At 58.6% G+C, this 115,343-nt stretch carries 97 protein-coding genes and 2 pseudogenes (2 of these 99 cut by a window edge); 68 read left to right on the forward strand and 31 right to left on the reverse strand.

The window, feature by feature from the left end; all coding sequences use genetic code 11:
• Positions 1 to 520, reverse strand: the beginning of a protein-coding gene (gene pdxR / locus AC1D2Q_RS00845; protein WP_477811909.1) for a MocR-like pyridoxine biosynthesis transcription factor PdxR. It extends 980 nt beyond the left edge of the window; 520 of the gene's 1,500 nt are visible here — the first part of the coding sequence; its start codon is at positions 518 to 520; the stop codon falls past the left edge of the window.
• Positions 521 to 742: 222 nt separating this feature from the next.
• Between pdxR and AC1D2Q_RS00850 the strand changes: the two genes are divergently transcribed.
• A complete protein-coding gene (locus tag AC1D2Q_RS00850) occupies positions 743 to 1,990 on the forward strand; it encodes a benzoate/H(+) symporter BenE family transporter (protein ID WP_477811910.1) in 1,248 nt (415 codons plus the stop codon).
• Between the two features lie 67 nt (positions 1,991 to 2,057).
• A pseudogene (locus AC1D2Q_RS00855) lies at positions 2,058 to 2,165 on the forward strand (hypothetical protein); the annotation flags it as partial.
• A 76-nt stretch (positions 2,166 to 2,241) separates the two neighbouring features.
• Here the strand turns inward: AC1D2Q_RS00855 and AC1D2Q_RS00860 are convergent.
• The 5 genes and pseudogenes from AC1D2Q_RS00860 to AC1D2Q_RS00880 all read right to left on the reverse strand — a co-directional run.
• A pseudogene (locus AC1D2Q_RS00860) lies at positions 2,242 to 2,820 on the reverse strand (pyridoxal-phosphate dependent enzyme); the annotation flags it as partial.
• Between the two features lie 330 nt (positions 2,821 to 3,150).
• The gene (locus AC1D2Q_RS00865) at positions 3,151 to 3,567 is read right to left on the reverse strand and encodes a nuclear transport factor 2 family protein (RefSeq protein WP_477811911.1); all 417 of its coding nucleotides are present in this window, start codon (positions 3,565 to 3,567) and stop codon (positions 3,151 to 3,153) included.
• A 47-nt stretch (positions 3,568 to 3,614) separates the two neighbouring features.
• Positions 3,615 to 4,043 (reverse strand): ester cyclase, encoded by a 429-nt coding sequence (locus tag AC1D2Q_RS00870; protein ID WP_477811912.1) that lies wholly within the window; start codon positions 4,041 to 4,043, stop codon positions 3,615 to 3,617.
• Positions 4,044 to 4,126: 83 nt separating this feature from the next.
• Complete coding sequence (locus AC1D2Q_RS00875) at positions 4,127 to 4,726, reverse strand: NADPH-dependent F420 reductase (RefSeq protein ID WP_477811913.1); 600 nt, start codon at positions 4,724 to 4,726, stop codon at positions 4,127 to 4,129.
• Positions 4,727 to 4,798: 72 nt separating this feature from the next.
• The gene (locus tag AC1D2Q_RS00880; protein WP_018930253.1) at positions 4,799 to 5,533 is read right to left on the reverse strand and encodes an SDR family NAD(P)-dependent oxidoreductase; all 735 of its coding nucleotides are present in this window, start codon (positions 5,531 to 5,533) and stop codon (positions 4,799 to 4,801) included.
• Between the two features lie 112 nt (positions 5,534 to 5,645).
• Here AC1D2Q_RS00880 and AC1D2Q_RS00885 point away from each other — a divergent pair, with 112 nt between their 5' ends.
• The gene (locus AC1D2Q_RS00885; RefSeq protein ID WP_477811914.1) at positions 5,646 to 6,008 is read left to right on the forward strand and encodes a winged helix-turn-helix transcriptional regulator; all 363 of its coding nucleotides are present in this window, start codon (positions 5,646 to 5,648) and stop codon (positions 6,006 to 6,008) included.
• 232 nt (positions 6,009 to 6,240) lie between these two features.
• Here the strand turns inward: AC1D2Q_RS00885 and AC1D2Q_RS00890 are convergent, their stop codons facing one another.
• Entirely contained in the window at positions 6,241 to 6,810 is a 570-nt protein-coding gene (locus AC1D2Q_RS00890; protein WP_477811915.1) for a DJ-1/PfpI family protein, read from the reverse strand.
• A 214-nt stretch (positions 6,811 to 7,024) separates the two neighbouring features.
• Between AC1D2Q_RS00890 and AC1D2Q_RS00895 the strand changes: the two genes are divergently transcribed.
• The 9 genes from AC1D2Q_RS00895 (at position 7,025) to AC1D2Q_RS00935 (ending at position 14,468) form a co-directional block, all read left to right on the forward strand.
• Positions 7,025 to 7,876: a putative selenate ABC transporter substrate-binding protein gene (locus AC1D2Q_RS00895; RefSeq protein WP_477811916.1), complete on the forward strand. Its 852-nt coding sequence runs from the start codon at positions 7,025 to 7,027 to the stop codon at positions 7,874 to 7,876.
• Positions 7,873 to 8,670, forward strand: coding sequence for a phosphonate ABC transporter ATP-binding protein (locus AC1D2Q_RS00900; RefSeq protein ID WP_477811917.1), 798 nt, complete (start codon positions 7,873 to 7,875; stop codon positions 8,668 to 8,670). Before AC1D2Q_RS00895 ends, AC1D2Q_RS00900 begins: the two co-directional genes overlap by 4 nt.
• On the forward strand, positions 8,664 to 9,491 hold the full coding sequence (gene phnE / locus AC1D2Q_RS00905; protein ID WP_477811918.1) for a phosphonate ABC transporter, permease protein PhnE: 828 nt from the start codon (positions 8,664 to 8,666) through the stop codon (positions 9,489 to 9,491). The genes AC1D2Q_RS00900 and phnE (AC1D2Q_RS00905) overlap by 7 nt, the downstream gene beginning before the upstream one ends.
• Positions 9,488 to 10,255 (forward strand): phosphonate ABC transporter, permease protein PhnE, encoded by a 768-nt coding sequence (phnE, locus tag AC1D2Q_RS00910; RefSeq protein WP_477811919.1) that lies wholly within the window; start codon positions 9,488 to 9,490, stop codon positions 10,253 to 10,255. The genes phnE (AC1D2Q_RS00905) and phnE (AC1D2Q_RS00910) overlap by 4 nt, the downstream gene beginning before the upstream one ends.
• Before the next feature lie 292 nt (positions 10,256 to 10,547).
• Positions 10,548 to 11,330 carry a transporter substrate-binding domain-containing protein gene (locus AC1D2Q_RS00915; protein WP_477811920.1) on the forward strand — a complete coding sequence of 261 codons (783 nt, stop codon included), beginning with the start codon at positions 10,548 to 10,550 and terminating at the stop codon, positions 11,328 to 11,330.
• A 55-nt stretch (positions 11,331 to 11,385) separates the two neighbouring features.
• On the forward strand, positions 11,386 to 12,114 hold the full coding sequence (locus AC1D2Q_RS00920; protein WP_477811921.1) for an ABC transporter permease: 729 nt from the start codon (positions 11,386 to 11,388) through the stop codon (positions 12,112 to 12,114).
• Positions 12,111 to 12,821, forward strand: a complete 711-nt coding sequence (locus tag AC1D2Q_RS00925) for an ABC transporter permease (protein ID WP_428635964.1) — start codon at positions 12,111 to 12,113, stop codon at positions 12,819 to 12,821. The genes AC1D2Q_RS00920 and AC1D2Q_RS00925 overlap by 4 nt, the downstream gene beginning before the upstream one ends.
• 16 nt (positions 12,822 to 12,837) lie before the next feature.
• A complete protein-coding gene (locus tag AC1D2Q_RS00930) occupies positions 12,838 to 13,602 on the forward strand; it encodes an ABC transporter ATP-binding protein (protein WP_007936956.1) in 765 nt (254 codons plus the stop codon).
• A gap of 125 nt (positions 13,603 to 13,727) precedes the next feature.
• Positions 13,728 to 14,468 carry a Mut7-C RNAse domain-containing protein gene (locus AC1D2Q_RS00935; protein ID WP_477811922.1) on the forward strand — a complete coding sequence of 247 codons (741 nt, stop codon included), beginning with the start codon at positions 13,728 to 13,730 and terminating at the stop codon, positions 14,466 to 14,468.
• Between the two features lie 87 nt (positions 14,469 to 14,555).
• Here AC1D2Q_RS00935 and AC1D2Q_RS00940 read toward each other — a convergent pair whose 3' ends face one another.
• Positions 14,556 to 16,082: an MFS transporter gene (locus AC1D2Q_RS00940; RefSeq protein ID WP_477811923.1), complete on the reverse strand. Its 1,527-nt coding sequence runs from the start codon at positions 16,080 to 16,082 to the stop codon at positions 14,556 to 14,558.
• Between the two features lie 193 nt (positions 16,083 to 16,275).
• Here AC1D2Q_RS00940 and AC1D2Q_RS00945 point away from each other — a divergent pair, with 193 nt between their 5' ends.
• Positions 16,276 to 17,136 carry a LysR family transcriptional regulator gene (locus AC1D2Q_RS00945; protein ID WP_477811924.1) on the forward strand — a complete coding sequence of 287 codons (861 nt, stop codon included), beginning with the start codon at positions 16,276 to 16,278 and terminating at the stop codon, positions 17,134 to 17,136.
• Between the two features lie 70 nt (positions 17,137 to 17,206).
• On the opposite strand, the gene AC1D2Q_RS00950 is transcribed toward AC1D2Q_RS00945, so the two are convergent.
• Positions 17,207 to 18,091, reverse strand: a complete 885-nt coding sequence (locus AC1D2Q_RS00950) for a LysR family transcriptional regulator (protein WP_477811925.1) — start codon at positions 18,089 to 18,091, stop codon at positions 17,207 to 17,209.
• A gap of 114 nt (positions 18,092 to 18,205) precedes the next feature.
• On the opposite strand from AC1D2Q_RS00950, the gene argC reads away from it, so the two are divergent.
• Positions 18,206 to 19,135 (forward strand): N-acetyl-gamma-glutamyl-phosphate reductase, encoded by a 930-nt coding sequence (gene argC / locus AC1D2Q_RS00955; protein ID WP_477811926.1) that lies wholly within the window; start codon positions 18,206 to 18,208, stop codon positions 19,133 to 19,135.
• Positions 19,136 to 19,257: 122 nt separating this feature from the next.
• On the opposite strand, the gene AC1D2Q_RS00960 is transcribed toward argC, so the two are convergent.
• Complete coding sequence (locus AC1D2Q_RS00960; RefSeq protein WP_477811927.1) at positions 19,258 to 20,049, reverse strand: response regulator transcription factor; 792 nt, start codon at positions 20,047 to 20,049, stop codon at positions 19,258 to 19,260.
• A 138-nt stretch (positions 20,050 to 20,187) separates the two neighbouring features.
• Here AC1D2Q_RS00960 and AC1D2Q_RS00965 point away from each other — a divergent pair, with 138 nt between their 5' ends.
• Positions 20,188 to 21,291: a polyamine ABC transporter substrate-binding protein gene (locus AC1D2Q_RS00965; protein WP_477811928.1), complete on the forward strand. Its 1,104-nt coding sequence runs from the start codon at positions 20,188 to 20,190 to the stop codon at positions 21,289 to 21,291.
• Positions 21,292 to 21,536: 245 nt separating this feature from the next.
• Complete coding sequence (gene tssI / locus AC1D2Q_RS00970; RefSeq protein WP_477811929.1) at positions 21,537 to 22,832, forward strand: type VI secretion system tip protein TssI/VgrG; 1,296 nt, start codon at positions 21,537 to 21,539, stop codon at positions 22,830 to 22,832.
• A gap of 60 nt (positions 22,833 to 22,892) precedes the next feature.
• Here the strand turns inward: tssI and AC1D2Q_RS00975 are convergent, their stop codons facing one another.
• Together AC1D2Q_RS00975 and AC1D2Q_RS00980 are read right to left on the reverse strand one after the other, a co-directional pair.
• The gene (locus tag AC1D2Q_RS00975; protein WP_477812192.1) at positions 22,893 to 23,588 is read right to left on the reverse strand and encodes a tRNA (adenine(22)-N(1))-methyltransferase; all 696 of its coding nucleotides are present in this window, start codon (positions 23,586 to 23,588) and stop codon (positions 22,893 to 22,895) included.
• A 181-nt stretch (positions 23,589 to 23,769) separates the two neighbouring features.
• Positions 23,770 to 24,126 carry a VOC family protein gene (locus tag AC1D2Q_RS00980; protein ID WP_477811930.1) on the reverse strand — a complete coding sequence of 119 codons (357 nt, stop codon included), beginning with the start codon at positions 24,124 to 24,126 and terminating at the stop codon, positions 23,770 to 23,772.
• A 209-nt stretch (positions 24,127 to 24,335) separates the two neighbouring features.
• Here AC1D2Q_RS00980 and AC1D2Q_RS00985 point away from each other — a divergent pair, with 209 nt between their 5' ends.
• A complete protein-coding gene (locus AC1D2Q_RS00985; protein WP_477811931.1) occupies positions 24,336 to 24,992 on the forward strand; it encodes an HAD hydrolase-like protein in 657 nt (218 codons plus the stop codon).
• Between the two features lie 9 nt (positions 24,993 to 25,001).
• Here the strand turns inward: AC1D2Q_RS00985 and AC1D2Q_RS00990 are convergent, their stop codons facing one another.
• Positions 25,002 to 25,586: an eCIS core domain-containing protein gene (locus AC1D2Q_RS00990; RefSeq protein ID WP_477811932.1), complete on the reverse strand. Its 585-nt coding sequence runs from the start codon at positions 25,584 to 25,586 to the stop codon at positions 25,002 to 25,004.
• Positions 25,587 to 25,885: 299 nt separating this feature from the next.
• Here AC1D2Q_RS00990 and AC1D2Q_RS00995 point away from each other — a divergent pair, with 299 nt between their 5' ends.
• The 3 genes from AC1D2Q_RS00995 (at position 25,886) to AC1D2Q_RS01005 (ending at position 28,173) form a co-directional block, all read left to right on the forward strand.
• The gene (locus AC1D2Q_RS00995; protein WP_477811933.1) at positions 25,886 to 26,755 is read left to right on the forward strand and encodes an AraC family transcriptional regulator; all 870 of its coding nucleotides are present in this window, start codon (positions 25,886 to 25,888) and stop codon (positions 26,753 to 26,755) included.
• 334 nt (positions 26,756 to 27,089) lie between these two features.
• The gene (locus tag AC1D2Q_RS01000) at positions 27,090 to 27,362 is read left to right on the forward strand and encodes a hypothetical protein (RefSeq protein ID WP_477811934.1); all 273 of its coding nucleotides are present in this window, start codon (positions 27,090 to 27,092) and stop codon (positions 27,360 to 27,362) included.
• Positions 27,363 to 27,681: 319 nt separating this feature from the next.
• Complete coding sequence (locus tag AC1D2Q_RS01005) at positions 27,682 to 28,173, forward strand: GrpB family protein (protein ID WP_477811935.1); 492 nt, start codon at positions 27,682 to 27,684, stop codon at positions 28,171 to 28,173.
• Between the two features lie 298 nt (positions 28,174 to 28,471).
• On the opposite strand, the gene AC1D2Q_RS01010 is transcribed toward AC1D2Q_RS01005, so the two are convergent.
• Entirely contained in the window at positions 28,472 to 28,927 is a 456-nt protein-coding gene (locus AC1D2Q_RS01010; protein WP_477812193.1) for a VOC family protein, read from the reverse strand.
• 651 nt (positions 28,928 to 29,578) lie between these two features.
• On the opposite strand from AC1D2Q_RS01010, the gene AC1D2Q_RS01015 reads away from it, so the two are divergent.
• Both AC1D2Q_RS01015 and AC1D2Q_RS01020 read left to right on the forward strand, forming a co-directional pair.
• Positions 29,579 to 30,643 carry an alpha/beta fold hydrolase gene (locus AC1D2Q_RS01015; RefSeq protein ID WP_477811936.1) on the forward strand — a complete coding sequence of 355 codons (1,065 nt, stop codon included), beginning with the start codon at positions 29,579 to 29,581 and terminating at the stop codon, positions 30,641 to 30,643.
• Between the two features lie 159 nt (positions 30,644 to 30,802).
• Positions 30,803 to 31,114, forward strand: coding sequence for a hypothetical protein (locus tag AC1D2Q_RS01020; protein ID WP_477811937.1), 312 nt, complete (start codon positions 30,803 to 30,805; stop codon positions 31,112 to 31,114).
• Between the two features lie 12 nt (positions 31,115 to 31,126).
• Here the strand turns inward: AC1D2Q_RS01020 and AC1D2Q_RS01025 are convergent, their stop codons facing one another.
• The 5 genes from AC1D2Q_RS01025 to AC1D2Q_RS01045 form a co-directional block, all read right to left on the reverse strand.
• The gene (locus AC1D2Q_RS01025) at positions 31,127 to 32,446 is read right to left on the reverse strand and encodes an outer membrane protein transport protein (protein WP_477811938.1); all 1,320 of its coding nucleotides are present in this window, start codon (positions 32,444 to 32,446) and stop codon (positions 31,127 to 31,129) included.
• 161 nt (positions 32,447 to 32,607) lie between these two features.
• On the reverse strand, positions 32,608 to 34,509 hold the full coding sequence (locus tag AC1D2Q_RS01030; protein ID WP_477811939.1) for an acyl-CoA synthetase: 1,902 nt from the start codon (positions 34,507 to 34,509) through the stop codon (positions 32,608 to 32,610).
• Entirely contained in the window at positions 34,509 to 35,465 is a 957-nt protein-coding gene (locus tag AC1D2Q_RS01035; protein WP_477811940.1) for a fumarylacetoacetate hydrolase family protein, read from the reverse strand. Before AC1D2Q_RS01035 ends, AC1D2Q_RS01030 begins: the two co-directional genes overlap by 1 nt.
• Before the next feature lie 81 nt (positions 35,466 to 35,546).
• Positions 35,547 to 36,638: a VOC family protein gene (locus tag AC1D2Q_RS01040; protein WP_477811941.1), complete on the reverse strand. Its 1,092-nt coding sequence runs from the start codon at positions 36,636 to 36,638 to the stop codon at positions 35,547 to 35,549.
• An 88-nt stretch (positions 36,639 to 36,726) separates the two neighbouring features.
• Positions 36,727 to 37,341 carry a TetR/AcrR family transcriptional regulator gene (locus tag AC1D2Q_RS01045; protein ID WP_477811942.1) on the reverse strand — a complete coding sequence of 205 codons (615 nt, stop codon included), beginning with the start codon at positions 37,339 to 37,341 and terminating at the stop codon, positions 36,727 to 36,729.
• Between the two features lie 729 nt (positions 37,342 to 38,070).
• Here AC1D2Q_RS01045 and AC1D2Q_RS01050 point away from each other — a divergent pair.
• Entirely contained in the window at positions 38,071 to 39,420 is a 1,350-nt protein-coding gene (locus AC1D2Q_RS01050; protein ID WP_477811943.1) for a hypothetical protein, read from the forward strand.
• 58 nt (positions 39,421 to 39,478) lie between these two features.
• Here the strand turns inward: AC1D2Q_RS01050 and AC1D2Q_RS01055 are convergent, their stop codons facing one another.
• The 4 genes from AC1D2Q_RS01055 to mhpA all read right to left on the reverse strand — a co-directional run bounded on the left by AC1D2Q_RS01055 (position 39,479) and on the right by mhpA (position 46,265).
• Entirely contained in the window at positions 39,479 to 42,022 is a 2,544-nt protein-coding gene (locus AC1D2Q_RS01055; protein WP_477811944.1) for an exo-alpha-sialidase, read from the reverse strand.
• Between the two features lie 279 nt (positions 42,023 to 42,301).
• On the reverse strand, positions 42,302 to 43,378 hold the full coding sequence (locus AC1D2Q_RS01060; protein ID WP_477811945.1) for a nucleoside hydrolase: 1,077 nt from the start codon (positions 43,376 to 43,378) through the stop codon (positions 42,302 to 42,304).
• A gap of 581 nt (positions 43,379 to 43,959) precedes the next feature.
• Positions 43,960 to 44,604, reverse strand: coding sequence for a TetR/AcrR family transcriptional regulator (locus tag AC1D2Q_RS01065; protein WP_477811946.1), 645 nt, complete (start codon positions 44,602 to 44,604; stop codon positions 43,960 to 43,962).
• Between the two features lie 2 nt (positions 44,605 to 44,606).
• The gene (mhpA, locus tag AC1D2Q_RS01070; RefSeq protein WP_477811947.1) at positions 44,607 to 46,265 is read right to left on the reverse strand and encodes a bifunctional 3-(3-hydroxy-phenyl)propionate/3-hydroxycinnamic acid hydroxylase MhpA; all 1,659 of its coding nucleotides are present in this window, start codon (positions 46,263 to 46,265) and stop codon (positions 44,607 to 44,609) included.
• A gap of 232 nt (positions 46,266 to 46,497) precedes the next feature.
• Between mhpA and AC1D2Q_RS01075 the strand changes: the two genes are divergently transcribed.
• The 5 genes from AC1D2Q_RS01075 to AC1D2Q_RS01095 all read left to right on the forward strand — a co-directional run bounded on the left by AC1D2Q_RS01075 (position 46,498) and on the right by AC1D2Q_RS01095 (position 55,595).
• Positions 46,498 to 49,395: an AAA family ATPase gene (locus tag AC1D2Q_RS01075; protein ID WP_477811948.1), complete on the forward strand. Its 2,898-nt coding sequence runs from the start codon at positions 46,498 to 46,500 to the stop codon at positions 49,393 to 49,395.
• Positions 49,396 to 49,519: 124 nt separating this feature from the next.
• Positions 49,520 to 49,735, forward strand: a complete 216-nt coding sequence (locus AC1D2Q_RS01080; RefSeq protein ID WP_477812194.1) for a hypothetical protein — start codon at positions 49,520 to 49,522, stop codon at positions 49,733 to 49,735.
• Positions 49,736 to 49,852: 117 nt separating this feature from the next.
• Positions 49,853 to 51,361, forward strand: a complete 1,509-nt coding sequence (locus AC1D2Q_RS01085; protein ID WP_477812195.1) for an efflux transporter outer membrane subunit — start codon at positions 49,853 to 49,855, stop codon at positions 51,359 to 51,361.
• A 29-nt stretch (positions 51,362 to 51,390) separates the two neighbouring features.
• A complete protein-coding gene (locus tag AC1D2Q_RS01090) occupies positions 51,391 to 52,503 on the forward strand; it encodes an efflux RND transporter periplasmic adaptor subunit (RefSeq protein ID WP_477811949.1) in 1,113 nt (370 codons plus the stop codon).
• Complete coding sequence (locus tag AC1D2Q_RS01095; protein WP_477811950.1) at positions 52,500 to 55,595, forward strand: efflux RND transporter permease subunit; 3,096 nt, start codon at positions 52,500 to 52,502, stop codon at positions 55,593 to 55,595. The genes AC1D2Q_RS01090 and AC1D2Q_RS01095 overlap by 4 nt, the downstream gene beginning before the upstream one ends.
• Positions 55,596 to 55,702: 107 nt before the next feature.
• On the opposite strand, the gene AC1D2Q_RS01100 is transcribed toward AC1D2Q_RS01095, so the two are convergent.
• The gene (locus AC1D2Q_RS01100; protein ID WP_477811951.1) at positions 55,703 to 56,710 is read right to left on the reverse strand and encodes an aldo/keto reductase; all 1,008 of its coding nucleotides are present in this window, start codon (positions 56,708 to 56,710) and stop codon (positions 55,703 to 55,705) included.
• Positions 56,711 to 56,802: 92 nt separating this feature from the next.
• Between AC1D2Q_RS01100 and AC1D2Q_RS01105 the strand changes: the two genes are divergently transcribed.
• The 7 genes from AC1D2Q_RS01105 (at position 56,803) to AC1D2Q_RS01135 (ending at position 67,909) form a co-directional block, all read left to right on the forward strand.
• The gene (locus AC1D2Q_RS01105) at positions 56,803 to 57,702 is read left to right on the forward strand and encodes a LysR family transcriptional regulator (RefSeq protein WP_477811952.1); all 900 of its coding nucleotides are present in this window, start codon (positions 56,803 to 56,805) and stop codon (positions 57,700 to 57,702) included.
• A gap of 57 nt (positions 57,703 to 57,759) precedes the next feature.
• The gene (locus AC1D2Q_RS01110; protein WP_019580154.1) at positions 57,760 to 58,080 is read left to right on the forward strand and encodes an isochorismate lyase; all 321 of its coding nucleotides are present in this window, start codon (positions 57,760 to 57,762) and stop codon (positions 58,078 to 58,080) included.
• Positions 58,081 to 58,754: 674 nt separating this feature from the next.
• Complete coding sequence (wecB, locus tag AC1D2Q_RS01115; protein ID WP_477811953.1) at positions 58,755 to 60,029, forward strand: non-hydrolyzing UDP-N-acetylglucosamine 2-epimerase; 1,275 nt, start codon at positions 58,755 to 58,757, stop codon at positions 60,027 to 60,029.
• Positions 60,030 to 60,070: 41 nt separating this feature from the next.
• Positions 60,071 to 62,284: a hypothetical protein gene (locus tag AC1D2Q_RS01120; protein WP_477811954.1), complete on the forward strand. Its 2,214-nt coding sequence runs from the start codon at positions 60,071 to 60,073 to the stop codon at positions 62,282 to 62,284.
• 12 nt (positions 62,285 to 62,296) lie between these two features.
• Positions 62,297 to 64,411, forward strand: a complete 2,115-nt coding sequence (locus tag AC1D2Q_RS01125; protein ID WP_477811955.1) for a glycosyl transferase family protein — start codon at positions 62,297 to 62,299, stop codon at positions 64,409 to 64,411.
• Positions 64,408 to 66,954, forward strand: coding sequence for an NfrA family protein (locus AC1D2Q_RS01130; RefSeq protein WP_477811956.1), 2,547 nt, complete (start codon positions 64,408 to 64,410; stop codon positions 66,952 to 66,954). Before AC1D2Q_RS01125 ends, AC1D2Q_RS01130 begins: the two co-directional genes overlap by 4 nt.
• Positions 66,955 to 67,045: 91 nt before the next feature.
• Positions 67,046 to 67,909, forward strand: a complete 864-nt coding sequence (locus AC1D2Q_RS01135) for an alpha-amylase family protein (RefSeq protein ID WP_477811957.1) — start codon at positions 67,046 to 67,048, stop codon at positions 67,907 to 67,909.
• A 113-nt stretch (positions 67,910 to 68,022) separates the two neighbouring features.
• Here AC1D2Q_RS01135 and AC1D2Q_RS01140 read toward each other — a convergent pair whose 3' ends face one another.
• Positions 68,023 to 68,496, reverse strand: coding sequence for a hypothetical protein (locus AC1D2Q_RS01140; protein WP_018925608.1), 474 nt, complete (start codon positions 68,494 to 68,496; stop codon positions 68,023 to 68,025).
• A gap of 658 nt (positions 68,497 to 69,154) precedes the next feature.
• Between AC1D2Q_RS01140 and AC1D2Q_RS01145 the strand changes: the two genes are divergently transcribed.
• The 6 genes from AC1D2Q_RS01145 to AC1D2Q_RS01170 all read left to right on the forward strand — a co-directional run bounded on the left by AC1D2Q_RS01145 (position 69,155) and on the right by AC1D2Q_RS01170 (position 76,130).
• Positions 69,155 to 69,778 carry an eCIS core domain-containing protein gene (locus AC1D2Q_RS01145; protein ID WP_477811958.1) on the forward strand — a complete coding sequence of 208 codons (624 nt, stop codon included), beginning with the start codon at positions 69,155 to 69,157 and terminating at the stop codon, positions 69,776 to 69,778.
• Between the two features lie 208 nt (positions 69,779 to 69,986).
• Positions 69,987 to 72,026, forward strand: a complete 2,040-nt coding sequence (locus AC1D2Q_RS01150) for a bifunctional DedA family/phosphatase PAP2 family protein (protein ID WP_477811959.1) — start codon at positions 69,987 to 69,989, stop codon at positions 72,024 to 72,026.
• Positions 72,027 to 72,128: 102 nt separating this feature from the next.
• Positions 72,129 to 73,073 carry a chromate resistance protein ChrB domain-containing protein gene (locus tag AC1D2Q_RS01155; RefSeq protein ID WP_477811960.1) on the forward strand — a complete coding sequence of 315 codons (945 nt, stop codon included), beginning with the start codon at positions 72,129 to 72,131 and terminating at the stop codon, positions 73,071 to 73,073.
• The gene (gene chrA / locus AC1D2Q_RS01160; protein ID WP_477811961.1) at positions 73,066 to 74,424 is read left to right on the forward strand and encodes a chromate efflux transporter; all 1,359 of its coding nucleotides are present in this window, start codon (positions 73,066 to 73,068) and stop codon (positions 74,422 to 74,424) included. Before AC1D2Q_RS01155 ends, chrA begins: the two co-directional genes overlap by 8 nt.
• 82 nt (positions 74,425 to 74,506) lie before the next feature.
• Positions 74,507 to 74,959 carry a chromate resistance protein ChrB domain-containing protein gene (locus tag AC1D2Q_RS01165; protein ID WP_477811962.1) on the forward strand — a complete coding sequence of 151 codons (453 nt, stop codon included), beginning with the start codon at positions 74,507 to 74,509 and terminating at the stop codon, positions 74,957 to 74,959.
• A 130-nt stretch (positions 74,960 to 75,089) separates the two neighbouring features.
• Positions 75,090 to 76,130, forward strand: a complete 1,041-nt coding sequence (locus AC1D2Q_RS01170; RefSeq protein WP_477811963.1) for a YncE family protein — start codon at positions 75,090 to 75,092, stop codon at positions 76,128 to 76,130.
• Between the two features lie 49 nt (positions 76,131 to 76,179).
• Here the strand turns inward: AC1D2Q_RS01170 and AC1D2Q_RS01175 are convergent, their stop codons facing one another.
• A complete protein-coding gene (locus tag AC1D2Q_RS01175; protein WP_019580145.1) occupies positions 76,180 to 76,524 on the reverse strand; it encodes a cupin domain-containing protein in 345 nt (114 codons plus the stop codon).
• A 243-nt stretch (positions 76,525 to 76,767) separates the two neighbouring features.
• Here AC1D2Q_RS01175 and AC1D2Q_RS01180 point away from each other — a divergent pair, with 243 nt between their 5' ends.
• The 3 genes from AC1D2Q_RS01180 (at position 76,768) to AC1D2Q_RS01190 (ending at position 78,085) form a co-directional block, all read left to right on the forward strand.
• Positions 76,768 to 77,058, forward strand: a complete 291-nt coding sequence (locus AC1D2Q_RS01180) for a hypothetical protein (protein WP_477811964.1) — start codon at positions 76,768 to 76,770, stop codon at positions 77,056 to 77,058.
• Positions 77,059 to 77,189: 131 nt separating this feature from the next.
• The gene (locus tag AC1D2Q_RS01185) at positions 77,190 to 77,591 is read left to right on the forward strand and encodes a hypothetical protein (protein WP_477811965.1); all 402 of its coding nucleotides are present in this window, start codon (positions 77,190 to 77,192) and stop codon (positions 77,589 to 77,591) included.
• Positions 77,592 to 77,803: 212 nt separating this feature from the next.
• Positions 77,804 to 78,085, forward strand: coding sequence for a DUF3303 domain-containing protein (locus AC1D2Q_RS01190; RefSeq protein WP_477811966.1), 282 nt, complete (start codon positions 77,804 to 77,806; stop codon positions 78,083 to 78,085).
• Positions 78,086 to 78,129: 44 nt separating this feature from the next.
• Here the strand turns inward: AC1D2Q_RS01190 and ligD are convergent, their stop codons facing one another.
• Complete coding sequence (gene ligD, locus AC1D2Q_RS01195) at positions 78,130 to 80,691, reverse strand: DNA ligase D (protein WP_477811967.1); 2,562 nt, start codon at positions 80,689 to 80,691, stop codon at positions 78,130 to 78,132.
• A 432-nt stretch (positions 80,692 to 81,123) separates the two neighbouring features.
• Between ligD and AC1D2Q_RS01200 the strand changes: the two genes are divergently transcribed.
• From AC1D2Q_RS01200 to AC1D2Q_RS01255, 12 genes are all read left to right on the forward strand, one after another.
• A complete protein-coding gene (locus AC1D2Q_RS01200; RefSeq protein WP_007900657.1) occupies positions 81,124 to 81,639 on the forward strand; it encodes an Hcp family type VI secretion system effector in 516 nt (171 codons plus the stop codon).
• A gap of 132 nt (positions 81,640 to 81,771) precedes the next feature.
• Positions 81,772 to 83,814 carry a type VI secretion system Vgr family protein gene (locus tag AC1D2Q_RS01205; RefSeq protein ID WP_477811968.1) on the forward strand — a complete coding sequence of 681 codons (2,043 nt, stop codon included), beginning with the start codon at positions 81,772 to 81,774 and terminating at the stop codon, positions 83,812 to 83,814.
• Positions 83,815 to 83,818: 4 nt separating this feature from the next.
• Positions 83,819 to 84,544: a DUF4123 domain-containing protein gene (locus AC1D2Q_RS01210; RefSeq protein WP_408981094.1), complete on the forward strand. Its 726-nt coding sequence runs from the start codon at positions 83,819 to 83,821 to the stop codon at positions 84,542 to 84,544.
• Positions 84,541 to 89,520, forward strand: coding sequence for an RHS repeat-associated core domain-containing protein (locus AC1D2Q_RS01215; RefSeq protein WP_477811969.1), 4,980 nt, complete (start codon positions 84,541 to 84,543; stop codon positions 89,518 to 89,520). Before AC1D2Q_RS01210 ends, AC1D2Q_RS01215 begins: the two co-directional genes overlap by 4 nt.
• Positions 89,517 to 89,987, forward strand: coding sequence for a hypothetical protein (locus AC1D2Q_RS01220; RefSeq protein ID WP_477811970.1), 471 nt, complete (start codon positions 89,517 to 89,519; stop codon positions 89,985 to 89,987). The genes AC1D2Q_RS01215 and AC1D2Q_RS01220 overlap by 4 nt, the downstream gene beginning before the upstream one ends.
• Positions 89,988 to 90,229: 242 nt before the next feature.
• Entirely contained in the window at positions 90,230 to 90,544 is a 315-nt protein-coding gene (locus AC1D2Q_RS01225) for a hypothetical protein (protein ID WP_477811971.1), read from the forward strand.
• Positions 90,541 to 91,011 carry a hypothetical protein gene (locus AC1D2Q_RS01230; RefSeq protein ID WP_477811972.1) on the forward strand — a complete coding sequence of 157 codons (471 nt, stop codon included), beginning with the start codon at positions 90,541 to 90,543 and terminating at the stop codon, positions 91,009 to 91,011. The genes AC1D2Q_RS01225 and AC1D2Q_RS01230 overlap by 4 nt, the downstream gene beginning before the upstream one ends.
• Before the next feature lie 164 nt (positions 91,012 to 91,175).
• Positions 91,176 to 91,481, forward strand: coding sequence for a hypothetical protein (locus AC1D2Q_RS01235; protein WP_477811973.1), 306 nt, complete (start codon positions 91,176 to 91,178; stop codon positions 91,479 to 91,481).
• 475 nt (positions 91,482 to 91,956) lie between these two features.
• On the forward strand, positions 91,957 to 92,361 hold the full coding sequence (locus tag AC1D2Q_RS01240) for an Imm50 family immunity protein (RefSeq protein ID WP_477811974.1): 405 nt from the start codon (positions 91,957 to 91,959) through the stop codon (positions 92,359 to 92,361).
• 82 nt (positions 92,362 to 92,443) lie between these two features.
• Positions 92,444 to 92,791, forward strand: a complete 348-nt coding sequence (locus AC1D2Q_RS01245; RefSeq protein WP_477811975.1) for a DUF6124 family protein — start codon at positions 92,444 to 92,446, stop codon at positions 92,789 to 92,791.
• Positions 92,788 to 93,054, forward strand: a complete 267-nt coding sequence (locus AC1D2Q_RS01250; RefSeq protein ID WP_477811976.1) for a hypothetical protein — start codon at positions 92,788 to 92,790, stop codon at positions 93,052 to 93,054. The genes AC1D2Q_RS01245 and AC1D2Q_RS01250 overlap by 4 nt, the downstream gene beginning before the upstream one ends.
• A 306-nt stretch (positions 93,055 to 93,360) precedes the next feature.
• Positions 93,361 to 95,229, forward strand: a complete 1,869-nt coding sequence (locus AC1D2Q_RS01255) for an ATP-binding protein (RefSeq protein ID WP_477811977.1) — start codon at positions 93,361 to 93,363, stop codon at positions 95,227 to 95,229.
• Positions 95,230 to 95,730: 501 nt separating this feature from the next.
• On the opposite strand, the gene AC1D2Q_RS01260 is transcribed toward AC1D2Q_RS01255, so the two are convergent.
• From AC1D2Q_RS01260 to AC1D2Q_RS01275, 4 genes are all read right to left on the reverse strand, one after another.
• Positions 95,731 to 96,801 (reverse strand): lipocalin-like domain-containing protein, encoded by a 1,071-nt coding sequence (locus AC1D2Q_RS01260; protein ID WP_477811978.1) that lies wholly within the window; start codon positions 96,799 to 96,801, stop codon positions 95,731 to 95,733.
• A complete protein-coding gene (locus AC1D2Q_RS01265; protein WP_477812196.1) occupies positions 96,791 to 99,262 on the reverse strand; it encodes an ABC transporter permease in 2,472 nt (823 codons plus the stop codon). Before AC1D2Q_RS01265 ends, AC1D2Q_RS01260 begins: the two co-directional genes overlap by 11 nt.
• 1 nt (position 99,263) lies before the next feature.
• The gene (locus AC1D2Q_RS01270) at positions 99,264 to 99,932 is read right to left on the reverse strand and encodes an ABC transporter ATP-binding protein (RefSeq protein ID WP_477811979.1); all 669 of its coding nucleotides are present in this window, start codon (positions 99,930 to 99,932) and stop codon (positions 99,264 to 99,266) included.
• 111 nt (positions 99,933 to 100,043) lie between these two features.
• The gene (locus AC1D2Q_RS01275) at positions 100,044 to 101,741 is read right to left on the reverse strand and encodes a sulfatase-like hydrolase/transferase (RefSeq protein WP_477811980.1); all 1,698 of its coding nucleotides are present in this window, start codon (positions 101,739 to 101,741) and stop codon (positions 100,044 to 100,046) included.
• A 468-nt stretch (positions 101,742 to 102,209) separates the two neighbouring features.
• Here AC1D2Q_RS01275 and AC1D2Q_RS01280 point away from each other — a divergent pair, with 468 nt between their 5' ends.
• The 12 genes in view from AC1D2Q_RS01280 to AC1D2Q_RS01335 are tightly spaced (at most 32 nt apart) and all read left to right on the forward strand, a layout consistent with a single transcriptional unit that may run on beyond the window.
• Positions 102,210 to 103,253, forward strand: a complete 1,044-nt coding sequence (locus AC1D2Q_RS01280; protein ID WP_477811981.1) for an NAD-dependent epimerase — start codon at positions 102,210 to 102,212, stop codon at positions 103,251 to 103,253.
• Between the two features lie 11 nt (positions 103,254 to 103,264).
• Complete coding sequence (locus AC1D2Q_RS01285; protein WP_018925578.1) at positions 103,265 to 104,011, forward strand: sugar transferase; 747 nt, start codon at positions 103,265 to 103,267, stop codon at positions 104,009 to 104,011.
• A complete protein-coding gene (locus tag AC1D2Q_RS01290) occupies positions 104,012 to 104,656 on the forward strand; it encodes a CpsD/CapB family tyrosine-protein kinase (protein ID WP_477811982.1) in 645 nt (214 codons plus the stop codon).
• Positions 104,657 to 104,679: 23 nt separating this feature from the next.
• Positions 104,680 to 105,702 (forward strand): polysaccharide biosynthesis/export family protein, encoded by a 1,023-nt coding sequence (locus AC1D2Q_RS01295; RefSeq protein WP_019580132.1) that lies wholly within the window; start codon positions 104,680 to 104,682, stop codon positions 105,700 to 105,702.
• A 17-nt stretch (positions 105,703 to 105,719) separates the two neighbouring features.
• Positions 105,720 to 107,315: a GumC family protein gene (locus tag AC1D2Q_RS01300; RefSeq protein WP_477811983.1), complete on the forward strand. Its 1,596-nt coding sequence runs from the start codon at positions 105,720 to 105,722 to the stop codon at positions 107,313 to 107,315.
• Positions 107,316 to 107,347: 32 nt separating this feature from the next.
• Complete coding sequence (locus tag AC1D2Q_RS01305) at positions 107,348 to 108,403, forward strand: glycosyltransferase family 4 protein (RefSeq protein WP_477812197.1); 1,056 nt, start codon at positions 107,348 to 107,350, stop codon at positions 108,401 to 108,403.
• A complete protein-coding gene (locus tag AC1D2Q_RS01310) occupies positions 108,400 to 109,767 on the forward strand; it encodes an O-antigen ligase family protein (protein ID WP_477811984.1) in 1,368 nt (455 codons plus the stop codon). The genes AC1D2Q_RS01305 and AC1D2Q_RS01310 overlap by 4 nt, the downstream gene beginning before the upstream one ends.
• Positions 109,764 to 110,732, forward strand: a complete 969-nt coding sequence (locus tag AC1D2Q_RS01315) for a glycosyltransferase family 2 protein (protein WP_477811985.1) — start codon at positions 109,764 to 109,766, stop codon at positions 110,730 to 110,732. The genes AC1D2Q_RS01310 and AC1D2Q_RS01315 overlap by 4 nt, the downstream gene beginning before the upstream one ends.
• Positions 110,725 to 111,861 (forward strand): glycosyltransferase, encoded by a 1,137-nt coding sequence (locus AC1D2Q_RS01320; protein WP_477811986.1) that lies wholly within the window; start codon positions 110,725 to 110,727, stop codon positions 111,859 to 111,861. Before AC1D2Q_RS01315 ends, AC1D2Q_RS01320 begins: the two co-directional genes overlap by 8 nt.
• A gap of 12 nt (positions 111,862 to 111,873) precedes the next feature.
• Entirely contained in the window at positions 111,874 to 112,887 is a 1,014-nt protein-coding gene (locus AC1D2Q_RS01325) for a polysaccharide deacetylase family protein (protein ID WP_477811987.1), read from the forward strand.
• The gene (locus AC1D2Q_RS01330; RefSeq protein WP_477811988.1) at positions 112,884 to 114,188 is read left to right on the forward strand and encodes an oligosaccharide flippase family protein; all 1,305 of its coding nucleotides are present in this window, start codon (positions 112,884 to 112,886) and stop codon (positions 114,186 to 114,188) included. Before AC1D2Q_RS01325 ends, AC1D2Q_RS01330 begins: the two co-directional genes overlap by 4 nt.
• Positions 114,185 to 115,343 carry the 5' portion of a hypothetical protein gene (locus AC1D2Q_RS01335; RefSeq protein WP_477811989.1) on the forward strand. Its footprint extends 761 nt past the window's final position, so only the first 1,159 of its 1,920 coding nucleotides appear in the window; the start codon lies at positions 114,185 to 114,187; the stop codon falls past the right edge of the window. Before AC1D2Q_RS01330 ends, AC1D2Q_RS01335 begins: the two co-directional genes overlap by 4 nt.

Here is a 115,343-nt window from a genome sequence, read left to right on the forward strand (position 1 = left end):
GCAGCAGGACATTGCCCCGGTAGTCCCTCATGACCTGGCGTTGCAAGCGTTCCCAGACATCGGTGGGGAAGGTGCGGGTTTCCGGCAGACCAGTGGCAAAGGCCTTGATCACCTGTTGATCGGTAACCCCACCACTGTCGAAAATCATCCGCCCTCGCTGACTCAAGCCAGGTTCTGGCGCCGCCTCGCTGCGTTGGGTGTCTTTCAATTTAATGCGCCGGCGCGCGGCTCCGAGCAATTCGGTGCCAACCGCATCGGATACATAGCTGCCAGAGCCCTCGCGCCGCACGATGAAACCATCACGGTGCAATTGCACATAGGCATTCTCGACCGTGTCGCGGGCAACACCGAGCGTCTTGGCCAGGACCCTGGTCGCCGGTAGCTTCAGGCCAGAGTCAAGAACACCATCGAGGATCAAGGCACGCAGGGCGCGCTGAATCCGTTGGTGCAGATCCAACAGCTGAAACTCGGCATCGTTGAGTCGTATCTTCAGCGTTTCGAGTTCGAAGGCTTTCGCCATGTGGTCTGCCTCAGACTAACAAATTGGTCTACAACGGCAGGCCAGTCTATCCGTAGACTTTGTTCATCGCTACTGCCTCTGTGCTCGACGATCTATCGCCTGGGGGACAACTTTGAACGCCGTCGCGCAAAAAGTGCAGGGGCTAAACAGACCATTGCAGCCCTATAAATCACTTTCCAGTCGAGGCCAAGCACCTCGCTTTGCAAGGAGCAAAATAAAGCCATGTCTTCTTCAGCATCCAAGTCACCTATTCGCCTCACCGATCTCATCCATCCGATTGTCGCCGGTCTGATCTCGGTCATCGTCAACTATGGCGGCACCTTCATTCTGGTCTTCCAGGCCGCCAAGGTAGCCGGACTGAGCCCCGAGTTGACGGCTTCGTGGGTGTGGTCCGTGTCGATCGGCGTGGGCGTTACCGGGCTGTTCCTCAGTTGGGTTTCCCGTGAGCCGATCATCACGGCCTGGTCGACACCCGCAGCGGCATTCCTGGTCGTCGCCCTAGCCACCACGCCCTATGCTGAGGCGGTGGGCGCGTACATGCTCTCGGCTGCGGCCTTCGTGCTGCTGGGCCTGTCCGGTTACTTCGAAAAAGTCATCCGACTGATCCCGCCGGGTGTGGCCGCAGGGCTACTGGCCGGTATCCTGCTGCAGTTCGGCATCGGTGCTTTTGGCGGTATGAGCATTGACCCTATGCTGGTCGGGTTGCTGATTGTCGCCTACGTCGTGCTCAAGCGCTTCACCGCACGCTACGCAGTGGTGGGCATTTTGGTACTGGGGCTGGCCTTCCTGTTGATTCAGGGACGTGTGGATTTGTCGGGGCTGGAACCGCAACTCGCGGCGCCGGTATTCACCCTGCCTGAGTTCTCGCTCAATGCCTTGCTCAGTGTCGCGATGCCGCTGTTTCTGATCACCCTGACCGGTCAGTACATGCCTGGCATGCTGGTGCTGCGCAATGATGGATTCAGCACCAGTGCCAATCCGATCGTGACCATCACCGGGTTGGGTTCCCTACTCATGGCGCCCTATGGTTCCCACGCATTCAATATCGCGGCGATTACAGCAGCCATCTGCACCGGCAAGGGGGCCCACGAAGAGCCCTCCAAGCGCTGGATCGCCGGCATTGCTGCGGGCGTCTTCTACATCCTCGTCGGGGTCTTCGGCGTGACCCTCGCTGCGGTGTTCATGGCCTTCCCGGCAACCTTCATCACTACTCTGGCCGGGCTCGCCCTGCTGGGCACCATCGGCGCCAGCCTGGCCAGTGCCATGGCCGAAGCCAAATCCCGCGAAGCCTCGCTGATTACCTTCCTGGCAGCCGCCGCCAACATTACCTTGTTCGGGATTGGCGGAGCGTTCTGGGGGCTACTGATTGGTCTGGTCGCGTACGCCGTGCTAAACGGCCGTTTGCCGCAGCGCGAGCGAGTTGTCAATCCCGCTGCCGAGCCCGTTACCCATAAAGGAGCCGCCAACTGATACAAGCCCGTATTGAAGAGATCGCCGGGGCAGGCCGCTCTGATCCTGCACGAGCGCCATGGCCGCTACCAACCTCGGCTCCGACCAAGATCAACTCAGCTCGATGGCCAAGCAGGCCCGCAAGGCGATGATGTTGGAAACACTATTGGTAGTAGCTGACCGAGGTCACTTCAAAAAGCAAAGAAATCCTGCCCGGGTCGACTTCTTCACCAGAATCGGCCAACAGCGGTCATTTACTCCATCGACTTACTTCACTCAATCACTCTCGCATACACCAATCGGTCCACATTCCCTCCGGACAGAATCACACCCACCCTTCTTCCAGCCATTGCTTCACGCTCCTGAATGAGCGCCGCGAGAGCCGCGAGAGCCGCCGCAGCCGCCCCTTCAGCAAGATTGTGGATATCGGTGTAATACACGCACATGGCCTCGGCAATCTGCGCCTCACTGACTGATACGATTCGCTGCGCACCTTGCGCGTAGATGGCAAAGGCTTCTGGAATTGGCCTACGCACGGCAAGGCCGTCAGCAAAGGTATTCGCCGAGGCGGTTTCGCATATTGCTCCTGCATCAAACGACAACTTTGCGGCCTCAGCCTTAGTGGAAACCACACCCACCGCGACCTCAACGTCCAACAGCAAGTTGACCTGGTTAAGTGACGCGGTCAGTGGCACTACGAAGCTGTTTTTCAGGTAGTGGTTGAAGCGCTCGACCTTGCCCTCGGTCTGCGCGCGATAAGGCCGGCAGACTTTCGGTGTGAAGCCGTAGCGCTCTGCCAAATTCAATAGCGCGGGATTCCAGCGGTGCTGACCGGGGCCGTAAGCGGATCTCCCTCAACAGCACGATGGCGGAAATCCAATGTGATCGAGCGGCTTCTACGCGCTGGCGCAGATAGGTCTCGAAAGGCACAAGCTTGCCCACGCGCTGCGCGCGCGGGCCATAGACTTGTGCCCTGGAGCGCGAAGCATGATTCGAAGTCGTACGTGCGGCGCCACGAGGATTTGGTTGCTCGATTAAGTCAAAACCCCATGCAGGTGAGCGAGGAAGTGAAGGCTCTGGTCCGCAACGGCGGGTGCATCTTTCCTGAGAGCGGGGGATGAACAAAGCGGTGAACGCGCCCTGTCACGGCGCGCAAATGAGTTGGTATCGGTTCCGATGACTCAGGTCCGAGGGCTCGCGACCATTTCTGAGGCCCGCGCCAATGCTTGCGTGTCGACGTACTCCCGGATGTTCGTCAGCTTGCCATTGCGAACAGTGATGGCGAAGACAAAATGGTCCTCAAACGTCCTGTTCGTGGCTTTGACTTTCCCCGTAGCAAAGCCGACGACCAGAACCCGGTCTCCCTGCGCTATGAACTCGGGGGGCTGCGGGGAGGAAACTTCCATCTCTGCGCAAGCCTTCTGAAGCACATTTGCCAATCCCGCATGCCCGCGGTGCGTACCGGCCAGCGGCCACCCCTCTCCCGGAATGATCCACTCGATGTCTTCGGCAGACAACGCCAGCAGACCTTGCCTATCGCCGCTGCCCATTGCTGCAAAAAAGTCCTTCACAATCTGGATATTCTCTTGATTGCTCATAAAGACTTCTCCATTGCTCTTACAGAGGATCGCGTAGTGTCCGTCATTCAGCGGGGGACGAGGCCGAGTTGTTGCTGCATCGCAGAAGCCTCGTTGTAGCAATGGAAATATTTGACCTTCCCGCCTTCGAGGTGGAAAACATCGCATGACGGGACATCTATCTTCTTGCCCGTGGGGGCTAGCGTCCCTGAAGCAAGAGGCAGATCACCCTTGTGCGTTCCCCGAATCGCGAGTTCGACAACGACGACGTCTCCCGCGACATGGACGTTGAATATCTCACGGTGGACATCGGGGAACGCACTGACCATACCCGCGATAGACTCACCAATGGCCTTGCCGCGAAACTTCATGCCGGATGCCATATCCCACATGTAGCCTTCCTCAGAGAACATGGAAACAAACTTCTCGATATCCGTTCCCTGCCCTTCCGCGGCGGCGCAGAGTTCTCTGATTATTCTTTCATTATCAAGCATCATCATTCCTCTCCTTCATTATTGAGCACTTACCTATTCGTATAAGTTGTGGCCAGGACCGCATCAACATTTGCGATCACGATTCATCAGTCGAACTTGACCAAGTCCTTGAAGATCAATTGACCCCAGGTATTTCCGCGCGCCTGCACAAGCAGTCCACCTTCCGAAAGCCCACCCAGTTTGATCGGCGAGAAACCGAGATTTTCTGCAAGCGCACCCACTTCCGCTGCGGCGCCGTCATCGTCGCTCGCCAGGAACACGACTCTCCTGCCACCCTGTACGGCCGGATCCTGGCCAAGGACGGCGGCGCCCAAATGGTTGAAGCCCTTGACCAGTCGTCCACCAGTAAAGGCCTGCGCGACGACTCTGGAAGATGGCTCTCCTCCCAGTTCTTCAGGGGACACGCCGTAGGCATTGGTCACATCGATGATGGTCTTCCCCTTCCAGGTCGGCAACGCCTTGGCGACATCCGGGTGCGACTCGAAACGGACAGCCCAAAAGACGATGTCCGCCTTGACCGCGTCCGCCAGGTTTTTGGGAATGATCTGAGGTCCGATCGCTGCTGCGGCGGATGCAAAGCTTTCCGGGTCGCGCGTGGTTGCAACGGCTACTTCGATGCCGTTGCGGGCAAACGCCTTGGCCAGGGCCTGACCGATATTGCCGAAGCCGATGATTGCGTAGCTCATATATTCTCCTTGGGTTTACCGAGCCCTACGGCGCTCCTAACGATCGAATGGAGCGCCGTAAGGCGTAGCGCGTCAGATTTGCGCCAGGCCGCCGTCGACGGCGACCTCGCTGGCGGTCATGAAGCTGCTGTCCTGTGACGCGAGAAAGGCAGCCACCGCTCCGATCTCCGCCGGATCGGCCATGCGCTGGAGCGGATTCATCGAGGCGAAGACCTTCATGCCCTCCTCGCCTAGCGCTGCCTTCGCGAGTTCGGTCGCCGTCGGCCCGGGCGACAGCACGTTTACCCGGATGCCGGTGCCCTTCAGGTCCTCCGCCCAGGTCCGCGCGAGGTTGCGCACTGCCGCCTTGCTCGCGCTGTAGACGCTGAATGCCGGGGCGCCCGTGGTGCCGGCGCTCGATCCGGTCAGGATGATCGAACCGCCTTGGCCCATCAGCGGCAGCGCCTTCTGGACCGTGAAGATCGTACCCTTCACATTGGTTTCGAAGGTTTCGTCAATGTGCTCGGCAGTGAGCTTGCCGAGCGGAAGCGGGCCTCCCGCCCCGGCATTGGCGAAAACGATGTCGAGGGTTCCGCGCTCGGCCTTCACCGCCGCGTAGAGTCGGTCGAGGTCGGCCTCATCGGAGACCGAGCCCTTCACCGCGCGGGCATTGGGCCCAAGTTCGGCCACAGCGGCGTCAAGCGCTTCCTGCCGGCGGCCAAAGATGAAGACGAAGGCGCCCTCCTCGATGAAGCGTTTTGCAGCGGCGAGACCGATGCCCGTAGCGCCACCGGTGATCACAGCGGTCTTTCCATTCAGTCTGGTCATGTCGTGCATCCTTCCTAAGCGTTGTATGGAAGCAGGGAGCTGCTTGCTTGAGAACGACTATGCGGTTCTAATAACCTAACAACAAGTATGCACCTTTAGGTAAGTACCCAATATGACGACACCTTCTGAAACCTGCGACCCCGGCTGCGGGCTCAACGCCACGCTCCGCATCATCTCGGGCAAGTGGAAACCGCTGGTCCTGTTTTTCCTGCGCGACGGTCCAAAGCGCTATGGCGAACTCAAGCGTTTGATCCCTGGCGTCAGTGACAAGGTGCTGATCCAGCAATTGAAGGATTTGGAGGCCGATCACGTGCTGGCGCGGACCGACTACAAGGAAGTGCCGCCGCGCGTGGATTACGCGCTGACCCCGCTCGGTCGCAGCCTGGCTGAGGCGATCATCCCGCTGTGCACCTGGGGAACCGAGAACATGGCGGAAATGGCAAGCATCTTCGCCAAGCGCGACAGGTTGCCCTAGCGGGATGCTGAAGAACCGATGCGCCGGACGACCCTGTTGGTGGGAGGGCGGCAGGTCGAACTCCTCCGATCAGATCGTCAGGATGCGCGATTTGGCACTCTGGCCCCTGTTTATGTTGAAACGATAGCCGGAGCGCTTCTGGCCGATTACTGCCCGCTACGACAGGCAGAAATCGGCCAGAAGTAGCCACTCGAACACATCACCTGATCGGCTGTTTTGTAGGACGTAGCGGTCACCGATGTTCCGCTGCCAACATTGACCTGAACTGAGAAATGATCTCTGAAGATAGCCCGGCACCTTCGAACACTGCGCAGGTGAAGCTAACGGGTGCAGGGCCTGGAGCGGTTATGATGCGGTCTGCAACCACAGCTACTGGACTGCTTCGATAAAGCGTGCGCCCTTCATAACCTGGGGCATTTTGTTTTAAGAAGTCAGCGCTGTTCGAGGTATGAGGAACCGTGTCGAGAAGCCCGGCCCTCGCAAGTGCCAGCGTTCCCCCACAGATACCGGCAATTATCGCTCCACTTGAACGACTAGCATGAAGAAAGTCTCGAATATCCGGTGCGTCTGCACGTTCCCAGACCATTCCTCCAATGACGACAACAACGTCGGGTTTCCAGTCCAGACATTGTTGCAAACTGCTATCGACAGTTACAGCCAATCCACCCTGCGAGCGGAACTGCCCCGTAGCAGGAGCGAAAAACCTGACGTCGATCCCGTAAAACGGGGACGCAGTTCCAGCAATGAAAGCATATTCCCAGTCCGCAAAACCGGGTGTCAGTATCAACCCCACGCGTGCCATCAGTCAGAATCCTCCATGAATGCCCGTAACATATGGCGACAACAAACATACATCAAGGACTGCTTCGGGTCGTATGCCGCCCTTCTCGATAAACAGCAGTAGCCCAAAAGCAGTCAATTTCGCTCCATTTCGGCTACCCTCACAAAGCGCCACGCAGCAATCACCTTGTGCCAGGCGCCTCGACATTCTTTCGTAAATGCACCGGAGATGTTCCATGCTCAAGCGTACCCTGGCAGTGGCCGTCGGCTTGTCCTTGTCTTTTTGCACCCTGCTGGCGCAAGCCGTCGAGACCCTGAAAGTCAGCGCGATTCCCGATGAAGCCCCGACCGAACTGCTGCGCAAGTTCAAGCCGCTTGGCGCCTATCTGGAACAACAATTGGGCATGAAGGTTGAGTTCGTGCCTGTCAGCGACTATCCGGCGGTGGTCGAGGCGCTGGCTACCGATCGCATCGACCTGGCCTGGCTGGGCGGCTTCACGTTCGTGCAGGCACGCCTGAAAACCGGCAATGCCATTCCGTTGGTGCAGCGCGAACAGGACGCCCAATTCACCAGCAAATTCATCACCGCCGACCCAACCGTCAAGTCCCTCGCCGATCTCAAGGGCAAGACCTTTGCCTTCGGCTCGGTGTCCTCCACTTCCGGCAGTCTCATGCCGCGCTATTTCATGCTCAAGGAAGGCATCAAGCCGGAGACCTACTTCAGTCGCGTCGGCTACTCCGGCGCCCATGACGCCACCGTTGCCTGGGTCCAGGCCGGCAAGGTCGACGCCGGGGTGCTCAACGCCAGCGTGTGGGAAAAACTGGTCGCCGCCGGCAAGGTCGATACCACCAAGGTCAAAGTGTTTTCGACCACCCCAGCATACTTCGACTACAACTGGACGGTGCGCGGAACCCTCGACCCGGCACTGGCAGCCAAGATAAAGGCTGCGTTCCTGGCGCTCGATCCGGCGAACCCGAGGGACAAGGAGATTCTGGACCTGCAGGCCGCCAGCCGCTTCATCGAAACCAAGCCTGAAAACTACAAGGGCATCGAGGAAGCCGCACGCGCCGCCGAATTGCTCAAATGACATTGCATTTGACCCAGGTCAGCCTTACCCACGCCAACGGTGTCCAGGCGCTGCGTGGCGTGGATCTGCACATCGGTGCACGCGAACAGGTCGCGATCATCGGCCCGTCCGGCGCGGGTAAGTCGAGCTTGCTCAATCTGCTGGCCACCGCCCTGCGACCGGGCACCGGCGAGCTGCAGGTGCTTGGCGAGCGCGTCTGGCAGCTTTCTGCCCGTCAGCGTCAGCGGCTGCGCGCGCGCATCGGTCTGATCCATCAAGCGCCTCCCCTGCCCCCACGCCAGCGCGTGGTCACCGCAGTGCTGGCCGGCAAGCTGGGTCAGTGGGGGCTGGGCAAGAGCCTGCTGAACCTGCTGCATCCGCTGGATGTTCCGGGCGCACGCGCGGCATTGGCCAGGCTGGACCTGAGTGACAAGTTGTTCGCGCATTGCCAGCAACTGTCCGGTGGACAGCTACAGCGCGTGGGCATTGCCCGCGTGTTGTATCAAGCGCCCGAGGTGTTGCTGGCCGATGAGCCGGTATCGGCGATGGACCCGGTGTTGGCCCAGCACACGCTTTCGGTGCTGTGCCGCCATGCCCGGGAGCAGAACGTCACCCTGGTCGCCAGCCTGCACGCGGTGGAGCTGGCCCTGGCGCACTTTTCGCGCATCATCGGCTTGCGTGATGGACAGATCCTGTTCGACCTTGCGGCCAGCGCCGTCGACCGCGAGCTGCTCGACAAACTCTACGCCAATGAGCAGTTGCAATCCTCGCCGGTTCCTTTGCCCCCCTTGAGTGTACAGATTCCCCGATGCTGACGTCTGACACCCGCGATCCGGCCGCCCTGCCCCGTCTGCTGTTCACCTTGTTGGCCCTTGCCTTGCTATGGCCCGGCATCCGCTTCAGCGAGTTGGACCTCCGTGTGCTGGTGGCGAGTGACAGTCAGAGCGAGATGGGCCGGTTTGTATCCGCCTTCTGGCCACCGGCCCATGGCGACGAGTTCATCCAGCTGTTGTTGCAAGCCACCCTGCAGACCCTGGCCATCGCCACGGCCGGCATGGCCCTGGCGTTGCTGTTGGCTGTTCCCGCCGGCCTGCTCGCCAGTCGTGCTCTGTCGCTGTCTGCTGCCTCCCGTGCCGGCCACCCGAGCTATTGGGGCCAACTGCTGCGTTGGCCCATACGCGGCTTGCTGATCTTCCTGCGCAGCGTGCCGGAAATCGTCTGGGCCCTGCTGTTCGTGCGCGCCGTCGGCCTCGGCCCGACGGCCGGGGTACTGGCCATTGCCATCACCTACAGCGGCATGTTGGGTAAGGTCTACGCGGAAATTTTCGAGTCGATCGACCAGCGTCCGGTGCACGCGCTACTGCAATCCGGCAGCGGTCGGCTCGCAGCCTTTTGCTACGGAATCCTGCCCAATGTCGCTGCGGAACTGCTGTCGTACACGGTGTACCGCTGGGAATGCGCCATCCGCGCCTCGGTGGTGATGGGCTTCGTCGGAGCCGGCGGCCTGGGCCAGCAAATGGATTTGTCGTTGCGCATGTTCGCCGGCGGTGAAGTGGCCAGTCTGTTATTGACGTTCCTCGTCCTGGTGCTGCTCGCCGATCAACTCAGCCGCCTGCTGCGCTGGAGGCTGACATGAATCGCCTGTTCAACCTGGCACTGCTCCTGTGCATCGGCGCAGCGGTCGTCGCCTCGTTCATCTACCTGGGCATCGACCTCGGCGAGCTCGGCGGCACCGGCAACCTGAAGCAGATGGGCGCTTATGCCCAGCGTTTTCTCAGCCCGGACCTGAGCTCGGGCCATCTGCAAGCCATCGGCCACGGCGCCCTGGAAACCCTGGCCATGTCGGCCCTTGGCACCCTGCTCGCGGCGGTGTTCGGCCTGTTATTGGCATTGCCCGCGGCCGGGCGCTACGGCTGGCTTTTGCAGAGCGCGTCACGCCTGGTGCTCAACGCCTTGCGCGCGGTGCCGGAACTGGTATGGGCCGCGCTGATGGTCCTGGCCGCCGGGCTCGGTCCCAACGCCGGCACCCTGGCCTTGGCCCTGCACACCTCCGGCGTGCTCGGCCGGTTGTTCGCCGAAGCACTGGAAAACACCCCACCGGAACCGGCCGACGCGATCCGTTTGCAGGGCGCCAATGCCGTATGGGCGTTCTGTTACGGCACCCTGCCCAACCTGTTGCCACAGCTACTGGCCTACATCCTGTACCGCTGGGAAAACAACATCCGCATGGCCAGTGTGCTCGGCTTTGTCGGCGGCGGTGGTTTGGGGCAAATGCTCTATGTCAGCCTCAGCCTGTTCCAGGAAGCTCAAGCCAGCACGGTTATTCTGGCGATGCTGTTATTGGTCTTGGCGGTCGATACATTGAGTAGCTGGAGCCGTCAGCGTTGGGTCAAGGCTTGAGCCAGGACAGTCAGCGCCCTTAACCCCACACTTTGTTACCGCATACCCCAGCCGGGTGTAAAAACTTGCTTAGGTAACAGCCCCGCAGGCTGCCTCCCCCCCAGCGTTCACTTGCCTGCCAAGCCCATCCCAGAGCGCTGTACGCGCGTTCTCAAACGCCCAATCGGCGAATTGGCCGGGTGATTGCATATGCTTGTCTGTACAAGTACTTGCGTGTGCATAGGACATTTCGCAGCGCAGTACACGCGCTCTTGCGGCACAAGCGCTTTCGATGGTCCCTGGGAATAAAATAATGAAAAAAGCATTTCTCACTCTTTCTGCATTGGCTTTGTGTGTGGCTGCCGGTTCTGCGCTGGCCAAGGAGTACAAGGAGTTGCGCTTTGGCGTCGACCCCTCATATGCGCCGTTCGAATCCAAGGCCGCCGACGGCGGCCTGGTGGGCTTCGACATCGACCTGGGCAACGCGATCTGCGCGGAGCTGAAGGTCAAGTGCAAATGGGTCGAAAGTGATTTCGACGGCATGATTCCCGGCCTCAAGGCCAACAAGTTCGATGGCGTGATCTCTTCCATGACCGTCACGCCGGCACGTGAGAAAGTCATCGACTTCTCGAACGAGCTGTTCTCTGGCCCGACCGCGCTGGTATTCAAGAAAGGCGCGGCAATCGGCACCGATCCGGCCTCTCTCAAGGGCAAGAAAATCGGCTACGAGCAAGGCACCATCCAGGAAGCCTATGCCAAGGCCGTGCTGGACAAGGCCGGGGTAGAGACCAAGGCCTATGCCAATCAGGACCAGGTGTACGCTGACCTGATCTCCGGACGCCTCGATGCCTCGATCCAGGACATGCTGCAAGCCGAACTGGGCTTCCTGAAGTCGCCACAAGGCGCCGACTTCCAGGCCAGCGAGCCAGTCGAAAGCCCCCTGCTGCCAGCCAAAACCGCCGTGGGTCTGGCCAAAGGCAACGTCGAGCTCCAGGCCTTGCTGAACAAAGGTATCAAGGCACTGCACGACAATGGCACCTATGCGGCTGTCCAACAGAAGCACTTTGGCGATCTGAATCTCTACAGCGACAAATAATGACCCTGCGCCCATTTCCGGATGGGCTCTTCTTTGATTGACGTAGGGCTGCTCAATGTTAGAAAACCTATTGCAGATTCTTGGGCTGTCAGACTTTAGCCTTAAGGGTTTCGGCCCGCTGTTGCTGCAAGGCTCCTGGATGACGGTCAAATTATCCTTTCTGTGCTTGCTGGTGAGCGTTGGCCTGGGCCTGATCGGCGCCAGCGCCAAGCTTTCGAAATCGGCACTGCTGCGTGTCCCTGCGCAGGCCTACACCACGCTGATTCGCGGGGTGCCGGACCTGGTGCTGATGCTGCTGATCTTCTACAGCCTGCAAACCTGGCTGTCCTCGTTTACCGACTTCATGGAATGGGAATACATCGAGATCAACCCGTTCAGCGCCGGGGTCATTACCCTGGGCTTCATCTACGGGGCTTATTTCACCGAAACCTTCCGTGGTGCCATCCTTGCCGTACCGCGAGGGCAGATGGAAGCGGCTACCGCCTACGGCCTGACCCGCGCTCAGCGCTTTCGCCTGGTTGTGTTCCCGCAAATGATGCGTTTTGCCCTGCCGGGCATCGGTAATAACTGGATGGTGATCCTCAAGGCCACCGCGCTGGTGTCGATCATCGGCTTGGCCGATCTGGTCAAGGTGGCCCAGGACGCGGGCAAGAGCACCTATCAGCTGTTCTTCTTCCTGATTCTGGCCGCCTTGATCTATCTGGTGATCACCACCGTTTCGAACTACGTCTTGCGCCGGATGGAAATCTTCTACGCCGCAGGCACCCGGGAGGCCGTGCGATGATCGAGCTACTGCAGGAATACTGGAAACCTTTCCTGTTCCAGGACGGCAATCACATCACCGGGCTGGCCATGACCCTCTGGCTGCTCAGTGCTTCGATCTTCTTGGGCTTCGTGATGTCGATCCCGCTGTCGATTGCCCGGGTCTCGAGCAATGTCTGGGTACGCTGGCCGGTGCAGTTCTACACCTATCTGTTTCGCGGTACGCCGCTCTATATTCAGCTGCTGATTTGCTACACCGGCATTTACAGCCTGGCTGCGGTGCGTGCTCAGCCAGTACTGGATGCGTTCTTTCGCGATGCGATGAACTGCACCATCCTCGCCTTCGCCCTGAACACCTGCGCCTACACCACGGAGATCTTTGCCGGGGCGATTCGCAGCATGAACCACGGTGAAGTCGAAGCGGCCAAAGCCTACGGGCTGACCGGCTGGAAGCTGTACACCTACGTGATCATGCCGTCCGCCCTGCGTCGCTCGCTGCCTTACTACAGCAACGAAGTGATTCTGATGCTGCACTCGACCACCGTGGCCTTCACCGCGACCATCCCGGACATCCTGAAAGTCGCGCGGGACGCCAACTCGGCGACCTTCCTGACCTTCCAGTCGTTCGGCCTCGCTGCGTTGATCTACCTGGCAGTCACGTTCTCCCTGGTCGGCCTGTTCCGCCTGGCTGAACGCCGTTGGTTGTCTTTCCTCGGCCCGGCTCACTAATTCAGGATGCTTGTTCATGTACAAACTGACCGTTGAAAACCTGCACAAAAGTTACGGCAACCATGAAGTCCTCAAGGGCGTTTCGCTGAACGCCAGGACCGGCGATGTGATCAGCCTGATCGGCGCCAGTGGTTCAGGCAAGAGCACCTTTCTGCGTTGCATCAACTTCCTGGAAACACCCAACGACGGTGCCATGAGTCTGGACAACCAGCCGATTCAAATGGTCCATGACCGCCACGGCATGCGCGTGGCCGACGCCAACGAACTGCAACGCATCCGCACTCGCCTGGCGATGGTGTTCCAGCACTTCAACCTGTGGAGCCACATGACGGTACTGGAAAACATCACCATGGCTCCACGCCGGGTGCTGGGTGTCAGCAAGAAGGACGCAGAGGATCGCGCCCGGCGCTACCTGGACAAGGTCGGTTTGCCGGCACGGGTTGCTGATCAATACCCGGCGTTTCTCTCGGGTGGTCAGCAGCAACGGGTCGCCATTGCCCGCGCCCTGAGCATGGAACCGGAGATCATGCTGTTCGACGAGCCGACGTCGGCCCTGGACCCGGAACTGGTGGGCGAAGTGCTCAAGGTGATCCAGGGGCTGGCCGAAGAAGGCCGCACCATGATCATGGTGACCCACGAAATGAGCTTTGCGCGAAAAGTGTCGAACCAGGTGCTGTTCCTGCACCAGGGGCGGGTCGAAGAGCAAGGTGCGCCCGAGGACGTATTGGGCAACCCCAAAAGCGAGCGCCTGCAGCAATTCCTCAGCGGCAACCTGAAGTAACCGGAGCGCCTTCGAGCGACCGCAGGGTTGCTCGAAGGTGCTGGCTCTACCTGATAGTCCATCCCTCCTGCCCTCTACTGAGCAGCTGGACTCATTCTTCCTGCAGCCCTGCCATACTGTTCAGCATGACCCGTGCAACTTTCCGCTTCTACGAGGAGCTCAACGACTTCCTGCCGGCCGAACGACGGCGGCAGTCCTTCACTTGCGAGTGCGCGCGAGGGGCGACGGTCAAGCACATGATCGAGGCGCTCGGGATACCGCACACCGAAGTCGAGATGGTGCTGCTCAACGGCGAGTCGGTGGGCTTCGAGCGGGTGATCTTCGACGGTGACCGGCTGGCGGTGTATCCCAAGTTCGAAGCGCTGGACATCAGCCCGTTGCTCAAGGTTCGTGCACAACCTTTACGGGTGCTGCGCTTCGTCGCTGATGCGCACCTTGGCGGGCTGGCCAGCCTGCTGCGCATGAGCGGCTTCGACACCCTCTACGACAATGGCTTCGACGATGCCGAGATCGCCGAGATCGCAGCGCAGCAAGGACGCATCGTGCTAACCCGCGACCGCGAACTGCTCAAGCGGCGGATCATCAGTCACGGCTGTTACGTGCATGCCCTGAAACCGTCGCTGCAGCTGCGCGAATTGTACGAGCGCCTCGACCTGGCGCGTAGCGCGCGGCCATTCAGCCTGTGCCTTCATTGCAACCTGCCGCTGCACGAAATCAGCCCGGAACTGGCCCGGCCGCAGGTGCCGCCACGCGTGGGCGTCCTCTATTCCCACTTCCTGCGCTGCGACGCCTGCCAACGGATTTACTGGGAGGGTTCGCACTGGCGCGGCATGTGTGCGCTGTTGGCACCTCTGCTGGACCGATAGCCGAGCCCATCGGCTCGGCTGCGTGGTCAGGGACAACTGGCTTTTGCATCAGATAGATACGGCCAGAAGCAGTCCTTCGAATGACAGTCACTGCTGAGAATGAACGGCTTTGCACGAACGAAAGACCAGGCAACTCGCCGCCACTAGCACCCATGCCGCAATACCGCCATACAGCATTACCCAGCCAAACCCATGCGCTAAAGCTGCGTTGGCGACATCGACCGGAATCGTAGTCCCTTGACCAGTCTGCGCCAGCACGGCGGAGTTGCCGGCCGAAATATTCTCCGCCAGCCATCTCAGTTGCACATCCTCGGGCGAGCCAGGTAACTGGTTGCGCAGGGAAGACAGGATACCTTCCACCAAGATGAATCCCATCAGCGCGATATTGATTGCAAGGCTGATCATGCGAGCGCTGATATCGATGCCCGATGCCATGCCAGCACGTTCACTGGGCACCGATCCGGTGGTGGTATTGGTAACAGGCGTATTGGTCAGCCCCAGTCCGATTCCGGCGATCAGGCAGCCTGGAAGCATCGTCAGCCAGCTGGCGTGCGCGACACTGCTGCCCCATTTCATCAGCAGGAACCCCAAACCTATGGTGAACAAACCTGCGGGAATCACCACGTCAGGTCGATAGCGCAGCGCCAGCCGTTCACCTAACGGGGGAACAACCAGCGTCGGCAGCGTATAGGCCAGCAGTGCCAGACCGGTGCCAACACTGGCGTAGCCCAGGCTATTTTGAAAGTACAGGGGCAGGTAAATCATGAACGGCCAGAAGCTGAAGTTCATGCCTGCCGACCCTAGCAAGGCCCCCGAGAAGCGACGGATGCGCAATACCGAGAAGTCGAACATGGGATCGACATAGCGTCGCTGCGCAACGACAAAGACGATGAAGCTGAGCATTGCCACAACCAGACTGGTGATGGCCGAACCGCTTGAGAAACCCTCCCCTGCGCCCTGGGTGATGAACCAGGAAAGGCCTAACACTGCCAGTGACAACGAAATAATGCCCAACACATCCAGCCTGCGACGCTGCGGATCACGTGACTCATCCACACCGGCGATCACCAGCACCAGCGCAAGCACGGCAATGGGCGCATGCACCAGAAACACCCATTCCCAACTCGACAACGCCACGATAACGGCGCCGATTATCGGGCCAAACCCCAAACCGATACCGAATACGATTCCCCAGGCACTGAACGCTTTGCCGCGCGCAGCTCCCGTCTGAAATCGGTGAGACAGCACGGCCACCTGACAGATCAGCATGGCACCACCGGACATACCTTGCAGGAATCGGTTTGCGATCAACACGCTGGCGTTTTGCGCCCATCCACAGCTCAGTGAGGTTATGCCGAAAAGCACCAGGCTGATGACAAACACTCGCTTGCGTCCATACCGATCCGCCAGTGTGCCGGTGGCCATCAGCACCGTGGTGCAGGCGATGGTGTAGGCATTCATGATCCACTGCATATCTTTAAAATCGCTGTGCAGAACCGATTCAAGAGTGGGCAGGATTGCCGGCACGCTCGAGATTTCCAGGCCGAACATCAGCGACGCCAAACACACGGCGGCGATGGTGAAAATATCCTTCTGCGACGGAGAGAATTGCATCGTGATCTTCCAGATCAAGTTGATGGGCACTGGCAAGACCGCTCTGCACGCAGTCAGGGGTAGAGACGCGATAGCCTCGCCAGCGTCACCGGGCACAAGTCCAAGTGAGCGGCCGCATTCTGGAAGTAATTAAAAAATGACAGAAATGATTTAATTTCGTAAGTTTTATTAATATTCGTCATGAGTTGACTAAATGGACTTCGACCCAGCTCTGTTGCGTGCTTTTGTCGCGATCAAGGACACCGGTAGTTTCACTCGTGCCGCAGAGCGGCTGCACTTGAGCCAGTCAGCGATCAGTCATCAGATCCGGCGTTTGGAGGAACAGGCCGGTACCACGCTACTGGTACGCACCACCCGACGTTTGACACTGACAGAAGATGGCGAAGATTTTCTGCGCCATGCCGAACAAATCCTCAGAGCACAAGACGCCCTCTCCCGGCGTTTCAAAACGTCGTCGGTATCCGGGGCCGTGCGCTTCGGTGTGCCAGAAAACTTTATCGGCGACGGCCTGCCGCCGTTACTGTCTCGGTTCGCCAGACAATTTCCCGCCGTACGCCTGGATGTAACCGTCGGCACCTACCTCGATCTGCGCGCGCTGGTTGATGCCGACGGGCTCGATCTGGCCGTAGTCATGGCATTGCCGGGCAGCCAGGCCGGCGGTACCGTGCTGCGCGAAACCCGGTTTGTCTGGGCCGCTGCGCAGAGTTTCGACTTTACCGGCGATGCTCCTTTGCCACTGGCGTTTGCCCCAGCACCCTGCTTGCACCGCCAGGTGGCCGTAGATGCGTTGGAGAGTTCCACCGTAGATTGGCGGGTCGCCTTTACCTCTCCAAGTCAACAAGGACTGAGAGCGGCGGTATTGGCGGGACTTGCCGTCACCGCTCTACCGCTGGGGGATCTAGAGCCTGGCATGGTGGTCATTGACGGCCAACATGGCCTGCCACCGCTGCTGGATGCTGATTTCAGACTGATATGGAGTGTCACGGGAAAGACGCCCGCGGCCAATGCATTTGGACAACTGCTGGTGGAGATGTCTGAGTCGCCATCGATCTAGAACAAACTGTCTCTGGGGGGCCGTCAGTTGGTTTAGCAATCTCACGATTGATTCGCCTGACAAAATCCCCCTACCCCGCACTCAACTCCCACAGCACATCCAGCACGTGTTGCGTAGGCCGTTCGATGTCTCGACTACGGTGGGCAATACCCAGTTGCCGCCACAATAAGGGCTTTAATGGCCGCATGACGATCCTGGTATCGGGCAATGGCGTGGAGGCTTCATGCGGCAACAACGTCGCACCATAGCCAGCTGCCACCAGGCTTTTGATCGCATCATTGTAGTTCAGTTGAATACGCGGCGCAGGCTGCGGCCCACCACTGGCGAACCACTCCGCAGTCAAACGCGAAAGACGAGTGGTGTTGTCATTCAGAATCAATGGCTGAGTGGACAGCCAGTCGGGGGTCACAACCTTCGGGGATTCCCAACGAGCCGGCAAGAAGGCCATGACCGGGTCCCGTCGCCATGGCTCGATCCGCAAGCCCTTCACCGGGGACTGCGGCAGCGCGACCAAACCGATCTCCAAAGAGCCCTCGGCAAGCTTCTTCAAAGTTTCCTGCGACGTGAGTACCGCGACCTGCACATCGATAGCGGGATGGCGCTGGCTCAACGTCTCCAAAGCGTGCGGCATCAACTGTGCGATGGCCCCTGTGGAGGCGCCTAGCCGCACACGCCCGGCCAATCCCTGTACCTGACGTTCCACGTCCTCAAGCGCCTGCTCCGCATCCGCCAACAGCCGTCGCGCACGTTCCACCAGCGTGTTCCCAATCGCTGAAGGTTGAATGCGCCCACGCGTGCGCGACAACAGCTTGCCGCCCACGCGCGACTCCAGGTCGGCGATATGCAAACTGACCGTGGGTGGCGCAAGGTGCAGCACGCGGGCCGCCTCGGCAAACGAACCCAGGTCGGCAATCGCCACCAACGTGCGCAGTCGGTCCAGGCTGATTTCACGCATGAGTGACTCCTTGTTCAGAAAAACTGAATTTCATCGTTTATAAATTCAACTTTTCCTATCTTAGCGCCTCGCTGAAGATTGGAACTCCTGATTTCCTATGTCCGAGAGCATTCCATGGCAAGTCCTCTTGTATTCATCGATGGCGACCAAGGCACCACCGGGTTGCAAATCCATCAACGCCTGCGCGACCGGAGTGATCTGCGGCTTTTCACACTCAGCCCCGAATATCGCAAGAATCCGCAACGTCGCGCCGAAGCCATCAATAACTGCGACATCGCGATTCTCTGCTTGCCCGACCAAGCCGCGCGCGACGCTGTAGCGACCATCGAAAACCCCGCCGTTCGGGTGATCGATGCGAGTTCGGCGCACCGCACCCATCCAGACTGGACCTATGGTTTCGCGCAGATGAGTCCGCAGCAAATCCAACGCATCGCCGCCGCGCGACGGGTGAGCAATCCCGGTTGCTATCCAACGGGGGCGATCGGGTTGCTGCGCCCATTACTGGAGGCCGGATTACTGCCCAGGGATTACCCGATGAACATTCATGCCGTGTCGGGTTATTCCGGGAAAGGACGTGTCGGTGTGGAAGAGCATGAGGGAGAAGGCGCAGCACAGGCGTCGGCGTTTCAGGTCTATGGGCTGGGGCTGGCACACAAACATATTCCAGAGATTCAGCAACAAAGCGGTCTGACGGAGCGGCCGATGTTTGTGCCGGCCTATGGCGCTTTTCGGCAGGGGATCGTACTGACCATCCCCTTGCAAACCCGGTTGTTGGCGCCAGGTGTGAGTGCGGTGCAGTTGCATGCGTGTCTGATGCAGCACTACGTCGATGCGAGTCATGTACAGGTGATGTCGATGCAGGAAGCTAAAGGGTTGACGTACCTTGATCCTCAGGCGCTTAACGGGACTGATGGTTTGCGATTGTCAGTGTTTGAGAATGACGAAACGGGCCAGGTTTTGTTGGCTGCGGTGTTTGACAATCTTGGCAAGGGAGCAGCTGGAGCAGCAGTGCAGAATCTGGATCTGATGCTTGCAGGAACATGACTCCGATTACCGCGCAAATTAGCGTGATGCCCTCATCCCGAGCCAGGATTAGAGGTCAGGCCAGGTTCATACCTGAGGCCGTGAACCCATTTAACGGTAATATCCAGACTAGAACACCGACTTCAACTTGTAGAGAAAACATCTTGTTTTGGCATAAAAAATCGAGCAAACAGTTCGGATTGTGACTTAATATTTAATTTGGCATAAATATTGCGGCGATGAACCTTTATCGTTTCCACCGAGAGGGAAAGCTTTCCGGCTATCTCTTTATTAGAGAAGCCACTAAGCAACAATCTGAGCACATCACTTTCGCGCGTTGTTATTTGTGTACCAAGCTGGGCAATCGTTTCTGGCCATAGAGGTGGCTCAGTGAGATTTTTCTCTACATCAATTTCAAAACACATGCGTTGATGCATTAATGCAGTCACCCAGGGCTTGATAATATCAAGCATTGTTATTTGCTCTTGATCAAAACGGACTTTGCTACCAATGGAAATGCATAACGTTCTATCGGAGTCGAGCTGGACATTGTACTGCGCCTCATCGACAGAAATATATTGTGCAAAATATTGATGATAATACTCAGTTTCAAGAAAGTATTCCGGCGCAATATCCAGCAAATGAAAAAAACCGCTCTGGGGATTTTCTCGATTAGCTATATAAAATGGATCCAGCAGGTAAAGCCCCTTCACATAGCGATGAGTGAACGCATCTAACTCTTCGGCATCTGCGATCTCAGGAAGACTAACAACTTGCACTTGTTGATTGCTAAAGATCAATACAACCCAATTATCGATTTGCACGTATTCATTTAATATACGAACAAGTGAACTCCAGAATTCTGGACGGTTCAACTGCATGATCAGCTTCCCAATCGATCGGTGCCAAGCCAGGCTATGAAGGTCGAACGGCATTTTCTACCCCTTTAGGGTTAGGGATTCGTAGGTCAGAGGTAAGTATTCGTAGGTATTTACTATTTGGTAACGCCCGGTATATTCGCTAGCAGGACTTACGATGGCCATGAGGGCACATCGTCTTGACAAGGATGTTGCATGAGAAAATCACGTTTGCGAACCATTTTTTCGGCCTCGCTTCTCTGTGCAGGGATGAGCACATCCGTGGGGGCTGCAGAGCCTGGGGTGTATCTGTATAACTGGTTCGGGCTTCTCGCACCGGAGACCCCAAAGGAGTTCGAACAGGCAACCGGCACCAGAGTGCATATGGATGCTTTCGACAGCGCCGAAATCATGCAGAGCAAGGTAATGGCTGGGCGCACGGGGTATGACGTGGTTGTGGCCACCTCCAATGTGTTGCCAAGCCTGATCCAGGCGGGAGTGCTTCAGCCGCTGGATCGTAATCAACTGAGTAATTTGTCGCATATCGATCCTGATATCCTGTCCCAGCTCGCGGTGAATGATCCTGGTAATCGCTACGCTGTGCCCTATTTATGGGGCACTACCGGCATTGGCTATGACGTTGACAAAGTCAAAGCGGCATTGGGTGATAATGCTCCGGTGAATAGCTGGGATTTGATCTTCAAAGAAGAAAACATCAGCAAGCTCCAGTCGTGTGGTGTGGCAATGCTTGACTCTCCAAGTGAGATCATTTCGATTGCATTGCATTACCTTGGGCTCCCCAGCAACAGCAGGAACCCGGATGATTACCAGAAGGCTCAAGCCCTACTGTTAAAAATCCGTCCCTACGTCCTCTATTTCGACTCATCCCGAATTGACGCTGACCTGGCTGACGGCAATATTTGTGCAGTAGTGGGATGGGCTAATGGTGCCCTTGCTGCGCAGGCCATAAACGAGAAGACCAACACTGGACGCAAGATTACCTACAGCCTTCCTCGCGAAGGAGCGCTGGTCTGGTCGGAAAACCTGGTTCTTCTAAAAGACGCTCCCCACCCAAAGGAAGGTATGGCGTTTATTAATTATATGTTGCGACCAGAAATTATTGCCAAGACCTCAAACCACACTCTATACCCTAACGCCAATAAAGATGCCGCTGAGTTTGTCGAACAGAAGTTGCGAGACAATCCCTGGATTTATCCAGACAAAAAGACTATTGCCACACTTGTCCCACTTGAGCCACTGCCATTGAAGCTGGAGCGAATCCGCACACGGATTTGGACCAAAGTGAAGAGTGGTGTGTGATCTGACTTGATTTGTCGCCTGTTGCTCTATGCATGTCTTTATTTTATACGAGGGCGTGCTGTGAGCAGCAGGTTGAGGCTATTTATGTCCGGAAAGTAAGACGCAAACGCCGATATACAAGAGCGCCAAATTAGTGGATTAGTGCCTGTTATAGGCTCTTGCCCCGAGCTGGACTTACCCGGCTTCCTGACATTGACATCTGCGACAGCGCCGATTCAACACCTTACGCAAGAAGAGAACAGTGGATGTTCAGCCCAGCCAATCAGACGCCTTTCAGTTTGACCATCGACGGTTTTGCGCACGATTTTCAAGTACTCGCATTCACCGGAGATGAGGCGATCAGCAGGCCTTATCTCTTCAACGTGGAGCTTGTTAGCGAGCGGTCTGACCTGGACCTCGAAAGCCTCTTCGACGTAGAGGCTTTTCTGACCTTCGACACGAAGGGCAACGGCATCCATGGACGGGTCTATCACATCGCCCAAAGCGGTAATGATCAGCGTTTGACGCGCTACAATCTGGCCCTCGTACCGCACCTGTCCTACTTGCGCCACCGCATCAACCAGAGGATCTATCAACAGTTCTCGGTGCCGAAAATCGTCGCCTTGATACTGGAAGAACACGGGATTGTGGGTGAGGCTTATCGGTTTCATCTGGGGTCGACCTACCCCGAGCGTGACTACTGTACCCAGTACGATGAAACGGATTTGCACTTTATTCAGCGCTTGTGCGAAGAAGAAGGTATCCACTTCCACTTCCAACACAGCGCTCAAGGCCACGTGCTGGTCTTTGGCGATGATCAGGCAGCTTTTCCCAGGATTGGGCAACCCACTGCTTATGGACAAGAGAGCGATAGAGTGGCCAACGAGCCACTGATCAAGCGCTTCAACCTACGCCTGGGGAGAAACGAGCAACAGCCAGGCATGGAAAACGATGACAAGCTGAAGCCTTTCACAAGCCATGAGCACGGCAAGCAGATAAGTCTGCGTGCTATGGAGCGCCGCCACGCGGCTTATCGTCAAGCTGAAGGGCAAGGTGACCAGACCCGGTTAGTCAGTGGCCATGTTCTGGAGATCTCTGGCCACCCGCGCCAGGAATGGAACGACCTATGGTTACTGACTCAGGTCATCCACGAAGGCAAGCAACCACAGGTATTGAGCGAGAACGTCGCCAGTGGCAGCACAGACAACGAGGATGACTTTCATCAGGGTTACCGCAACCGCTTTATCGTTCTCCCGTGGGAGGTGTCCTATCGTCCGCCTTTGGCTCACAAGAAACCTCAGGTACCAAGTAACCACACCGCTGTGATCATCGCTCTGGAAGACGAGGAGATCCAGAGTGATAGGCGCCTCGGAAGGGTCAAGGTCAAGTTCCCCTGGGACCGCGAATGTAGATTTGACGACAAGAGTTGTTGTTGGCTGAGGGCGACCWCCAATTGGAGTTGTGGAATTACGCCCCCCCGAACGGGTATGGAAGTCATGGTTACATTTCTCGAAAACGACCCCGATCAACCGCTGATCAGCGGTTGCCTGTGTTGCCGCTAACCCTATCAGGGCAGCAACAGCCAGGTTGAAATTTACCCATGCAATTTCTCAGTTAAGGGCTCAAGCCAACAGGTCGATAATCCACCGAGCCTGTCGGGCGACATCTTGCACCTTCTCCTCGGGCACGCCCTGCCGCGCCCGGGCGAAGTTGCTCAGGGTCCGCTGCTTCTCGCGCAACAGGCGCCGCCACTTGACCAGGAACGCCGGGCTGCGTGCCTGCATCTGCAGCGGGCCGAAGTACAGCTCCTCGGCGGTGTACATCACCGGCCCGGTGCGCTCTGCGACGATGATTTCGTAGTCGAAGCGGTTTTCCCGCAGCACTTCCTCGCAGAGGATGCAGTAACCATTTTCCATCAGCCATTGGCGCAGTGGCTGCTCGCCGCCGTTGGGTTGAAGGATCAGGCGCTCCTGGCCGCTCAGACGTGCCTTGCCGCTGTCGAGGATGTCGCGGATCGTCTCGCCGCCCATGCCGCAGATGCTGATTGCCGTGATCCCGTCTCCCGGCTCGATTGCCGCCAGGCCATCGGCCAGGCGCACGGTGATCCACTGGTCCAGTTCGTTCTCGCGCACGGTGCGTTCGGCCGAGCGAAATGGCGTCAATGCCACCTCTCCGGCCACCGCCGCCACGATGGCGCCGCGGCGCATCAATGCCACAGGCAGGTAGCCGTGATCCGAGCCGATATCGGCCAGGCGCGCACCTGCTGGCACATGTGCCGCCACGCGTTCCAGGCGCATGGACAATGTCTGTTGGTTCAACTGCTGCCCCTTTTCACCACGAACGTCCGGCACCTTTGGCCGGGTCGGGCCGCGATTCTGGCGAGCAACGCTGTGCATTTCAAATTTATGCGACCAGGGTCATGGCTCGACCCGCACCTACCGCTTGAGTATCGGCCCAAAGCGAACCCTGCTAATGGATCGCTTTGGGCCGACCTGAGACCTACTGCCGAGCCGTCCAAACGGCCAGTTCATAGCCATCCGGATCAATGAAGTGGAACCTGCTTCCACCAGGGAACGAGAATATTTCGCGGGTGATAACAGCGCCCAAGGCTTTGAGCCGTTGCTGCGCCTCATCGAGATCATCCGAGTACAAAATGATCAAAGGACCACCAGGTCGAACCGGCTCTCCCGTAGTGAAGCCACCGGTAAGACGGCCATCACTGAATTCCGTATAGGTTGGGCCGTAGTCGACGAATGTCCAGCCGAACGCACCGCCGTAAAAAGCTTTGCTGCGAGCAATGTCGTCGACATTAAATTCAATATTGTCGATCTGCCGGTCTTTACCACGCACACTCATGGATGCCTCCTTGGCTGATATTAAAGGAACAATGATATTGCAGCTGCCGGCAAGGAGCAGCCCCCTCCTCCAGCGTTAAGCCACTTTCTCCTTCCGGGCGGATTCCGGAGCAGGGATAATGCGCCTCTCCCACCAATCGGGTGAATTAATCGCCCAGCACAAACAGCCGCCTGGACTCGGCTGCCACTACTACAAGAAGGAGTTTTCACATGTCATACCGGCTTGCCATTTTCGACTTTGACGGCACGCTCGCTGATTCTTTTCCGTTCTTTGTTTCGGTGTTCAACCAGGTCGCTGACAGGCACGCATTCAGTCGGATTCACCCGCAAGAGTTGGACGGTCTGCGCAAGCAGGGGGCTCGGGAGATCATGGCTCATATCGGAATGCCCCGCTGGAAGTTGCCTCTGGTGGCGGGAACCTTCATGAGCTTGATGAAGAAACATCGAAGCTCGATCCCACTGTTTAATAACATTGCCAATGCCCTCGCCCATCTTGACGAGAGAGGACTGATTCTGGCGGTGGTATCTTCTAACTCCCAAGAAAATATCACGCAAATTTTGGGCTCCAGCTGTCGACATATCCGGGCCTTCGAGTGCGGCGTCTCCATTTTCGGCAAGGCGTCTCGCTTGCGCCGTGTCATGCGCAAATTCGACGTGGCGCGAGAGGAAGTTATCTACATCGGCGACCAACCTACGGATGGTGAAGCAGCAGCGACTGCCGGTATCGCCTTTGGCGCGGTCGCCTGGGGATATGGGACACAGGATGCGTTCCACAATCTTCAATCCCATGAGTGGTTCGCCGATGTGAGCGAGTTACGGCGACTGGCAGGAAGTGATGCTCACCTTGAGTCACCTGCAAGTGTGTAGGCTTGACCACTATGGGATCCCTTCCCGCACCGACCGCCTGACATCAGCCTGTATGGCATAAGCCGGCGCCTCCACAGCATTGAAATCCTGTGTATAGCGCTGGGCAAATCCTTCTACCCCCCATTCCTGAAACTGCTGCACATGCTTTAGTTCGTGAGCCCAGAGCGCGATGTCCTGTTCTGCGGTTTGAGCGTCCCGGAAGAGGATGATGTCGATCAGCGTCACGGCACCGACATCGGGGTTTTGCAGCATGGTGGTGGCGGCGCTGAATTGGCCGTTGTCGCTCACTTTGTAGTGCGCGGCATCGAGGACGCTGGGGTCGTACCAGCGCAGCAGTTGCTCCCGGATGTGCGGTGGAATGGGTTGGACCTCGGCGCTGCCTGCTTCAGCCCGGGCCTGGGTCAGCCACAGCGCCAGGGCAGGTGCCGCGACCTGGTAGACGCCATCAGGCATCTGCCCCAGATCTGGCAGGCAGATGCAGCCGTTCAGGCACACTTGTTTCTCGCCAGGTGGGCAGGCGTTAGTCTGGGCTTGTGCTACAAGAGTCAGGCCAAGAACAGACAGCGCCACCAGGCATGTGATGATGGGCGGCATTGGGCCCTCCAGGGACGGAAGCAACGCGAACAGCGGATCACAATTGATCGATGCCCCCGCATAACTTTAGCGCATCCCTGTCGGGTCTCTTCTCGATGATTGCCTGGGGGGGGGTAATTGCTGCCCTCACAACGACAGCAACAGTCGATCAGAAGTGATCGGACTGGATATACGGTGTCTCATGGTGGAAGAGATCACATTGGCCAACCCAAAACGTACCTTGAGCAAACGCGGCTAGGCGCGTTTACACCGCTATAGTCGATTCTATTGCCGACCGTACCTCCAGGAGCCTTTTCCCAGTGTCTGACATACCGAGCAACTTCGCTTACACAAAACGCTTCAACGCCGTACTCGCCTACATTGATGCCAACCTCGAAGGTGACCTGTCGGTAAAGACGTTGAGCCACGTGGCGAATTTTTCGGCGTTTCACTTCCATCGACAGTTCACCGCGTTCGCCGGAGTGCCGGTCTCGCGTTATGTGCAACTGATGCGGCTACGACGCGCGGCACATCGCCTGGCCGCCTCAGTTGATCACTCGATACTGGACGCCGCACTCGGTGCCGGCTTTGAAAGCCCCGAGGCATTTTGCAGGGCGTTCAGGCGGGCGTTCGGTATGACGCCGAGTGCGTTCAGGAAGGAACCGAACTGGCAGGTCTGGAATGCGGTATTCGCAATCCCTCATTTTTCCAGGACTATCATCATGCAAGTACGAATCGTGGAATTCCCTGAAATCAGGGTAGCAGCGCTTGAGCACTGCGGACCACCCGGGCTCGTCAATGAGAGCGTGCGCAAGTTCATCGAGTGGCGCATGCAGAGCGGACAGTCGCCGGTGGCATCGAGTCGCACCTTTGGCATTCCCTATGGCAACCCCGACACGACACCTGCACAAGCATTCCGCTTCGCAATCTGCGGCGAGATTCACGAGGCCGTGGCGTCGAATGAGTTCGGTGTGCGCGAGATCGTCATTCCTGGTGGTCGCTGCGTCGTGGTGCGACACGTGGGGTCACCGGATCACATCGGCGAAACGATCTATCCGATTTACCGCGATTGGCTTCCTGCCAGTGGCGAGGAACTCCGTGACCACCCGTTGTTCTTCAATTACCTGAGCGTCTATCCCGAGACGCCGCAGGATCAATGGCAGACTGACGTGTATGTTCCGCTGCAATAGCGGAGCAAGCAGCTTTCGACCCTGACGGATGTTGACGAGTGTTCCGCTCAGGGTGCGGCCTTTCGCAACGGGCAGTCATCGGCCAATTGCTGCCTGCCATGAAGGGCCACAATCGGCCAAAAGCAGAGCTTGGACAGGCCACTAATGCGCCGGTATTGTGTGCATGAGTCATGTCACTCTTCCTCCTCGCCTTATGTCGCGTTTCTGGCATGACAACCGAGCCGAACAAGGAGTTACGCATGCGCAAGGAACGTTATCAGACACAAACGGCGGAAAACATTACGCCAGATGTGTCGTCCGTTTGAGTTAGGCCATTCAATTTTTGAGGAAAAATATGCGAATCGTTATCTCTACAGTTGCTCTGCTCGCGTTGCTCGGCTGCACAACGAACTCTGGCATCGTTGACCTTGGTGGAGGCAACTACGTTTATGAAAAGGAGGATGCAATGGCCTATAACGGTAGCTCAGTGAAGGTAGAGATACTGAAAGAGTCTGCTGCGTTTTGTAAAAAACAAGGTAAGGAGCTTTCTGTACAAAGCTCCGATGCGAAACCTTACAACCCCTACTCTTCGTATGCTGGTGCCGAAGTTCAATTCAGTTGTAAATAAACTGTTTGCCTTGCCTAACAAACACTTCGAGTGGAGCTGGCCAGAAGCTGCTTCGCCACCCGGCCAGCCCTCAATCACAACGTTAGTCGGCGTCCGCAATGGGTCTAAATCTGACATTTTGCTTTCCTCAACCGTTGCCAGATTCAGTCAAAAAAGCAGCTTGAGGAGGTGCCACCCCCTGGTATCCCAACTCTCATAGCTGCTGCGCATTGGAAGCGCTAACATCCAGCCCTCGCATGGATGCTGCCTGGCGGCGTGTAGAACGCGCACGCTTGTAGTGTCCGCATTACCAAGCCAGTGGATACAAGGAAGAAGCACCATGGCGCTAACCAGCAAAATTTCCCCCTATGACAGCCGATGGCCCGCGCTCTTCCTTAGCGCCAAAGAGCAGATCGCGAAGGCGTTCGGCACTGAGCTTGTTGCCATCCATCATGTCGGAAGCACCGCCGTTCCCGAGCTCGCTGCCAAGCCAGAGATCGACCTCCTTGTCGAGGTTGCGCAGCATCGAAACGAATCCTCCCGAGACACTGTCATGATTGGGTTAGGGTATGCACGGGGAAGCGATCTGTCGGCAGGGCACCATTTTTATCGTCGCGATATTGATGGTGTGCGAACACACAAGGCCCACGTTTGTATCACCGGCCACGGTCAAATCGAAAGAATGCTCCGCTTTCGTGATTTGCTCAGGAGCGACCCTGTGCTTCGCCAGCGGTATCAAGACTTGAAGCTTGAACTGGAAGCAAACAACACCGGCGGCATAGGTGAATACCTGGCACGGAAGGCACCTTTTATCGACGAGGTTATGGGGTAATGCGATCAGTAGCAGCTGCCGAGCTCGCGAGGCTGCGTTCGGCTGCGCAGCAGTCGTGAGTCCGGTTGGCGCGGTCTGCCTGACCCACCGCAGGTTCTGATTTTACGACTGTTTCGCAGCCGAACGCAGCCTCGCGAGCTCGGCAGCTGCTACAAGGCGTGCGTCGCGGCTGAAATTACTTTACTGACCAGCGTTGGGCTTATGGGGTCGCTCTCGACATCCGCTCGCAGTGACCACGTAGAGCCAGGCCCCATCGGCTAGTCAGCGTGGCAATGCCGAGCGTCCGCCCTCATCTCTCCTAAGCAAATGCATCCTTGATAAATGCCTCCAGCTCTTTCTCTTCAAGCAGCTCAATGGAAAAATGCCCGAAGCGTTTCGGTAACCAGAGTATGCGTGTCCCACTTGGCGACTGGAGATTATCGCGAGACAGCGGCTTGCCGTTTTCATTTTCCGGCTGGACGCCTGCGTCAATCAATTCGTCGTAAGCTGCCTCGATGTCCGGTGTGGAATAACAGTGCCGGTAGATCGTGCCTTCGCCGTTGGAGTCCATCAGAGCCTTGAGATTTCCGGTAAACGGTTGCACCAGCATAAGGCGCTCCGTGCCAAACATGACAATCGCATAGCGCACATGCAAACCGTCGCGCTGCCAATCAAGTGTCTTTGAAATTCTGGCGCTGAAGACACGAGCGTAATACTTGCACGCTTCCTCGAGGTCTTTGACGAGAACATCGACGTGGCTGAACTTTAATTTCAATGGCCCCCGGGCGGGTATCGAGGCCACCGAGTGGGTCAACTTCTCTATCAGCGCGGCGACGTCTTTTGCACCGTAACAGCGAAATTTAACGCTGCCAGCGTCGGTATCCAGACGGACGATCTTCGTCACAAACCCACCTTCAACGCTGACCTTTCGGATCATTGCCAATGGGAGTTCGATATCCAGGGTCCCATCCTGAACGAGGCGGTTCATGGCATTGGCGTTCAAGCGAACCATGGTTTCGGTAACCACCAACTTCCCGCCAACCCACAACCCTCCGTATGCGTTCTTGAAGGCCTCCAGCACCCCGGCCAACGCGCCCACACTGCCACTCCCGGCTATGGAGAACAGATCGTCCACGTTGTCGTGATTCAACTGGGCGTCAGCCACCAGAAAATTGGCCAGCTTCGACTTCAAAATCCCTTCGGCCATCTACACATCTCCATAATTTGAGTAGTCGTAGTTAACCAGAAACAGGCTCTGTACGCCCCGCTGTGTATCACAGTGTGTATGACCAGCCTCTCGATACATGGATTTTCACCTGGCCTGAGATTCGACACAGGCCAGATACGTCGCCGCGTTCAAATGCAAGCAAGGTTTCGAGGGGATCAGTCAGACTCCCTGGCCAACGGCTTGCAACGGAGACATCACATGAAGATGGCACTGCAGAACAAAACCGGCAAAACCCGCCACCGCCTGGTCGGCTCGTCGATCCTCGCGTTTACCCTGTTCGGCGTTCTCGGTGCGGCCCACGCACAAACGACCGCAGCGGCGCAGCCAACCTCGGTCAATGCTGGTGCCACTCATGCAACACCCTCCCCGTTCGGCCCGCTCAAGCATGTCAACGCCGGCCTGCTGGACGTGGCATACGCCGAAACAGGCCCGGCTAACGGGCCGGTGGTGATTCTTCTGCACGGCTGGCCGTACGACATTCACAGCTATGACGAGGTCGCCCCCTTGCTTGCCGCGAAGGGCTATCGAGTGCTGATGCCGTATGCGCGTGGCTATGGCGATACGCATTTTCTGTCCGATAAAACCGTTCGCAATGGCCAACCGGCTGCGCTGGCCAGTGACGTCATCGACTTCATGGATGCGCTGAAGATCAAACAAGCCGTGCTCGGTGGTTACGATTGGGGCGCACGCTCGGCCGACATCGTCTCGGCGCTGTGGCCAGAGCGGGTCAAGGCGCTGGTCTCGGTCAGCGGGTATCTGATCGGCAATCAGGCGGCCGGCAAGAACCCGCTGCCACCCAAGGCTGAATTGCAGTGGTGGTATCAGTTTTACTTCGCCACCGATCGCGGTCGCGCCGGGTACGAGAAAAACACCCACGACTTCGCCAAGTTGATATGGCAACTGGCTTCGCCGAAATGGGCGTTCGACGACGCCACTTTCGACCGCAGCGCCAAGGCACTGGACAACCCCGACCATGTCGACATCACCGTGTTCAACTACCGCTGGCGCCTGGGCCTGGTCCAGGGCGAGAGCCGATACGAGGCGCTGGAGCAGAAGCTGGCCACGGCGCCTTCCATCAGCGTGCCGACCATCACCCTTGAAGGTGATGCCAACGGCGCGCCGCACCCGGCCCCCGAGGATTACGCCAAGCGCTTCACCGGTAAATACGAGTTCCGGCTGATCAACGGCGGCATCGGCCACAACCTGCCACAGGAAGATCCGCAGGCGTTCGCCAAGGCTGTGATTGATGCGGATCACCTTTGAGGTGATCTGACATCCATGCACTTGCCCCGCTGAACCCCTTCACAGCAACGGCTCGTTTATTTAACGAGCCGTTTTAACCAAGGCAGGCGCAACACCGTCTAATCTAAATAGAACACGACCACAAACATGCCTCCAGCCTCTTGATACAGGGGAAACGGGATGATCGGCAAAACAGCACGCCAATGTTCGTCATGGATCCTCCCTTCCCTGCTCGCCATCAACCTGGCCCTGACCGCGGGCTGTGCTGGCAAAACTTCCACGGCCCACTACTCGGCCTCAAGCACAGACTCAAGCGCAGGCTCAAGTTGCTATGCAAAAGCGCTACCCACTGCCGGCGAGGGCGGCCTGGCCTGGGGCTCCACCCTGGACATGGCTCGCCAAAGATCCATGAATAACTGCATACGCTATGCCGGCCAATCCGGTGGTACGCCGACGACCTGTCATGTGGTGATGGCGGAGTGCAAAAACTGATAGGAGCGGCAATCAATACCGATAGGTCGCCTGCACTGAAATTCCGTTCGCACTGTTTTCGTAATGGGCACTGTATTCCGGTTGAAGACCGGAGTCGTTCGAGTGTTTTACGGAGGCTTTTGAATCCCAGAGATAACCATAGGCAAAGTCGATCGTCAGATCGGGGTTCGGCAAATAAGCGCCGCCCAGCGCCACCGCCTGGCGATTGCCGACCGGAACGCGCACGCTGCGATCGGCATTTCCAACAGGCGCCGGGTCATAGGCATAGCCTGCGCGTATCAGCCATTGCGGGTTCAATTGATAGGAGGCGCCAACCGCGGTGGACCATGTGTCGTGCCAGTTCATTTGTTCGGCCACATTCCCCAGGCCGGCAGCCTGGCCCATGGCGGAAACACCGCTGTTGATTGCCTCGACCTTCTGGATCCGGCTCCAGCGTGTCCAGGTGGCCCCCAGGTATCCGGTCCAGCGACTATTGAAATGATGGGTGATGGACGTGTCCACTTTTTCGGGCATCGTCAGATCTATCCGGGTGTCATAGTTTCCGTCCAGCGGGATAACGCTCGGGGAGCCGGAAACCTCAGTATGCCCTTTGAGGTGATAGCTCACCTTCGAGTGATAAGTCACCCCCCAACGGGTTGCCTCGCTAAAGTCAACCAGGAGGCCGACGTTGTAGCCAATGGCCGTGTCATCGCCCTTGATGGTGACCAGGGTGTCCTGGCCGTTGTTCAGGGCGCCGGTTGCCATGTAATTCTGAAGCTTTGCATCGAAATGGTTCAGGGTCGGTCCGCCACCAATGGACACGTAATCATTGATCCGATAAGCCAGTGTGGGCTGCAGGGTTATCTCCTTGGTCGTGCTGTAGGAACCATGGTAACGACCCTGAAAAGTGCTCTCGTAGTCATTGATCAGACCACTCGGCGCATAGAGGCCCAAGCCTATCGAAAAACGATCATCAAGCGGTGTCGACAGATAGGCGAAGGGCACGACCCCCAAAGGAACCGAATCCCCCTTGTTCGTTCCTGTGGCACTGCTCTGCGCATCACTGATGTCATCGCTCACCGAGACGATTGCGGCCCCACCGGAAATCTCACTGCGCCGCAACTTGGTCAGGCCTGCGGGGTTTCCATAAATGGTGCTGGCGTCCAGCGCCGATGACGACCTTCCCGCATATGCAGTTCCCGCACTGCTTGCACTTTGTTCGTTGAGGCCAATGCCATTGGCGCCTGCAATGGTCGAGGCGCTGAGCAGTGCCATGGCACTGGTGAACTTAATCCAGACAGCACACTTTCGCTGAACAGAAAGACACGGGATCACACGGCTATTCAGTTTCATCTTCCACCTCTACTTATTGTTTTTGTTGATTGCACGCAGGCAAGGCTTCGCCTTCCCGTGCACTTTTCAGTGCCGGCTGGAGTTGATCGAAGTTGTGTAAAAGGCCCTGGCAGAACAGCGCCAGGGCATGACGGCTGGATTTACAGATGCGAATCAGGGACTCAATTAAGCCACTCGACCTGGAAGCTATAGTGTCCCAGGAGCGGCGCCAGGACCTCTTGGCCAGTGCCGGCCCTGATGCAGGCGACAGGCCCACGACGAGCGTCCTGCACGACCTCGACAGCAATATCCGAAAGCCCCAGGCGCCCCGCTTCCTGCTGGACCACTCTGGCAATCTCCCGCTGCTGCAAAGCGGGTTTGAATATCTTGCCTACGGCCGTCAGCGGCAATGCCTCGAGGATTTCAATGCGCTTGGGAACGGCGGCCCGCTCACTGATGTGGAGATGGGCGAACGCCTCCAGTTCTTCGGCATTGCAAACTTGCCCGGGGCGCAACTGAACGTAGGCCACCGGCACCTCGCCCGAGTAGACGTCGGGGCTGCCGATTGCAGCGGCCAGGCCGACGGCGGGATGCGCCTGCAGGACCTCTTCGATTTGCTTCGGATCGATGTTGTGGCCGCCGCGGATGATCAACTCCTTCTTGCGCCCGGTCAGCCAGAAGTAACCCTGCGCATCCTGGCGACCCAAATCCCCCGTATTCAGCCAGCGCTGGCCGTCGATATCGATCCAGAGCCCCTGGTTATGACGCTCCTCCAGATAACCACCGAAGAGGTTCGGACCACTGATCGTGATGATCCCGATCTCATCCACGTTGGCGTCGCGCAGGTACTCACCCGCATCATTGAGCAAGACCGCGCGCATATTCTGGTAGGCGATCCGTATCCCGATGGAGCCGATACGGCGCTCGCCATGGGGAGGATTGATTGAGGAAACGCAGGCGCCCTCAGTAAGCCCGTAACCCTCAAGGATCTTTAGCCCGGTCCGGCGCTCGAACTCTCGCAGAAGCTCAGCCGGCATGGGCGCGGCGCCACACATTGCATAGCGAAGACTGGACAGGTCGCGACCCTGCCATTCATTTTGCAGAAGTGCGGCATAGACCGTTGGCACGCCGGAAAAGAAGTTGATACCGAAGTGCTCGACCATCTCCCAGAATCGCGGGATCACCCCATCGCCACGATACCCTTGAGGCGTCCCGAGGATCACATGGTCGCCTTGGGTCCAAGGCATCAGTCCCGTCACCATTTGTCCATTGACATGAAACAGCGGCAAGCCACAAAAGATAACCTGGCCGCTAGTACGTGGCTGCATGTGAGCGGCCATCGCCCATGCGTTGAATACTTCCGAGCCATGGGTTCGCGCGGCGATCTTGGGGAGCCCGGTGGTGCCGCCCGTACAGATATAGGAAGAGCACTCATCCTCGCGGATTTGTCGACCGCTAATCAGGTGTGTGTGCGGCTGAGTATTCATCAGCGATAGCCAATCGTGGATCGCGATACCGTTGTGTAAGCCTCGCTCCTTCAGTGCCATGGCTTTCAGGATCCCGCACACCGGTTCGGAGACATAGGGCTCCATGCTGACCCAAACGACAGACCTGAGCGCAGGTAACCGATCCAGCTGCGAAGCCAGTTTGGGCCACAGATCGCTACCCGGAGTCGGTGCGAGCGTCACCACCACGGAGGCCTTCGCGGCATTCAGCAAGCCAGCCATCTGCTTGGCTTCGAGCAGAGGATTGATCGCCATGACGATGCCCGCCGCCTCCCCGCCCCATAGGGTGAAATGGGTTTCCGGCAGGTTGGGCAGGATGAAGGCAAGCACCTCGCCCGGTTTGATGCCCAGGTCATGGAAGGCATTCGCCGCGCGGGTGATATCCGCGAAGAGCTGGGAGTAGTTCCACTCGCAGGTGCGCCGGAAATCGGCGGCATCGGCAAAGAAGCTCAGCGCCGGCGCCCGGGGGGTGCACTTGGCGGCCTGTCGCAGCGCTTCATAAGTGCTGGATGCCAGGCCACGCTCCGACAAGGGGACTCGTTCGAGACTTTCGATGTCACTCAGGGTCTGCACCGTCATCAGGCTTCCTCCACGACTCGGTTACGTTGCACACCGAGATCGATCACACCATCAGCACTGCGAATGCGCGCCTCGACCACATCACCTGGCTTGAGATACTGCGGCCGGCTCTCCTGTGCCTTGAGGAACAGCTTCCACTTGGTAGCCTCTGGCACCAGGGCCGCAATCCGCTGTTTGGCAGGCGAAGGGACTGTCAGTGCACAGCCGGCAGGCGTACCGGTGGCAATCAGGTCTCCAACGGCGAGGTCTTGCACGGCGGAGAGTTCAGTAAGGGTTTCGGCGGGGCCGTAAACCAGGTTGGCCGTGCTGTCGTTCTGGCGCACCTGATCGTTGACCGTCAGGCGCAATTGCAATGCCTTGAGGTAAGGCATGCTCTTGGCATCCAGAAGGCAGAGGTACGGGCCGACCGGGCCAAATGTGCGGAAGCTCTTACCTTTGTAGAACTGCATCTGAGGAATCTGAATGTCACGAGCCGAGTAGTCATTGACGATGACGACGCCTGCGATGAACTCATGCAGATTGGCGTCAGTAACAGCCACAGCGCCGGTGATCGCGCGTTTCATCACCAGTCCCAGTTCGATCTCGTAATCAAGAAAGCGCACGGAGCGCGGCTTGATCAGGTCGCTGTCCGCCGCCACCAGGCAACTGGTCGCCTTGGTGAAGATCATGTTGAATTTCTTCGCATCCGGGTCCATGCCCGACTCGATCATGTGCTGACGATAATTGGCGCCCTGGCAGACGAACTGCTGGTTGCGGGTGATCGGCGACAGCAGTTTCACTTCGCCCTCCGCAAGCTCCGTACCTTTTATTTGAGCGAGGTCGTCGAGGCTGTTCTGGCGAATGAAGTCACCGGTGGTTTCAAAAACACCGGGGACAACCGTGATACGGCCCTGGCGTAGCACGCCCCAGTGGATACCGTTCTGAAATTCAAAGCGGACTACGTGTACAGCAGACATTGAGGTACTCCTGGAGCAGCGTTTGTCCCGCCCACGGCGGTGCGAGATCTGTGGTGTTGTTCTGTGGAAAGGCTGGCAGCCCTACCCGAACATCCGCATGAGTGTTACCAGCTTGCGAAGGGTCAGGTCGGGGCTGCGTCGCAGGTTCCGGATCAGCGCACGCAGCTTGCTCAAGCTCATCCTGGGTTTTGTAAAGCTCTTGGGCATGCGCTGCCCCCACTGCGCCATTGCCTCGGGGCTTACGGGATGAATACCCATAGGCTGTGCGGCCGTGAACACATCCCCGTCGCAGTAATGCTCGTGCTTATCGCCCCAAGGGTCTTGCCAGTAATCGAAGATCTGACTGCCCAGAATGTGTCGACCGATTCCCCATGAGTGCTCCCAACCGCGCTCGCGCAGGACGCGTTGCCCCATTCCCACCGCATCGGCATCGACAACCTCATAGGCGCTATGGCTATAGGTGGCCATGAACCCTTGCGCTATCGCGAGCGTATGGTGAGCCGCGGGAACTTCACCGAGGTCAAGGCGCATGAAAGTGACGATAGGTGTGCCATCGGGGAGCACCTGCACATCGCTGGGAATGAACCCGAAATGCTTGGTGTACCAGGCACAGGTCGCCTGGTAGTCGGCCACTTCGATGACGATGTGACCGAGTCTGAATACTTCAGGGGGAGCGATCGGCGGACGCTGTGTGGCGTTGATACGCAGTTGCTCCTGCGCCAGATTCCAGGGAAGAGGCGTTCGGTGTCCCAGCGTTATGCTCGGAGTCTGCTCGCAAACAGCTTCCACAATGAAACCGGAAGGATCAGTCAGTCTGACGCAATGCCCGCCACCCGGATGTTCCGATTTCTCGACCGCTGACGCGCCCGGGATTCCCATCAGTTTTTGCAGTTCCTCAAGCGACTGGACAGCCAGTCCGAACCCGACAAAACGTGCCTGTTTCGCACGATGGACGCGGTAGCAGTAGGCAGTGGGATCAATGGCGCGCAGATAAAGCGTATCGGCGTCCTGCTGACTGACTGTCAGGCCGAAATCGGTCAGAAACCGCGCCGCCTCGTTCAAGTCCGGCCGTTGAAAGATCAGGTGAGTCAGCCCCTGGGCCTTCACCGTCGGCTGCGGATGCCGGGCGGGTTGTGCTGTCGCCAGCCGGGGCATTTCATTTTTGTTGTTCATTGTTTTTGTTTTCCGGATTTTCAGGGTAAAGCCGTCCCCGCACCCCTGAAAATCCAGGGGTGTTGTTTAGTCGAGTTGGTTAACGCGCTCAGTCGATAGGCGGAAGTGCCGGCAACTCTGTGGTCGCCAGCGCACGGGCTTCATCTGGCGGTATACCCAATGCCCGCAGCACGAGCTCGGCCGTGTCAGAGCCCGATTCGCGCCACGTTCTATGCCCTTCCAGCACCAGGAAAATCGAGCCCAGCACACTGCTCGATATCAGCGTCAAAACAGAAAGCAATTGCTCCTGCGCAAACGTGTACCGCCCACTGGCAAGTCCGCTCAGAAGATCCGTCGTCGCCTGGCTGCTGAACATTTCGCGCAACGAAGCATTGCTCATGGCGAATTTATGGATGAATGCCCCCCACTGGGAGTCCTCGTGAGCGCGACGAATGAAGAGTCGAATGCCATTGGCAAGGCGCTGAGCCGGATCGGTGAGAGCATCGAAGCTCTTGTTGACGCGCTCATGCATCTCCCTGGCGAGATGGCTGGCAACCGCCTCGAACAGGTTTTCCATGCTGTCGATGTTGCTGTAGATCGTTCCGCGCGCTACTCCTGCCTCTTGTGCGAGGTCAAGAATGTTCACCTGGGAGGTGCCTCTTTCAGCGAACAGGCGGAAGGCGGCTTGATGAATGCGGCGCTGTGTCGGGTTCAGGGATTCCACGTTCTCTCTCCAAAATTACCTTATGGCCCAATTGAACACGCGTGTTCAGTTTCAGTCAACAAGGTTTTTTGAATCAAGAACACGCCTCACAATAAAAACCGCTACATCCCTCGTAATTCTGGACGTTACGAGCGCTACGGCAAGGTCTATGAAGGCTCCTTTGATTTATTAACATTGATCTATTGGACACACATGTTCAGATCCATAGGGCGTCTGACTCACCTTCTCGGCAGAGCCATCAAAGCGGCCCATCGATGTAAACCAGGACCCCACCAAACCTCTGGAGCGGCTCAACGCCAAGGCGGTCGACCTGGTCGAGCTTGTCAGGTGGCAGCGACTAAAGCCCAGCCATGCAGGGGCAGACCCGCGATGGTAGCCGCTTGGCTCGATAGGCAAGAGTTGATGTGAAAAGGATGGCACTTTCCTGGAAATGTCCTACACCTGATAGCAAGGACGAACGGCAAGCGATCGACAGGAGTCGATAGGCGACATCCCTCACATCCCCTGCACACAATCCGTTTCCTCTCTTTTTATCATTCCGGGCAAATCAGCGGGGATTGAACACATTCGTCCGGCGCTGCCAAGGAGGTAGACCACCAATACCCAGTTCACCCGTGAGGCCGGCCTCGGCTATCAAACCGAGACCCTGACTAAGAAGAAAGGAAGCCTCGCATCGACGGGCATAAGCTCAAGCGATGCCGGGCGTTTACCCTATCAAGGAGATCATCGATGAACCAACCCCAAGGAAAGCTCACAGCATTCGCGGCGACGGCCGCCTTGTTCAGCGTCGCAGCCCAGGCCGGAACCTACCCTGACTATGGCTACGCACCACCCGACAGCTATACCGGCGCCAAATTCGTACTCAGTCAGAGTTATCCCACCACACCGCCCAAAGGCCAGCTGCCGGCATTCTTCAAGAAGTTGCCGGCCAAGCAGGACAATAATTTTGAAACCTGGCGTGCCTACATGGACGAAGTGAAAAACTATTGCCTGGAAGGTAACGTCGACGTCAATTGGGACGTTCAGAAAAATAAGGTTCGCCATTGGTATCACATGCCGTGGYAGCACTATGGCCCACTGGGGCGTGAGGGCATTCATGGCTTGACCAAGGAGGCGCAGATTCAGAAGCAGCAACTGGCGCCTACGCAAACCGCCACCGGCCAGACTTACGCCGTGGGTATTTACAACGACATCGGCGCCCATACCATCGGCCAGGTCTGGAAAGACCCACAGAACCCTGATCCGACCTACACCTCGCAGCCCCACAGCTTCGCCAACGGTACGGTCGTGTGCAAGGCACTGTTTGCCGACATAGACCGCAACACCGTGCCGTTTCTGATCAACCCGGTTTTGTGGCAAGGCTATATCACCGAGACCTTCACGTCCGCCAAGCGCCAGGTGAAGGAAGTCGCCCTGATCCAGATGGACATCGCCGTGCGTGATACCCGCATGAGCGATACCGGCTGGATCTTCGGCACCTTCATGTACAACGGCGCCAAGACCGGCAAGGCCGGTTGGGACAACCTGGTACCGGTGGGGATCATGTGGGGTAACGATCCGAAAGAAACCGGCAATGACTTCACCAACCCGACACCGACCGTCACCAAGATCAACACGGCTCTGAAACAGACCGCGATCAACGCCGACACCAAGGAGCTGCCGCCGACCCACCTGGGCTGGAACGGTCGCCTCAACGGTCCTGTGGACAACCCCAACAGCTCCTGCCAGAGCTGCCACATGACGGCCGAGTCGCCGCAAGTGGCGATCATGAATCCGCTGTTCCAGAAAAATCCACCAGCGGTGGGTTCGCCTAAATGGATGGAGTGGTTCCGGAACATCCCGGCAGGCCATCCGTTTACTCCGGGCACCCAGAGCACGGATTTCAGCCTCCAGATGTCGGGTGGACTGGTGAACTTCTATCAGTGGAAGTGTGACATGAGCGGGATCTACGAGAACGGCATCAACGCTTGTGCGAAAATTGCCAGCATGAAGGCGAATATGATGAAGTCCGGCAACGCGGCGCCGCAGCCAGTGCAGCGAGTGATGCGCGATCCAAGCCTGGAACAACTGCTCGAGTAACAGGCGACAACCTCCGGGCACTAGTTGCCCGGAGGCGATATAACGCTATCGCGCCGATTTAATATTCCCCCTTATCGTTCGAGGTATTTGGCTGCTGCGTGCCCGTCTTCTCAATTGCGCCTTTGTCCTCAAGGTTGAGGGCGTATTTCAGGGCTCGTTTCTGCATGGTGCCAGCATCTGGATAACCTACGGTCTCCGGGTTTGCAAAGCCGGTGGCATCAGCGGATTTGTTCGTACGATTGATCGCATCAAACAGGAAACTGAAGCCTTGTTTCAGTGAACTCTGGGCGATGCCGTGACACCCCATACAGCCACCCATGCTTTGGCTTTGAGTGCTGTGATCGTAATCCGGCACCCTGATGTTTTTCATGTTGCGCGCATTGGTCAGGATGTGGCCTTCCGGAATGGGGAATGACTTCACATTCCCCCCGCGAAACAGCTGGATCCCCGGCTGGCTGCTTTCGACCATGATATTGGCCAGGTAATAATCCGGGTCGGTTTCAGTACTCGACGGGATAGCCTGCACCCCTTTAAGCCGGTAGTACTTCCAGACCGAATTATTGAATTCGCTGCTGCCGTTCATTAGCTGCTTGACCTGATTGTTGACCGCAGTGACTTCGGAATAGATGGTTTGCGGTTGCACTACACGGATCGGGCCGGCCTGCCCCTCATGGATCCCGTTGCTGCCGGAGTAGACGGGCGGATTATGGGTCGGATCTGCAACATCACGCTTGGGCAGGGTAACCGAATGAATTGTGTTGCCGTCAGAGAAGGTAGCGACCGGTAGAGTGTTGTTCTGCGAGTCGGGGTAAGCAATCTTGTCGTAGTTGGCTATATAGTAAAGGCCGGTCGGCGAGGTGCCGTCGGGCAATGTCAGGGCATCCTGATGCTCGAAAGTGGCGAATATGAAGGTCGGGTAGTTGGGCGTCTTATGGATGATATGCAAGGCTACCAGAGCGTACTCTTCATTGTGCGCCACCGGCGCATCATCGGTGCCCTGATAGGTCACCACCGTTGCCGTATGGTAGCGCGCGCGCTGCGATGCCGGAATGTCTGCCAGCTTGCGCCATGCCGCCTTGACCTCCACCGCGCCGTCGGGCAGATCAATATGACCCGGGTAGCTGCTCAGCTTTTTCGCATACTCGTAAACGACAGGATTCGCCTTGGCCTCAAACAGGATCTGGCTGTCGTTTGCAGGGGCATAACTGCTCCCGTTCATTGCCGCTTGCGGAGGGTTGAGCGGGAAAAATATAGCGTTTTGTCCTATTTGGGTCGCCTCGTCCAGATTGTTGTAATGAGCATAGCTGGCGCCTGGCGCCAAAGGCGCACCGTTGGGGAACTTGATATAGCTGTATTGCGGGTCAGAAGCAAACGGACGCGTAGGGCCGCCTACGGGGTTTTTCTGTTTCATATCCCCTGGAAACAACTCGGTGCGGTGGGCGAAGGTTTGCCACAACAAGGGGCTGGAAGATTGTGGCGCCTTACCCGAATCGGCAAAGCTGCTGCCGGGATTGCCGACGCCGCGGTTAGCTGGCAACGGAGCTTTGGCCGTATTGTTCAGCGCGATAAAGCTCCGCCAGGCGAAGGTTGCATAGTCGGTATGGCTAAGGCCCGAAGCCAGATCCGCAGGCAGTTGCGGGTTGTCTGCGGTTAAATCGCTTGCGGTAATGGCATAGGAAACGCCCAATCCTGACGGGTAGGTAAAATAACCAGGGAAATTCTTGGAGAAATACGGATTCCAGTTCAACCCATCGTTTGAATAAAAAGTATTGGAGATGCCAGACGAAGTGCTGATAAACACACGCTCACCGATCATTGTTGCACTTTCCAGGAGCCCCGTGAAATTCTTGCCCACCAGCGCTTGCTTCGCGCCCCAGCGGCCGGCCCGATCGTAAGTGCGTGCGAACCTGGCGTTATTATTAAAAGAGTAATAGACCCATAAATTACCGTTATAGACGATGGGTACCATCGTCAGAATTTTGTCGGCGCTTTCCTGGAACGCTAAATTTTCCTGGCTCCACCGAAGGCCATCATTCGAGGTGACATAGTAAACAGCTTTACCTGCGTTCTCGCTATACAGGACAAATAACTGCCCGTTATAAACCACAGGTTTGTTATTGATGGCCGTATGGACAGTACTGACAGGGTTAATGTTGGACCAAGCGAACCCGTCTTCGGAGTTGATGGTCTTTAAGCGGCTCTGGGAATCGGCAAAGGTCAGTACCAGCTTTTGCTTAAATACAGTCACTGAGACATTGCCCAAGATACTATCCACTTTGATGGCTTGTGGGGCGGCCCAGTTTTTCCCCTCCGCTGAAGTAGTAAAATAAATACTTTTATCGTAACCGTTGGACCAGAACATATAGATCCTGCCCTTGAACGACTTCACCACGGGTGTATATAACCCTGTGGGCCTGAATGGCACCATGCTCGTCGACGAAGGCGCACCGCTTGAGGCACCTGGACTGTCAAAAACATCGACTTCAATCCCCACACCTTGTTTCGGGGTCGCTATGATCACGCTCTCCGCATAAGCTGAGGAAGCCGCCAACAAACCACATATGCACAGCATCAGCCGACTAAGTATTGCTTTAACGTTCATCTATTCCATTCCTTTGAAATTAGTTGCCACCACAGGCCGTGGGTGCACCCTGACAGGTGTAGTTGTTTCATTGCTGAAGCGCGATCTGCATTCGCAGCGAGATGTCCGGGTTCAACAGGTTTATTTTCCCCTCTGTTGTAATAAATGGGATAGCGTGTGATCTGGAAGTCATTGACTGCGTTGCGATAGGCAAGCTTCCTTAGGGTTACGACGTCATCGGCAAAGGCCGATGACGCCAATCACGCCAAGGCCAGGCCGGTTGCAAGAATGGAGAGCATTCTACTCATCTGCTGCTACCGCCGTTGCGTGGGCCATGTTTTCTACCGTGGCTTCGACCGAGTTCCCTGCAATGGTGTGCAGATAAAGTGACCTGACGAACCCGGGGGCGGTCCCCAGGGCAACGTCGACTGGAGCGCCAGCGTTATCACACACCAACTTCCCGCTCGTATCCTGTTCTTCGTTCAGCTCCTGCTCTACTTGCAGGCCATAGCGGGTAAATTGGATAAACTGAGGGTCGGTTACCGCAACGGCCGCCAGTGGATCCCAAAAATACAGATAGGTGCCGATGCCGGGCGCTATGGTCGAGCTTTGCAGCACTTGTGTGAGGAATTGAGCAATCGGGTTGGAAATACGGGCGAGTTGGTTTAGGAAATCCCGCGTAATGGGGATCTGGTTACATGCGTTTAGCGCAACCAATTGCACTGGGATCCCGCTATTAAAGACATATTGGGCAGCAAGCGGATCCAGGAAGATGTTCCATTCGGCGACCTTGTTGGTGTAGTAGGGAGTGTCGCCCAGAGCGTCAATAATATTGCCGGCCGCGCCGGGCTGGACGTATTGCGGCAACAAATTCCCCCCCATCATAACGATGCGGTCTATTTTGGTGAGCAACAAATCTTGCAATGCGTCTTCGGTTTCGGCTTGCTGAAACAAATGCCCCCAGGTCGTACCGCCGCCTATCATTAATACGGTAAATTTATGATCGGCATTTTCCAATGTTTCCCTTAAGAAAGCGACCGCATCTGTTCGCGTGGGATTTAGGTTTGTCCGCGGAAACGGGGCGTCGTAATGTTGATCCGATGCCTGGCGTGTTTCAAATGGAAAGGTATTGCTGTACACCATGGGGCGCTGAAAACCAGCGGCGACGGGGATGCACTCTATCTCAGGGTTATCGAACAGAGTGAGGAAGTTACTGATATTTTCAACACCGTGACTTAAGTGAACAGCACCCACACCCGTCACTGTGATGCCTTCGACCTTTACCGCGTGATGCTTTAGCAAATACGAGATAGCCATGTAGTCGTCGAAATCGACATCGGTATCTATGAGCAGGTGTGTGAGGGGTTGTACAGACATATTGTTAGCCTCCTGGCTAATGAAGAATTCACGTCCGATGTTAAGTATAGGAACAATCAGCCTGTTCGCCCAAAGCAGCGGTAGTTTACCGTCAGCGGTCGCCTCTTCACCGCTGGACTCCCCTGCTTTTGCCCTGACTCTCTCCGCTTGAAACCAACCCGATTCTTACGCTCTTGCGGCCCCATTCTGACCATCACTACCTTGAGCTTTGAATACTAGTGCATTGCCGAGCTATCCAGCTTTTGCAGGTACAGGTGTAACAGTAGCATCATCCATGGTAAACGCCTGTTTAATATCGTCTAGTGGCTTGAGCGGTTAATCCATTTATCTACTGATAATGATTGACTATGAATCCAGCATGATAGATTCACTACATGCATGGCCCGACTGACTTTCTTCTTCGCTTTAACGCCTCAAGCCCGTAATTGATGTGGAAACTGAAAATATTTTGAGGCCTCAACTTAACTTAGCTGCGACTTTTGGGGGGAGGAAGAGACAGGGGCACGCACTCACAGTGTATGCCCCTAACGATGGTCGGCAATGGATTGGCCGAGCATGGCGGGACGAGGATGACCTCAGGACTAGGGTAGCGGCTTGCCGGCGATTTTCCTGGCTCTGGCCGGTGTTACGCCCAGAGCCTTGAGAATCATCTCGGCGACCAATAGATCGTGCTCCGCCACCGCACGTCCCTCGACAACCGAGCGCATGGCCCCGGTTGTACAGGACACGACCAGGTCCAGGGCGACCCCTTCGTCTTCGTAAGCGAAAGTGCCCGCGTGCAGCCCCTCACGCAGGTCGCCCAGCACATGGGCAGCCAGGCGCGAGCGCATGGTCTGATCGGAATGGATAATGCGCAGCAGTGCGTTGGCCCATTGATGGTCGTAGGCCGCCCGACGAACGAACATGCGCACGCCGATCGAAAGCCGCTGTGCGCCGCAGTGCACGTCCGAGCTCAAGGCGGAAATGGCATCGGAGAACTCGGACGCCATGGCGATGCCAACCGCCTCGAGTACTTCGTCGCGCGTTCGAAAATAGTTGTAGATGGTGCCGTTGGATACCGCAGCCTCCGCGGCGACCTCGAGCAGTGCAATCTCCCCCACCTCCTTACGTGCGACAAGACGCAATGCCGCGTCCACCAGGCCGCGACGGGTGCGTTCACGCTTCTTGTGGCCTCGAGTGAGAGGTTCTTGCTCGGTTGCTTCTGCAGGAAAAGTGGGGGCAGACATCTTCACGCTCTTAATCGAGGAGGCTCGTTGATGGTACTGGAAACGCTATCGGCAGTGGAATCGACACTGGTCATCAGGATCAGGCAGTCCCGAACCAGACTGTCTGCCTCTGTGCCGGGAGCATGGTGCATGATGATACGGTCGGGGCGAATCGCAACGAGCGTGCCTTTGCCGGCCAGCGGCAGGATCTCATGGTTCAGGTCTTCGATGAAATCGCAGCCGCTGTCGGAGCGCTGACCGCTGGGGCCGATCTGCAAGAAGTGACCGCCCATCTTTATCCAGGAAAAGACCTGAGCAGTGCTCAGCAGTGACAACGGGTCAACACCGAACCCGACCAGGGTCAGGTTGTGTCCGAGCGCATCGTCGCTCAGCTGGATCCGCTGTTGCGTGTTGCGCACCCAGGCCTGGGGAAACAGACTGCCACGAACCAGTTTGTCGCCACGACGATGCTGCATGAACAGACCCTGCTTGAAGATGTTCTTCGGCTTGATGTCCAACTGTTCGAAGTACTTTCTGGAAGCGGGCGTCAACGCCAGCGTGCGCATCATGCCGTGGATGAAGAAAGCGGCGACCTTGTTTCTCGGCATCACCAGGCGACCCATGAGTTTCGCCAGATTGATCATCGCCTGGGCATGGGGACGACGCTCCACGTCATAGGTACCGAGTATTGAAGGCGCGGCTTGCCCGTGAAGGACCCAAGCCAGTTTCCAGGCAAGGTTGGCGCCATCTCGAAGTCCTGCGACGAGACCTTGCCCGACAAAAGGCGGGGTGATGTGGGCCGCGTCCCCTGCAAGGAAGACTCGTCCCTTGCTGAATCGGTTGCAGCAACGCGCGTGGAATCGATACACCGCCTTGCGCTCGATTTCCAGCTCCTGCGGATTGATCCATGGTGCGATCAGCCGGGCGATGCTTTCCGGGCTTTCCAGCTCCTCCCGGGATTCGCCGGGGTGCAGCATGAACTCCCAACGTTCCCTTCCGCCGGGAGCGGGCATGTGCGGTGTCGGGCGCCGTGGGTCACAGATGAACTCAACGTGATCGATCGCTGATTGATGCCGGTTCCTGGTATCGACAATCAGCCAATCCTCTGCATAGGTTTGTCCTTCGAATTCCTGGCCAATCAAGGCTCTGACCCTGGAGCTTGCACCATCGGCACCTATCAGGTAGCGAGCGCGTATGGAATGCACATGGCCATCCTGATCCCGTACAGAGGCCACGACACCCTCCGACTCCTCGACCAGATTCTCAAGCTCGAATCCACCCAGGCTGGTCACCGACTTCAGCCGGGAGACCTGGTTGCGCATCGCATGTTCAAGGTCGGGTTGATAGAACGTCACCAGTTTGGGATGACCGTCGATGCACCCCTCGGTATTGGCCCGACTGAATTGCCCGAGGACCGGGGAATGCATCTTCACTTCAGGGATAACGATCTTCTCGAAAGCATCCTCCGACAATCCAGCGAGTTGCAGGATGCGAAGCGCCTCGTTGTCCAGAGCAATGGCGCGGGGCATCAGCAGGACCTCATGGGACTTGTCCAACACCAGCGTCTTTACACCATAGCGGCCGAGCAACGCCGCGATCGTCACCCCTACCGGACCGTTACCGACGACCAGCACATCGACAGCGGTGGAAGGCAATTCGGAACCTTTCTTGTTGTTGTTCATCTCGAGCCCTTGTTGTGATTGAAGTCGTGAGACACGCAGGTCTCATCGTCAGGCAAGGTGAAGGTATGTAAAATTGAAACATTTTTCAATATTGAAATACTTGTCATTAATTTTTTGGCACCAGTTTCCGACCGACGAGGCTTGGCTTCCGAGCCGATCAGCGTTGTTATTGGAGTGACCACGTGCCATGCCTCACGGCGCATAACTCTGTTTCAGCTTTCAGGAATCCAACGTGGCACGTCCGCAGTCCCATCCGAATCCGGTCCAGCTCTGCTTCGTCGAGTTCGAACTCGACGAAACCAACGCCTGCTTGTCACGTAATGGAGAAGCGGTGGCGTTGGCACCAACGCCCTTCATGCTGCTTTGTGCACTTGCACGCCAACCGGGATCGCTGGTGACCAAGGATGCTTTGCTGGATGAAGTGTGGGGACATCGGTTTGTCAGCGATTCAGTGTTGAAGACGGCCATCAGCGATCTGCGCAAGGTGCTGGGCGACGACCCCAGGCAGCCCCGCTTCATCGAGACGGTGTCACGGCGCGGCTATCGGTTCATCGCCGGGCCGTCCCCTGCCCCTTCGATACCGTCTGCATTCACGACGGTGCCAGTGGTCGGCGCGTATCCGTCGACACCATTCATTGGTCGCACCGACAAGCTCTCAAGACTGCAACGGGCATGGGAGCGGGCTTGCGGCGGGCAGCGTGCGGTGGTTTGGCTTGCCGGAGAACCGGGGATTGGCAAGACCACGTTGATCGAGCATTTCCTCGCGAGCCTGGACGGCATCGCCTGTGCCCGCGGCCACTGCGTGGAGCACTACGGCACCGGCGAACCGTACCTGCCGGTGCTGGAGGCGTTGGCCGATCTGTGCCGCAGCGACCCTGCCCTGCCGGCACTGCTGCGCACCGTGGCGCCGACCTGGCTGCTGCAACTGCCGTGGCTGAGCACAGCGCAAGAGCGAGACGCGTTGCGGCGAGAACTTGCGGGCATCGGTCCGGATCGCATGCTGCGAGAAATGGGCGAGCTATTGGACCGCTACACAGAGCAGCGACCGCTGTTGCTGGTGACTGAAGACCTGCACTGGAGCGATCGGGCGACGGTCCAGCTCATCGACTATGTGGCGCGTCGGCGCGGCCGCACACGGCTTATGTGGCTGTCGAGCTTCCGCGTCGCCGAGGTGGTGGCGCTCGAACATCCGCTCAATTCGTTGCGCCACGAACTGCGCCAACAACGTCTGTGCGAGGAAGTGGTGCTCGATCCGTTCTCGGAAACCGAAGTCGCTGACTACATCGCGTTACGTTCGACATCGCTGGCGCGCGATGAAGCCTTCGTGCGTGCCCTGCACGAGCGCACCGACGGTGTGCCGCTGTTCGTGTCGTCAGTCATCAGTGAAGTGATGGATCCTGCGGACGACGACGCCACCATCGAAGCCCGGCTGGTGGGAATGGCGGTTCCCGAAAACCTCGCGGCCATCATTGATCACTACATCACCAGGCTCGGGCACGAGCAGCGTGCGCTGCTCTCGGCGGCAGCAGTCTGCGGAGTCGATTTTCGGGTCGAGACGGTTTCGCTGGCCCTCGAGCGCGATCTCGCTTGCGTGGCCGACACCTGCGAGGAACTGGTGCGCGAGCAGATGTGGCTCACGCGGTCGCGGGTCGCCGAACCTGATGAAATGGCGGAGCTACCCTACTCGTTCCGCCATGCCCTCTTCCGCCAGGTACTGTACGACCGCACGCCGCGCTCGTTGCGCACCCACCTTCATCACCAGGTTGGCGCTGCGCTCGAACACGAACGCAAGGCCGGTGTGCCTGTTGCTGCCTCGGAACTGGCGACACACTTCGACCGGGCTCGGCAGCCGATGATCGCGCTGCGTTATTACGCCGAAGCCGCGGAAGCCGCGCTGCTGCACTTCAGCCCGGTCTTGTGCATCGGTCTCACCGAGCGCGCGCTAGTCCTGCTGCGGCAAGCACCGGAAGGGATCGAGCGCGATACGCTCGAAATTACCTTGGCGACGCTGCAGGGCGTATCGGCTTTCCATACGCTCGGTGTCGGCAACGAAGCCAGGAACGCGTTCGAACGCGCGTACACGCGGCTAGCGGAGCTACCCGAGCATCCGATGCGCGGGCGCCTGCTGCACGGCTTCGGCTATCTGCTCGGGCTGCGCGGCGACTATGCGCAGGCGCTGGCGGTAGCAGAACGCGCCGAAACCCTCTCGTGCGAGGCGAATGATCCAGCGCTCATGCTGGTGGCATGCATCGTACAGGGCGAGGTGCATCATCTTCAGGGGCGTACACAAGAGACCCGCCACTGGCTAGAGCGCGCCCTCGCAATCGCCGAGCCGCTGGACATTGGTGCGAACGAGATCTTTGCGGCTGATCCTCAGGTCATGCTGCACGGTATGTTGGCCATAGAACTCGTGCGTTCTGGCCTGGTTGAGCAAGGCCGAACCCACATGCAGCAGGCGCGGACCCGCGCGCAGGCGCTACGCCAGCCCATGACCTGGCTGGTCGCCACCTGGCAGGAGGTGTTGATCGAGGTGCGGATGGGAAACCCTGTACGTGTGGCAGCGCTGGCTGACGACATGCAGACGCTGGTCGACGAGTATTCGCTTGCACTGGGGCGCACGGCTTGCCGCTGGTGGCGCGGCTGGGCCGACGCGCGCAACGGCGCACCGCGCGACGGCTACCGCAGCATCCGCGAGGCCTACGACGAACATACCGGACTCGGCATGCGTTCCGGCGCCAGCGAGGTGCTCGGCTACGCCGCCGAGGCGTTGTTGCTGGCCGGTGATTGCGACGCCGCTCAAGTCGAGTTGGAGGAAGCACTACGGGTGGGGGAAGAACTGGGTGAGCGCGTGTACCTGCCGCAACTGTTGCTGCTGGCGGCAGCGATCGCGCGGATGCAAGGCCGGCTCGACGCCGGCGGCACGGCGGTGCGGCGTGCGATTGAGGAGGCTCGCGCCCAGGCAGCACCGTGGCTGGAGCTGCTCGCGCTGGTCGAGTTGTGCGAGCACCACGACGCCACGACCGAGGACCTCCAGGCCTTGGCGACACTGGTGGACCAATTGCCCGAAACCGATGGAACCGAGCCGGTGAAACGTGCGCGCTCGCTGCTTCAGGCTGCAACCCCGACTTGAAGAACCAAGGGTAAAAACTTGTGGGGGGCGGCGTAGTCCCGACCGAAGCCTGACCTTTCGCTTACGACTCGACCAGGGAGGCGGCCTACGCTGTCGTCGAACTTCCTTGATCCCCTGGTCTGCGATGAGCCTGAACCCTGAATCCAAATTCCCGAGCCGCCGCTCGTACGTATTGAAGCTGCGTAGCGATGCCACGCCGGAGGCCCTCATGGGCCGCCTCGAAAATCTGGTCACCGGCCGTCAGCGCGAGTTTTCGTCCGCCGAAGAGTTGCTGGAGTCGATCGACTCGGACCTCGCGTCGGCGGCCGGCGAGCACGCGCCAGACGCCGACGGCGAGTGACGTCCCCAACCTGAATGAGCGCTCGATATGGCGACCGAATGGCGACGCTTCGCTGACGACTTCGCACACACCGGGCCCTACGCTGATGCCACCTCGAATCTACACGAGTCCAATGCGATGCCGCGACTTCCAGTTTCCTTTCCACTGCCCCTCCATACCGGTCGGCCGACCTTGCAACGGGCCGGGCTCGCCGTTGTAGCGGCCGCCCTTGCCACTTCGATCGCCCTCGCCCTGGGCGGTTGCTCCACGCCGGTCGTCAAGCCGTCGGTCGAACTGCCGAGCAACTTCGCCGCGAGCACAGCCTCCGAGATGGAACCCGAGGCGGCATGGTGGGAGGTCTACCATGACCCGGTGCTGACGGATCTGGTGCGCCGAGCAGCGCGCGAGAACCGCGACGTCAAGATTGCCGCCGAGCGTCTGCGCGCCGCGCGTGCCGGCGAAACGGTCAGCCGTTCCTGGCTGCTCCCGAGCGTCGGCGCATCCGCCTCCGGCAGCGATCGCAGCTCCGGCTACAACTCGGCCACGAAACAGGGTTATCCGGATACCAAGACCACCAGTGTAGGCCTGGACGTCTCCTGGGAACTCGACCTGAGCGGGCGCCTGCGCGCCGGCGCAGCAGCGGCCAACGCCGATGCGCTGGCCGCGGAGGACAGCATGCGCGGTGTACGTCTGCTGGTGATGAGCGACGTCGTCAGCAATTACTTCACACTGATCGGCGCGCAGCGCCAGGTCGCGACCCTGCGCGCCATCTCGGCGATGCAGGACGAGACGCTGCGTCTGGTCACCGCGCGCCAGCAGGTAGGGCTGGCATCCGCCTTCGACGTCGAGCGCGCGCAGACCGACGCCTTGTCGGCACGGGCACAGATTCCGCCGCTGGAAACGCTGACGGAGGTATCGCGCCATCGCATCGCGGTGCTGATCGCCGACCAGTCCTTCAATACCGCGAACATCCAGTCCTCCAATAGTGATGTGGCGGTGGTGCCCGAGGCCAAGCCGGGCCAGCCCGCCGCGCTGCTGCAACGTCGACCTGATGTGCTGGCGCTGATGGCGCAGCTCGACGCAGCCAATGCGCGCCGCCAACAGGCCGCGGCCGAGTGGTTTCCGCGGCTCTTCCTCGACGCGTCCTTCGGTCGCCAGGGCCTGAACCTGAACGGCGCAGATCTCGGCGCTGCGCGCTTCACCAACGTGGCGGGCCTGCTGGCGATGCCGATCTTCAACGCCGGGCGTACGCAAGCGATCAACGACGCTGCCGAAAGTGCTCAACAAGAGGCGCTGCTTCGCGCCGAAGACGGCATCGTACGGGCGCTTGAGGATGTGGAGAACGCCCTCGTCACGCTGACGCAGGAGCGCCGCCGCTCCGGGTCGCTGCAATTGGCCGCCGCGTCCGCGGAGTCTGCGCAGAACCGCGCCCAGTCGCTCTATAACCGCGGGCAGATCGACCTGTTGCCGCTGCTGGATTCGCAGCGGGCGCGCCTGGCGGCACGCTTGAACGCCAATGAAAGCAGCACCCGACTGCTGCTCGATAGCGTGCAGCTCTACAAGGCACTGGGCGGGGGCTGGCAGGTGTTCGAACAACCTGCCCCCTCCACTGCAGCCACCAAAGCCGACCGGCCACCACTTTCCTGAGAACTGCCGTTTTTTAAAGAGGAACCGCCTTGAAAACCTCCCTTACTGCCGCCGGCGCCCTGGCCGTAGCCGTCATGCTTTGCGCCTGTAGCCCGGAACAACCCACCGTTCAGGCGCCACGCCCGGTACGCACCGCGGCAATCAACTACGACAATGCCCGCGACATCAGTCGTTACGTCGGCACCGTCCAGTCGCGGCACGAAGTCGATCAGGCCTTCCGCGTGGGCGGCAAAATAGCCCAGCGCAAGGTCGATGTAGGTCAGTTTGTGCGCGAAGGCGACATCCTGGCTGTGCTGGATGACAGCGACTACCGCCTCGCTGAAGACGCGTCGCGACAACAATGGACGGTTGCCGTCGAGCAGACTCGCCAGGCCGACTCGGACCGCCAGCGCCTGACCGCGCTGAAGGCTGATGGCTCGGTCAGTGCGGCCGATGACGAGCGCGCGCAGACCAACGCCCAAACCGCGCATGCGACCGCCGAGGCCGAGGCGCGAAAACTTGAGCTCGCGCGTAACCGGCTCAAGTACACCGTGCTGCGCGCCTCGCGTAGCGGTGTCGTCACGGCTGTACGCTTTGAGGCCGGACAGGTCGTGGCCGAGGGCCAACCGGTTGTCTCGGTGGCGAATCCGGATGAGTCCGAGATCGTCATCGATGTGCCCGAGGATCAGCTGTCGCTCTTCAAGGAGGCGCGTTTCAAGGCTTCGCTGGCCAGTGCGCCGAACGAAGTCTTCGATGTCACGCTGCGTGAACTGTCACCGCAGGCTGCGGCGCAGACACGCACCTATCGCGCGCGGCTCAAGCCGGTGCAGGCGCTGCCGCTGGGCGCCACTGCCACGGTAACCGCCGAGCGGACGATGACAAATGTCTCCGTGGCGGCGGTGCCAGCCACGGCACTGACGCAAAACGGTGGCCAGCCGGCGCTGTGGGTGGTCACACCCGCGGGCAAGGGTCCGGTAGGCACCGTCGAACTGGTGCAGGTGGCGGTGTGGGGCTATCGCAATGACGAAGTGCTCGTCTCCGGGCCGCAGGCCGGCGCTTTGGTCGTCACCGCCGGGGTACAGAAGATGTCATCCGGGCTGAAAGTCGCGCTTCCCGGCGCATCGATTGTTGACGCGAACACCACGCAGCAGGCCGCCCGATGAACAACTTCAACCTCACCGACTGGGCGCTGCGTCACCGCGCCATCGTCCTGTTCATGCTCATCCTCGTCGCGGTGGCCGGTGCCTTCAGCTTCACCCGGCTCGGTCAGCTCGAAGATCCGAATTTTTCCGTGCCCTCCATGACCACCATGGTCATCTGGCCGGGCGCTACCGCCCAGCAGATGCAGGACCAGGTCCTTAACCGCATGGAGAAGAAATTCGAGCAGATCGACAACTTCGAGAAGGTGGTCACCTATGCGCGCCAAGGCTACGCGGGCATGACGCTCACCGTGCGCGGCGGCACCTCCAAGGCTGACCAGCGCGAGGCCTGGTACCAGGCGCGCAAAAAACTCAACGACCTGAGCCTCGAGCTGCCTGACGGCGTGATCGGGCCGATCGTAAACGACGAGTACGGCGACGTGTATGGCCTGATGTACGCCGTCAAGGGCGACGGCGTCGACCACGCCGACCTGTCGGACGCAGCCGAAGACATCAAGCGCCAGATGCTGAAGGTGCCGATGGTCAAGAAGATCGACCTCATCGGCAAACAGGCCAAGCGTGTTTATGTCGAGTTCTCGCACGAGCGCCTGGCAGCGCTGGGCATTACTCCGCTGGCCATCGCCGAAAGCCTCAAGAGCCAGAACGCCCTGTTGCCCGCAGGCCAGATCGACACCCACGGCGACCGCGTGATGGTGCGCGTGGGCGGCCAATTCGCCAGCGAAGCGGCTATCCGCAACGTGCCCATCAGCGCGGGCGGCCGGCTGATCAAACTCGGCGACATTGCGACCGTTACCCGTGGCTTCGAGGATCCGCCCACCTACACGGTGCGCCACAACGGCCAGCCAGTGCTGATGCTCGGCATCACGATGACCAGCGACGGCAACATCGTGGACCTTGGCAAGGCGATGAATACGGCCGTCGCCAAGATCCAGTCCGAACTTCCACACGGCGTGGAGCTGGAGCTGGTGGCCGACCAGCCAACGACGGTGAAGGACGCCATCCTGGACTTCGGTCATGCGCTGGCCGAAGCGCTGATCATCGTGATCGCGGTGAGCCTGGCCAGCCTGGGCTGGCGCGCCGGCCTCGTGGTCGCGACCACGGTGCCGCTGGTGCTGGGCGGCGTGGCGCTGGTGATGCTGGCGATGGGCTGGAACCTCGAACGCATCTCGCTCGGCTCGCTGATTATCGCGTTGGGGCTGCTGGTGGATGACGCCATTATCGCCATCGAGATGATGGTGGCGAAGATGGAAACCGGCATGGACCGCGTGAAGGCGGCTGCCTTCTCCTATCAGTCCACCGCCATGCCGCGCCTGACCGGCGCACTCATCACCGTCGTGGGCTTCCTGCCGATCGGCCTCTCGAAGTCCACTACCGGCGAGTACGCAGGTGGCATTTTCTGGATCGTCGGTGCCGCGGTGCTGTTCTCGTGGATCTGCTCCGGTATCTTCACGCCGTACCTGGCGGTCAAGATGCTGCCCAACGACTTGGGCAAGCACCAGCATGGTGATCTGTACGACACGAAGTTCTACCGTACCCTGCGCCGCCTGATCGACGCTGCCATCGAGCACCGCTGGGCGGTCATCGGTGCGACGTTTGGCGCCCTGGTGCTTGCGCTGGCTTGTATCAAGCTAGTGCCGCAGCAGTTCTTCCCCAACAGTTCGCGTCCTGAACTGGTCATTGACCTGCGCGTCAAGGAAGGCTCCTCGTTCGCCGCGACGACCGAGCAGGTCAAGCACATGGAAGAGATCCTGGCGAAGGATGAGGACGTGCGTTTCTATACCGCCTACACCGGCGCCGGCGCACCGCGCTTCTATCTCTCGCTCAATCCCGAGCTGCCGAATCCCGGATTTGCCCAGTTCGTTGTGATKACCAAGGACCTGGATGCACGCGAGCGAGTCCGTGCGCGGCTGGTGACCTCGGCCGACCAACAATTCCCGCAAGCATGGGTGCGGGTGACCCGGCTCGAGTTGGGGCCGCCTGTCGGCTACCCGGTGCAGTTCCGCGTCGTAGGCCCCGATACCCAGGTGGTGCGCCGGATCGCTCGCGATGTAGAGAAGGTGGTGGCGTCCAACCCGAAGGTGCGCGACCTCCAGCTTGACTGGAACGACCCGGTGCGCACGCTGAAAGTGCAGCTGGATCAGGACAAGGCAAGTGCGCTGGGTCTTACGCCGGCCGACGTGTCGCTGGCGACCCAGACCGTGATGAACGGCGCAACCCTGTCGCAACTGCGTGAGCATGAGGACCTGATCGACATCGTGGCCCGTGCCGTGCCTGAGGAGCGCTTGAGCCTCGACACACTCAAAGACATCAACCTCTATACGCGCCAGGGCACGGTGGTGCCACTGTCGCAAGTCGCACAGGTGCGCTCTGAACTGGAAGAGCCGGTGCTGTGGCGCCGCAACCGCGACATGGCGATCACGGTGCGTGCCGACGTGAAGGATGGCGAGCAAGGTGTATCGGTGACGCAGCAGATCCAGCCGTTGCTCAAGGAGATCGAAGCGAAACTGCCGTCGGGCTACCGCATCGACGTAGGCGGCGCGGTGGAGGAAAGCGACAAGGCCAACAAGGCGCTGCTGGCGGTGGCCCCACTGATGATGATCAGCATCCTGCTGCTGCTTATGCTGCAACTGCAGAACTTCTCTCGCATGTGGATGGTGGTGCTGACCGCACCGCTGGGCTTGATCGGTGTGGTGCCGGCGCTGCTGGTGTTCCAGTCGCCGCTGGGCTTCGTCGCGATCCTGGGCATCATTGCACTGGGTGGCATGATCATGCGCAACTCGGTAATCCTGATCGACCAGGTGCAAACCGAGATCGCCGAAGGGCGCGACCCGTGGAATGCCGTGCTGGATGCCGCCATTCACCGGACCCGTCCGGTGATGCTGACGGCGCTGGCCACCGTGCTTGCAATGATCCCGCTAACGCGCAGTGTGTTCTGGGGGCCGATGGCAATTGCAATCATGGGCGGGCTTACCGTGGCAACGCTACTGACGATCTTCTTCGTCCCGGCGTTGTACGCCGCATGGTTCAAGGTGGGTCGCCAGACGGCCGCAGACACTCAACAGGTACGGGGGGATGCCGCGCTCGCTGCTGAGTGATGAGTGCCCCGGTGGGTAGCATTGCGATCTTGATCGACCGCTCTGCTACCCATCGAACGCCTGCGTTCAGCATGCAAGACTGAACACTCATCCTCTGCTCAAGAGTGTCAGGCGGCACCAGGGACATTCGTTCCCATGCCCGCCGGCAGAAACGGTCGAATTTCGTCGATTTCCGCAGCGCTGAGGCGCAACTCCAGGGCTGCAATCAGCCCGTCTACTTGTGCGCGATGGCGGGCTCCGACAATGGCGCCCGTCACGACCGGTTTACGAAGTACCCAGGCGATGGCGACCGCCGCAGCGCTCACCCCGTGCCTTGATCCAATGCGTGCCATGACGTCAACCAATGCCAGGTTCGCACTCAAACGGGGCTCCTGGAAATCAGCACTTCGGGCCTTGCGCCAATCGTCGTCGGGCAGTTGCGAGATGCGTTCGCGCGTCATGCTGCCGGAAAGCAGCCCTGATTGAAGCGTGGAATAGGCAAGGACACCCATCCCGGCCTGCTCGCAGAATGGCAGAACGTCCTTCTCGATGTCCCGCATCAAGGCGGAGTACGGCGGCTGGAGCGAAACGATCTCTGTCACCGCCTGCGCCCGCTTGAGTTGAGCGACATCGAAATTCGATACACCGATAGCGCGAATCTTTCCTTGATCGCGCGCGGCAGCCAAAGCCGAAAGCGCCATTTCAATGCCTTCACTGCTGGCGTCGGCAGGAAAAGCAGGCCAGTGGATCTGATAAAGATCGATCGTCTCGACTTGAAGCCGGTGCAAGCTTGCGTCGATCTCGGCGAGCAACGATTCAGGGGCCAGTGAATGCGAAATCTTCTTCGTGACCGGGTCCCAGACCAAACTGCCTTTGGTGAACACCAACGGACGCCGTGAGGCCGGTACCCGCCGCAGTAATTGCCCCACCAATTGCTCTGCATGGCCCAAGCCATAAACCGCTGCGGTATCAATCCAGTTCACGCCGCGTTCGACGGCATATTCAAGTGCGCCCAGGCTGTCCTTGTCATCCTGCGCTCCCCAACTGTACTCCCAGCCGGTGCCGGCGATTGCCCAGGTTCCCAGGCCAATCGGCGAAATCAGAAAATCCGATGATCCAAGACGATTGTTTTGCATAGCGACCTCTCCACGAATGATGGAGGAAGTATCCGGCAGAGGTCTCATGACGATAAGATAGGTAATCGTATTTGAACTACTGAACAACACTCATGAGTTATCACCCCGATCTCTCTGAACTCGACGCCTTTGCCGCCGTCGCTCGCCATCGCAGCTTTCGCAAGGCCGCCGACGAACGTGGCGTTTCGGCTTCCGCGTTGAGTCACGCAATGCGAGCGTTGGAAGCACGTTTGGGCATCAGGTTGCTGAACCGAACTACTCGTAGCGTGACCCCGACCGAGGCCGGCCAGCAGCTATTGGCAACGCTGGTCCCGAGCCTGCACCAGGTTAACGATGCATTGGCGCAATTGACCTCGATGCAGGAAGTGCCCACTGGCAAACTTCGCCTCAACGTGGCGCGTCCGGCAGCTCGCATCGTGTTTGCGAAAGTGCTGGCGCCCTTCGTGGCCAGGTATCCACGTATTCAGTTGGACCTGATCACCGATGATGGATTGACCGATATCGTGAATGAGGGATTTGACGCTGGAGTCCGCTTTGGTGAAAGCCTGGCCGGTGACATGATCGCAGTCCCTGTCGGCGCACCTCAATCGTTCGTGACCGTTGCTTCGGATGCTTATCTGGCCGCGAAGGGAACCGCGCACGTCCCCCGCGACTTGCTCGACCATGCGTGCATTGCCAGGCGTTTTCCCAGTGGCAAACTTTACGCCTGGGAGTATCAAGCCGACGGTCAACCGATACGGTTATCCGTCACCGGCCCGCTGATTCTGGAAGACGATGCGCTGATGATCCAGGCAGCGAAAGATGGCGCTGGTATTGCCTATGTCTACGAGGAACTGGTGCGCGACGATCTCCGGAACGGGCATCTCAGAGAAATACTCCAGGAGTGGAAAGCACCACCCAGCCGGTTCTTTCTTTACTACTCAAGCCGGCGCCTTGTGCCACCCGCCTTGAAAGCGCTTATCGAATTTATCAAGGTTCGCGAGGCTGCGTAGCCGTCGTAGAATCAAAACTTGAATCCCACGTTTTTTTCAACAAACGGAGTCACCTACATGGAAGTCATCAATCAGTTGCAGCCCGCAGAGTGTGCAGGCATGGAAGATATCCGACGCGAAATCGACGCCCTTGATCAGGCCGTTATCAAGCTGCTGGGCAAGCGTTTTCACTACGTGCTGGCCGCCTCGAAGTTCAAGACCTCGGTGACTTCGGTGCGCGCTCCGGAGCGTTTCAAGGCCATGCTGGCAACACGACGCGAATGGGCCGAAGCCGAGGGCCTGAGCCCGGATGCCATCGAGAAGATGTACAGCGATCTGGTGAACCACTTCATCGCCGAAGAGATGAAACACTGGGCGGCTCATCAATCCGAAGCCTGACGCTGGTGTCATGACTGTCCGCCAAGGTCTATTTTGGTCAGCCATGACAGGCTGCGATCGGCCTGGAGCGGACTTGCGCTCGGCTCACAGAAAACGCTGATGGCAAAGGAACTGCTATCGGCTGATTCTGTTGAAACACAGGCCAAGTATACTGGCGAACACTTTCTTCAAACATCAACCCCTATTAATAGGTCATTTACCCTTTCACAAAAACTTATTACCCTACTGCATCGCGACAATATTCAGGCGTCATTTAAGTGACCGCCGCAACCACCATTATTCAGAAAGACAGCCCTTAACCGCGCCAACGCGACCCTAGCAACCCATGAATAATTCATGCGCACTGACGAACGGAGCAAAAATATAAAATAACCATATAAATCAACAATTTAAAACTTATAAAACACTTAAATAAAAACCTCTTAAAATCATTAAAAACCATAAGTGACCGACCACAAATATAAAAGTTTCAAACTTTATAATTAAATAAAAACCCACACATAACGCTTTAAAATATTCATCTTTGATGCTAATAATCCGGCAGCTTCCGGGTTTCCAGGCGACGTCCCCTCTCACATGAAGTGAACATCAGCGCTCACGCTGACTATCCCGGCCTTTACTAAACTCAAATAACGCTAGCGTGGCTCAAGTTTCAATAAAACTTGGGGCAGCTTTTGTGTTGCGCACTAGAAGTGCGCGAGGAAGGCATCATCGTCCGCCATCATTCAAGGCTTAAAGTCCTTTCGATCTTCGGTACCCGTCCTGAAGCCATCAAGATGGCGCCTTTAGTCAAAGCCCTCGCTGCGGAACCTGGCATTCATTCGCAGATATGCATCACCGGCCAACATCAAAGCATGCTTAAACAGGTGCTGGATCTGTTCGACCTCAAGGCCGATTTCACCCTCGATGTGATGACGCCGCACCAGACGCTTAATTCGCTGACCGCGGCGCTATACGAAGCGATTGATCCGGTGCTGGAAATGGCCCACCCGGACCGGGTGCTGGTACATGGCGACACCACCTCGGCCATGGTGGCCGCGATGGCTGCGTTCCATCGACGCATCCCGGTCGGCCATGTGGAAGCCGGCCTGCGCACCGGTGACATCTACAGCCCGTGGCCGGAAGAAATGAATCGTCGCTGCATCGACCTGGGTGCGGACATGCTGTTTGCGCCGACCCACGAGTCGCAAAAAAACCTGCTCGACGAGCGTTTGCAGGGGCGCTCTTTCGTGACCGGCAACACGGTGATCGACGCTTTGCAGATGACCGCGCAGCGCATCGAAAAGGACGCTGACCTGCGTGCAGGCCTGGATGAGCAATTCTCGTTCCTGCAACCTGGCCGCAAGGTATTGCTGGTCACCGGGCATCGTCGGGAAAACTTCGGCGAAGGCTTCCTCGACATCTGCAAGGCCCTGAGCCATTTGGCCCGGCGTGCCGACATCCAGATCGTCTATCCGGTGCACTTGAACCCCAATGTCATGGGCCCGGTCACCGAGCAGTTGGGCGACCTGCCCAATGTGCACCTGATCAAGCCACTGGACTACCTGGCTTTCGTGCGCCTGATGCAACGGGCACACGTGATCCTCACCGACTCCGGTGGCGTGCAGGAAGAAGCGCCCTCACTGGGTAAACCCGTGCTGGTCATGCGTAACGTTACCGAGCGCCCCGAAGCGGTCGCGGCGGGCACTGTGCGCCTGGTAGGGACCTCACCGGACTCGATCATCGCGAGTGTCAACGCGTTGTTCGATGACGAGTTGCTGTGGCGTCGATGCTCCCAGGCGGCCAACCCATACGGCGATGGCCGCGCCAGTGCGCGCATCGTCGACGCGCTGATGGGGCGTCCGGTCGATGAGTTCGTCGTCGCTCGGCAGTCATTGCCCAAGTTCCTGCATCACCCGACAGCGGTGCCTGTGCCCGAGGAAAATTACCCGGCTTTCACCTCTCTCTAAACCGAACCGCTCCTCCCCTTATCAGCTCGAGATCTACCTGAATGAAGTCTTCCGTTGCCATCCATACGGGTGCGCTCAGCGCCCTTGCCTGTGGCGTGAGCCTGCTCGCGCTCATGCCGACCTTCGCCTTGGCCGCGGACAGCCCGCTGACCCAGGCGATCAACCGACTCAATGCCGACACTCGGCAGGAGCGTGAGATCCGCTTGAGCGATCTGGGGATCGACGCCCCCATCATCCTGGGTTCCACCGATGCCCGGCGCGAATTGTATTTACCAGTGCCGGCGGGTGTACCACTGACCGATGCCACACTGAATTTCGACGCCAGCTACCTCAACGGCGAAGGCGGCCGCAACACGTTGCTGCTGTCGCTGGACGGGTACCCGGTGCGCGCCGAAGGGCTCAGCGAAGCTCAAGGCGACGCCAGCGCCACGCTGGGTGTGGACAAGGCCGCGCGTGACAGCGGTTCGGTGCGCCTGGGTATTGCCTGGTCGTCGATCGTGTCCCGCGTGTTGTGTGAAGACGAACGCGCCATCGGCAACGTACTGCGTATCGAACCGGACACCCGCCTCAACTACAGCTACGACGCCAGCCAGTTACAGGACGTTGGTGCGGCCTGGACGGCATTGCCCGGCAAACCGGGGATCATGGTCGCGCCGGGCACTTTATCCGCCGAAAGCTACGACGCCGCCTGGCGTCTGGGCGTGGCACTGGAACGGATCGGCAAGCACAGCCACATCCTGCCCTTCCCGGCCGTACAGGACAGCGTTGACCTGACCGGCCTGCTCATCCCGGCCGAGCTGCAAACTATTCCAGCGTTCGCCAGCCTCAACGGCAAAGGCCCGCACGTTCTGGAGAACCCGGCGCAAATCGGCGCGCTGCTGATGTTGGGGCAGACCCCGAACGTCCAGGCGGATCTGGTCATCAACGACCCGCAACTGCTCAAGGCCGTCAATGAGTCCCTGGATGCGCTGCAAAGTCAGATTCAAGGTCTCGACGCCACCGCAGCCAGCGCCTTCGCGCAATGGCGTGTACGGCATATCAATGCAGGCCTGGCCGCCACCGGCACGGACAACGTGCGACTGGCATTGCTCGGGACACGCCCGGTGCTGACGATCGCGCCGCAAGCGACCGGCAAGGCCTTGGCCTTGTTCAGCTCGGCCTGGAACACACTGGCACGCAGCCGCCAATTGACCGTCAGCGAAGCACAGTTGCCATTGAGCGCCGACGGCCGTGTGGCCTTGTCGCGCCTGGGCGGCAAACCCGGCGCGATCGACGTGCTGGCCAAATCCGACTGGAGCACCTCGTTCCCTCTGGGCAGCGTGGCCTACGACGGACGTCTGCCGGTGAAGGCGGTGATCGATGTCTCTGCCGCACCCGGCGCCTCGGACACCGCGCCGGTGGCCTCGCTGTTTCTCAACGATTATCTGATTGGCGCACAACAGCTCGTGGCCAACGGAGAAAGGCAACGCATTGAAGCGCGGATCCCACGTTACGCCGTGGGCTCGAGCAACGTGCTGCGTGTGTCGTTCCAGCGCCAGCCGGTCAGTGATCGCTGCCTCGAAACGCCACAAGCCTTCCCGGTCTCGGTGCTGCCGACCAGCCATATCGTGTTGGAAAAGACTGCGCTGGATGATGACTTCTCCGGCATGGCTGCACGCTTTGCCGTGAACGCGCAGATCCTCGTGCCGCAGGTCTACCTCGAACACCCGGCAAGCAGCTTGCGGCAGGTGATTTCGGTGGCTGACGCCGCCGGTGTTTCGCCGCTGCGTGCGCAATTGAATGTCAGCGCCGACCCGAAAGTCTCAGTCACGCCAGACAAAGCCTTCCTGGCCTTCGAGTTGCCGATCAAGGACAGCAAGGAATCGGTGCAGGTCGATGAGCAGGGTCGCCTGCGCATCAATCACAAGGATCAGGTGTTGCTCGACGTGCATCCCCTCAACCACCTGGCCTCGTTGCAAGCCGTGGAAAGCGGCGGCCAGCACGGCCTGGTCTATCGCACCCTGGGTACCGACGCACCCCGCTTCGCCAGGCAGATTCTGCTGAGTCGCGGCGACGTCGCCATCCTCGGTGACAACGGCGCACTGACCACCTTCAACACTCAGGATCCCAGTGGCAGCCAATTGATCGACCACGAAGAACCCAAGGGCCTTGATGCCTGGCGCACGCCGTCGCTGTTGTGGCTGATTCCCGGTGGCATCCTGTTGGTCCTCATCCTGTTGCTGGCCGGCCGTAACGCCCGTCGCAATCGCCAGTAACGGTAACCCTCGATGACGTCGCTTTATTGGCCCTATTGGCTGGCCCACTACTACAGCTTCCTGGAAATCTCGACCATCGTGGTCGCGGTGCTGATTCTGATTTCCAGCCTGGACGATCTGTTCATTGACCTGTGGTACTGGTCTCGTCGCCTGTTTCGCAAATTCACCGTGGGTCGCAAGTACCGCCCGCTGACCGCCGAGCAACTGATGGCCCGGGATGAGCAACCACTGGCAATCATGGTTCCGGCCTGGCTGGAATACGACGTCATCGCGCCGATGATCGAGAACATGGTGTCGACCCTGGACTACCAGAACTATGTGGTCTTCGTCGGCACCTACATCAACGACCAACGCACCATCGATGAAGTGGAGCGCATGCGTCGGCGCTACAAGCAGCTGCATCGGGTGGAAGTCCCGCATGCCGGTCCGACCTGCAAGGCCGACTGCCTGAACTGGGTGATCCAGGCGATTTTCCTGCACGAGAAAACCCACGGCATGACCTTCGCCGGCGTCGTGCTGCACGACAGCGAAGACGTGCTGCACCCGCTGGAGCTGCGCCTGTTCAACTATTTGCTGCCGCGCAAGGACATGATCCAGCTGCCCGTGGTTTCGCTGGAGCGCAACTGGTACGAATGGGTGGCCGGCACCTACATGGACGAATTCGCCGAATGGCATGGCAAGGATCTGGTGGTGCGAGAAAGCATGACCGACACCGTGCCGTCTGCCGGGGTCGGCACCTGTTTTTCGCACCGTGCCTTGCGAGTATTGGCTGGGGAAACCCAGAACCAGCCGTTCAACACCGACAGCCTCACAGAGGACTACGACGTCGGCGCACGCCTGGCCAAGGTCGGTATGAATGCGATCTTCGTGCGCTTCCCGGTGCAGTTTCGCGTGCTGCGCAAATCATGGTTTCGCAAGCCTTACGAATCGACCCTGAAGATGCCGTTGTGCGTGCGCGAATTCTTTCCCGACACCTTCCGCACCGCGTTCCGCCAGAAAGCCCGCTGGACATTGGGCATCGGGCTGCAAGGCTGGGAGCAAATGGGCTGGAGCGGCTCGCTGGCCAACCGTTATCTGCTGTTTCGCGACCGCAAAGGCATAGTGACGGCATTCGTCAGCATCATCGCCTACGTGATTCTGGTGCAGTTGCTGGGCCTGATTGTTTTGCGCCTGAGCGGTCTGTGGGACGTGAGTTTCCCGACGCCGTTTGAAACCAACGGTTTTATCCAATACCTGCTGCTGGCCAACGGTATCGCGCTGGTCTGGCGCATCGCACACCGCTGCTATTTCACCACCGTGCTGTACGGCTGGCAGCATGGTTTGCTGTCGATCCCGCGCATGGTCGTGGGCAACTTCGTCAACTTCATGGCCGCGTCACGGGCCTGGCGCATGTTCCTGGTTGGCAAGGCGCTGAACCGTAAACTGGTGTGGGACAAGACCATGCACGACTTCCCGTCCACCGACCTGGTCGCTGTCGCACCGCGCAAGCTGGGCAGCGTGTTGCTGTCCTGGCAGGCGATCAACGAAACCGACCTGCAAAGCGCCCTCGCCGAACAGAAAACCCGGCACATGCCATTGGGGCGGATTTTGCTCAGCAACGGCTGGCTGGACGACGAAACGCTCGCGGAAGCCATCGCCTTTCAGAACGACTTGCCGCGGGTGTTCGATGTGGCCGCCAGGGCGCGGGATTCGAACCAGACGCTGGATGATGAATTCGCCCTGCGCTGGCGCGTGGTGCCGCTTGGCTTGAATGCCGACGGCTGTGCGCAAGTCGCCGTGGCCAGCCCACTACCGGCCGAAGGCCTGCAACAGGTCAGCGACGAACTGGGCAGCGAACCGGTGCAGCTGATTGCCCGGGAGAGTGAAATCGTCGCGCAATTGCGTCGACTGAACGTGCGCGAAGGCCAATCCGTGCCGGATGCCCGAGCACCATTGCTGGGCGACCTGTTGATCGAAATGGGCCTGCTGGATCGCGATGTATTCAGCCGCGCGATGTTGCAGTACCGCCCGCAGCATCATGGCCGCATTGGCGACTATCTGGTCGACAGCGGCGTGCTGCCTCGCGCCACCATCGAAAAAGCCGTGGCACGTCAGCACAGCCACTACCCAGCGGAGCTTCCTGCATGAATCGCCCCTTACTGACCCTCATGGCCACGGGGCTGAGCCTGATACCTGCGTTTGCTCACGCCCAGACGCTGCCATTGCCATTGACCGGTCCGGCCTATGTCACCGCCAACGAAGCGTACAGCGCTTACGAACGCAAAGACTATGACCTGGCCATCGCCAAGGCTCGCGAAGCGCTACGTCAGCGCGCCGATATCCAGCGTTTGAACACGCTGATTGTGCTGGCTCAGCGCGACAAGGACCTGCGCGATCATCCCAGGCGTTACCCGCAATCACCTCAGGCTCCGGGCTTCGGTGCCGCTGCCCAGGCCTTCAAGGCCTATGACCGCGATGACTTCGGCGCTGCTGCCCAGGCCGCACGCAAAGCCATCGCTCAGGCGCCCAACCGCATGGACTATCGACTGCTGCTGATCGAGTCCTTGCAGCGCCAACCGCATCTGCAGGAAGCGGATCAAGCCACCACCCAGGCGCTTGCGCTGTTCCCGGACGACGACGCATTGCTGACGCGTCGCGCAGCGATTCGTCGTCAACTGGCGGTGCCGCTGGCGGTTCGGGGCTATCGCGCCCTGCAGCAAGGCCATGTACCCCTGGCCGTGGACCAGGCCAGAAAAGCCGTCGCCTGGGCCCCGGAAATCGGCGCCAACCAGCAACTGCTGATCAGCGCCCTGCTCGCCGCCCACGATTACCCCGGGGCCGTGCAAGCCGCGTCCGCTGCATTGGCACAGGATGACGGAGAAATCGCACCGTGGATTCTGCGCAGCTACGCCCTCGATCGGCAGGGTAAAACTCAAGCCGCTCAAGCTGATCTGAAGCAGGCCCTGGCCATCGATGGCCTGCCGCAAGCACAAGTCCGCGACATTCGTTTCTTCGCCGCCGACGCCGCACTGGCCCATGGCGAGCCGCAGCAGGCGCTCGATGATTTGCAGCCACTGGTCGACGATGAAGGTGGCGAAATAGCCCGCCGACGCAGCGCCGCACGAGTGGCGCTGCGGCAGAAAAACAATGGCGATCTGAACACTGCCGCTCACGTCCCTGCTCCGGCCCTGAACTGTCAAGAAACGGCCTTCGGCCTGGTGTGTGATATCTGGCCGGGCAACCAGCTCGACGGCGGAACCGACATGGCCGCCCAGGCCTACGCGGCCCTGGCCCGCAAGGACTTCGAAACGGCGGTTGCCCAGGCGAACCAAGCCGTCGGCCGCGCGCCGCACAACCCGGCGTATCGACGCCTGTTGGTCGGAGCCCTGACCGACCAGAAGCATGTGCCCGAAGCCATCGCGGCGGCCAGCAATGGTCTCAAGGCCAATGGCGATGACGCCCGGCTGCTGAGCCAGCGCGGCTTCTTGCGTCAACAATCGGGGGACGATACCGGGGCACGCCAGGACTTTACCCAGGCCTTGGCCCTGGGCAGTTTGCCGGCTTACGAAGAGGCCAGTCTGTATGCCGCCATCGGCCAGAGAAGAACTGCGCGCGAACGGCTGCAACAGGCGCGGGACACCGGCGAACTGGAAGCGATGAGCGACCTGCAGATCGCCTACTTGTCGGTCCAGGCCGGCGACGATGACCGCGCCCGTGAATCGTTTCGCAAGGCCGATGCGGGCAGCCGGCTCTCACCGACGGCAACGCAGGATGCCGCCTACAACGCCATGCGGGTCAATGACGATGAGCAAGCCGTCACCTATTTCAAGCGAGTCATCGACGCAAAAAATGCCGGTGAACTCGACATGTCCCCGCAGCAGCTCTTCGACACCCGTCGTGCGGTGGCCGATGTGTCGCGTACCTGGGGCTTGATCAGCACTACCAGTTATCGCGGCAACAGTTCCAGCAGCGGTCTGAGTTCAGCGCCGAGCAGCGGCAGTAACAGCAACGACAGCCTGCAAAACAGCACCGAACTGTCCTGGCGCCCGTTGGGCTATCGCAATGCACGTTTTGTCGAACTCTACGGTCGCGTCACCGACACGCTATGGAGCAAGAGCAGCGATTCGGCGACCGGTATCGATGCCCTGCAAGGCGCCGTGGGTGTGCGGGTCAAACCGTTCACGGCGGTGAACGTGATGGCTGCCGTTGAGCGCACGTTCCCCTTGGGGTCATCCGACGTCAACGGTGACTGGCTGGTGCGCCTGGGCTATGGCTCAAGTATCGGGACCGATCTGCGGGTCGATGCCTCCAGCTGGTGGACCTCGCAGTTGTTCGCTGAAGCCGGTCACTACATCAACGACTCGCGTGACTATTTCAACAGCGAATGGCAGGTCGGCCGCAGTTACGCCATCGGCGGCGCAGGTTCACGCTGGGTGAGCTTCCCCCATGTCGTGGCCGCATTCGACTATGACTCAAAGATGAACAGCCAGACCGATACCGACGGCAGCACGAGCTCATCATCCGGCAAGGCCGCAGGCATCGGCGTCGGCAATAACGTCCGGTACTGGTTCCGCGAAGATCCCTACAACGCCCCACGCTCCTATGTGGATTTTTCTCTGCAGTACCGCGTGAAGGTGCTGGGCGATGACCGCGCTCAAGGCGTGTTCGCTCGCCTGACCTATTCCTATTGAGGACTGGCATGAACGTTCGAGTTTATGGGTGTTTGGGGTTTAACCTGCCCTCGGCGCGGGCACATCCCCCGCCCCTGAAAAAGGCTGCCCTGTGAAAATCTTTGGCTACTCCGCCAGTCGCGCGACCGTTGTCGCCCTGTTGTTTATCGCAACCCTCGGCGCAGGTTCCGGCATGCTCTACGTGACACGCACCAAGGCTCTTGACCCGGGGATTGTCGGCATCGTCTGGCAGCCGGACAACAAGACTGTCGGCATCAACGGCCACTGGGAAAAACTCGGCGCCCATGAGCTGCTGGTGCAATGGACCGTCGTCGACGATCAGGCATTCGTTCCCGGTACCGGCCTGCCCACCGTGCCGGTGTTGCCCGACTGGGCCCGTATCGCCAAGGCGCCCTGGGCGCAGGATGTCATTCTCGGGCTGGCCGGTTACTTCAGCGAGAACCGCTCACGGGACAACATCGAGCAACTGGCCGCTGTCTCGGAACGCATCGCCAAATTGCCTACGCCGCTACACGTCACCGGCTGGTATTTCCCGGCCGAAGTCGACCCCAGCTGGACCCGCGCCAAAGAACTGCCCGCCCTGCTGGCCAAGCTGCCGCGACCGTTATGGATCAGTGTTTACGACGGCGCCAATATCGGCCCCGCCGCCACCGCCGATTGGCTCAAGCAATGGCTGCCAGATGACATCGGCGTGTTCTTCCAGGATGGCGTCGGCGTCTACGCCCGCACCGCACCGGTGGCCCGAACCTACGCCGACGCCATGCGCCAGCGCCTGGGCAAGGACCGTGTGCGAATCATCGTCGAAGCCTTTCGCCCCAACTTCGGCGGCGGATTCCGCTCCGCGACCGCGGCCGAACTCAAACCGCAACTCGCGGCCTATGACGGTTACCCCCTCTACCTGTTCGACGGACCGCACTACGTGACGCCTGAGTTGGTGGAGCAACTGGTGCGGTGAATCGCAAAGCAGCCATTTATAACGTCGTGGCTAACCGACGCGTAAAAGATATGAAGCCGACTGAAGCCCCCCCTCGCTTGAGCCGCAGCGAAGCAGGCCGTTTGGAATCGTAATCAAGTAGGTGCCGAATTAGTCCCTGCATTCGGGATCGCCGACTCCCGAGATCGAACCGCATACAATGCCGTAAAGATATCGCGGATATATTTCGGGCGTTCGGAGGCGGGAATTACCGGAAGAAAATCCAGCATGTCGATAATTGATTCATAGGCAAAACGCATTTCACGGTGATAACGCCAACGGGCACCGAATCCCAGGGCTCGCTCCATTGCGACGAACAACCCGGCGAGCGCAGAACACAAAGGTGCCACCCAAGTAAAGTTTGTAGCAGGTAACAGCGTCGCCAGCGTCGTCAACAGCAGCACCAGGATAGTGCCGCCGTTAAACATGATCGGATCGGCCAAGACATCATGCAACTTGGCCGCGTCTGTCAACCGCACCTTCAACTGTTGAATCATTTCCGGGGGCAAATCCGTTACACCGCTTACATCGGGCGCGACGGGCGCTTCAAAATTGGCGTCATCTGGCATACGAAACTCTCCTGAAGGAAGAGATCAATCCGCCCAACGGCAAACTTCTAGGCATGAGGAATACAACTGACGAGCGAGTATAGATCATGGCGTGCCGCATGGAATGCCTGGATACCGACAGGCCATGCCCCGGCGCGGTCCTGTGGCGAGGCAACATTGGCCGCCCCGTCACTACGGGTTGAAGTGATAGTCTGCGCCCTCCCGGGATTGAATCGAGCAATTATTCAAGTAGTGCTACCAGCAAGGAGAGTGACCTTATGAAGCCCGTCAGAATTCGTACCCTGCAACGTCTCGAGAAGGGGCAGAGCACGAATGTCGGTTTGGTCTTTCGATTTAGCTGAGTGAGTCTCCATCGGCTCCGGATCTTCTCATGCTGATTGTCTGCGCCAAGTGCCGGGTGACGTGCCGAACTGGCGTTTGAATGCGCCGGCTCAGAGTCGGGCAACGCCGCCCGCAGCGGGATATCGTCAAGTTGCCGATCCAAACGATGTGGCGCGTGCGGTACTTGCAGCCAGCACTTGGTCGGTGCTGGCCTGAAAAAGCTGTGGGCTGTGGAGGCAACAAACGGTGGCCGCAACGGTCCAACGCGCGGTTGAACACCAGGTGCGAGCGACCAGAAGCATCACCTGCCGACTGCCACTACCTCTGGGAGAGCCAATTGTCAGCTGTCTTTTTGCGTCAAGTTTTCCGGTTATCGGTACTGTTCTTTTCCGTTGGCACTTCGTTTTCTGCTTACGCCTGCCCAGCAGGGCAGTACGAAGTCTGCGTGGTTACTTGTTTTTGTGCTCCGGGCTCCAAAGAGGAGACCGGGTCGATTTTTGAGAACATGAGCCAAATAGCTTCCTCTGGATTACAAAGTTGGATCGTGCAATCGCGCGACACCGCGGCAACTGGCGATATTCGGACAATCCCGCTGAATATCCGAGCCCAACTCGAACCCTACTATGACATTCAAGTGCTTGATTCGGCCCGCTACAAGGTAGGCGATGATGAGGAGCTGAACGCCGCAAACACCATGCTGCAGAATCCCGATGTCACTGCAGTCACCCTGATAGACATCATCGTCTTTCGCAGTCCCGATGATGCACTTAACAATGTCGCGCTGTGGGCGCATGAATTGAAGCACGTGCAGCAGTACCAGCAATGGGGGGTTCGGGAGTTTTCCACTCGCTATACCCGTGATTACACAGCCGTCGAGGCGCCTGCTTACGAGATTCAAGCCAAGGTAGCCAGAGCGCTAAGAGCCAGCGTGGCCCAGTCAGAACCTCCTCGACATCCTTGAGTTCAAAGGGCCAGGCAATCCTGCCGTCTGCAGCTCTCCATCACAGCCCCCGAGAGTCTCGACGCTGGACCAAAAGCAGCCGGTGGACGGAGCGATAGCCCATGAGTAGCTATGCTTAGTCTGTTGCGCAAACTGATTGTGCAGCCGGGAATTGCAGACTCCCGTGTCGATCGCCGCCCCACTGGTACTCCACAGGCAGCCGCGAAATATGACGTCCTTGGTCTCATCGATCATCGAGTTACTCACGGCGCACCCGCATATCGCGTATCTGGCCGTGTTTCTCCTGGCACTTTCCGAGTCAATCCCGATCATCGGTGTCGTCGTTCCCGGCACCGCCGTGATCCTTGCGCTCAGCACCCTGGTGCCGAGCGGCGTGTTATTGCTCTGGCCGTTGCTGATCGCCGCCACGGCGGGCGCCATTGCGGGTGATGGTCTTTCGTTCTGGCTCGGGCATCGATATCGCCGCGAGATTCTTGGCCTCTGGCCACTGAACCGGCATCCTGAGCTGATTCAGCGCAGCGAAGCCTTTTTCAACCGTCATCGCGATAAAAGTGTCTTTTTCGCGCGTTTCACACCGGGCGTCCGCGCCTTCGTTCCGCTCCTCGCCGGCACGCTGGGAATGGCGGTCAGTCGGTTTTATGCCGTCAATGTCGTGTCGGCGCTCGCCTGGGCTCCGTCGCACATCCTGCCCGGTGTGCTCGTCGGCGCGACGTTCAGCATTCTCGGTGCAGCTGCGAAGCCGCTCGCGATCCTGCTGGTCATTCTAGTCGCGGCGGGCTGGGTGGTCCTTCATATCGTGCGCTGGACGCTGCGGCGCGGCATACCCTACCTCATCGCAGGAGTGGAGCGGCTGCGGAGCTGGGCCGGCACCCAGGACACCCGGCTGAGTCGCGGTATCACTAGCCTCCTTGATCCTTCACGGCCCGAAGCACGGGCTCTCGCACTGCCGACGGTCCTGCTCGTCGGTGCCGCCTGGCTTTTCTTTGGTGTCCTTGAGGACGTCATCAACGGCGACCCGCTGCTGCTTGCAGATAGCGCGATATACCGCGCGCTCCAGGATCTTCGCACTGCACCAGGCAATGCGGTGATGATCGCCATCACAGAACTCGGCGACACCAAGGTCGTGCTGGCGGTCACGGTTGTTGTCTTGCTGTGGCTCATGTGGAGACGCGCCTGGCGTACGGCAGCCTATTGGCTGATTGCAATCGCCGGCGCCTCGGGGCTCAACATTGTCATCAAAGTAGCGCTGTATCGAACTCGCCCCGCAGAAATTCTCTATTCCGGGTGGAGTGCCTTTTCCTTCCCCAGCGGCCATAGCACGATCAATGTCGTGCTATACGGTTTTCTCGCCTTCCTTATCGCGCGTGATATCCGCCCGGCACGGCGCCTGGTGGTCGCACTTGGCGCAGCCGCCCTGATATTCCTGATTGCATTCTCGCGCCTCTACCTCGGTGCGCATTGGCTTTCCGACGTGCTCGGGGGGCTGGCATTCGGATCCGCGTGGCTGGCGCTACTAAGCCTCTTCTACCTGCGGCGACAGGCCGAGCACATTGGCTCAGCGGGGTTGCTCGCCCTCGGATGTATGACACTTCTGCTCGCCGGCGGCTTCAATATCTATCGTAACCATACGACGGACAGCAGTCGTTATGCCGTCAAGGTGGGAACGTTGACCATGGCTGCCACCGATTGGTGGACGTCGGATTGGCAGCAACTGCCGGTGCGGCGTATCGACCTTACTGGCGAGACGAATGAGCCACTGACGTTTCAGTGGGGCGGTGGTCTGCCGGAGTTGCAAGATGTCCTGCAGCGCAACGGATGGCGCACCTCAGCGGCATGGACACTGTGGAATACCCTGAACTGGTTTACCGTCCAGGCTGACCCTGCCGATCTTCCGGTCATCCCTCTTTTCGCCAGTGGTCGCCTTCCCAGTCTGACTCTCGTTCGACCGTACAACGATGGCGGATCCGCCGGTTCGCGCCTGGTGCTTCGATTGTGGGTCGTCGATTTCGAGCTCGCAAACGGGCGAACTATGCCGCTGTGGATTGGCTCGGTTGTCGAGGAGCGTTTCTATCATCCCCTGGCCCTCGTCACGTTAACGTCAACACAGCCCGATGCGAATACACCGCGCAGAACGCTAGCGGCCGTTCTTGACGGTGGGCGGCTCGTGTCCCGGACCGAAGGAACGGCGGATGCGGATTGGGATGGGCAGGTTCTGTTAGCTCGCACGGTGAAAAACAAAAATGAATGACCGTTCAGGGTCGTTTGCCGCCCTACTTCTGAAGGAGCGCTTCCCCATGGCCTGAATCAGGATTAAAGTAGCAATACCTACATAAATCGTAGAAAGCGCTACATGAAAAATTGGCTAACTTTGATTTTAGGTCTGCCGACTGCCAATGCCACCGAACGCATGCGTGCCTGGCGCGCGCTAAAAGCCTCTGGAGCGGCGGTCTTACGCGATGGCGCCTACCTCTTACCGGATACCGCTGCCTGTCGAGAAGCGCTAGCGTCTGTGGAGCGCGACATCCTGGCCATCAATGGCACTGCCTACGTCCTGCCTGTCGTTGATCCCGACGGTGAACGCTTTATTGAGCTGTTCGACCGTAGCGATGATTACACCAAGCTAGGCGCCGAGATCGAAGCATGCCGGGCACAGCTCAATGCCGAGAATGCGCTGGTCACCACCAAACAAATTCGCAAACTGCGTAAAGCCTACGATCAGCTGACCAGCATCGATTACTTTTCAGGCAAGCCGAAGCAGCAGATCGACTTGGCTTTGCAAGAGCTTGAGACAGCGGTCAGCAGAGCCCTGTCGGCGGATGAGCCGCATAGCCGCGACCAGCCAATCACGGCGCTGAGCCTTGGCGATTATCAATGTCGTGTCTGGGCAACGCGTAAACGCCCATGGGTCGACCGCCTGGCTTGCGCCTGGTTGATTCGGCGCTTCATTGATCCGCAGGCTCAGATCCTTTGGCTGAACACTCCACACGAGTGCCCAGCCGATGCATTGGGTTTTGACTTCGATGACGCCACTTTCAGTCATGTCGGCAATCGCGTGACCTTTGAAACCCTGCAAGCCAGCTTTGAACTTCAAGAGCCGGGCCTGAACCGCATCGCTGCACTGGTGCATTACCTCGATATCGGTGGCATTCAGCCGGTGGAGGCTGCCGGCATCGAACGGGTGCTGGCAGGACTGCGCGAAACCATTACCCATGACGACCACTTGCTGGCTGCTGCCAGCGCCATCTTCGACGGCCTGCTCGCCGAGTTCGTGAAAGAGGAACATCCCAATGATTAAGGCTTCCCCATCAGCGGTTGAAGAGGATCTGTCGAGGCCTGAACCGATCAGTTTGCGTGAGGCGTTCTGGTTCTGGCTGAAGTTGGGATTCATTAGCTTTGGCGGGCCCGCAGGACAGATCTCGATCATGCACCAGGAGCTGGTAGAGCGGCGGCGTTGGATTTCCGAGCGGCGGTTTCTGCATGCCCTCAACTATTGCATGCTGTTGCCAGGGCCGGAGGCTCAGCAGCTGGCAACCTATATCGGTTGGTTGATGCATCGAACCTGGGGTGGGGTGATCGCCGGGGGGCTGTTTGTGCTGCCCTCACTGTTCATCCTGATCGCGCTGTCCTGGATGTACATCGCATTCGGCGAAGTGCCAGTGGTGGCCGGGCTTTTCTATGGCATCAAGCCCGCCGTGACGGCCATCGTCGTGCAGGCGGCCCATCGAATCGGCACGCGCGCGCTGAAGAACAACTGGTTGTGGGCCATCGCGGCGGCGGCGTTTACCGCGATCTTCGCGTTCAATGTGCCCTTCCCGCTGATCGTGCTGGGAGCCGCGTTAATCGGTTATGCAGGAGGCCGCCTGGCGCCCGAGAAATTCAGGACCGGGGGCCATAGCGCCGCCAAAAAGTCCTTCGGCCCAGCATTGATCGATGACGACACCCCGTCCCCTGAGCATGCCCGGTTCAGCTGGTTGAAACTGGCGCTGCTGGCACTCATCGGCGCAGCGTTGTGGGCGTTGCCGATGGGGGTCTTGACCGCACTCTTTGGCTGGGAAGGCACCTTGACTCAGATGGGCTGGTTCTTTACCAAGGCCGCATTGCTGACCTTTGGCGGTGCCTATGCGGTGCTGCCTTATGTCTACCAAGGCGCAGTCGGTCATTACGGCTGGCTGACACCGACACAAATGATCGACGGTTTGGCGCTGGGGGAAACCACGCCGGGGCCGCTGATCATGGTGGTGGCTTTCGTCGGCTTTGTCGGCGCCTATGTCTCGCAGGTGTTCGGCGCCGATCAGGTGTTTCTGGCCGGAGCCGTCGCGGCCACGCTGGTGACCTGGTTCACCTTCCTGCCTTCGTTCCTGTTCATCCTCGCAGGTGGCCCGCTGGTGGAGTCGACTCACAATGAACTCAAGTTCACCGCACCGCTTACCGGGATTACTGCCGCTGTGGTTGGGGTGATTCTCAATCTGGCGTGTTTCTTCGGCTATCACGTTCTTTGGCCCAAAGGGTTCAGCGGCAACCTGGACTGGCCTTCCGCGCTGATCGCGATTGCGGCGGCGATTGCCTTGTTCCGCTTCAAGCGCGGCGTGATTCAGGTACTGATGGCCTGCGCACTCGTTGGTTTGACTGTGCACCTGCTGCGCTAGAGCGCGCAATGATCAACTATTCTCTGGCGGGCACCGGGCCCGCCAGATCACCCAGCCTACTGAGTTAGGCAGGAGGTGCTCCATGAGATGGATTACCCGTGAACGACCCAAGATCGACCGCGTCGCCTGTCCCTGGCTGATCACCCGTTTTATCGACCCTGAGGCCGAGTTCTTGTACGTGCCCAGCAGAGAGGTTTTGCCGGTGGCCGCAGAGAAAGACGCAACGCCTTATGACATTCCGGGTGTTGAGCTTACCCACGAAGGGGAGCTGTGCAGCTTTGATGCGTTTCTGAAGAAGTACCGCCTCACTGATCCAGCCTTGCAGTATCTGGCCAGGATCGTGCGTGGGGCCGATACCTCCCGCCTGGATCTGACACCGCAATCGGCTGGGCTCTATGCGATTTCGCTGGGACTATCGCAGCGTTATGCCGATGACCACGAAATGCTGGCACATGGTTTGATCCTGTATGACGCCCTGTATGCCTGGTGCAAGGAATGTCAGGGCGAGTCGCATAATTGGCCTCCTCAGATGTGAGAGGCGTCCACACGGAGGTCCAGCCCGGAACTGGGCTCATGATCAGTGAAACACTGCACATTCTGATCTGCGCATTGCTGAGACTTGGGCGAGGCGGTGAACCCGCCTTGTCCGAGCAGAAGAAGGCCTCATGAACATACGAGACAATCGACGTTTCACTCTGCCAGTCTTCGCGATCCTGCTGACTGCGCTAGCCGTCATGGACTTTGCAAGCCTTCGCTACTGTCAGGCCGCCGACGAGTTGCCGGCTAACGACCTGCCACTGAAGCACGTCGCCGACATTCCATTGCCCGGTGGCGCCACTCGGCTCGACTACGAGAGCTATGATCCAGAGCGCAACCTGATGTTCATCGCTCATCTTGGTGACGGTGAAGTTATCGCCTTTGACATGCGTGAGTCCCGCGTTGTCGGGCGCATTGCGAACGTCTCGTCGGTACACGGCGTGCTCGTGATTCCTGAGTTGTCACGTGTCTACGCTTCAGCGACAGGTACGAACGAAATCGTTGCAATAGACGAAGCGACCCTGGCAATTGTCAGTCGCATACCGGGCGGCATCTATCCAGACGGCATGGCTTATGTGCCTGACCTTCACAAGCTTTACGTATCGAACGAAAACGGCGAGACCGAAACGGTGATCGACGTGGACACGAACACTCGTGTTGCGACAATTCCGCTGGGAGGTGAAGTCGGCAATACACAATATGACCCCATATCACGACACGTCTTCGTCAATATCCAGACTCGTCGGCAACTTATCGAAATCGATCCCGCGACCGACCAAATCGTGGCGCGCATCGACCTGCCGGGGGCACGTGGCAACCATGGCTTGTTGATCAATGCGCGTGACCGGCTTGCCTTTATCGCGTGCGAAGGTAATGGCAAGCTCCTCGTACTGGACATGCACACCATGCGGGTTATCCAGGAGTTCGATACTGGGGAAGCCCCCGATGTGCTTGCGTTCGATCCAGGGCTGAACACTCTTTATGTCGCCGGAGAGGCCGGCATTGTGTCGATGTTCCACGTCAAGGGGGCAGTGGTCACGAAAATCGGCAACGGCAGCGTAGGCCCGCGTGCGCATGTCGTTGCCGTGGATGCCGCGACACACCGCTCGTATTTTCCGCTAAAGGATATCGATGGGCACCCGGTACTACGGATTATGGAGCCCCGGTAGCGCATTGAATCGACTCCAGTTCCGACCGTGCTGGATGTCGGGCCTGAACTTACTCCTGCCTGACAATATCGACCGATATCTCCACTGCCGCAATCGTGCCTCGGTTCTCAAGCCAGTGCGTGGTGTTCCTGTCCTCGGGCCACCCCACGCCCGGCCCATAGTCCGTGGCGACGCCATTTCGATGGTCAGTGATGGTTCCTTGCAGTATGTAAACGGTGCCGGGTCTGTCTTTATGGTTGTGAACCGGCCCGAAGACGCCTCCAGGCTCGATGGTCACCATACGCATTCTAAGCTGGCGCCCTGCCATGCCTTCGATCTCGGGGCCAAGGTCGACCGTTGCCAGTAACTTCACCGCAACACCTTGCGTTTCAGGTGCTACCTGTTCGTCGCTCATCGTGCTCTCCTCTCTGTACATACAGGGCTTGAATAGAAGTAAAGCCCCTAAGAACCGACAGAGAAGTAAATCCGCCCAGCGACGGTCGCCCATCCGGCCAAATGTCGCCGATGGTCGTTACATTTCGCTTGTCACCGGCGTTTGGCTAAGCTGAATAAATCGGGGGTGAACTGAAACCTGAGTGATGGCGGCCATCAGCGGATCTGGATGGGCATCAAGATGGTACTCCCGAAGGAGACGACTATGTATGCAGTTATAAGAACCTACCTGGGTGCTGGAGCAAAGCAGCTTTTCGAGTTCTTGGAAGAGCGCAACGCCGACGTCGAAGCTACCCTGCGGACAGTGCCCGGCCTCGTAAGCTACACACTGCTCAATACCGGTGATGGCGGCACGGCGGTGACTGTTTGCACAGACAAGACCGGCACCGATGCAAGCTTGAAAGTGGCGCGCGACTGGATTCAGAAAAATGCTTCGCATATTCAAGCGAAACCGCCGATCGTGACGGAAGGTCCGGTGATTGTGCAGATAAAATAGATTCAACCGGTCGATGCAACACACTAAACACTGTGTAAACAGGGGCGTGTTGCATCGACGGAAAACACCGCGCTCAACGCCACAACAACCCCATGGGCAAACCCGATCATAGCGCTCTATGATTGAACCCCATGACGACCTCTCTTCCGATCCGCCAACCCTGCCCTCCCGGTGCCTGCATCTGCGAGCGTGAGCAGCTGTTGGAAACGCCCGGCAGGGACCTGCGCATCCTGAGCCTGACCCAGTCGGAAGAGAAACGCCTGATCGAACGCCTGGAGAACCTCCGGAGCCTGAGCGACCTGGAGCGTCTGCAACGGCGAATGTATGAGCAACTGGGTCTGCGCGTGGAGATTGTTCCGGGCTTCAATGAAGTGCGCACCATGCGCGGTATCAATATCACCTTGGGCGAACTGCCGGGCCTGTGCCGCAAAACCCGTCAGTCGATCCCGGCGGCCATTCGCCGAGGGCTGGAGAAGCATCCGGAAGTCGCCTACGAGCTGCTCAATGCCAACGACTTGTTGCGTGATGCCTGATGGCTTGCACCGTTATCCCGATACGTTCATTCCAATGCCCTGAAACAGGATCAGCGGTCGTACGCGCGACACGGTCCGCTGCTATGCCTTCTCATGGGAGAACAGGTTTCAGGCCAGCCAGGACGTAGCTGGAAACTCAGGCGTGACCGTGGCCCCGGCGCCAGCCAGGAACGCGAAGATCAAAGGTGCCAGTCCGTAGCAGGAGGTGGCAGATGTTATTCATGGTCCGTTGGTCCATCAGTCCGCAACAACGTAACAGCGCGATCGAACGTTTTCTCAAGACCGGTGGCGCCCCACCCGCAGGCGTCAAAATGCTGGGGCGCTGGCATGCCGTCGGCGGCTCCAGCGGCGTGGGCATTGCGGAGGCCAGTGATCCAGTGGCGATTCAGAAGTGGGTGCTGGAATGGAGCGACCTCATGAACATGGAAGTCCACGCCGCATTGACCGATGAACAGGTGGCGCCGCTGCTCGCTGCCGCGGTCGGCAAGAAATAGTTGTCCAGGCGGCGGGTGCCCCTCGCCGCCTCCCTTCTGATTCACTACTTTTTCATCCCGATCCGCTGCCGCATCTCGGCGGTGATCGTCTGCCGGGTTTTCTTCAGGTTGGCCCAGGGTTCATCGCCCACCTCGGCCAGGCGCTCATGCACGGTGTGCAGGCTCCATTGATTGGCGCCCTTGAGCTCAGCCACTTCTTCGCGAAAGACCGGTACCGACACTGGCAACCCTTCGCGGCTGCGCACGGCATAAGCGCAGATCGTGGTGGCGCCGAGGCCGTTGCGCAGGTAATCGATGAAGATGCGCCCAACCCGGTTTTTCGGCCCCGACACCGCGGAAAATCGTTCCGGCAGCAGCTTGGCCATGTGACTGACAATCGCGTGGCTGAAGTCCTTGACCTCGTCCCAACCGTGTTTGCGGGTCAGCGGTACGACCAGGTGAATCCCCTTGCCGCCACTGGTCTTGAGAAACGCCTTGAGCCCCAGCTCATCGAGCACCGTGAGGGTCAGCCGGGTCGCTTCGACCATGCTCTTCCAGGGCAGCGCCGGGTCCGGGTCGAGGTCGAGGACGAAGCGGTCGGGCTTGTCCAGATCGACCGACGTGGCGTTCCAGGTGTGCAGCTCCACGGTGCTCATCTGCACCGCGCCAATCAGGGCTTCGGCACTGTTGATGACCATCATCGGTTGGCCTGTCAGTGCCTTGTCCAGGGTGATAATGCCGGGTATGGCCAGATTCTCGGCGTTCTTCTGAAAGAACAGTTCGCCGGTGATGCCGTCCGGTGCGCGCACCAGCGCCACCGGCCGGTCCTTGAGTTGCGGCAGAATCCACTCGGCGACACTGGCGTAATACTCCGCCAATTGCATCTTGGTGGTGCCGCTGCTGGCGTCGATCACCCGATCCGGATGCGTGATGCGCACCTTGCCCTGCTCCAGGCCGACTTGTGACGGTGCGGGTGTGGCTTGAGTAGGTTGCTTTTTGCTGGCTGAGGTCTTCACGGTTTTCGGCACCTCCTCGGTGATTTCTTCGGCAGGCTTATCCTCGCGCAGACCGTGGAACACAGCATGGCGCACCGAGCCGTCCTTGGTCATTTCGGCAAAGGCTACTTCCGCCAGGAGGCTGGGTCTGAGCCAATGCACCCCCTTGGCCTCGAACCCGGTAGGCGGGTTGACCACCGAGGGCTTTTTCGTCTGCAGTGGCTTCAGTTGTTCGTAAAGACGCTTGAGAGTTGCCTCGTTGAACCCGGTGCCGACCTTGCCGGCATAGCGCAATTCACCGCTGTCGCGGTCGTGCAACCCCAGCAGCAACGCGCCAAAAGCACTGCGCGCACCTTTGGGATCGGTGAAGCCGACCACGACGAATTCCTGCCGATGCTTGCACTTGAGTTTGATCCAGTCACTGGTGCGCCGGGACACGTAAGGCGAGCCCAGGCGTTTGCCGATCAAGCCTTCCATCTGCATTTCGCAGGCGCTGTTGAGCAAGGCCTCCGGGGACTCGCCGAACGCATCGGAAAATCGCAACAACGGGTTTTCATTGAGTTTGAGTACAGTCGCCAGCGCCGCCCTGCGCTCCTCGACAGGCACTGCGCGCAGGTCCACACCGTTGAGGTACGGCAAATCGAACAGGTAGTAGACAATGTTGCCACTACGGCCGGCATCGAAGGCGTTTTGCAGCGCTTGAAAATCCGGAACGCCCTGCTCGTCGGCCACCACCATTTCGCCGTCGAGCCAGGCCGACTCCAGGCCCAGCGCCGCTAGTGCCCGGGCCTGCTCAGGCAATTTGTGAGTCCAGTCGTGACCGTTGCGGGTAAAGAGATTGACCTCGCCGTGGTCGATACGGGCCATCACCCGGTAGCCGTCGAACTTGATCTCATAGCTCCATTCGCCGCTCGGCGCGGATTCGACCAGCGTCGCCAGTTCAGGCTTGAGCAGCTCCGGCAGCCTGGCTTTGCGGGCGCCTGTCAGTGATGGCGACTTTTCCTTGCGCGCCTTGGCCGGCGCTTTTTTGATCGGTTTGGATTGCCCTGCACCGTGCTTGTTTTCCACGATGGTGCGGTCGCTGAGTACGCTGTCGGGCTCGGCGGCGACCACGTCGTAATCGCTTTCGGGCCTGGCCGCGCCGTCCTGATGCTTGATCAGAAACCATTGCTCCTGCTTGCCCGGCATGTGCGTGCGCACGAGGTTCCACAGGCCGCCGAGCTTCTCCCCTTGCAACTCGAATTTCAGCCGGCCCTTGGCGTACGCCTTGGCTGGGTCGTCCTGGGGAATCCACACCCCACGGTCCCAAACGATCACCTCGCCGGCGCCGTAATGCCCTTCGGGAATGGTGCCCTCGAACGTGGCGTAATCGAGCGGATGGTCTTCGACGTGGATTGCCAGGCGCTTGACCTTGGGGTCCAGCGACGGGCCTTTCGGCACGGCCCAACTTTTCAGCGCGCCATCGAGCTCCAGGCGAAAGTCATAGTGCAGGTGCGAGGCGTCATGTTTCTGAATGCAGAATTGCAGCGCATGATCCTTCACCGCTTTTTTGCCCGAACGCTTGGCGGCGGCCGGTTCCGGAGTCGCCACAAAGTCACGCATGCGGTTGTAATCGTCCAGGGTCTTGTTCATGGCTTACCGGGTGCTCGCTGCCGGCGCTGAATCGGCACGTCTCTACATCAGCAGAGCGACAGGTCCGGAATAAAATTCCATCGCCATTGAAATCGCCCGGACAGACGGCTGGGTTTATCGGGATGATCGCTCATAGCCTTGATGCGCAACTTCTTGCGCAGTTATTCCTCTCAAAAACACCTCAACAACGCTGAACGCCAGGTGGATCAAGCCCTCCAGCCGAGTGCGCAACTTCTTGCGCACCACTGCGCAACTTCTTGCGCACTTTTTCAGGTGATCGTTGCCGAAAAACTTCTCCGCGTTTGAAAAATCGCCTCAACCCACTGATTTATATGGCCCTAATCATTTCTGGCACGGTCCTTGATAACAGTCAGGCACCCACCGGGCGATACCGCCTCCCGGGCACCCTCACTTTTAGCAAGGAGCACATCCATGGCTACACCAGCGTACATGTCCGTTACCGGCGAAAAACAAGGCCTGATCACTGCCGGCGCGTTCACCGCCGACTCCGTTGGCAACACCTACCAGGAAGGTCACGAAGACCAGGTCATGGTTCAGGCGTTCAGCCACGACGTGATCATCCCGCGTGACCCACAGTCCGGCCAACCGACCGGTCAGCGTGTACACAAGCCAGTCGTGATCACCAAGGTCTACGACAAGTCTTCGCCACTGCTGCAAGCGGCACTGACCTCCGGCGAGCGCATGAGCGAAATCGTTATCCAGTGGTACCGCACTTCGGCTCAAGGTACCCAAGAGCACTACTACACCACCAAACTGGAAGACGCGATCATCGTCGCCATCAACAACAAAATGCACAACTGCCAGGATCCGTCGAACTCGCACTTCACGCACCTGGAAGAAGTGCAATTCACCTACCGCAAAATCACCTGGACCCACGAAGTATCCGGTACTTCGGGTTCCGATGACTGGCGTGTTCCAGTCGCTTAATCGCGGCTGACGGTTCCAAACATCGGCCAGCTCTGCTGGTCGATGTCATTTGCGCCTTCCAGGAATTTTCGCGTCCGTTGATCCCGCTTTCGGGTGTCGGCGTGCGCCGCAGCACTGCACGAGGAACAAGGGATGTTCGCGCCGGCCAATCAGACTCACTTTGCCCTGACTGTCGAAGGTCTGGAAAACGATCTCCAGGTCCTTGCCCTGCAAGGTCGGGAAGCCATCAGCCAGCCTTTTGTGTTTGAGGTGGAGCTGGTCAGCGAGCAGCCGTCCCTGGACCTCGAAACGCTATTGCACAAACCGGCCTTCTTGCAGCTCTCGCCTGACGGCAGCGGCATTCATGGCCAGATCTACCGCGCCGCCCAGGGCGATTCGGGCAAACGCCTGACCCGCTACGCCGTGACCCTGCGCCCGCAGCTGTCCTACCTGGCGCACCGCATCAACCAACGCATCTTCCAGAACCTCACCGTGCCGAAAATCATCGGCATGGTCCTCGAAGAGCACGGCATCCAGAGCAATGCCTACGAATTCAAAGTCGGGGCGATTTATCCCGAGCGCATTTACTGCGTTCAGTACGATGAATCGGACCTGCAGTTCATCCAGCGCCTGTGCGAGGAAGAAGGTATCCATTACCACTTCCAGCACAGCGCCACGGCCCACAAGCTGGTGTTCGGCGATGACCAGACGGTGTTCCCGAAACTCGCGCCCGTGGCCTATCAGCAAGACTCCGGCATGGTCGCCAACGACCCGGTGATCAAGCGCTTCGACCTGCGCCTGGAAACCCGCACCAGTCGCACCACCCGCCGCGACTACGACTTCGAAAAACCGCGCCTGAAACTGGAAAGCGAGAACCGTGGCGACGCCCTGCCCGACCTCGAAGACTACGATTACCCCGGCCGCTTCATCGACCGCGAGCGTGGCAAGCACCTGGCCAAACGCGCCCTTGAGCGTCACCGCAGCGACTTCCAGTTGGCCGAAGGCCGAAGCGATCAGCCGTTGCTGGTCAGCGGCCACTTCCTGGCCCTGACCCAACACCCCAAGGCCAAGTGGAACGACCTGTGGCTGCTGACCGAAATCCTCCACGAAGGCAAACAGCCGCAAGTGCTGGAAGAGTCGGTGACCAGCAGCACCACCAACCTCAAAGACGATTTCCACCAGGGCTACCGCAACCGCTTCCAGGCCACCCCCTGGGACGTGCCGAACCGCCCGCCGCTGAACCACCCCAAACCACGGATCCTCGGCAGCCAGAGCGCCGTGGTCACCGGGCCCAAGGGTGAAGAAATCCACTGCGACCAATACGGCCGCGTCAAAGTGCAATTTCACTGGGATCGCGAAGGCCAGGCCGACGACAAAACCAGCTGCTGGCTGCGCGTCTCCTCCGCCTGGGCCGGCGCCCATTACGGCGGGATCGCCATTCCACGCATCGGCATGGAAGTGCTGGTCAGCTTCCTCGAAGGCGACCCCGACCAACCGCTGATCAGCGGCTGTCTGTACCACAAGGAAAACGTCGTCCCGTACGCCCTGCCGGCGAACAAGACCCGCAGCACCTTCAAAACCCTGAGCTCTCCGGGCGGCGGCGGTTTCAACGAGCTGCGCATCGAAGACAAAAAAGGCCAGGAACAGATCTTCCTGCACGCCCAGCGCGACTGGGACGAGAACGTCGAACACGACCAGAAAATCCGTGTCGGCAACGAACGCCACGACACCGTCGAGCAAAACAGTTACAGCGAATTCAAGGCCGAAGAACACCACACCGTCTATGCCGATCGCAAAGTCGAAGCCCGCGCCAACGACCACCTCACCGTGGGCGTCAACCAGCACATCAAGGTCGGCACCGGCCAATTCATCGAAGCCGGCCAGGAAATCCACCTGAGCAGCGGCATGAAAGTCGTGCTCGAAGCCGGCAGCGAACTCACCCTCAAGGGCGGCGGCAGCTTCATCAAGATCGACGCCAGCGGTGTCACCCTCAGCGGCCCGGCGATCAACATGAACTCCGGCGGTAGCCCGGGCAGCGGGACGGGGGCGGCACCGCTGATGCCTGGGGCACTGAAACAGACTGATGCCGACAAGGCTGGCGCGGTACTGACGCCGGCGCAGATTAATACGCTGAAGCGCAACGCGCCGTTCTGTGAAGAGTGCGAGAAGTGCAAGGCAGGTGCTTGTGCGATCTGATCTGATGACTCCACAGGCTTGGTTGGCTGAACGGCCGTTGCGGACGGGTGAGCGGTTGTACTTGATTGTTAGCGCGGCCAGTGATGCCGAGCCACTGAAGGCCTTCTACCAGCAACATATGGCGCCGGAACTGATTCCGATCTGGAGCGGCACGCCTTACGCCGATTGGCAGCCCGTCATGCCTTACCTCGCCGAGCTGAAACCCAATGCTGGTTTTCTGCAATGGATCACCGAAACCGATGCCCAGGACTGGGGTTGGCTGGCAGTGTCCACCAGTACGCCGGACGTGGTGTTCGAGCACCTGCGCAGTTTGACCCAGGTGCGTATGCCCGATGGGACCGAAGTGTTTTTCCGGTTCTGGGACGGGCGACATATTTACCCGATTCTTGAAGGGCTGGGTGCTGGCGCGGGTGAAGTATTGCCGGTGTTTGACCGCTATCTGATCAATGGCCAGAGCCTGGAAGTGGGGCCGAGGGCCGTGCCGCCAGCGAAGGAATGGCCGTGGTGGGAGGTGCCGCAAAAGTTGCTCGATAGTTTGACGGAAAAAGATCACACCACCGTTGTCGACAACCTGATGCAGTGGCTGGGAGAGGACTGCCCGGAACTGTTCTTCGCCTTTCCCGAAAATAACTTGCGCCAAAAGGTCGAGCGCTTCGTTCGCCAACAACCCAATACAGAAGATTTGGCAGAGCGTCTTGCTGCTCAGCTGACAAAGGAAGTCACGTCATGAATACCCCGATTGGTACCTTGGTCCTGCGCGTGCTGGACGCCAAAACCCCTGACGTGAACCTGATTCTCAAAGACTTCAAGAACTGCCTGAGCGATTACAAGGAATGGGCGGATGGCTTCCTGACCGGTTGGGCACTGGATGTCGACCAAACCTTCAAGGTCGGCAATGAAGTCAGCGTGACCAAACGCAAGACCAAAACCGGTAAGGTCGAGACCTACGCGACCTGCCCTCTGGCAGGCGACTTCACGCTGATCCACATGTTCGAGTCAGCACGATTCGTACCGATCGGCAACACACCTGTGAAACTGGAACCCGTCACCAAAGGTACTTTCTACGACGACGTCACCGGCCCCGTTATTGAAACAACGATCGGCCCGAGCGGCATCAAGGTGATCGACGGCTGCAAGAAGGGCCAGATGTATCGCATCACCTTTTTCCCGAACGTATCCCAAAGCAATGTCAAAGCACTCTACGACTCCTACCAGGGAGTGATCGGCAATCTGAACGGCTGGTTGCAAAGTGAATGGTCGAGCAAGTTCCAGCCTCAGTGGGCCAGTTACTCGGCTGCTGACCGCGCGGGCCGTTCCGTCATTCTGTTGAAACGGGCGATGGATGGTCTGGAGAAGGCGCTGCTCAGGTTGTGGGATGACATCAAAAGCCTGTTCGAACTGCTCGCACACCCAAAGGAAAACCTCGAAAAGCTGCGCAAGTACCTGTCGGATGTCGAGATCGACAAGCTCTACACCGCGTCCAAGGAGTCCATTGCTTCGGGTCTGCTGATCCTCAGTGACGAACCATTGATGTTCATTTACGTCTCGGCGATTGTGGCGTGGGTCGGCATGCTGCCACCGCAAGTCATCGTTGACGTGGTGACGGCCATTGCGTCGGAATTCCTGATCAACGTGGTATTGGGTATTTGCCTCACTGGCGGTGCCGGGATCGCGGTGCGGGTGGGGACCAAAACCCTGTCCACGGTCAAGTCCGGCACAGCGCTCAAATACCTTGAAGAACTGGCCGCGAAACTGATGAGTCTGAGCGGCAAGCACAGCCTGCCAGCGCACGCGGAGGTTTCCAAGCCACTGATTGCCAGTGCCAAGAGCGTACCGATGAAGCCGACCAAAACGGCGGCGCTCAAAATCGACGAGGCAGCCGCCAACGGTTCTAAAAATCAGCTGCCGAAGACTACAGATACGCCGAAGCAGGAAGTGAAAGACGCTTCTTCGTTTCCGCGTGGCAAGAAAGAAAAACAGACTACTCTCGCACCAAAGGAAAAGGTCGACGACGCTTCTACTCAGTCGAAAACACCTGACGACAAAAGCGCTGCCTGTGCAAAGAAAACCTGCACCAATGGTTGCCCGGTATCGATGGTTACTGGCGAAGAGCTGCTGACGCTGACCGACGGTGAACTCGGTGGCCTGCTGCCCTTCAGCTGGACGCGCCTCTATCGCACCAGCGCCGCAGAAATCGACTGTGGCCTCGGTTACGGCTGGAGCCATGCCTTGGCGCAACGCGTCGACATCAACGACGGTGAGGTGGTCTGGACCGACCACGAAAACCGCGTCACCACCTTCCCGTTGCCCAGCGTGCAGCGCCCGGCGATCACCAACAGCCTGTCCGAAGCGGCAATTTTCCTTGGCGACGATCCGTCCGAATTGATCCTCACCCAAGCCGGCGAACGCACCCAGTTCTACCACTTCCGCTACAACAGCAAAGGCGCGACGCTGATCGCCATCAGCGACAACTACGACAACCGCCTGCACATCACCCGTGACATTCACGGACGAATCAAACGTGTCGATAACGGCGCCGGTCGCGCCCTCCTCGTGCGTTACGACCGCAAACACATCGTCGCCATCGACTACCAGCAGTTTAGCCCGGCGGATAACCTGGAAGATGCCTGGAGCACTGTCCAGACCCTGGTCACCTATGGCTACGACGCCCAGCACCGCCTGATCGAAGCCAAAAACGCAGCCGGTGAAGCCGAGCGTTATGCCTATAACGAGCAGAACGTCATTCTCGAGCGGCAACTGGCGGGTGGTGCCAGCTTCTACTGGGAATGGGAAAAAGAAGGCAAGTCAGCCCGCTGCATCCATCACTGGGCAAGCTTCTCGCAGATGGACGCGCATTACGCCTGGGATGACAAGGGCAGCGTCACCGTTACCAACGCTGACGGCAGCGAAGAGGTCTACACCCACGACGATCAGGCTCGACTGGTCGCCAAAGTCGACCCGGATGGTGCCGAACACCTGAAGGCCTACGATGACAAGGGCCGTCTGATCGCCGAAAAAGACCCACTCGGCGCCGTCACCGAATACCAGTACAACGAAGCCGGTCGACTGGTTGCGGTGATTCCGCCGGAAGACGCCACCACCACTTACGAGTACTACCACGGCTACGTCCGGGTGGTGAACCGTGGCCCGGCAAAGTGGACATACTGGCGCAACGATCAGGGCGACATCACCGAACAAGTCGACCCGGATGGCAATTCGACCCACTACAGTTACAACCGCCAAGGCCGTCTGCTGGAAATCCGTCACCCCGACGGCAGTCGTCATCAACTGGGCTGGAACAACCTCGGCCAACTGCTCGAAGAACAGTTACCGGACGGCGGCCAGCGCAAATATCGCTACGACGCCTTGGGCCGGCAGATCACCCGTCAGGACGAAAGCGGCGCGATCACCCACTACCAATGGGACGCTGCCAACCGCCTCGCGCAAATCACTTTGCCAGGCGGCGCTACGCGCGCATTCACCTACAACGCCTACGGCAAAGTCACTGCCGAACGTGATGAACTGGGCCGCGTCACCCGCTACGAATACGCCGATAACCTGCACTTGGTCAGTCGTCGCATCAATCCGGACGGCAGCCAGTTGCGCTACCGCTACGACAACTCGCGCCTGCTGCTCAGCGAGATCGAAAACGAACGTGGCGAGCACTACCACCTCGATTACTACCCGAACGGCCTGATTCAGCAGGAAACCGGCTTCGACGGTCGCCGCACTGCATACGAGTACGACCTCAACGGCCAACTGCTGAAGAAAACCGAATTCGGCGAAGACGGCAGTGAGTTGGTCACCGAATACCAGCGCGATGCCGCCGGCCGCTTGCTGGTGAAAACCCTGGCCGATGGCGAGGAAATTCACTACACCTATGATGCATTCGGCCGTTTGGTCAACGTCGACGACGGTCATTGGCCCCTCGCCTACGAATATGACCTGCAAGACCGCTTGATCACCGAACATCAGGGCTGGGGCACCACGCGTTACGAATACGACAAACTCGGCCAACTGAACCACTGCCGCCTCCCCGACGGCAGCAAACTCGACTACCGTCACCAACCCGGCGGTCGCCTGAGCAGCATCGACCTCAACGGCTCGCGCCTCACCACGCACCAGTTCAGCGCTGGTCGCGAACAACAACGCCAGCAAGGCTTGCTGCACAGCCAATACCAATACGACGAACAAGGCCGACTGCAAGCTCACACCGTCAGCCAGCAGGACCGTAACCTGTTTCGTCGTCGCTACGCCTACGACGCAAACGGCAATCTTGCGGGTATCGACGACAGCCGAAAAGGCAACCGCAGCTACCATTACGATCCGCTCGATCGCCTGATCAGTGTGCGCGGAGCTACGCCTGAAAGCTTCGCCCACGACCCGGCGGGCAACCTCCTGGGCCAAGGCGACCAGCCGGCCGCGAATCTTGCCAACGTCAAAGGCAACCGCCTGCTCATGCAGGGCGACCGCCACTATGACTACGACGCCCACGGCAACCTGATTCGCGAACGTCGCGGCACCGGGCAGAAACTCGTCACCGAATATCGTTACGACTGCCAGCACCGTTTAATCGGCGTCAGCCTGCCGGGTGGCAGCACCGCGAGCTACAAATACGACGCCTTCGGCCGACGCATCGCCAAAACCGTAGACGGCCAAACCACAGAATTCCTGTGGCAAGGCGAACGCCTCATCGCTGAAAGCGCCGACAACCGCTATCGCACTTACATTTATGAACCCGGCAGCTTCCGCCCTTTGGCGATGCTTGATGGCGAAGGCCCGCTGAGCGCTACACCTTTCTATTACCAACTCGATCATCTCGGCACGCCACAAGAACTCACCGACTACAGCGGAGAGATCATGTGGTCGGCTAAATACCGGGCCTACGGCAACCTCGCTACGCTGGATGTCGCTGAAATCGACAACCCGCTGCGCTTCCAGGGTCAGTACTTCGACGCCGAAACGGGCTTACATTACAACCGGCATCGCTACTACAATCCGGGCACTGGGCGGTTTTTGACGCCGGATCCGATCAAGCTTGCGGGTGGGTTGAACAACTACCAGTATGTGCCTAACCCTACGGGATGGGTGGATCCGTTGGGGCTGAGTTCAACGTGTCCTGGTCCTGATTGCAAGCTGCCTAGTAACTCAGCGAACGCGACGAAACCTGATCATTTGCCAATGTCTCAGGAGAAATTCGACGAAATCATTGATATGAATAAGTCGGATCGGCCACCAAATCCCGGAGATTATCTTCCAGACGATTACATAAGCGCTCATAGAGAGCTTTTCGCAAAAGAGGGAGGATCCTTCGTGGTAATCGAAAGCTGGATCAAAGGTTCGAAATATCCAAGCTTTCCACCACGGAAATTTGTAGGACTGTCCTCCGAAATGGAAGATGTTGTCGCAAAATATCGAGCCGCTGGCAACGATTGGAGGGTACTAAACAACGAACTAAACCTTGGAGCAAAAACTCTGGAGGGCGACGGGATATATATCGTTAGAATCAAGCCTGATGACCCAAGATTCAGATATGAAATGCCTAATGGCAAGGAAAATGGTGCGTATCCGAACGAATGGGTTCCAGGTGGAGCAACCAAAAGCGGAACAAAAGAAGCGGCTTTGATCGGCTCTGAAAGTGTCACCCATGATAGCGATGTGGGAACATTGTTGAAAAATTTTGATGACTGGGAAAAACTACAATGAAAACCACGTTCGAAACTGCCTTAGACCAACATGAAATCTCTGACTTCTTCAAAGGAAATGGCATCTACTTCGCCCGAGGATCCGAGTGGGGCGATCATCTATACATAAGTAACTGGCAAGAGATGTGTAGCGTACTTAAAACCCAAACAGCCGCGCAGAATCTGCTGACAACTATATTTGAAGAGTACGTAAAATACCTCGATGAAAGCTACGAAGATGCTGAAGGGTTATTTTCAAACATAGCCGCGTACTACATAGCAAGAAGCATGTTTCCATTTTTATCGGCCGACAACTACGACCTTATTGAAAGCCTTAACAACAAGAGCAAAGAGCAGATAGGCCGTTCATTTAGACTCTTGAGAAATGAATATGACACAAAAAACAAAAACCTGCAAAAATACTCATTCGAACAAGAAGTTCAAAAAATAAAAAGAAATGGCTGCACCATCGAACTAGAGACCTTATAAATATAAAAAGCCAAATCAAAAAATCCACCTAGCGATTACTTTCAAACTTATACAAACAGAATAAAAGAAGAAGAAAGGAAGAAGAAAAGGGGACAGATTTATTTTCCACACTATGAAAATAAATCTGTCCCCCTTTTGGCTCCTTGGCTCGGGGAGGCTCCTTTGTCGTTATTGACGAATGGATTGAACGCTCTAGTTATCCAACATTCCCTCCTAGAAAATTTGTAGGATTGCCATCAGAGATGGATACCGTGGTTGCCAAATACAAAGCTAGTGGGGGTAACTGGCAAGTGCTCAACAAGGAGCTCAACCTTGGTGCCTCGGACCTTTCCTCCGCCAAAATCTACCTCGTCAAAATCAAGCCTGATGATCCTAGATTTAAATATGAAATTCCAAATGGCAATGAAGCAGGTGCCTATCCAAAAGAATGGGTACCTGGAGGCGAAACAAAAAGCGGAACGAAGGAAGCTGCCCTGATCGGGTCCGAAAAAATCAATCACGGAGCTGACATGGACAAACTTCTGAGCCAATTTGACGACTGGGAACAACTCCAATGATCAGCAACTTTGAAAAAGCGCTAAATAGAGACGAATTCCCAGCCTACTTCAGAGGGGCTGGCATTTATTTCACGAAAGATCCTGACTGGGGAACTCAGCTACACATCATTAACTGGCAAGGACTTTGCGGCTTTCTAAAAACACAAAAAAGTCCAGAGCCCATATTAGCAAACGCGTTCAAAAAATACGTAGCAACCATTAATAACACCGTAGAAGATGCAAATGATCTTCTCGAAAATATTGGCTGTTATTACTACATGCGAAAAAAGATTCCAGCCCTAGCTGCAAATGGGTTCGATCTAATCCGCGACATGTCTAGAAATGAAAAGCAGATAATATCTAACTCCATGGGATTCCTGCGTCAAGAACTGAACAAAGCCAACAACGCACAAGACATTGAGCTTTACAATCGGCGAATGACAAAACTTCTAAATGATGGCGGACCAACAAATCTAGAAAATTTATAAACATAAAATAAGGACAGGTAAAAAGGTGACAGATTTATTTTCCAGCTATATATCTAAGCACTCATGAAAATAAATTCACCCCCTTTTGACTCACAAACACTATCCACGGCCACCCTATTTCCGAAGAAGCATTTAAAAAACTCACAAAAGCGAAGATAAACTGGATGGACACTAAAAAAATTATTGAACTTGGCGGAACAGTCACATTTGATGACATCTCCCACTTCAACCAGCTTATCGACATTTCGATGATCGCTGATGATTTAAAGGAGGATCTATTCCAAGCCGTCTTCCCACACGATCAACTTATCGATATAGGTTGGTACCCTGAATTCTGTGAAAACGGCACATTTAGAGCTTCTTTAATTAAAGCCTACGACTGGGAGCACCCAGCATTCAGCGAAAAATCAAAAAACTGGACCGAACTAAACAAAGCAATTTCCAATGCTTTAAACAAACTAGAAAAATGATCGCCCGAGCGCTCACAAAAAAACCTCCTTTTGTTCTTTCACAAGAAAATGCCAGACACAAATAAAAGAATCATAATCCCCGGAGATTCCGTACTCGAAGCACTAGCGGAGATAGAATTCATCCTAATATCTCTACATAGAATGGGTAGCCATTACAGTGATAAACCTATTGCAGACTACCAACGCGCGACAACGGATTTTATAGACAACGAAAAAATCATACAAAAACTCGCTAAGGCACGACGAATACTAAGCGAAAACTTTGACAATACGCGCAGCGAAGACGAACTGGACGACATAGAAAGACACGTGAAAAACATTAAGTTCTGGAAGCCTTAACCAAAAGCAGACAGCTTCATATTCTACGCCAAGCCTCCTTTCTTTTTAGTTTATCTTAAGCCAATAAAAGAGAAATGGGCGCCCCCCCCACTTTACTGTTTCTACCCGCCCCTCAGTTAGGCCTTAAGGAGCAAAAATGAAATTCTGGAACGATATCGATGGCAGCATTTTTTTCAACCAGGTTTTCAAGACTTCCGTAGCGATTGGCCTCGTTGAACTTTTCACAGTAAGTATCGACAACAACAGACCAACGATAATACTGGAGTTTGACATCGAAGAACTTCCTGACACCCCTCCTGAAAAATGGAAAAAAGCTGAATTCAACACATGCCGCATCGGTTTAAACTGCAGCGAAATCAGCAACCTGACGATCAAAAACATACCTACAAAAGAAAAACTCAATGTAACAATCACTCAGAGCGAAAACATTTTCACGATCCATGCTTCGAACAGCAGCTCGATAATTGAATTCACAACAAAATCCCCGCTAATTTGTGGACCCTCAGTTTATATGAACGACAAAAAACCCGTGCTCATTTAAAAACAAAATCCGACTCATTTTTCTGCCCTTTGAGTCGTCTGACAAAAGCATCGGACATTTCCCGTAACCCCCATCTTTCACGATGAAAAAGTTTCCACACGATTCCCTCGATTCCCTCCAACTCAGCCAAGCAACCCAACACGCCGTCAGCGCCCGCCTCCGCAACCCCAAAAATCCCGACCCCATCAGCCACGTCTTCACCCTTCTCCCCAACATCCGCACCGAAACCCTGTTAAGCCACGCCTGCGAAACCCTCGCCTCGCTCAACGTACTGACCACCGACCTTGCCTGTGAACTCGATGGCTCGCACCGCAGCCTGGCGCTATCGATTCAGCAATTGGCTGTACTGGGTGAGTTGTTGGTAAACCGGGCGCTGGACAACCTCGACCCGACCGGTGGGGCGTCCGATGCTCAGGAGGTTCAACCATGACTCGATACATGCCGATTACCGGCATCGACTGCACGATCCCTTCCCTGCTGATCGACACCGAAGCACCTGTCGACGTGTTGCACGACACGGCGGCGCATCGCATTCGTTGCGTCACTCAACTGTTGGAAACGCTGTCTATGGGCGAAGCGCCTGGCGGTGACGCTGCGCTGTTACAAGAGTTTGCGCGGGTATTGGTCATCCCATTGCGGGACGGCTGCGATTTGCTGGACGTGGTCGGGCGACGGTTACGGGTGCAGCTATAATTCCGCCAATAAAAATGGGCGACTCCGACTCCAGGTCGCCCATTTTTATATCCGACGTTTAATATCATTCCTCAAATTGATCCACACAGCATTTCGCAAGAGGTTGCTAAAATATCGCCTGCAAATTTATTGATATAGGAGCAATAGCCTTCAAACGTCCACTATATTGGACTCTACCGCAAAATCGTGACCACCCAGGAAACCCAAAAACTGACACTTCGGTCAAGTAATTTCCGCACTGAGAAATATTGGTTTTCAACCAGTGTTCAATTTATGCTTGAGCTCACAGTATGGAGGCTGTGATGAATGTTCAAACTCAGACGGAAAACATGGGCGTTACTTTTGGTCTACATCGTAGGTGTCAGTGGTTATATCTACTACCTTTACGTCGAGACCCAAGGAATCCTCACTGACAACATTAATAACAAGCTGCTGCATGCCGCGTTGGGCGCTTCGGCCATCCTCGGCGACCGCTACCATGACAATCTGATCGACAAACAGTCGAAAACGGAAGCGCAAGACTGGGATGCCATTCAGCGGCTCTCCAGGTTCAACGAGTCCATGGGCACCGCGTTTGTCTACAGCGTGGTCAAACGCGCTGGGGAAGCCTATCTGATCAGCTCCAGCGCATCGAAAAAAGAAATTCAAGAGCAGAATTTCGTACGTTTTTTCGATCCTTATCCCGATGCCAGTCAGGCTTTGCTCGACAGTTTCGAGCGCACTGAGCCCACCTGGATCGATTACTCGGATCACTGGGGAGACTTTCGCGCTGTCTTCGTCCCAATGAAGTCCCAGGACGGAACGGTTTATGTGGTGGGGGCGGAGATGACGTTGGCGGATTACTACCACCACCTCAATCAGGACTCCCTGCACCATATCATCCTTGCCATTCTGGTATTTCTCGCCTTCAGTCTTTTACGCATGCGTGCGCATCTTCAGCAACTGCAAATAAACGAACAGGTATTGAATCAGGCAAAAAATGCCGCCGAGGACGCTGATCGTTCAAAAACCAGATTCTTGGCCACCATGAGTCATGAAATCCGCACCCCCATGTACGGGGTTATCGGCGCGACCGAGTTGTTGGCTGGGTCTGCCCTCACTCCAGAGCAAAACAATCTGGTCAAAACGATTCATACCAGTGGACGAACCCTGTTGTCTCTGATCGACAATATTCTTGACTTGGCAAAAATCGAAGCGGGCAAACTTGAATTGAAGCCTCGTGTATTCGACGTGAGAGTACTGGTTTCATCCAGTATTGAAATGATCCGGCAAAACATTCAGGACAAGCCAATACTCCTTGAGGCCCAGGTCTCACCGGACGTTCCGCCGTGGGTCAAAGCCGATAGCGATTGCCTTCGCCAGATATTGATCAACTTGTTGGGCAATGCGGTCAAATTCACCGAAGCCGGACAAGTATCACTCGTGGTCACGACTCGTGGTTACGGCCCTCGAGCGCGCCTCGACTTCTCCATACGCGATACCGGCATAGGTATCCCCCTGGCTCGGCAAAGCAGCCTGTTCAAGCCCTTTACCCAGTTTAAAGGGCCGACCAGTCAACGCTTTACCGGGAGTGGGCTCGGTCTTTCCATTTGCAAGAATCTGGTCGAGGCACAACAGGGGACGTTGTCCTTTACCAGTCAGCCTGGCGTTGGATCGACGTTCTTTTTCTCACTCCCCATGGAGCTTTTTTCAGTTTCGGAGATGCCCATCGAGAACAATCAGGCAGCGGTTGGTTTCGACGCTTCTTTTGCCCAGGATTATCCACTGGATATCCTGCTGGTGGAGAATCATCCAATTAACCAGAAAGTTGCTCTGGCGATGTTACAGGCATTGGGTTATACGCCTGACCTCGCGTCAAATGGCCTGGAGGCGGTCAATCAATGTATGACATCGACTCCGGATATCATTTTCATGGATATCAATATGCCTGTTATGGATGGATTAGCGGCCATGCGTAAAATCCGCCAACGACCACTGGGCGATACTTGCTATATCGTTGCTTTCACCGCAAACGCTTTTTCGAGCGAGATTGAACGTTTCAGGGCCGCCGGAGCCAATGATATTTTAACCAAACCGACAAGTTTTCAGTCCTTGACCCGAGTGCTTCAACGAGCAGCCAATTACCGACAGCAGCTCCAGGCCAGCACTCGGGGAGTGGATACCATTTCAAGTTGACGCCAGATTCTGGCTGTTGATGGCGTACACCGTATCCTGACTCGGATTGGCTCCATCATCCAATAAAAATGGGCGACCCCAAGGCCGCCCATTCTTATATCCGAAACTTTTAAACAGCACCTCCCAAAGAAGGTGTTCGCCCAGTGTAATGGCCTGGCAATCCATGCACCGGTAAAGAGCCCTGACACCGGGCGAACGGGAAGGATTTTAATAGAATTTGGCAGATATGTCCTCGTGTACAAACATGAAATTTATGCACGTAATATTTCGTAAGGTTCCGCTTACACAACGTCTACAAACTTCTTAAACGCACCGGTTCGACCATTAAAATTGATTGTTCTGATACAGCTATCTGCACAAGAACAAACAATACGTACAAGTAATGATCAGCTTGGGTGCTGGCTGGCCACTTTCAGCACATCGTTGCACGTCAGCACAACGCTCTGCCCTACGTTCAGATCTTTCAATTTCGCCGAACAGCATGGCGCAAAAAGCTCCGACTCAATACCCGGTCATCTCCAGATACCCCTGCCCCCCGTGACTGCCGCTCAGCCGCACCGGCCCTTCCCAATAAGGAATGCGCAAGTCCATCCAGGCCTTGGGGTTGAGGGCGTCGATGGTAATTTCGAGGTGCTTGCCCGGGATGTTGATCGACCAGCGCACAGGCATCGAACGCCCGGCAACCTTGGCGGTGTCTTGTGGTGTGAGTTGGATGTCGTCGGCGTGCAGCAGCTGTGTCTGCCCTTGAGCGTCGATCCAGGTGCCGGTGAGGTATGGCGCGCCGTCCTTTTGCCGCATGCGGTAGAGCATCACCTGCGCGCCGCTGTCCAGGTGCAGGGAGAACCAGTCCCAACCGGTCTGGTTGGCGGTCAGCGGTTGGCTGCTCCACTCGCGGTCAAGCCAGGCCGGGCCGTTGACCGTGTAGGTTTTGCCGTCGATTTCCAGGGTGCCGCTGGCCTGGAAAAAAGGCTGGCTGTAGTAGTACGACGCCTGGCCTTGTTCGGATTTCTGGCTGAAGCCTTTGTCTCCTTGAAGTACCAGTGGCCGGGTTGAGGTCAGTCGAAGCTGGTAGCTGAACACCTTGTCGCGGGCACTGAGTTGCAGGTCTGCCAGCGGGTTTGCGTCGGTGGCCTGACTGCTGAAACGCCAGTCATCGATCCATGCGTTGAACGGCTTAAGGATCACTCCGGCCTGGCCGACGCCACCTCGGGCGTAGCGTTCGGCGGCATGGTGTGCGGTGGCGGATGTCACGGCCGCATGACCCAGCCAGATAGTCTGATTGGCCCAGCCAGGTTGCTCGGGCGTCGCTTTCAAGGCGCTGCGAAACAGCGTCCATTGCGCACCGAACTCGCGCCCCTGATCGTCCTTGAGGTTGGCGGTGACGTACCACCATTCGATGCGAAAGCCATCGTGGGCGCCGTGGTCCGCCGGGAAACTGAACACTCGCCCGGGCACCACTGGGGTAAATGCGGCGGCCTGATGGCCGAGGCCGGCGAAGCCTTTTTCCGGCGCAGGCGTGTTGTCGCAGCCGCTCAGCAATGCCAGCAGCAACACGCCGACTTTAATCTTCATGAGCAAACGTCCTCAGCAGATCCGCCGGTTGCGTGCGATACAGCGAGTACAACGGCCACGCCGATGCGAGCAACGTGGCGAGCAAGGCCAGGCCCATCAACTGCAACAATTGCAGCGGAAATACCCGTAGCGGCAAGCGCCAGCCGAAGGCCTGCACGTTGATCACCGTGTCCAGGCACCACGCCAATGCGATGCCCAACGGCACTGCCAGCACCAACGTCAGCACCGCGAGCAACCAGGTCTGCCCGAGGTTGAGCAGCATCAACTGTCGCCGCGTCACGCCCAGCGCCCACAATGGCGCGAGTTGTCCGAGGCGACTCTGGCTCTGGGTCAGCAGGCTGATGAACAGCGCCACGCCCGCGACGCAAAGGGTCAGGCTGTTGAGTGCGGCAGTGGCGGCGAAGGTGCGCTCGAACACTTGTGTGGACCAACCCTTGAGCCGGGCCTGATCGACGATGCGGCTGTCGTCCAGGGCGAAGCGCGCTTGCAGCGCGGCCAGGAACGCGGGAATCGACGCTGGCTCGATGCGCAGGTTGAAACGGCTGGGTGTCAGCTGCGGCCAGCCGCGCAGCAGGTGATTGATGTTGACCAGCAGATGGCCCTTGGGATTGCCGTAGTCGGCGTAGATCCCGACGATCCGTGGCGACCATGGACCGTTGGGCGTGGCAATGGTCATGTGATCACCCAGGCGCACCTTCAACCGCCGGGCCAGTTGCTCACTGAGCATCAACGCGTCGTCCTTGGCCAGTCGCTCCCAAGGGTCGTCGCCCAAGGCCTCCAGCAACGGCCAGTGCTGGCGATAGGTCGGGTGATCGATCACGCCGAAGACATCCGCCGGCCAGCCCTGTAACTGAATCGACACTTGCCAGTTGGGTAGCACCGCGCTGACTTGGGGTTGTTGTTTGAGCCATGTGTAAAGCTCTCGGGCCTGGGCCGGATTTTGCGGATTGACATACAACTCGGCGGTCAGGCGTTGTTCGAGCCAGTTGTTGAAGGTCTGGCGGAAACCGGCGGTCATGCTGCCGGCGCCGATGTTCGCCGCCAGCGCCAATAACAGCGCCATCAAGGCCAGGCTCAGGGCCGGCAACTGCTGACGGCAGTCGGCGACAAACCATTGGCCGAGCACCGAACGACTGCGCCGCAGCAGCCGGTTGAGCACGCTGTTCAACACCACCGGCAAGGCCAGTGCGGCACCGATCAACAACGCAGCCATCAGCACGAAGCCAGTGCTCAGGCTGTCGCCGAACATCAACGCCAACACCGCGATCAGCGCAGCCATCGCCGCGACCCAACCCTGGTGCAGCAACCAGCGCGCGTGGGCCTGGTGCCAGGCTTGCGGATCGGCCAGCGCCAGCAACGGCAAACGCGCCGCTCGCAACAAACTGTTGGCACCGGCCAGCAACGCGCCGAGCAGGCTCAGACCGATGCCGCTGAACCACCACAGCGGGCTGAGGCTCAACTGTCCCGGCACTTCGGCGCCGTACAAGCCGCGCAAACTGGCGGCGACGTCCGGCAACAGCACGCCGGCCAGCAGGTAACCGCTGACCACGCCAGCGACACCACCGAGCAACGCCAGACCGCCCAACTCGACGGCGAGGCCGGCAATCAACATTCGCGCACTGACGCCACAGGCGCGCAGGGTTCTGAGCAAGCCTCGGCGTTGCTCCAGCGCCAGGCCGATCGCCGCGTGCACGATGAACAGGCCAACCACGAACGACAGAAAGCCCAAGGCATCGAGGTTCAGGTGGAAGCTCTCGGTCAGGCGCGCAAGATTGTTTTCTTCGCTGCTGCTGATGAGCTGGAGTTGGCCCTTGAACCGATCAGGCAGGGTCGCGGTGAAATCCTTGGGCAGCAACAGGCGTGACAGTTGATCGGGCAATTGCAGAATCTGCTGGGCGAAGCCGATGTCCACCAGCAACACACCGGGGGCCATGTCGGGTTGGGCACGCAGTGGCGGCAAGGCGATGCCGCTCTCGGCCGTCGGTGTTTCACCTTCGCGCAAGCCCAACGCCTGCAAGGTCTGCGGCGAAATCCAGGTGCTGCCCGGCGCCGTGAAGAACTCGACAACCTGCTCGATCGGTAACGACCGGCCGGCCACTGCGGAACCGGCCGGCAGCGACACCGGTTCAATGCCCATCAACTGCAAGCGCTGGTCTTCATGGCCCTTGAGCGTCACCCGGCCTCGCAACACGGGCGATACCGGCCATCCCGCGCGACGCAGGTCGATAAACAATTGCTGAGGGAACACCCCGCCGCCGGGTGCGCTGAGGCTGGCTTGAGGTTCGCCGCCGATCAACTGACTGGCCCGCGCGTAGCTTTCCCGTGCCTGACTGTTCAGCGCTTGCACGCCGGTCAGCAGACTGGTGGCGAGCCAGAGCCCGGTCAGCACACTGAAAAATTGCACCGGGTGTTGCCGCCAATGGCTGAGCAGCGCCCGCAATGTCTCGCGAAAAACCCGCACTTCAGCGCTCGTCCGCGCCAGCCAGACGGCCATTGTGCAGCACCACTTTTTCCGCCAGCCGCGCGGCGACCCTGGGGCTGTGAGTGACCATCAACAACGTCGTCGGGCTGTCGTCGAGCAGCTCCAGCAACAACTTCAACACCTCATCGCTGGTGACTTCATCGAGACTGCCGGTGGGTTCGTCGGCCAGCAGCAGTTTCGGTTGCGAGGCCAACGCCCTGCCGAGCGCAACTCGTTGCTGTTGCCCGCCAGACAGTTGTTCCGGATAGCGCTGCAACAGATCCACCAAGCCAAGACGCTGCACCAGATGCGCTTGCCAGCGCGGATCATGGCGCCCGGCCAGACGCGCCTGAAACGCCAGATTGTCCTCGACCCGCAAACTGCCGATCAGGTTGAACTGCTGAAACACCAGGCCGATTTCGGTGCGCCGCCAGTTGGCCAACTGGCCTTCGTTCATCTGCTCCAGCCGATGCCCGCCGCTGCGAATGCTGCCGCGATCGACCTTGTCCAGGCCGGCGATCAGGTGCAGCAAGGTGCTTTTGCCACTGCCCGACTCGCCCATCAACGCCAGGCTGCTGCCGGGTTTCAACGTGAGGTCGACCCCTTGCAGCACCGGCAAAGGGCCTTGGGGGGTGGCGTAGCTTTTGAAGACGCCCTGGACCGAAAGCATGAGAGGAGGCTCGTTGAAGGCAGTGGGCCTAGGATAGCGGACGCCAGCAGGACCGCGTTATCGTTTATCGCGAGCCTGCTCGCGATAAGGCCAGGCCATTTCATCAACATCTCACTGCCCCACCGCCACACTCGGCGCCACCGGCCCCGGCGTCACAATGCTCTTCAGGTCGATGTACTTCCACGCAGGCACAGCGCCGAGCCGCGCATTGAAGCGATAGTTGAAGGTGAAGTCATCCGCTGTCGACATGCTCAACGGTTTGCCATACACCGCCTCGATCCCCGTCAGGTCATAACCCATCAACTGCAGCAACGTCGGGAAGATGTTGTAGTGACTGGAATGATCCTTGTTGACCGGCAACTGCGCCTGCCAGTCCAGGGTCTTCAAATCGCTGCCCGAGATCACCACCAACGGCACCAACCCCTCCTCCTCCACCGGGTCACTGCCACAGTGGGTGTTGAGCCCCGGGTTACCGCGCTCATGCAGATCCTGCCCGTGGTCCGAGGTGTAGATCAGCAACGCATTGCGTAAATCCGCCTGGGTGAAAACCCGTGAGAAGAACTCGCCGACATTCCACAGCACAGTATTTTTGTAGGCATTGCGGTACAGCAACCAATCATCCGGCTGCCCATTGAACCCCTCGCGCGTGCCCGTGTCCGCCACCTCGACGAACTGCCCCCGAGGCAAGGTCGGGCGGTAGGCCATAAACGCATCCGGGTATTTGTCGTGTACCGGGAAATGCGCGCCGACCTTGTTGATCACCACCAGTTCCGGCGTGCTGTCGTTGAGCAGATCGGTCAGCTTGGCCGCCGCGGCCATGTCGCGGTCACGCACGCTGGTCTGGTCGAATTGCACGAACTCATCGATGTCCTGCTTCTCGGCATTGTTCATCAGGTTCTGCAAGTTGCCACCGGTGCGCTGGGCATCGATGTAAACCGTGCGCAGCCCGGCCTTTTTCGCGTACTGCCAGATCGACGGCAGCGTGGTGTTGATCCGCATGTAGTCAGCACGGGTGCCGCCATAGCGCAGGGTGACGTTGGTGTCGGCACTGCAATTGGCGATGGACGCGGCGTAGCCATAATTGAAAATGTCCACGCCCGGATGCGCTTCCTTGAGGTTGCTGTGCACACCGAATGGCGTGTTGATGTCCAGATAGTTACCGGAAATGCTCTCGTCGATGATCAGTACGATGTCGTAACCCACCGGCTGATCGATGCGCGCCAGGCTCACCGGCTCGCGTGGGCCGACGGTGTTATGCAGCGCTTCATAGGTAAACAGATTCAGATAGGCCAACGGCGTGTACATGATCGGCAAGCCACGGGCGCCCTCGCCGGCCCGCACGAACAGCACGACACTGAGCAGCAGCACGCCGAGCACCGGCGCCGCCATCACCAGCGCCCCCGGCAACGGCAGCCGTCGACGCGGCTTGAGCCCGATACCCAACAGCAGCAGCAAGCCACTGACCGTCGCACTGATGATCGCATCGCGGTACTGGTAAGCCGCTTCCTGAATGAACCCACCGGAATACACCAGCGACACAAAACTGCTGTAGGTCAGGTAACTGGCGGTCACGTGCGTATACACGTCAAAGAAAATCGCCGAGCCAAACAGCGCCAACGCAAACAAATGACGGACCAGTGTCTGACGAATATAGGCGGTCATGAACAGTGCGATCGTCAGCACCACGAACATCCCGCCATACAGCAACATCGGCAAACCGATGCCCAATGCCTCGAGACGATCGAGGTAATAGTCGTAACTTTTGAGTAAATACAGAACCAGCAACAGTTCCTTGAAGTATCGGATCATGGTGGATGCTGTACCTCCATGGCTGCCATTGGCCAATGGAAACCAATGATTACCAGCCATTTTCTGACACTAGCACCGAGCCATGAAAGCGCAAGAAATGCCGGTTTTTTGCCAAAAGCGTCAAAAAAACATTAACTCAAATCTGACACTTCAAAACGCCTGTAAGCCTTGTAATACAAGCCTTTCGACCGTTTATCGTTTTCTTGAAACCCCTCAAAACCGCGACAAATCCAGCAACGGCAAGCACTTGATACCAAATAGCCCATGAAATCAGGGTTTCCAGCCCGCGCTATCCGTCATTTTGCTGACACGCTTTCCCAAGGCTGGGCTATACCCCTTTTGACAGTCTCATTTCAGTTACATCCACCGTCTTACGAGGCACGCCAATATGGACGTAAGCGTATTTGGTACGGGCTACGTCGGCCTGATCCAAGCTGCGGCATTGGTCGTTCCCGAGGCGCCACGATCATGAAAATACTCGTCACTGGAGCCGCCGGCTTCATTGGTGCCCATTGTGTGTTGCGGCTGTTGCGCAACGGGCATCAAGTGTGCGGGCTGGACAACTTCAATGACTACTACGACCCGCAACTCAAACATGACCGCGTAGATTGGGTGCGCGAGCAGGTCGGCGATTTCCCCCTCGCGAAAGTCGACCTGGCCGATGCCGAGGCCCTCGACGCATTGTTTGAGTGTGAACAACCGCAAGTGGTGATTCACCTCGCGGCCCAGGCCGGGGTACGTTACTCCCTGGAAAATCCCCGGGCCTACCTCGACAGCAATCTGGGCGGGTTCCTCAACATTCTCGAAAGCTGCCGTCACCACCCGGTCAGGCACTTGATCTATGCCTCGTCCAGTTCGGTGTACGGCGCCAACCAGCACACGCCCTATTCAGTCAAAGACAACGTCGACCATCCGTTGTCGCTGTACGCCGCGACCAAAAAAGCCAACGAGTCGATGGCCCACAGCTACAGCCATCTGTTCGGCATTCCCTGCACCGGTTTGCGTTTTTTCACCGTGTACGGCCCCTGGGGTCGGCCCGACATGTCGCCGATCCAGTTCGCCCGGGCGATTGCCGAAGGGCAGCCGCTGAAGCTGTTCAACTACGGCCAGCACCAGCGGGACTTCACCTACATCGACGACATCATCGAGAGCATCGCCCGCCTGGTCGAACGCGCGCCCCAGCCGGCACCGGACTGGAACCGCGAGCAACCGGACCCGGCCAGCAGCATGGCGCCATGGCGCATTTACAACATTGGCGGACAGCAGCCGGTAGCGCTCAAGGACTACCTGGCGCTGCTGGAAAAGCACCTCGGGCAAAAGGCCCTCGTCGAGTTGCTGCCCCTGCAACCGGGCGACGTGCTCGACACCTGCGCCGATGCCAGCGATCTGGCACTGGCCACCGGTTTCCAGCCACGGATAGAGCTGGATGAAGGACTCGGACGATTCATCGCCTGGTTCCGTGACTACTACCCACTGCGTAGCGCCCACTCGCCATTCATGGCCGGGCTTTAGCGGAGGACTCTATGACTGGACATGAAAAAGGCATGTTGCTCGATCACATGCAGCATGATAACCGCCTGGATCCCGAGCACCGGATGCGCCTCGACAAGGCGATCCACGTGCAGGGTCACGGCTGGGTGACCGGCCGCAACGGAGGTCGGCCCTGGACCCTGTCGCGCACCAATCGGGTGCTCGCCTGCCTCGGTGCACTGGTGATTTTGCTGTTGATTTCCCCGGTACTGCTGGGGCTGGCACTGGCGATCAAGTTCAGCAGCCCGGGGCCGGTGATGTTCGTGCAACAACGCACCGGCTACCGCGGCCGCATGTTCGGCATGTACAAGTTCCGCACCATGGTGGCCAACGCAGAGGAGCTCAAGGAGTCCCTGCGGCATCTGAACAAGCACGGCGCCGACGCCATCGACTTCAAGATCGACAACGACCCGCGGATTACCCCCATCGGCAGTTTCCTGCGGCGCAGCAGCCTCGATGAATTACCCAACCTGATCAATGTGGTGAGCGGCGACATGCGTCTGGTAGGTCCACGACCGACCTCATTCAACGCCCGTCGTTACAAGGACAGCCACCTTGCGCGCCTGAGCATCTACCCCGGCATGACCGGCCTGTGGCAGATCTCCGGGCGCAGCAATATCGACTTCGACCAGCGCGTTGAGTTGGACCTCACGTACATCGCCGAGCAGAGCCTGTTGCTTGATCTGAAGATTCTGTTGAAAACCCCCTTCATCGTGTTCAACGGCCACGGAGCGAGTTAAATGGACGGTTCATCGAATAACAGCCTGACCATCGCCAGCCCGAGCGAGTCCAACCTGACCTCGACCGTGCTCGACCTGGATCTGCGGATCCTTTTTCTGACCGCTGCCAACGCAGGCACGGGCACCACCACCAGCGCCCTGGCGCTGGCCACCCAATTGGCGTCAATGAGCAGCGGCCAAGTGCTGCTGGTGGACGCCAGCCAGTCGGCGGGCAACCTCACGCATCAGCTGGGGCTGAGCAAAGAGCGCGGCTTTCGCGATCTGCTGTTCAACGACTCCCCGCCGCTGCTGCAGGACTGCCTGGTGACCGTCTCCAGCCTGCCCTTCCACATCCTGCCGAACGGGCGGCACATCCGCGGCACCGAGCACCTGACCCGCGAACAACTGAGCCCGTTGCTCGAGCAGCTGGGCGATCGGTATCGCTTCGTGGTGATCGACGGCGATGCGGTGTATGAGGCCGTCGACACCCTGGTCATCAGCACTTTGGTGGACGGCGTGATCATGGTGGTGCGCGCGGAAGACACCCGCTGGGAAGTGGCTCAGGCCGCGGCCCAGCGCCTGACCCAGGCCGGCGCGAAACTGGTGGGCAGCGTCTTCAACCGGCGCAAGTACTACATGCCCAAATGGCTCTACAAAAACCTGTAAGCACCCACCTGAAGGATGAAGTCATGAATGCCAAAGTGCTTGTCCTGCTGTTGCTACCGCTTGCAGGTTGCTCCAGCACCAGTGAAACCCAGAACATGCCGGTGCAGATCCTCACGGCCGAGCCGGCCAACGCCCAGGCCACCGATATGCCCAAGGTCGAACAGACCTTGCGGCCCAAGGACGTGCTGGACGTGATCTTCCACGTCAGCACCAGTGGCTCGGAGGCTTACCGCATTCAGCCCGGTGACCAGGTCGCGCTGAACTTCACCGCGGCCAGCCAGCTCAACGGCACGCAACTGGTGCTGCCCGATGGCACCATCGAACTGCCGGGGGCCAACACCTCGGTGAAAATCGGCGGAATGACCTCGGTCCAGGCCCGGGAGGAAATCCAGCGCGCCTATAACCGCAAAGCCCTGTTCCAGCCCAATCGCAACCAGTTGACGGTGCTGGTCACCAGCCCGCTGAGCAACGAGCAAAACCTCAAGAGCGCCCTGAACCACCCTGCTACCGGTATGAGCCGGGAGATCACAGTGGGCAACGACGGCTATGCGAGTTTTCCGGAAATCGGCTCCGTGCCGCTGCAAGGCATGACCGTCAACCAGCTCGAAACGTTCCTCAATCAACGTTACGCGCAATTGCCGGGACGGATGACAGTCGACGTCATGCTCAAATCCACGTCGGGCAATGAAATCTATGTGCTGGGTGAAGTCGCGCAGCCGGGCTCCTATCCGATTCGCCGCCCGGTTTCAGTGCTCGAAGCGTTGACCCTGGCCCGTGGCACCAACGTCAAGGCGCGCCTCGACTCGGTGGTGATCATGCGCCGCAACGGCAACCAGGTGCAGGCTGTGCACTACGACGTGGAGAAAGCCTTGTCCGGTGACGCGTCGCAGATTGCTTACCTGCAACCGGACGACATGCTCTACGTGCCCAAGACCAAACTGGCCAGTGCCGGTGAGCTCGCGCGGCAACTGGCCGATGTGGTGTTGTTTCAGGGGGTGGGCTTCACCTTCGGCTACCGCGTCGACAACAAAGGCAGCAACAACTAACTCTCAGGTGACCGACTATGAACCCAAAGGAAAACTACCTGCATGAGTTCTTCAGGATCTTCTTCGCCAACAAGCGACTGGTGAAGCGAATCTTCCTGACCTTTGCAGTGATCGCCCTGCTCCTGCCGCTGGTGCTAAAACAGAGCTTCGATATCACCGCGCAGGTGCTCGTGCAGTCCAAAAAACTCTCTCAGGGCGACGCCACCACATCCCTGACCCAAGGCGACGCCTCTTTCATTCCGCCGTCACTGGCGGATATGGAAACCGAGAGCAATATCCTGCGCTCGCCGGCCCTGATCCGTCAGACCATCAGTGACCTGCAGGCCAAAGGCGAATACACGCCCAACCCCGGGGCCTTCAACAAACTGGTGACCGTACCGATCCAGCGTTTCGTGACCAACCCCTTGCGTGAATACGTGATCAACCCGGTGCGCAGCGCGCTCGGGCTTGCAACCGATCCGGTGCGGGACACCACCCTGGATACCTTCACCCAGGAGGCCATCGATAACCTGAAGATCGACACCCTGCCCGGCTCCAACGTGATCTCCATTATCTACAGCTCAAGCGATCCGGCCCAAGGCACCCGGTTTGTCGCAACGATGTTGCAAAACTACCTGGCCAGCCGTCAGGAACTGCAATCGATCGATCTGCCACAGAGCTTTTACGAAACCAAGAAGAAGCAGTATCAGGTGCGGCTCGATGGCCTGGAAGGCACTCGACTGGCGTTGCTCGAAAAGATCGGTGCGTCCGATCCGAAGGAAGAAATCACCTTCCGCCTCAACGCCATCAACACCGAGGAAGAGAACCTGAACCAGTATCAGGATCGCTTGCTGCAAAGCCAGCGCTGGCTCGACTACCTGAAAACCGCGCTGGCGGCGGCCAACAATACCTCTCGGCTCAACGACTACACCTTCCCCTTCACCTTCACCACCACGGTGGACAACATTGCCTTCGAAGACCGGGAGATCCGGCAGATCGGTGAGGCACTGACGACTCAGGTCAGTCGCTACATGAACGACCTGGCAGTGTTCCAGCCGGGCAGCGAACCGATGCTGCTGGCCCGCGAGCAAATTACCCGCACCCGCCAGCAGTTCCTGAAAATCGTCAGCAACCGGATTCAGGAGCGCACCAGCGACCTGGCCATTGTCACCTCGGTGATCAACCAGAAAACTGCGCGCATCGCCGAGTTCAAGAACCGTATCCACCAGTTGCAAGTGGCGCAGAGCAAGTTGCAGCAGATGGATACCGAGATCAATGCCTTGCACGCGGCGTTCTCCACCTACGCCCAGCGCTTTGCCGAAAGCAGCACCGCCCGCGCGCTGGACAGCGATTTGTCCAACGCCCGGGTGCTCAGCCCGCCGTTCGAACCGACCGAGGTGGCGTTTCCCAAACCGCTGCTGATCATTCCATTCGGGATGCTGACCGGTCTGCTGCTGGCGATTGCCTTCGTCTACGTGCGTGAGTTCTTCGATCACAGCTTCAAACATCCTGCGCAAATAACCCATGAACTGGGCTTGCCGGTGCTGTTGGTGATCAATGATCAGGACGTCCTGCCGCACAACCCGCACAAGAACTGGACCGTACCTAGCTTCATGTATTGGGTGCGCCATTGAACGGGCCGCTCAACGCCAGCGCGCTGCCGATCATGCATTTGATCAGCAGCGGCGGCTTTTATGGCGCTGAGCGGATGTTGCTCGACCATTGCCTGGCGACGCCGGGACACCACCAGGTGCTGTTTCTGGATGCGCCGCCGGCCCTGATCGACCGGTTCCGCGAGGCCGGGATCGACTGCCGCGCTTTCGCGGGACTGGGGCAATTGCTGGGTCATTTACGTTATCGGCGGGCTGAACATCCGCTGATCAATACGCACAATTTCAAAGGCCTGGTGTTTGGCTGGGTCGGCGCGACATTGTTTGACTTGCCGTTGGTGATTACCCAGCACGGTTTCACTCCGCGCAGTCGCAAGCAACGCTTCTACGGTTGGCTGAGCCTGCAACTGTGCCGCACGTCGTCGGTGAATCGGGTGGTGTGCGTGGCCGAAAGCATCGCGGTGCTGCACCGCAAGGCCAGTGTTCGAACGGAGAAACTGCAAGTGATTCCCAACGGTCTGCCAACCGCCAACGGCCTGCTGCCCCACAACGCCAGACACCCGCGCTGGCTGGCGGGCTACGTCGGTCGGCTGACCCATGAAAAAGGCCCGGACCTGTTTCTCGATGCGCTGATCCCGCTGTGTCAGCAACACCCGCAACTGGACGCGGTGATGCTCGGCGACGGCCCGGAACGGGAAACCCTGCTGGCGCGAATAGCCACCGCCGGCTTGCACAACCGCATCACCCTGCCGGGTTACCAGACCGACATGAACCGCTGGTGGCCGCAACTCGATGCGCTGGTGATCAGCTCGCGCACCGAGGGCACGCCGATGATTTTGCTCGAAGCAATGCAGGCCGGAGTGCCGGTGGTGGCGTTCAGCGTCGGCGGAATTCCCGATGTGCTGGAGGATCGGCACAACGGCCTGCTGGCGCCCCCCACCGACAGCGTCGCCCTTGCCCTGCAACTCGACACGCTGCTGAGTGAGCCGGCACTGGCTGGCGAACTGATCGACAACGCAAAACGTACGCAACAGGACCGTTACGACCTGAAGGCCTTGGCCGAACGCTGGTCGCAGCTTTATATCCGTACTGCACGGGAGGCACGCGCGTGATCTTTCCGCTCTCGATCGTCAGTCTGCTCGCCCTGGTCTGCCTCGGTTTGCTGGCCAGCCCTTACCCCTATCTGGCGCCCGGCGCGGTACTGGGCATGGTCGCTGTCGGTGTGCTCTACCGAAAACCCGCCTGGGGGTTATTGGGCATCGCGGCGCTGGTGCCGTTCGAAGGTTTCTTCAAGGGCAACGCGCTGTCAGGCACCAAATTCATCGGTGCGTCACTGGCACTGGTCCTGATGTTGCAACTGGCCATTCACCAGATTCCGTCCGAGCGCCTGCGCAGCAACATCTGGCGCTGCCTGATCGGCTTCGTGGTGTTGTACGGGTTGAGCATGATCAATACCGACAACATGGACATGTCCCAGAGTCATCTGCGGGACATGAGCGTCGGCCTGGTGCTGTTTGTGATCACCTTGCTGATCGGCCGTGAGTTGAACCTCGATCTGTTCGCCCGGCTGGTGACCCTCAGCGTCGCCGCGACCTCTGCGCTGGCCATGTTCTCCACCAAGTATCAGGACCAGGGCCGTGCCGCCGGGCTGCTGGAAGACGCGAACTCGTTTGCCCTGCTGATCGCCTTCGCCGTGCCGTTGGCCCTGCTGCTGGTGATCCGCGGCCCGAACCTGTTGCACCGATTGTTCTGGGGCGGCTGCTGCATTTTGCTGCTGGGCGGCATGACCAAAACCGATTCCCGTTCCGGGCTGGTGGTGCTGTTCCTGAGCTTGATGATCGGCGCCTGGCACTACCGCGCGCAGCTGCCACGCATCCGTCCGCGCCACTTGGGTTTTGCCATGCTCGGCCTTGCACTCGTGATCCCGGTGGGAATCTATTCGATGCCGGCCGGTTACCTCAAGCGCATCCAGTCCTTGAGCGTCTTGAAAGAAGGCGCCAAAAGCCAGGACGAATCCCTCGGCCGCCGCACGTCATACCTTGTGGTCGGCAGCCAGATCATTCGTGAGCACCCGTTACTCGGTTCCGGCCCCGGCACCTTCCCGCTGCACTACGCCACCTCCGGTTACGCCAAGGTGTTTTCCGCCAACCGCAAACCCGGCGACTTGTACCGTCGCGCTCACAACACGTACATGGAAATCTTCAGTGAACTGGGGGTTCCCGCCGGGCTGTTGTTCGTCGGCATGCTCGGCCTAGGGATGTACAACCTGGTCCGCGCCCGTCAAGCCTGGATGCTGCGACGGGATTGGGAGCAGGCCGACCTGATCACCCACCTGGGCATCAGTTATCTGTCGTTGACCCTGTTTTTGATGTTCCTCAGCGCACCGAATCACAAGTACCTGTGGATCATGCTCGCCCTGACCTGGGTGCTGCGCCTCAAGGCTGAAGAACGCCCGCCGACGGAGGCCAGGGCATGAACCGCATCAGCATTGCCATCCCGATGTACAACGAGGCCAGACACATCGGCCGCACCTTGCTTGCCGCGAAAAAAGCCGCGCAGGCTGCCGGGATGGAATGCGAGCTGATCGTGGTCGATAACGGCTCCAACGATCAGGGCCCGCACATCGCTCGCCAGCTCGGGGCGCAGGTGCTGGTGCTGCCCGGGCTGCTGATCGGCGCCCTGCGCAATCGCGGGGCGGCGATGGCGACAGGCGAATGGCTGGGCTTCATCGATGCCGATATCGAGATGCCCGAGGACTGGCTCACGCTGTTGTTGAGCATCCAACACACGGTTCAGGTCGACGTCCTGGGACTGGACCTGCACACCCCGGCCGAAGCCCCGTGGTATGCCAATGCCTGGCAACGCCGCACGTTGCGCCCGAACGATGAAACGGTGAAAGCAGTGCGATGGCTGCCCAGTTCCAACCTGTTGATGCGTCGTCCATGGTTCGACAAGGTCGGCGGCTTCAACGAAAACCTGCGCACCGGCGAAGACAAAGATTTCACCATGCGCCTTTCCCACTCTGGCGCACGCCTGCTGGCCGTCAACCAGAGCGTTGCCCTGCATTGGGGTTACGAGAGCAGTTGGCGCGAATGGATGGGCAAGGAGTTCTGGCGTCAGGGCAGTCACCTGCAATTACTGCGCAGCCACGGCATGAGTCTGCGTTTACTGCGTTTCCCGATGCTGTCGATCATCGCCTGGGTGTTGGATTTCATGGCGCTATCCGCCCTGCTCAACGGTTTCCCCCTACTGGCGCTATTCATGCTGTTCGTCACCAGCCTGCCAGCGCTCGCCCAAAGTCTGCGCCAGAGCCTGATACACCGCGACCTGCGCCTGATGCTGCAACTCTGGGGCCTGCATTGGGTGCGTCTGCACCTGGCGGGTGCCGCGCTCATCCTGAGCCTTTGTCGCTGGAATGCCAGGAGACCCGCCCGTGGCTGAGTTCGTGTTCTGGTGGTGCCTGTTATTGCCGGTGTACGCCTGGCTCGGCTACCCGCTGCTGCTGACGCTGCTCGCGCCGTTATTTCCCGCGCGGCGTCATGGGCCGGCACAGCCGATGAACGTGAGCATCGTCATCGCCGCGCACAACGAAGCCCAGTACATCGAAGAAAAGCTGCGCATGTTGCTCGCCCAGGATTATCAGGCACGTTCGCTCCAGATCATTCTGGCCAGCGACGGCTCCACCGACGACACCGTGGCTTGCGCCCGCAAGGTCATCGACCCGCGCATCAGCGTGCTCGACCTGCCCCGTCAGGGCAAGGCAGCCACCTTGAATGCCGCCGTCGCCCTGAGCACGGGCGAGATTCTGGTGTTCACCGATGCCGACAACCAATGGTCGACCGACACCCTCGGCCAGTTGCTCGCGCCCCTGGCCGATCCACAGGTCGGGGCCTGCGCCGGGCACATGTTGATCCCGGTGGCGGGCCAGGGCCTGAGCCTGGGCGATAGCCTTTATCGGCACTACGAAGGCTGGCTGCGCATGGTGGAAAATCGCACCGGCTGCATGGTCTCCGCCGACGGCGCCCTGCTCGCCCTGCGTCGCGAGTTGTTCCAGAACGTGCCGTCGGAGGTCAACGATGATTTCTTTATCAGTACCTGCGCGCCGGTGGCGCTCAAACGCATTGTCTATGTGCCCACAGCCCGGGTGATCGACCAGGGCGTCGATGAGATCGACAAACAATGGCGCCGTCGTCTGCGCGTCACCGTCGGTGGTTTGCAGAGCCTGGCCCAGCGTCGGGAACTGTTGAATCCCTGGCGCCATGGCTTGTATGCGATTGCGCTGATCAGCCACAAACTGATTCGACGCCTGGCACCGATCCTGTTGCTGCCGTTGTTGCTGAGCAACTTCTGGCTGTGGAACGTACATGGCTTCTATCGCCTGAGCCTGATCGCGCAACTGCTCGGTTATGCGGTGGCCGTCGCCGGCCTGCTGGATGTGCAACACCGTTTGCCCAAACCCTTTCGCCTCGCCGCATTCTTTCTGGTGACCCTTGCCGGGATGAGTATCGGTCTATGGCAGTTCCTGCGTGGACAGCGGTACGCGCAGTGGAACCCCGAGCAAAATCGTTGAAAGGACCGCTCCATGGCGATCAAACAACTATTAAAACGTACCAGTGGCTGGCTCTATCTCAACTCGCCGGTAGGCCGTCACCAACTGCACGGTGCCGGGGTGATCCTGATGCTGCACCGGGTGCTGCCCAATGACCGCGCCGCCGACCTGCCCCATCGCAATGAACTGTGCGTCGGGCCGAAGGCCTTTTCCCATCTGCTGCTCTGGTTGAAAAAACACTTCGATTGCGTGCCGCTGATGGAGATCTTGCAACCCGGCGCACTGAGATCGGAGCACAGGCCGGAGCGTCCCAAAGTCGCACTGACCTTCGACGATGGCTGGCGCGACAACGCGCTGAATGCTTTTCCGTTGCTGAAAAGGTATCAGATGCCGGCGAGCATTTTTCTCTCCACCGATTTCATCGGCAGCCGGCAACGCTTCTGGTGGGAAAGCCTGGGGGAAACCCTGTGGCACAGCCACGGTGAAAAAGCCCGGACACACTTGATTGAATGCCTGCAACGGATCGGACGACCGTTACCGGTAATGCTCGATGACCTGGATGTGCAGCGCCGTAGCCTGGCGCTTTTGCATTTTCTGCAAAGTCTGAAAAGCCTGCCACCGAGCGAATTGAGCCGGCTCACCGACCAATGCCCTGAAGAATCGTTGCCCCAAGCCCTGGACTGGCATCAAGTGCGCGCGCTGGAAGCCAGCGGGTTGATCCGCTTCGGCCCTCACGGCGCCAGCCACACGATCTTCACCGACCTTGACGATCAACACCTGGATGAAGAACTGAGTCGCAGCCGCAATGCACTGTTGAACGGCTGCAACCGGCCGCTGCCAGTCTACTGCTACCCCAATGGCAACCATGATGCGCGGGTGCGCGAACACGTCGCCGACCACGACTTCCCGTTTGCCCTGGGCACCGCCAGCGGGATTTACCGTGGTGTCGGCGATCCATTGGCCTTGCCGCGAATCGGCATCAGCCAGCGCACGGCGCGCGATCCGGAACTGCTGTCGTGGCGCATCTACCGCGGAGCCCGGCCATGAGTCGCAGCCACTACCTCAAACACCTGGCCCTGAGCATGGGCACCAAACTGGCGATGATCGGCCTGCGCCTGCTGCGTAACGTGTTGCTGGCGCGGATTCTGGGGCCCAGCGAGCGCGGCCTGTTTGCGCTGCTCAGTACCCTGCCCGATTTGATCAGCGCCGCCACCAGCGGCGGGCYGAATTCGGCAGTGGGTTATCAGGCGGCCAAGCAACGGCCGATGGGATTGCTGCTGAGCCAGGTACTGGTGTTCGGTTGCCTGCTGGCGGGTTTGCTGACGTTACTGGTGGTCGCGCTGGTGCGTGAGTTCGGCAGCGAACTCGACATCACCACGCAACTGGGCTTGCTCGCCTGGTTGTTGCTGCTGGCGGTGCCGCTGACCGTGCTCAAGAGCGGCCTGCTGACCTTGCACAACGCGTCGGGCGGTGTGGTGGCGTTCAATGCCTTGCGGCTGGTGGAATCCCTGGCACCCCTGCTGCTGTTTATCGCCTTGTTCTGGATGTGGAAAGACGCCGCGCTGGAAGCAGCGCTGATCAGTTGGCTGGCCGGCATCAGCCTGGTGGTGCTGGCCGGTTGGTTCTGGCTCAACCGTGCACAACCCTTGACGTTGCAATGGGACCGCGCCAGCCAGAAAGAACTGTTGCGCTACAGCGCCCGTAGCCATCCCGACTTGTTGTTCCAGCAAGTCATTCTGCGCTCCGATTACCTGTTCATCGGTGCCTTGCTCGGCAGTACGGCATTGGGTCATTACGCCATGGCCAGCGCTGCCGCCGAGTTGTTGCTGATCGTCCCGGAAGCGGTGACCACACCCCTGATGAAACGCCTGCTGCAACAGGACGAAGGCATGGAACGCCTGACGCCGTTGGCCTTGCGCCTGACCGCCACGGTGATGCTCGGTGCCTGCCTGACCATGGCCGTGATCGGGCAATGGCTGATCGTCACCCTGTTCGGCATTGCCTATCAACCGGCCTACCCGGCCTTGCTGGCGCTGCTGCCGGGGCTGCTCGGTCTTTGCTATGCGAGCATCCTGCGCCTGGACTTGCTGGGCAAAAATCGCCCCGGCACGGTTTCGCTGCTGGTGGGCCTCGGCGCGCTGCTGAACCTGGCCCTGAACCTGTTGCTGATCCCGATGTATGGCATCGTCGGCGCCGCGGCGGCATCGTCCATCGCCTACCTGGCGGTGACCGTCGCGCTGCTGGTGATGTACTGCCGGTTGAGCGGCGTACCGGCCTGGCAAACCCTGATCATCCTGCCCAGCGATGTGGCACCGATGCTTCAGATGCTGCAACGGAAATCGGCATGAAACRCCTGATGCTGCTGATGAGCCTGGGCCTGGGTTTGAGCGCCCAGGCGGCGCCCATGCGCTGGGCCGACATTCGCGACGGCAGCCTGTACCTGCAAGCGGATCGCCCCGACACGTTGACCATCCAGTGGGCCCCGGCGTGGCAGGCCGATGCCAACGAAGAACACCTGTACCTGCTCGACGGCAACGGTAACCTGAAGGGCGATCGCCTGATCGCCGCCAGTGAAACCCGCGGCAAGCAGAGCTGGCCGCTGGCGCCGGGTGCCGCCAGTTATCGATTGGAAATTCCGGGCTACAGCTTCCGCCGCTACACCGTCGAACACGACGAACGCACCGTGGCGTTGTTCGCCCCGGCCAAGGTGCATTTCAGCGCCGAAACCCGTGGCGGCGATGAGCTGTATTTCAAAGTCGCACCGGGGGAACACGCCGTGCTGGCCGGCAAGTTTCACGGTGGCGTCGGCGCTCTGCTGGCCCAGCGTGTGGGCGATAACAAACAAGTGACGCTGGCGCTGAAACCCTATCGCGCCTATTGGCAATTCGATCAGCTTGAACTGCCCGTCACCCAGGACGAACAAGTCTGGCGCCTGCGCCTGCAAGGCAGCGGCAAGGTCGCGTTCTGGCTCGATGGCACGGCAAACCTGTTCGCCCAGAACCCGCAGCAACTCAAGCCGCTGCGCGAGGACGCTGGCCAGACCCGGCTGACCCTGCATAAAGAGACGCTCGGCCCGACCCCGAACCTGGGCATTTACTTGCCCTACGTGCTGCCGCCGCAATCCAGTTTCGCGGCGCTCGACGCCCTCAAGCCACAAGCGGGTTCTTATTACAGTTTCGTCGACGTCACGGCGCAAAATCCACACCACGAAGATGCGTTCCGCCAGCTCTATCAGAACCGCTTCGGCATCACGCAGGACATCACGCTGTTGGCCGGCAGCCAGCGTCAGGCCGATCTGCGCGCCGACACCATGAGCAACGCCGGCCTCGACGCCTGGCTCACCGCCACGCGCGCCCTCGGTGGCAGTGGCACTCACTACATCGCGTTCGCCGACGAGCCGAACCTCAATTACTCGAGCTACGTCAATTACCAGGCGATCTTCAACAGCATGGCCCGGCAAGTGCGCAGCGATCCGGCCAACGCCAAGGCCGGCATACGTATCG

It is taken from the genome of Pseudomonas sp. P1_A1 (assembly GCF_056406935.1).

Excerpts from the sequence above, each read along its gene's own strand:
- AC1D2Q_RS00850 (WP_477811910.1), top strand. The coding sequence starts at position 743 with ATGTCTTCTTCAGCATCCAAGTCACCTATTCGCCTCACCGATCTCATC.
- AC1D2Q_RS00865 (WP_477811911.1), bottom strand. The coding sequence starts at position 3,567 with ATGAGCAATCAAGAGAATATCCAGATTGTGAAGGACTTTTTTGCAGCA.
- AC1D2Q_RS00870 (WP_477811912.1), bottom strand. The coding sequence starts at position 4,043 with ATGATGCTTGATAATGAAAGAATAATCAGAGAACTCTGCGCCGCCGCG.
- AC1D2Q_RS00875 (WP_477811913.1), bottom strand. The coding sequence starts at position 4,726 with ATGAGCTACGCAATCATCGGCTTCGGCAATATCGGTCAGGCCCTGGCC.
- AC1D2Q_RS00880 (WP_018930253.1), bottom strand. The coding sequence starts at position 5,533 with ATGACCAGACTGAATGGAAAGACCGCTGTGATCACCGGTGGCGCTACG.
- AC1D2Q_RS00885 (WP_477811914.1), top strand. The coding sequence starts at position 5,646 with ATGACGACACCTTCTGAAACCTGCGACCCCGGCTGCGGGCTCAACGCC.
- AC1D2Q_RS00890 (WP_477811915.1), bottom strand. The coding sequence starts at position 6,810 with ATGGCACGCGTGGGGTTGATACTGACACCCGGTTTTGCGGACTGGGAA.
- AC1D2Q_RS00895 (WP_477811916.1), top strand. The coding sequence starts at position 7,025 with ATGCTCAAGCGTACCCTGGCAGTGGCCGTCGGCTTGTCCTTGTCTTTT.
- AC1D2Q_RS00900 (WP_477811917.1), top strand. The coding sequence starts at position 7,873 with ATGACATTGCATTTGACCCAGGTCAGCCTTACCCACGCCAACGGTGTC.
- phnE (WP_477811918.1), top strand. The coding sequence starts at position 8,664 with ATGCTGACGTCTGACACCCGCGATCCGGCCGCCCTGCCCCGTCTGCTG.
- phnE (WP_477811919.1), top strand. The coding sequence starts at position 9,488 with ATGAATCGCCTGTTCAACCTGGCACTGCTCCTGTGCATCGGCGCAGCG.
- AC1D2Q_RS00915 (WP_477811920.1), top strand. The coding sequence starts at position 10,548 with ATGAAAAAAGCATTTCTCACTCTTTCTGCATTGGCTTTGTGTGTGGCT.
- AC1D2Q_RS00920 (WP_477811921.1), top strand. The coding sequence starts at position 11,386 with ATGTTAGAAAACCTATTGCAGATTCTTGGGCTGTCAGACTTTAGCCTT.
- AC1D2Q_RS00925 (WP_428635964.1), top strand. The coding sequence starts at position 12,111 with ATGATCGAGCTACTGCAGGAATACTGGAAACCTTTCCTGTTCCAGGAC.
- AC1D2Q_RS00930 (WP_007936956.1), top strand. The coding sequence starts at position 12,838 with ATGTACAAACTGACCGTTGAAAACCTGCACAAAAGTTACGGCAACCAT.
- AC1D2Q_RS00935 (WP_477811922.1), top strand. The coding sequence starts at position 13,728 with ATGACCCGTGCAACTTTCCGCTTCTACGAGGAGCTCAACGACTTCCTG.
- AC1D2Q_RS00940 (WP_477811923.1), bottom strand. The coding sequence starts at position 16,082 with ATGCAATTCTCTCCGTCGCAGAAGGATATTTTCACCATCGCCGCCGTG.
- AC1D2Q_RS00945 (WP_477811924.1), top strand. The coding sequence starts at position 16,276 with ATGGACTTCGACCCAGCTCTGTTGCGTGCTTTTGTCGCGATCAAGGAC.
- AC1D2Q_RS00950 (WP_477811925.1), bottom strand. The coding sequence starts at position 18,091 with ATGCGTGAAATCAGCCTGGACCGACTGCGCACGTTGGTGGCGATTGCC.
- argC (WP_477811926.1), top strand. The coding sequence starts at position 18,206 with ATGGCAAGTCCTCTTGTATTCATCGATGGCGACCAAGGCACCACCGGG.
- AC1D2Q_RS00960 (WP_477811927.1), bottom strand. The coding sequence starts at position 20,049 with ATGCCGTTCGACCTTCATAGCCTGGCTTGGCACCGATCGATTGGGAAG.
- AC1D2Q_RS00965 (WP_477811928.1), top strand. The coding sequence starts at position 20,188 with ATGAGAAAATCACGTTTGCGAACCATTTTTTCGGCCTCGCTTCTCTGT.
- AC1D2Q_RS00980 (WP_477811930.1), bottom strand. The coding sequence starts at position 24,126 with ATGAGTGTGCGTGGTAAAGACCGGCAGATCGACAATATTGAATTTAAT.
- AC1D2Q_RS00985 (WP_477811931.1), top strand. The coding sequence starts at position 24,336 with ATGTCATACCGGCTTGCCATTTTCGACTTTGACGGCACGCTCGCTGAT.
- AC1D2Q_RS00990 (WP_477811932.1), bottom strand. The coding sequence starts at position 25,586 with ATGCCGCCCATCATCACATGCCTGGTGGCGCTGTCTGTTCTTGGCCTG.
- AC1D2Q_RS01000 (WP_477811934.1), top strand. The coding sequence starts at position 27,090 with ATGCGAATCGTTATCTCTACAGTTGCTCTGCTCGCGTTGCTCGGCTGC.
- AC1D2Q_RS01005 (WP_477811935.1), top strand. The coding sequence starts at position 27,682 with ATGGCGCTAACCAGCAAAATTTCCCCCTATGACAGCCGATGGCCCGCG.
- AC1D2Q_RS01015 (WP_477811936.1), top strand. The coding sequence starts at position 29,579 with ATGAAGATGGCACTGCAGAACAAAACCGGCAAAACCCGCCACCGCCTG.
- AC1D2Q_RS01020 (WP_477811937.1), top strand. The coding sequence starts at position 30,803 with ATGATCGGCAAAACAGCACGCCAATGTTCGTCATGGATCCTCCCTTCC.
- AC1D2Q_RS01025 (WP_477811938.1), bottom strand. The coding sequence starts at position 32,446 with ATGAAACTGAATAGCCGTGTGATCCCGTGTCTTTCTGTTCAGCGAAAG.
- AC1D2Q_RS01030 (WP_477811939.1), bottom strand. The coding sequence starts at position 34,509 with ATGACGGTGCAGACCCTGAGTGACATCGAAAGTCTCGAACGAGTCCCC.
- AC1D2Q_RS01035 (WP_477811940.1), bottom strand. The coding sequence starts at position 35,465 with ATGTCTGCTGTACACGTAGTCCGCTTTGAATTTCAGAACGGTATCCAC.
- AC1D2Q_RS01040 (WP_477811941.1), bottom strand. The coding sequence starts at position 36,638 with ATGAACAACAAAAATGAAATGCCCCGGCTGGCGACAGCACAACCCGCC.
- AC1D2Q_RS01055 (WP_477811944.1), bottom strand. The coding sequence starts at position 42,022 with ATGAACGTTAAAGCAATACTTAGTCGGCTGATGCTGTGCATATGTGGT.
- AC1D2Q_RS01060 (WP_477811945.1), bottom strand. The coding sequence starts at position 43,378 with ATGTCTGTACAACCCCTCACACACCTGCTCATAGATACCGATGTCGAT.
- AC1D2Q_RS01065 (WP_477811946.1), bottom strand. The coding sequence starts at position 44,604 with ATGTCTGCCCCCACTTTTCCTGCAGAAGCAACCGAGCAAGAACCTCTC.
- mhpA (WP_477811947.1), bottom strand. The coding sequence starts at position 46,265 with ATGAACAACAACAAGAAAGGTTCCGAATTGCCTTCCACCGCTGTCGAT.
- AC1D2Q_RS01080 (WP_477812194.1), top strand. The coding sequence starts at position 49,520 with ATGAGCCTGAACCCTGAATCCAAATTCCCGAGCCGCCGCTCGTACGTA.
- AC1D2Q_RS01085 (WP_477812195.1), top strand. The coding sequence starts at position 49,853 with ATGCCGCGACTTCCAGTTTCCTTTCCACTGCCCCTCCATACCGGTCGG.
- AC1D2Q_RS01100 (WP_477811951.1), bottom strand. The coding sequence starts at position 56,710 with ATGCAAAACAATCGTCTTGGATCATCGGATTTTCTGATTTCGCCGATT.
- AC1D2Q_RS01105 (WP_477811952.1), top strand. The coding sequence starts at position 56,803 with ATGAGTTATCACCCCGATCTCTCTGAACTCGACGCCTTTGCCGCCGTC.
- AC1D2Q_RS01110 (WP_019580154.1), top strand. The coding sequence starts at position 57,760 with ATGGAAGTCATCAATCAGTTGCAGCCCGCAGAGTGTGCAGGCATGGAA.
- AC1D2Q_RS01120 (WP_477811954.1), top strand. The coding sequence starts at position 60,071 with ATGAAGTCTTCCGTTGCCATCCATACGGGTGCGCTCAGCGCCCTTGCC.
- AC1D2Q_RS01125 (WP_477811955.1), top strand. The coding sequence starts at position 62,297 with ATGACGTCGCTTTATTGGCCCTATTGGCTGGCCCACTACTACAGCTTC.
- AC1D2Q_RS01130 (WP_477811956.1), top strand. The coding sequence starts at position 64,408 with ATGAATCGCCCCTTACTGACCCTCATGGCCACGGGGCTGAGCCTGATA.
- AC1D2Q_RS01140 (WP_018925608.1), bottom strand. The coding sequence starts at position 68,496 with ATGCCAGATGACGCCAATTTTGAAGCGCCCGTCGCGCCCGATGTAAGC.
- AC1D2Q_RS01150 (WP_477811959.1), top strand. The coding sequence starts at position 69,987 with ATGACGTCCTTGGTCTCATCGATCATCGAGTTACTCACGGCGCACCCG.
- AC1D2Q_RS01155 (WP_477811960.1), top strand. The coding sequence starts at position 72,129 with ATGAAAAATTGGCTAACTTTGATTTTAGGTCTGCCGACTGCCAATGCC.
- chrA (WP_477811961.1), top strand. The coding sequence starts at position 73,066 with ATGATTAAGGCTTCCCCATCAGCGGTTGAAGAGGATCTGTCGAGGCCT.
- AC1D2Q_RS01165 (WP_477811962.1), top strand. The coding sequence starts at position 74,507 with ATGAGATGGATTACCCGTGAACGACCCAAGATCGACCGCGTCGCCTGT.
- AC1D2Q_RS01170 (WP_477811963.1), top strand. The coding sequence starts at position 75,090 with ATGAACATACGAGACAATCGACGTTTCACTCTGCCAGTCTTCGCGATC.
- AC1D2Q_RS01175 (WP_019580145.1), bottom strand. The coding sequence starts at position 76,524 with ATGAGCGACGAACAGGTAGCACCTGAAACGCAAGGTGTTGCGGTGAAG.
- AC1D2Q_RS01180 (WP_477811964.1), top strand. The coding sequence starts at position 76,768 with ATGTATGCAGTTATAAGAACCTACCTGGGTGCTGGAGCAAAGCAGCTT.
- AC1D2Q_RS01185 (WP_477811965.1), top strand. The coding sequence starts at position 77,190 with ATGACGACCTCTCTTCCGATCCGCCAACCCTGCCCTCCCGGTGCCTGC.
- AC1D2Q_RS01190 (WP_477811966.1), top strand. The coding sequence starts at position 77,804 with ATGTTATTCATGGTCCGTTGGTCCATCAGTCCGCAACAACGTAACAGC.
- ligD (WP_477811967.1), bottom strand. The coding sequence starts at position 80,691 with ATGAACAAGACCCTGGACGATTACAACCGCATGCGTGACTTTGTGGCG.
- AC1D2Q_RS01200 (WP_007900657.1), top strand. The coding sequence starts at position 81,124 with ATGGCTACACCAGCGTACATGTCCGTTACCGGCGAAAAACAAGGCCTG.
- AC1D2Q_RS01205 (WP_477811968.1), top strand. The coding sequence starts at position 81,772 with ATGTTCGCGCCGGCCAATCAGACTCACTTTGCCCTGACTGTCGAAGGT.
- AC1D2Q_RS01210 (WP_408981094.1), top strand. The coding sequence starts at position 83,819 with ATGACTCCACAGGCTTGGTTGGCTGAACGGCCGTTGCGGACGGGTGAG.
- AC1D2Q_RS01215 (WP_477811969.1), top strand. The coding sequence starts at position 84,541 with ATGAATACCCCGATTGGTACCTTGGTCCTGCGCGTGCTGGACGCCAAA.
- AC1D2Q_RS01220 (WP_477811970.1), top strand. The coding sequence starts at position 89,517 with ATGAAAACCACGTTCGAAACTGCCTTAGACCAACATGAAATCTCTGAC.
- AC1D2Q_RS01225 (WP_477811971.1), top strand. The coding sequence starts at position 90,230 with ATGGATACCGTGGTTGCCAAATACAAAGCTAGTGGGGGTAACTGGCAA.
- AC1D2Q_RS01230 (WP_477811972.1), top strand. The coding sequence starts at position 90,541 with ATGATCAGCAACTTTGAAAAAGCGCTAAATAGAGACGAATTCCCAGCC.
- AC1D2Q_RS01235 (WP_477811973.1), top strand. The coding sequence starts at position 91,176 with ATGGACACTAAAAAAATTATTGAACTTGGCGGAACAGTCACATTTGAT.
- AC1D2Q_RS01240 (WP_477811974.1), top strand. The coding sequence starts at position 91,957 with ATGAAATTCTGGAACGATATCGATGGCAGCATTTTTTTCAACCAGGTT.
- AC1D2Q_RS01245 (WP_477811975.1), top strand. The coding sequence starts at position 92,444 with ATGAAAAAGTTTCCACACGATTCCCTCGATTCCCTCCAACTCAGCCAA.
- AC1D2Q_RS01250 (WP_477811976.1), top strand. The coding sequence starts at position 92,788 with ATGACTCGATACATGCCGATTACCGGCATCGACTGCACGATCCCTTCC.
- AC1D2Q_RS01255 (WP_477811977.1), top strand. The coding sequence starts at position 93,361 with ATGTTCAAACTCAGACGGAAAACATGGGCGTTACTTTTGGTCTACATC.
- AC1D2Q_RS01260 (WP_477811978.1), bottom strand. The coding sequence starts at position 96,801 with ATGAAGATTAAAGTCGGCGTGTTGCTGCTGGCATTGCTGAGCGGCTGC.
- AC1D2Q_RS01270 (WP_477811979.1), bottom strand. The coding sequence starts at position 99,932 with ATGCTTTCGGTCCAGGGCGTCTTCAAAAGCTACGCCACCCCCCAAGGC.
- AC1D2Q_RS01275 (WP_477811980.1), bottom strand. The coding sequence starts at position 101,741 with ATGATCCGATACTTCAAGGAACTGTTGCTGGTTCTGTATTTACTCAAA.
- AC1D2Q_RS01280 (WP_477811981.1), top strand. The coding sequence starts at position 102,210 with ATGAAAATACTCGTCACTGGAGCCGCCGGCTTCATTGGTGCCCATTGT.
- AC1D2Q_RS01285 (WP_018925578.1), top strand. The coding sequence starts at position 103,265 with ATGACTGGACATGAAAAAGGCATGTTGCTCGATCACATGCAGCATGAT.
- AC1D2Q_RS01290 (WP_477811982.1), top strand. The coding sequence starts at position 104,012 with ATGGACGGTTCATCGAATAACAGCCTGACCATCGCCAGCCCGAGCGAG.
- AC1D2Q_RS01295 (WP_019580132.1), top strand. The coding sequence starts at position 104,680 with ATGAATGCCAAAGTGCTTGTCCTGCTGTTGCTACCGCTTGCAGGTTGC.
- AC1D2Q_RS01300 (WP_477811983.1), top strand. The coding sequence starts at position 105,720 with ATGAACCCAAAGGAAAACTACCTGCATGAGTTCTTCAGGATCTTCTTC.
- AC1D2Q_RS01305 (WP_477812197.1), top strand. The coding sequence starts at position 107,348 with ATGCATTTGATCAGCAGCGGCGGCTTTTATGGCGCTGAGCGGATGTTG.
- AC1D2Q_RS01315 (WP_477811985.1), top strand. The coding sequence starts at position 109,764 with ATGAACCGCATCAGCATTGCCATCCCGATGTACAACGAGGCCAGACAC.
- AC1D2Q_RS01325 (WP_477811987.1), top strand. The coding sequence starts at position 111,874 with ATGGCGATCAAACAACTATTAAAACGTACCAGTGGCTGGCTCTATCTC.